This is a genomic window from Metabacillus arenae, from assembly GCF_014773385.1.
GTDB lineage: Bacteria > Bacillota > Bacilli > Bacillales > Bacillaceae > Metabacillus_D > Metabacillus_D arenae.
Genome location: NZ_JACXAI010000002.1, coordinates 223,861 through 309,053, shown reverse-complemented (window position 1 = coordinate 309,053; position 85,193 = coordinate 223,861). Strand labels below are relative to the sequence as shown.

Annotated in this window: 79 protein-coding genes and 1 pseudogene; 27 read left to right on the top strand and 53 right to left on the bottom strand. The window is 33.3% G+C overall.

The features are described from left to right. Positions 1-147: 147 nt before the first annotated feature. On the bottom strand, positions 148-312 hold the full coding sequence (locus IC621_RS03345; RefSeq protein ID WP_191155691.1) for a hypothetical protein: 165 nt from the start codon (positions 310-312) through the stop codon (positions 148-150). A 244-nt stretch (positions 313-556) separates the two neighbouring features. On the opposite strand from IC621_RS03345, the gene IC621_RS03340 reads away from it, so the two are divergent. From IC621_RS03340 to IC621_RS03295, 10 genes and pseudogenes are all read left to right on the top strand, one after another. Continuing rightward, a complete protein-coding gene (locus tag IC621_RS03340) occupies positions 557-688 on the top strand; it encodes a YjcZ family sporulation protein (RefSeq protein ID WP_191155689.1) in 132 nt (43 codons plus the stop codon). A gap of 577 nt (positions 689-1,265) precedes the next feature. Then, complete coding sequence (locus IC621_RS03335) at positions 1,266-2,618, top strand: aspartate aminotransferase family protein (RefSeq protein WP_224752280.1); 1,353 nt, start codon at positions 1,266-1,268, stop codon at positions 2,616-2,618. Positions 2,619-2,635: 17 nt separating this feature from the next. After that, positions 2,636-3,331, top strand: coding sequence for a CoA transferase subunit A (locus tag IC621_RS03330; protein WP_318152998.1), 696 nt, complete (start codon positions 2,636-2,638; stop codon positions 3,329-3,331). Continuing rightward, positions 3,328-3,954, top strand: a complete 627-nt coding sequence (locus IC621_RS03325) for a 3-oxoacid CoA-transferase subunit B (protein ID WP_224752279.1) — start codon at positions 3,328-3,330, stop codon at positions 3,952-3,954. The genes IC621_RS03330 and IC621_RS03325 overlap by 4 nt, the downstream gene beginning before the upstream one ends. 263 nt (positions 3,955-4,217) lie before the next feature. Beyond that, positions 4,218-5,489 carry a peptidase gene (locus IC621_RS03320; protein WP_191155684.1) on the top strand — a complete coding sequence of 424 codons (1,272 nt, stop codon included), beginning with the start codon at positions 4,218-4,220 and terminating at the stop codon, positions 5,487-5,489. A gap of 309 nt (positions 5,490-5,798) precedes the next feature. Beyond that, positions 5,799-6,650: a putative beta-lysine N-acetyltransferase gene (gene ablB / locus IC621_RS03315; protein ID WP_191155682.1), complete on the top strand. Its 852-nt coding sequence runs from the start codon at positions 5,799-5,801 to the stop codon at positions 6,648-6,650. A gap of 77 nt (positions 6,651-6,727) precedes the next feature. Continuing rightward, on the top strand, positions 6,728-8,101 hold the full coding sequence (locus IC621_RS03310) for a sigma-54 interaction domain-containing protein (protein WP_396652964.1): 1,374 nt from the start codon (positions 6,728-6,730) through the stop codon (positions 8,099-8,101). A gap of 91 nt (positions 8,102-8,192) precedes the next feature. Then, positions 8,193-9,197, top strand: a pseudogene (gene kamA, locus IC621_RS03305) (lysine 2,3-aminomutase); the annotation flags it as partial. A 74-nt stretch (positions 9,198-9,271) separates the two neighbouring features. Next, the gene (locus IC621_RS03300; protein WP_191155680.1) at positions 9,272-10,834 is read left to right on the top strand and encodes a recombinase family protein; all 1,563 of its coding nucleotides are present in this window, start codon (positions 9,272-9,274) and stop codon (positions 10,832-10,834) included. 141 nt (positions 10,835-10,975) lie between these two features. Further along, the gene (locus IC621_RS03295; protein ID WP_191155678.1) at positions 10,976-11,203 is read left to right on the top strand and encodes a helix-turn-helix transcriptional regulator; all 228 of its coding nucleotides are present in this window, start codon (positions 10,976-10,978) and stop codon (positions 11,201-11,203) included. 147 nt (positions 11,204-11,350) lie between these two features. Here the strand turns inward: IC621_RS03295 and IC621_RS03290 are convergent, their stop codons facing one another. The 11 genes from IC621_RS03290 to xerA all read right to left on the bottom strand — a co-directional run bounded on the left by IC621_RS03290 (position 11,351) and on the right by xerA (position 25,334). Beyond that, positions 11,351-12,430 carry an acyltransferase family protein gene (locus IC621_RS03290; RefSeq protein ID WP_191155676.1) on the bottom strand — a complete coding sequence of 360 codons (1,080 nt, stop codon included), beginning with the start codon at positions 12,428-12,430 and terminating at the stop codon, positions 11,351-11,353. Positions 12,431-12,542: 112 nt separating this feature from the next. Continuing rightward, positions 12,543-15,185, bottom strand: coding sequence for a right-handed parallel beta-helix repeat-containing protein (locus tag IC621_RS03285; RefSeq protein ID WP_191155675.1), 2,643 nt, complete (start codon positions 15,183-15,185; stop codon positions 12,543-12,545). Between the two features lie 74 nt (positions 15,186-15,259). Beyond that, the gene (locus tag IC621_RS03280) at positions 15,260-19,258 is read right to left on the bottom strand and encodes a fibronectin type III domain-containing protein (protein WP_191155673.1); all 3,999 of its coding nucleotides are present in this window, start codon (positions 19,256-19,258) and stop codon (positions 15,260-15,262) included. A gap of 11 nt (positions 19,259-19,269) precedes the next feature. Next, positions 19,270-19,413 carry a hypothetical protein gene (locus tag IC621_RS03275; RefSeq protein ID WP_191155671.1) on the bottom strand — a complete coding sequence of 48 codons (144 nt, stop codon included), beginning with the start codon at positions 19,411-19,413 and terminating at the stop codon, positions 19,270-19,272. A gap of 245 nt (positions 19,414-19,658) precedes the next feature. Continuing rightward, on the bottom strand, positions 19,659-19,895 hold the full coding sequence (locus IC621_RS03270; protein WP_191155669.1) for a phage holin: 237 nt from the start codon (positions 19,893-19,895) through the stop codon (positions 19,659-19,661). Positions 19,896-19,922: 27 nt separating this feature from the next. Further along, the gene (locus tag IC621_RS03265; protein ID WP_191155667.1) at positions 19,923-20,294 is read right to left on the bottom strand and encodes a hypothetical protein; all 372 of its coding nucleotides are present in this window, start codon (positions 20,292-20,294) and stop codon (positions 19,923-19,925) included. A gap of 139 nt (positions 20,295-20,433) precedes the next feature. Further along, on the bottom strand, positions 20,434-21,471 hold the full coding sequence (locus IC621_RS03260) for a peptidoglycan recognition protein family protein (RefSeq protein WP_191155665.1): 1,038 nt from the start codon (positions 21,469-21,471) through the stop codon (positions 20,434-20,436). Between the two features lie 110 nt (positions 21,472-21,581). Then, on the bottom strand, positions 21,582-23,192 hold the full coding sequence (locus tag IC621_RS03255) for a hypothetical protein (RefSeq protein WP_191155663.1): 1,611 nt from the start codon (positions 23,190-23,192) through the stop codon (positions 21,582-21,584). A 32-nt stretch (positions 23,193-23,224) separates the two neighbouring features. Further along, a complete protein-coding gene (locus IC621_RS03250; protein ID WP_191155661.1) occupies positions 23,225-23,509 on the bottom strand; it encodes a hypothetical protein in 285 nt (94 codons plus the stop codon). Between the two features lie 142 nt (positions 23,510-23,651). After that, positions 23,652-24,323, bottom strand: coding sequence for a hypothetical protein (locus IC621_RS03245; RefSeq protein ID WP_191155659.1), 672 nt, complete (start codon positions 24,321-24,323; stop codon positions 23,652-23,654). A gap of 18 nt (positions 24,324-24,341) precedes the next feature. Then, positions 24,342-25,334, bottom strand: a complete 993-nt coding sequence (gene xerA, locus IC621_RS03240) for a site-specific tyrosine recombinase/integron integrase (RefSeq protein WP_191155657.1) — start codon at positions 25,332-25,334, stop codon at positions 24,342-24,344. Between the two features lie 103 nt (positions 25,335-25,437). Here xerA and IC621_RS03235 point away from each other — a divergent pair, with 103 nt between their 5' ends. Then, complete coding sequence (locus tag IC621_RS03235) at positions 25,438-25,653, top strand: helix-turn-helix domain-containing protein (protein WP_191155655.1); 216 nt, start codon at positions 25,438-25,440, stop codon at positions 25,651-25,653. 169 nt (positions 25,654-25,822) lie between these two features. Beyond that, complete coding sequence (locus IC621_RS03230) at positions 25,823-27,079, top strand: hypothetical protein (protein WP_191155653.1); 1,257 nt, start codon at positions 25,823-25,825, stop codon at positions 27,077-27,079. A gap of 89 nt (positions 27,080-27,168) precedes the next feature. Here the strand turns inward: IC621_RS03230 and IC621_RS03225 are convergent, their stop codons facing one another. From IC621_RS03225 to IC621_RS03180, 10 genes are all read right to left on the bottom strand, one after another. Further along, positions 27,169-29,802, bottom strand: coding sequence for a right-handed parallel beta-helix repeat-containing protein (locus IC621_RS03225; protein WP_191155651.1), 2,634 nt, complete (start codon positions 29,800-29,802; stop codon positions 27,169-27,171). A gap of 70 nt (positions 29,803-29,872) precedes the next feature. Beyond that, the gene (locus tag IC621_RS03220) at positions 29,873-32,083 is read right to left on the bottom strand and encodes a sialidase family protein (RefSeq protein ID WP_191155649.1); all 2,211 of its coding nucleotides are present in this window, start codon (positions 32,081-32,083) and stop codon (positions 29,873-29,875) included. 14 nt (positions 32,084-32,097) lie between these two features. Next, a complete protein-coding gene (locus IC621_RS03215; RefSeq protein WP_191155647.1) occupies positions 32,098-32,898 on the bottom strand; it encodes a hypothetical protein in 801 nt (266 codons plus the stop codon). A gap of 11 nt (positions 32,899-32,909) precedes the next feature. Continuing rightward, positions 32,910-36,596: a phage tail spike protein gene (locus tag IC621_RS03210; RefSeq protein WP_191155645.1), complete on the bottom strand. Its 3,687-nt coding sequence runs from the start codon at positions 36,594-36,596 to the stop codon at positions 32,910-32,912. Between the two features lie 12 nt (positions 36,597-36,608). Then, positions 36,609-37,376, bottom strand: coding sequence for a distal tail protein Dit (locus IC621_RS03205; RefSeq protein WP_191155643.1), 768 nt, complete (start codon positions 37,374-37,376; stop codon positions 36,609-36,611). 69 nt (positions 37,377-37,445) lie between these two features. After that, a complete protein-coding gene (locus IC621_RS26960) occupies positions 37,446-42,449 on the bottom strand; it encodes a phage tail tape measure protein (protein ID WP_191155642.1) in 5,004 nt (1,667 codons plus the stop codon). Positions 42,450-42,711: 262 nt separating this feature from the next. After that, complete coding sequence (locus tag IC621_RS03195) at positions 42,712-43,899, bottom strand: phage tail tape measure protein (RefSeq protein WP_191155639.1); 1,188 nt, start codon at positions 43,897-43,899, stop codon at positions 42,712-42,714. A gap of 62 nt (positions 43,900-43,961) precedes the next feature. Beyond that, complete coding sequence (locus tag IC621_RS03190; RefSeq protein ID WP_191155637.1) at positions 43,962-44,651, bottom strand: hypothetical protein; 690 nt, start codon at positions 44,649-44,651, stop codon at positions 43,962-43,964. 73 nt (positions 44,652-44,724) lie between these two features. Then, a complete protein-coding gene (locus tag IC621_RS03185; RefSeq protein ID WP_191155635.1) occupies positions 44,725-45,087 on the bottom strand; it encodes a hypothetical protein in 363 nt (120 codons plus the stop codon). A 34-nt stretch (positions 45,088-45,121) separates the two neighbouring features. Further along, positions 45,122-45,328, bottom strand: a complete 207-nt coding sequence (locus IC621_RS03180) for a hypothetical protein (RefSeq protein WP_191155633.1) — start codon at positions 45,326-45,328, stop codon at positions 45,122-45,124. Between the two features lie 148 nt (positions 45,329-45,476). On the opposite strand from IC621_RS03180, the gene IC621_RS03175 reads away from it, so the two are divergent. Beyond that, positions 45,477-45,626, top strand: coding sequence for an Arc family DNA-binding protein (locus IC621_RS03175; RefSeq protein WP_191155631.1), 150 nt, complete (start codon positions 45,477-45,479; stop codon positions 45,624-45,626). A 195-nt stretch (positions 45,627-45,821) separates the two neighbouring features. Here IC621_RS03175 and IC621_RS03170 read toward each other — a convergent pair whose 3' ends face one another. From IC621_RS03170 to IC621_RS03020, 31 genes are all read right to left on the bottom strand, one after another. Continuing rightward, positions 45,822-47,201: a right-handed parallel beta-helix repeat-containing protein gene (locus IC621_RS03170; RefSeq protein ID WP_191155629.1), complete on the bottom strand. Its 1,380-nt coding sequence runs from the start codon at positions 47,199-47,201 to the stop codon at positions 45,822-45,824. Between the two features lie 116 nt (positions 47,202-47,317). After that, a complete protein-coding gene (locus IC621_RS03165; RefSeq protein ID WP_191155628.1) occupies positions 47,318-48,346 on the bottom strand; it encodes a tyrosine-type recombinase/integrase in 1,029 nt (342 codons plus the stop codon). 15 nt (positions 48,347-48,361) lie between these two features. After that, positions 48,362-48,793 carry a hypothetical protein gene (locus tag IC621_RS03160; RefSeq protein WP_224752278.1) on the bottom strand — a complete coding sequence of 144 codons (432 nt, stop codon included), beginning with the start codon at positions 48,791-48,793 and terminating at the stop codon, positions 48,362-48,364. Between the two features lie 18 nt (positions 48,794-48,811). After that, a complete protein-coding gene (locus IC621_RS03155; RefSeq protein WP_191155626.1) occupies positions 48,812-49,324 on the bottom strand; it encodes a hypothetical protein in 513 nt (170 codons plus the stop codon). A gap of 72 nt (positions 49,325-49,396) precedes the next feature. Continuing rightward, on the bottom strand, positions 49,397-50,065 hold the full coding sequence (locus IC621_RS03150) for a hypothetical protein (RefSeq protein ID WP_191155624.1): 669 nt from the start codon (positions 50,063-50,065) through the stop codon (positions 49,397-49,399). A gap of 156 nt (positions 50,066-50,221) precedes the next feature. After that, on the bottom strand, positions 50,222-50,467 hold the full coding sequence (locus IC621_RS03145) for a hypothetical protein (RefSeq protein ID WP_191155622.1): 246 nt from the start codon (positions 50,465-50,467) through the stop codon (positions 50,222-50,224). A 412-nt stretch (positions 50,468-50,879) separates the two neighbouring features. Next, the gene (locus tag IC621_RS03140; protein ID WP_191155620.1) at positions 50,880-51,584 is read right to left on the bottom strand and encodes a hypothetical protein; all 705 of its coding nucleotides are present in this window, start codon (positions 51,582-51,584) and stop codon (positions 50,880-50,882) included. Positions 51,585-51,614: 30 nt separating this feature from the next. After that, positions 51,615-52,337 (bottom strand): hypothetical protein, encoded by a 723-nt coding sequence (locus tag IC621_RS03135; RefSeq protein WP_191155618.1) that lies wholly within the window; start codon positions 52,335-52,337, stop codon positions 51,615-51,617. 8 nt (positions 52,338-52,345) lie between these two features. Beyond that, positions 52,346-52,837, bottom strand: a complete 492-nt coding sequence (locus tag IC621_RS03130; protein WP_191155616.1) for a hypothetical protein — start codon at positions 52,835-52,837, stop codon at positions 52,346-52,348. A gap of 2 nt (positions 52,838-52,839) precedes the next feature. Next, positions 52,840-53,478 carry a hypothetical protein gene (locus IC621_RS03125; RefSeq protein WP_191155614.1) on the bottom strand — a complete coding sequence of 213 codons (639 nt, stop codon included), beginning with the start codon at positions 53,476-53,478 and terminating at the stop codon, positions 52,840-52,842. Next, the gene (locus IC621_RS03120) at positions 53,465-53,713 is read right to left on the bottom strand and encodes a hypothetical protein (protein WP_191155612.1); all 249 of its coding nucleotides are present in this window, start codon (positions 53,711-53,713) and stop codon (positions 53,465-53,467) included. Before IC621_RS03120 ends, IC621_RS03125 begins: the two co-directional genes overlap by 14 nt. Next, positions 53,710-54,105, bottom strand: coding sequence for a hypothetical protein (locus IC621_RS03115; RefSeq protein ID WP_191155610.1), 396 nt, complete (start codon positions 54,103-54,105; stop codon positions 53,710-53,712). The genes IC621_RS03120 and IC621_RS03115 overlap by 4 nt, the downstream gene beginning before the upstream one ends. A 14-nt stretch (positions 54,106-54,119) precedes the next feature. Further along, a complete protein-coding gene (locus IC621_RS03110) occupies positions 54,120-54,578 on the bottom strand; it encodes a hypothetical protein (protein ID WP_191155608.1) in 459 nt (152 codons plus the stop codon). A 75-nt stretch (positions 54,579-54,653) separates the two neighbouring features. After that, a complete protein-coding gene (locus IC621_RS03105; RefSeq protein WP_191155606.1) occupies positions 54,654-55,667 on the bottom strand; it encodes a hypothetical protein in 1,014 nt (337 codons plus the stop codon). Positions 55,668-55,707: 40 nt separating this feature from the next. Next, positions 55,708-56,244: a hypothetical protein gene (locus IC621_RS03100; protein ID WP_191155604.1), complete on the bottom strand. Its 537-nt coding sequence runs from the start codon at positions 56,242-56,244 to the stop codon at positions 55,708-55,710. Positions 56,245-56,285: 41 nt separating this feature from the next. Continuing rightward, on the bottom strand, positions 56,286-57,575 hold the full coding sequence (locus tag IC621_RS03095) for a hypothetical protein (protein WP_191155601.1): 1,290 nt from the start codon (positions 57,573-57,575) through the stop codon (positions 56,286-56,288). 33 nt (positions 57,576-57,608) lie between these two features. After that, a complete protein-coding gene (locus IC621_RS03090; protein ID WP_191155600.1) occupies positions 57,609-59,135 on the bottom strand; it encodes a hypothetical protein in 1,527 nt (508 codons plus the stop codon). Positions 59,136-59,166: 31 nt separating this feature from the next. Beyond that, positions 59,167-60,075, bottom strand: coding sequence for a hypothetical protein (locus IC621_RS03085; protein WP_191155598.1), 909 nt, complete (start codon positions 60,073-60,075; stop codon positions 59,167-59,169). Positions 60,076-60,198: 123 nt separating this feature from the next. Beyond that, entirely contained in the window at positions 60,199-60,930 is a 732-nt protein-coding gene (locus IC621_RS03080; protein WP_191155596.1) for a GIY-YIG nuclease family protein, read from the bottom strand. Between the two features lie 93 nt (positions 60,931-61,023). Continuing rightward, entirely contained in the window at positions 61,024-61,983 is a 960-nt protein-coding gene (locus IC621_RS03075; protein WP_191155594.1) for a terminase large subunit domain-containing protein, read from the bottom strand. Between the two features lie 2 nt (positions 61,984-61,985). Continuing rightward, entirely contained in the window at positions 61,986-62,822 is an 837-nt protein-coding gene (locus IC621_RS03070; protein WP_191155592.1) for a hypothetical protein, read from the bottom strand. Between the two features lie 152 nt (positions 62,823-62,974). Then, positions 62,975-63,238, bottom strand: a complete 264-nt coding sequence (locus IC621_RS03065) for a hypothetical protein (protein WP_191155590.1) — start codon at positions 63,236-63,238, stop codon at positions 62,975-62,977. A gap of 67 nt (positions 63,239-63,305) precedes the next feature. Further along, complete coding sequence (locus IC621_RS03060; RefSeq protein WP_191155588.1) at positions 63,306-63,572, bottom strand: hypothetical protein; 267 nt, start codon at positions 63,570-63,572, stop codon at positions 63,306-63,308. Between the two features lie 43 nt (positions 63,573-63,615). Beyond that, the gene (locus tag IC621_RS03055) at positions 63,616-64,836 is read right to left on the bottom strand and encodes a hypothetical protein (protein ID WP_191155586.1); all 1,221 of its coding nucleotides are present in this window, start codon (positions 64,834-64,836) and stop codon (positions 63,616-63,618) included. Between the two features lie 12 nt (positions 64,837-64,848). Then, a complete protein-coding gene (locus tag IC621_RS03050) occupies positions 64,849-65,034 on the bottom strand; it encodes a YonK family protein (protein ID WP_191155584.1) in 186 nt (61 codons plus the stop codon). A 129-nt stretch (positions 65,035-65,163) separates the two neighbouring features. After that, a complete protein-coding gene (locus IC621_RS03045) occupies positions 65,164-66,417 on the bottom strand; it encodes a PhoH family protein (RefSeq protein ID WP_191155582.1) in 1,254 nt (417 codons plus the stop codon). 118 nt (positions 66,418-66,535) lie between these two features. Further along, the gene (locus IC621_RS03040; protein ID WP_191155580.1) at positions 66,536-66,808 is read right to left on the bottom strand and encodes an HU family DNA-binding protein; all 273 of its coding nucleotides are present in this window, start codon (positions 66,806-66,808) and stop codon (positions 66,536-66,538) included. 153 nt (positions 66,809-66,961) lie between these two features. Next, positions 66,962-67,783: a hypothetical protein gene (locus tag IC621_RS03035; protein WP_191155578.1), complete on the bottom strand. Its 822-nt coding sequence runs from the start codon at positions 67,781-67,783 to the stop codon at positions 66,962-66,964. Further along, a complete protein-coding gene (locus IC621_RS03030) occupies positions 67,780-70,461 on the bottom strand; it encodes a hypothetical protein (RefSeq protein WP_191155576.1) in 2,682 nt (893 codons plus the stop codon). The genes IC621_RS03035 and IC621_RS03030 overlap by 4 nt, the downstream gene beginning before the upstream one ends. Before the next feature lie 17 nt (positions 70,462-70,478). Further along, positions 70,479-71,633 (bottom strand): competence protein CoiA, encoded by a 1,155-nt coding sequence (locus IC621_RS03025; RefSeq protein WP_191155574.1) that lies wholly within the window; start codon positions 71,631-71,633, stop codon positions 70,479-70,481. 91 nt (positions 71,634-71,724) lie between these two features. Further along, positions 71,725-71,916, bottom strand: a complete 192-nt coding sequence (locus IC621_RS03020; RefSeq protein WP_191155572.1) for a hypothetical protein — start codon at positions 71,914-71,916, stop codon at positions 71,725-71,727. A 373-nt stretch (positions 71,917-72,289) separates the two neighbouring features. Here IC621_RS03020 and IC621_RS03015 point away from each other — a divergent pair, with 373 nt between their 5' ends. The 14 genes from IC621_RS03015 to IC621_RS02950 all read left to right on the top strand — a co-directional run bounded on the left by IC621_RS03015 (position 72,290) and on the right by IC621_RS02950 (position 84,794). After that, positions 72,290-73,120 (top strand): ParM/StbA family protein, encoded by an 831-nt coding sequence (locus tag IC621_RS03015; RefSeq protein ID WP_191155570.1) that lies wholly within the window; start codon positions 72,290-72,292, stop codon positions 73,118-73,120. Continuing rightward, on the top strand, positions 73,113-73,349 hold the full coding sequence (locus tag IC621_RS03010; RefSeq protein WP_191155568.1) for a hypothetical protein: 237 nt from the start codon (positions 73,113-73,115) through the stop codon (positions 73,347-73,349). Before IC621_RS03015 ends, IC621_RS03010 begins: the two co-directional genes overlap by 8 nt. A 197-nt stretch (positions 73,350-73,546) precedes the next feature. Beyond that, positions 73,547-74,125, top strand: coding sequence for a M23 family metallopeptidase (locus IC621_RS03005; RefSeq protein ID WP_191155566.1), 579 nt, complete (start codon positions 73,547-73,549; stop codon positions 74,123-74,125). 278 nt (positions 74,126-74,403) lie between these two features. Continuing rightward, positions 74,404-74,832, top strand: a complete 429-nt coding sequence (locus IC621_RS03000; RefSeq protein ID WP_191155564.1) for a helix-turn-helix transcriptional regulator — start codon at positions 74,404-74,406, stop codon at positions 74,830-74,832. A gap of 135 nt (positions 74,833-74,967) precedes the next feature. Next, entirely contained in the window at positions 74,968-75,111 is a 144-nt protein-coding gene (locus tag IC621_RS02995; RefSeq protein WP_191155562.1) for a hypothetical protein, read from the top strand. Between the two features lies 1 nt (position 75,112). Continuing rightward, positions 75,113-75,313 carry a DUF7394 family protein gene (locus IC621_RS02990; protein WP_191155560.1) on the top strand — a complete coding sequence of 67 codons (201 nt, stop codon included), beginning with the start codon at positions 75,113-75,115 and terminating at the stop codon, positions 75,311-75,313. Then, positions 75,261-75,809 carry a hypothetical protein gene (locus IC621_RS02985; RefSeq protein WP_191155558.1) on the top strand — a complete coding sequence of 183 codons (549 nt, stop codon included), beginning with the start codon at positions 75,261-75,263 and terminating at the stop codon, positions 75,807-75,809. Before IC621_RS02990 ends, IC621_RS02985 begins: the two co-directional genes overlap by 53 nt. After that, complete coding sequence (locus IC621_RS02980) at positions 75,788-76,951, top strand: hypothetical protein (protein WP_191155557.1); 1,164 nt, start codon at positions 75,788-75,790, stop codon at positions 76,949-76,951. The genes IC621_RS02985 and IC621_RS02980 overlap by 22 nt, the downstream gene beginning before the upstream one ends. A 17-nt stretch (positions 76,952-76,968) precedes the next feature. Beyond that, positions 76,969-77,109, top strand: coding sequence for a hypothetical protein (locus tag IC621_RS02975; RefSeq protein ID WP_191155555.1), 141 nt, complete (start codon positions 76,969-76,971; stop codon positions 77,107-77,109). A gap of 105 nt (positions 77,110-77,214) precedes the next feature. Further along, on the top strand, positions 77,215-79,482 hold the full coding sequence (locus IC621_RS02970) for an FtsK/SpoIIIE domain-containing protein (protein ID WP_191155553.1): 2,268 nt from the start codon (positions 77,215-77,217) through the stop codon (positions 79,480-79,482). A gap of 238 nt (positions 79,483-79,720) precedes the next feature. Further along, positions 79,721-79,894, top strand: a complete 174-nt coding sequence (locus IC621_RS02965; RefSeq protein ID WP_191155551.1) for a helix-turn-helix domain-containing protein — start codon at positions 79,721-79,723, stop codon at positions 79,892-79,894. A gap of 35 nt (positions 79,895-79,929) precedes the next feature. Beyond that, entirely contained in the window at positions 79,930-82,143 is a 2,214-nt protein-coding gene (locus IC621_RS02960; RefSeq protein ID WP_191155549.1) for an AAA family ATPase, read from the top strand. After that, positions 82,133-82,771 (top strand): hypothetical protein, encoded by a 639-nt coding sequence (locus tag IC621_RS02955; RefSeq protein ID WP_191155547.1) that lies wholly within the window; start codon positions 82,133-82,135, stop codon positions 82,769-82,771. The genes IC621_RS02960 and IC621_RS02955 overlap by 11 nt, the downstream gene beginning before the upstream one ends. A gap of 232 nt (positions 82,772-83,003) precedes the next feature. After that, on the top strand, positions 83,004-84,794 hold the full coding sequence (locus IC621_RS02950) for an ATP-dependent helicase (RefSeq protein WP_224752277.1): 1,791 nt from the start codon (positions 83,004-83,006) through the stop codon (positions 84,792-84,794). Positions 84,795-85,193: the final 399 nt, after the last annotated feature.

Genomic DNA, 85,193 nt, shown 5'->3' with positions numbered 1-85,193 from the left:
AGAACGATCAAAAACTTAATGAATAAAAAGGGAGCCATTTCCTTTTAGAAACAGCTCCGGTTTTTTTACATCTCCACTTTTTGGGGTCTTGACCAATTTATGACGGTTTTTTTACTAATAAAAATATCTAAACGAGGGAAAATATAATTAACTCGTAGGAGTGAAAAATGGGACAATGGATGCTATTACATTTGATAATGTCAGTGCTTTCTTATTCCCTTTATTTTTTTTAGTTACTTGCTTTTCTTCTTGTTCGATTGCTTTTGAGAGGTTATCCAATGCTTGGCGCCGATACTTATATTCAAAAACCATAAGAGTACCTCCCAGGATTGAATTATTTTGAAAGCGTTTACATAATTGTATCGTTTTAAATTCTTTTTGTAAACATTCTTATGCTCCTTAAGTTTTATATAATTGCCATGAAATTTTACAATAAAAAATGACTGTCGTTTAGATAATATATTAAAAAATAGGCAAATGCACAATCAAAACAAGCTAGTGCCTACATAGTTTATGAGTGTAATAGAAAGTAAGATATTTTAAGGAGATGACAGCTATGCATTGCTATTACGATTGTGGATATCCTTATACAGCTCCTGCTGCTTGCAACAATGGAGGAAGCTTTGTATTAATTGTTGTATTGTTTATTTTATTGATCATCGTTGGCGCATCATTTATTAAATATTAAGCTTAAAAAACCGGGCTTTTTTGTTAAGTGCCAGGACACCTTTGTTTAAGCCAAAGTCAAAGGAGTCCTGTTTTTTTTGATAAGATCAGAAAGTTTAATATAATTAAAGTATTAACGTATTAAAGAGTGTTGTCGTTGTCTAGCTCCAGGCGCCATCGGCTCGAGGTCATAAGCCAATCCGTCAAGAAGGTTAAGGAACAACCTTCATGCCGGCTCGTCTTATGCTTGTCGCCGATAGGCGGGCGCCTTGCGCTTTTCGTTCTTGAAACTAAATAAACAAACATTTAAGATTATAAACTAAAATAATTCGTGTTTGTTTTCACTGTCGGCACAACGAAGGGCCTAGAAAGTTTAAGCGCTCATCAAATGTTAGAGATATAGAAATCGAATTGATTAACAAGGAAATCTTAAATCTTACTCCTGTTGAAACGAGAAGGGCTGAGCTTGAAGGAGTCAATACTCCTTCTATTCAGCCTTTTTCTTTGAAAAGAAATCCTTAGAAATAAGCGGTTCATCTAGTTCATATAATGTAACAATGGCTCTTTTATTGGGATGGCGCAAAGAGGGGGGTTCAGTAATGAAGAGCTTTCTTATAAAACCGGTGCTGGATGAAAACTATAAAAAAATAAGTCATGGCAAAGGCGTTTTTCTTTATGATGAAGATGGAAAACGGTATATTGACGGTTCATCTGGTGCGGTTACATGCAGTATCGGCCATGGAGTTGAAGAAATAATAGAAGTCATGAATGAACAAGCGCAAAAGATCTCGTTTGTTTACAGATCTCACTTTACAAATGAACCTGCTGAGAAGCTGGCTGAGGAGTTAGCACGCGTTTTGCCAGGTTCATTAAATTTTTCTTTTTTTGTAAATAGCGGATCAGAGGCTGTAGAAACCGCTTTGAAAGTTGCATTGCAATACTGGCAGGAAAAAGGGCAATACAGAAAAACGAAAATCATTTCAAGATGGATGAGTTACCATGGGATCACAATCGGTTCGTTATCTTTATCAGGGCATACAGACAGGCGTTTTCGGTTTGTCCCTCTTTTGGATACAAGCCCAACAATTCATCCTCCATACTGTTATCGGTGTCCGTACGATCTGACCTACCCTGATTGCCAATTAAAATGTGCGGCAGAACTGGAAGTAGCGATAAAAAGAATAGGGGCGGACCATATCGCTGCATTTATTGCCGAGCCTGTTATTGGTGCCGCTGGGGGTGCTATAACACCTCCACATGGGTACTATCAAAGACTTAAGGAAATATGCGGGAAACACAACATCCTTTTTATTGCAGATGAAGTGATGACTGGTATTGGCCGTACAGGAAAAATGCTTGCATCAGAGCATTGGAATTTTGTGCCTGACATTGTTGCACTGGGGAAGGGATTGAGTGCTGGTTATACGCCGTTAGCTGCTGCTGTGGTCAGTGATCATGTCATGGAACCAATAGTAATGGGATCTAAAATGATTATGAGCGGTCATACTTACAGCGCAAATCCCCAATCAACTGCTGTTGGTCTTGCAGTATTAAACTATATTGAAAAAAATCAATTAGTTTCTGAATCACTTAGAAAAGGTTCAATACTATTAAATGAACTACGTAAATTACAAGTCAAATATTCAATAGTTGGCGAGGTAAGAGGGGTAGGCATGTTAACAGGAATGGAATTTGTTTCTGATATTTTCAAAAGAATTCCTTTTCGAAAAGAAATTAACTTAACAAACTTCATTGTAATGAAAGCAAAAGAAAATGGTCTTATTGTTTACCCATCATCTACTGGAATAGAAGGAGATTCTGGAGATGCTATTTTGATTGCTCCCCCTTTAACAATTACTGAAGAAGAACTACAGCTGTTAATAGATTTGTTAGATAAGACCCTTTATGAAGTGGAAAAGCACTTACAGGTTTCTGAAATCAATCCTGCTTAAAGAAGGAGGCCCTGAAAATGGTAACAGACGATTATCAAAAACTTAAACAAGTTGATGATGTTTTAGGTCGGATTGACAACCAGTGCAGCCTAATGGTGGGTGGATTTGGCGGGGTCGGATCACCCCCAACATTAATCGAAGCGATCCTTGAAAAAGGAGTTAAAGATCTGACTGTTATTTGTAATGATGCAGGTTTTCCAACGATTGGTACAGGAAAGCTTATCAGTGCAGGAAGAGTAAGTAAATTAATCGCATCCCATATCGGGTCTAACCCTATCGCAGGAAAGATGATGTCAGAAGGGAAGCTGGAGGTAGAATTTTCACCACAAGGGACGCTTGCTGAAAGAATTCGAGCTGGAGGTCTTGGAATAGGTGGAATCCTATTAGATATTGGAATAGATAATGAAATTGTTTATAAAGGTAAAAGCATTATACATGTTGATTCAAAACCATATTTATTAGAAACACCCTTGACTGCAGATGTCGCAATCATTTATGGGAAAACAGCCGATTCATACGGAAATCTAATTTACGATAAAAGTGCTAGGAACATGAATCCCTTGATTGCTATGGCTGGTCATTATACAGTTGCTGAAGTCACTGATATCGTGGAACTGGGTACATTAGATGAGGAGGCGATTATTACCCCGGGTATTTTTATTAACAGTGTGGTAAAAAGCAAGGGAATAAACTGGAAGTGGGTTTGGGAATGAGCTTAAGAGAGAGAATTGCTAAAAGAGCAGCAGAGGAAATTCAAGATGGGATGGTCGTCAATCTGGGAATTGGCATTCCTTCATTAATTCCTAATTTCCTATTAAATAAGCCGCGTGTCATGATTCAAGCAGAAAACGGGGTGCTTGGAATTGGTCCTAGTCCAGCTCTTGAAAAAGAAAATGAACACCTTTGTAATGCTGCAGGGTATCCTGTTACATTAGGTAAGGGAGCTTCCTATTTTGATAGTGCTCTTTCTTTTGGAATGATTAGAAAAGGTTTGATAGACATGACGATATTGGGTTCATTGCAGGTCAGCTCAGGTGGTGATTTAGCTAACTGGATTGTTCCGGGAAGAAGGGTCCCCGGTATGGGAGGTGCTATGGAGCTTGCCCAAAAGGCAAAAAGAGTGATCGTTCTAATGAACCATACAAATAAAGATGGAACCCCAAAAATTGTAAATGAATGTACCCTCCCACTTACTGCAAGAAACTGTGTGAATTTGATCATTACAGAAATGGCTGTAATGGAAATTACTGAAAATGGTCTCTGTCTTAAAGAAACTTTAGAACCTTTTACTGTAGAAGATGTAATAAAAAAAACAGAAGCATCTTTTTTTCAGTGAAAATTTCCAGTCCCGCTGTATAAAAAGGGTGATTTCGCACATAGAAGACTGAATTCGCCTTAGACTTCACCTAACTATCGGTGGGGATTAATGAACGATGGCCAAATCTCGGGCGTCTTGTCTCAGAGGCCTCTGCTTGACATCCTGTGCGTCGAAACCCCACAGATGAAAGGTCACTTTGTCAAAAAGTTACTAACAATATTAACCAAAACGAACTGCTTAAAGAAGGAAAGTAGAGATAAAAAATATGAAGGGGTGGAAGGATGGAGGACCTTCAGCAAAAGCTATTTACATGGATAGACCGAAACAAGATAAAGGCAGAAAGGCTTCTTACCAAACTCGTTCAACAAAAAAGTGTTCAAGGAAAAGAATCGGAAGCGCAAGCTATTATTTTGGAGAAATGCAGACAATTGGAGTTGGAGATTGACATATGGGAGCCTGGAGGTAAACAGCTAAAAGAGCACCCCTACTATAATGCAACAAGAAACAACTTCAATGAAAGTCCAAATATTGTAGGAATCATGAAAGGGACTGGGGAAGGAAAATCGTTAATATTAAATGGTCATATCGATATAGTACCAGAAGGTGATGAAAAGCAGTGGAAGGTTGATCCATACAGCGCAAAAATTATTGAAGGAAAGTTATATGGGCGCGGCTCTACAGATATGAAAGGTGGAAATGTCGCTTTATTGATGGCGATGCAAGCAATCTATGAAACTGGAATAAAACTTAAGGGCGATATCATTTTTCAAAGTGTGATAGAAGAGGAAAGTGGCGGAACAGGTACGCTGGCAACAGTTCTAAGAGGATACGAAGCAGATGCGGCTCTCATCCCAGAACCAACAAATATGAAAATCTTCCCGAAACAACAAGGCTCAATGTGGTTTAGGTTAACAGTGAAGGGAAGGTCTGCTCACGGCGGGACGCGTTATGAGGGTGTTAGTGCAATCGAAAAAAGCACGATTGTAATTGAGCATATTAAACTACTAGAAAAGAAAAGGAATAAACGAATTAGTGATCCTTTGTATCAAAATATCCCGATTCCGGTTCCAATTAATATTGGGAAAATTGAAGGAGGTTCGTGGCCTTCTTCTGTTGCTGATGAAGTGAAATTGGAAGGTCGCTGCGGAATTGCTCCTAATGAAACGATGGACCAAGTAAAAGAGGAATTTTCGAATTGGGTCCAAATGTTAACAGAGAAAGATTCATGGTTTATAGATTATCCAGTAGACCTTGAATGGTTCGGAGCTTTCTGGCTGCCAAATGAGTTGTCTGTAAGTCATCCTATTATTGAAACATTATCAGGCTGCTTTGAAAAAGTAATGAAAAAACGGCCAAATATCGAAGCATCTCCTTGGGGAACTGATGGAGGGATGCTTTATCATTCTGGTGGAATCCCAGCAGTTGTGTTTGGTCCTGGAGTGACGGAAGTTGCCCATTTTCCAAATGAATACATTGAAATTGAAAAGGTCATTCAAGCTGCTAAAATTATTTCTTTATTTATTCTACAATGGTGTGAAGTCGCGGAGGAATAGCCTGAATGTCAGACCTAAAGACTTAAATTAAAGTTAATTCATGAATCACCAGTTGCTTCTAGTCCCCATTCAGCAGACTATCATCTCAGGAGATATTTTAATTCTCTAAAATAAATAGCTGTTAATAAAAAAAGGTGCTGAAATTCATAGGTAGAAACCAGCACCTTTTTTCTGTGAGAGGTCCACTTTTAACTTTTTCAAAGGAGATAAGTACTATAAATGCATGAGGTGGTTTTTTGAATAAAATCGGCTCTTTCGCTGATTTCTTCAACACCCATCTCTAACCTAAAGAAAGGAGAATAAGATGAGATGAAATCTGTCAATATGAAAACAAATGATTACCAGGGTGTTGTCTATCTGGATGAATTTAATGAACGCTGCAAATTGACTGAGTATAAGGGAAATCTGGAAAAGTTATTAGCAGATATTAAACCACTTTGCCAAAAGTATCAATTAACCAAACTCATCGTATATGGAAAAAGAGATCATATAAAGGTTCTTCATGCCAGTATGTTTGAGCTGGAAGCTTATATAAAAGGTTTCTTTGGTGGTGAGGATATGTTTTATTTTTGCCGATATTTTCAAGAGTCACGAAGGCAAACGAGTAATTGGATGAAGGAAGATCATATATTAGAACAAATTAATCAGAAAAAACATGTCAAAAACAAATCAATTAATGAGACATCGTTATTTCCGCTCAGACAAGCGGGACCTGCTGATGCTGGAGCTTTAGCTGATTTATACAAAGAAGTATTTAAAGTCTACCCGACCCCGCTTCATCAAGAAGAATATATAAAAGAAACAATGGAAGAAGGGACCATCTACTTTTTTGTAGAAGACAAAGAAAGAGTGATTAGTGCCGCATCTGCAGAGATCAATTCCATTCTTTCAAATGCCGAATTAACTGATTGCGCCACTCTTCCCGAATATCGTACACATAAACTCATGAAATTTTTATTACGAGAGCTTGAAAAAAAACTCGTAAGTAAAGGTATTTTTAACAGTTTTTCGATTGCCAGAGCAGATTCTGTTGGAATGAATGCTGTCTTGTCTCAATTAAACTATGAATATACGGGCAGATTAAAAAATAATTGCTACATTTTTGAAAACCTTGAAAATATGAATGTATGGTGTAAAGACCTTTCAGACCACATTTGCTGAATAATCGGCATTATTGTGCTGAATATTCAGCAGAAAGGAGACGGTGCTATTTGCTGAATGATGTAACAAAAGAAAAAATGTTTCAAAGAATATTAGAGACAATAGATGAAGGAATTCATGCAGTAGATGCAACAGGGAGGACTATTTTTTATAACTCAAAAGCCGCAGCACATGATGGATTAGATCCTAAAGAAGTAATTGGCAAACACATTTTAGAGGTTTTTCCATCACTTACTCCTAAGACAAGTACTCTAATTAGTGTTATTAATTCTAAGAATCCCATATATGATCTGCAGCAATCCTATGTAAATATGAATGGGGAGAAAATTGAAACGGTCAATTCAACATTACCCATCATCAATGATCAAAAGCTTATTGGGGCTGTAGAAGTAGCAAAAGACTATTCTAAAATAAAACGGCTTTCGGAGAAGCTTGTTGACTTGCAGGCAAACATGAGCAACCAGAATATCATCCATAAAACAGAGTCAGCAAGCTATGAATTTAAGGATATTCTCACAATTAACCGCCTGTTTCTAAAAACCATTCAACTTGGAGAAAAAATTGCTCAATATGAGTCAAATGTGCTTGTTTACGGGGAAACAGGAACAGGTAAGGAATTGTATGTACAAGCCATTCATAATCGTTCGAGGAGATCCGCCCACTCATTTATCGCACAAAATTGCGCAGCCATCCCTGAAAATCTTCTGGAGAGTCTCCTTTTTGGTTCTTCAAAGGGTAGTTATACAGGGGCAGTGGAGCGAGCGGGATTGTTTGAAGTAGCTAATCATGGAACTTTATTTCTTGACGAACTTCAATCAATGCCAGTGTCATTACAAGCCAAAATATTAAGGGTAATAGAAGATGGGGTAGTAAGAAGAGTCGGTGACCTGAAAGGTAGGAAAGTTGACGTTCGTTTAATTGCCGCCATGAATGAACCACCCGAAGTATGTGTGAAAAAAGGGCTGCTGCGCGAAGATTTATTTTACAGGCTAAATGTTTTTTCGATCAATCTACTACCATTAAGGAAGCGAAAAGATGACATAGATGTTTTGATCAAACACTTTATTGGTCATTACAATTCATTATTTAATAAAGAAGTAGCAGGTATTCAGCAAGACGCTTTAGAAAGTTTGCAGCGCTATGATTGGCCTGGAAATGTAAGAGAGTTGAAGCACGCGATTGAGTACTCAATGAATATGTCCGAGGACAATGATATTGAGCTTTCTCATCTCCCTCCTAAGTTTCAGAAAAATTCTGTTTCTGGCAGGGGAAATCCATTTTCATTACCTCAAAAAATTCAGGAAATCGAAAAGAATTTTATTGAGGATGCCCTTCAAAAAAATCAATTTAATGTTTTAAAAGCTGCACAAACTCTTAATATACCTAGACAAACCCTACAATATAAAATAAAGAAACTAAAAATTGCTGAAAATTCAGCAGCACGGAAATAAAGAGTCTCACTCATTTCCCATTCCAGCAGGGATTGCACACATTGGTATAGTTCTTGCATCTATTATAGAAAAGAGTTACGGGGGGAAATGAGTGAATAATCAATTATATAAACCTAAAAAACATTGGAAAGATTTCGAGATTTGGAAAAATGTATCGGAGGAACAATGGAATGATTGGATTTGGCAGTTGACCAATACCATTAGGACATTGGATGATTTGAAAAAAGTAATCAACATTACTCCAAAAGAAGAAGAAGGGGTGAAAATTTCTACAAAAACAATCCCCTTAAACATCACTCCTTACTATGCATGGCTAATGAATCCGGATGATCCGAGATGTCCAATTCGCATGCAGTCCGTTCCAATTTCAGAAGAAATGTATAAGACGAAGTATGATCTAGAAGACCCTTTATATGAAGATGAGGACTCTCCTGTTCCAGGGTTAACTCACCGTTATCCGGACAGAGTCCTATTTCTAGTAACAAATCAATGTTCAATGTATTGCAGATATTGTACAAGACGAAGGTTTTCAGGGCAAATTGGGATGGGAGTTCCAAAAAAACAACTAGATGCTGCAATTTCCTATATAGCTCAAACTCCTGAAGTAAGAGATGTTCTAATTTCCGGCGGTGACGGTCTCCTTATTAATGACAATATCCTTGAATATATTCTGAAAAACCTGCGTGATATCCCTCACGTTGAAATTATCAGGATTGGAACAAGGGCTCCGGTTGTATTTCCGCAAAGAATCACAGAGAATTTATGTAATATCTTAAAAAAATACCATCCGATCTGGTTGAATACCCATTTTAATACCTCCATTGAAATTACAGAGGAATCAAAAAAAGCTTGTGAAATGCTGGCAAATGCGGGTGTTCCTGTAGGGAATCAGGCTGTTATTTTGGCAGGAATAAATGACAGCGTGACGATCATGAAAAAATTAATGCATGATTTAGTCAAAATAAGGGTTAGACCTTACTATATATACCAATGTGATTTATCAGAAGGGATCGGTCACTTTAGAGCCCCTGTTTCAAAGGGATTAGAAATTATTGAAGGGCTCAGAGGACATACATCTGGCTATGCTGTTCCTACGTCATTTTTTATTGTAAGTACAATGAAATCATGGTATCATTAGCTTTATCTTACCATGAAAAGGATTTTGATACTATGAGCAGCACTACAAAAAAGAAGTATGCTCTATACCTGAGGATTAGTAGAGAACATGGAGAAAATGAAGATACTTTGAAGAACCATAGGGAAGTATTAACCGAGTTTGCCAAAAGAGAGGGAATGGAATATGACATTTATGAAGAAATTGTCAGTGGGATGAAACAAGATATTAGCGAACGAGAAGAGTTTCACAAAATATTTACAAATGCTGAAAATTATGCTGGGATCATCGTTTTAAAATTGGACAGGCTTGCTCGTCATGAAACGGTTGCGATGCAATTCAAAGACCTGTGTATTGATTACGAATTGCCGATTATCACCCCAACAAAAACATACGATTTAAAAAATCAATCTGATGCAATGTTATATAGTTTGGAGGCTATATTTAGCGCTACAGAGGGAAAGTCTATTGCGTATAGAAATAAACTCAATAAAATAATTCGAGCAAGAAGAGGAGAATGGATATCTTCAAAACCAGCGTTTGGCTACAGGAGAAATAAAGAAACTAAAAAGCTAGAAATATACGAACCAGAAGCTGAAATAGTACGTTATATTTTTAAATTGCATTCACAGGGATATGGGTCGTTTAAAATTAGAGATATTTTAAACGAAGAAGGGTATAAACCACAACGTTCTGATTATTGGAATCTGCCAAGTATAAAGCGAATTATTAAAAATGAAGTGTATAAAGGAACAGTTGTCTTTTTAGATAGAAAGAGAGTTAAGAGGAAGGATAAATATACTCATGAAACTGTTGAGGAAATAAAATTTGAAAATGCTCATCCTGCAATAATTACAGTGGATGAATGGAATAGAGCAAACCAAGATAGAATTAACCGAGCGTATTCTGCTAATCAGGTGAGGGAAAAACCTGCTGTTAAATCAGGAGTTACAATACTTAAAGATATTTTATATTGTGGAAACTGTGGCAGAAAGTTGAGCATAAGGAAAGATAACAAAAGTAGCGTTGGTTACACAATAAAAAGATGTGAATACTTGATTGATAAAGGAGATAAATGTCCCAATAGGGGGATGAAATTGGAAATTTTAGAGAAGGAAGTTTTAAAGAGGTTAAAGGAAAAAAGAGAAAAACTTAGTGATGCTATTCAACAATTTGAGATTAATGGTAATGAAGAGGTAAAAAAAGAGCTTGAGCAAAGAGTTAAACAAATTGAAAAGAAATTAACTGAGATTAAATCACAAGAAAAGAATTTAATTGACATAGCAGTAAGTGGAATATTCACCAGAGAGGAGCTTAAAGAAAAGAAAGAAGAGATAGAAAATAATAAGCACTACTATGAGGGAAAAGTAAAACAGTATAGAGGCGAAATTGAAAGTATAGACATGAAAGATACAATAAATAAGTATCAAGAAGTGATAAATTTAATTGATAGGATATCTGAACTAAAAAAACCAGAAGAGATTAATCAAACTTTGAAAAGATTTATTAAAAAAGTAAGTTATTTAAGGATTATGCCCGAAGAGGTTTTGAAACTATCTAGTCAAAATGACATAAGAAAAGGATATCCGTACAAATGTCATATAGAGTTTGATGATTAAATAATTTCTTGAAGTCCTCCCTTTCGCTTGAAGGACTAGTAGGGGAGAGGAATTTAAATAAAAATTAACAATTTGTCCACGATAATCCAACACTATATGATAAAATAATAGGGAATATTTTATCAATTAGGGGAGATTATATTGCAAACTAGGTTGAAAGAAGTTATAGAAGAACGTGGAATAATGCAGAAGTTTTTAGTGGACAAAACTGGAGTAACAACGAATACAATGAGTGGTTATGTTACTGGCAGACAAATACCTAGTGTGAAAAATGCATATAGGATTGCAAAGGTATTAGGGGTTAAAGTGGAGGATATTTGGTATGACGAAGAGTTTGATAAGGAATTAAAACAATCTAAGAAATTTTAAATAAGCGAGGTGACAAAAATACAGAGAAAATAAGAAAAGTTTGTGAAATAGTGGTGCGATATATAAGGGATTTACAGCTATATTCACAAACTTTTTTCCATAAAACCAATTTTTTATTTAGATTTATGAAGGAGTAGGGGAGTTATTTTAACCTGCAACTTTATTATCTTTCAATAATCGAATCTCACCTTTTTTATCCAACAATTTCACTATAGGATTATATATTAAGTTAATCAAATATGAAGATGCTATACTTAAAACAAATAACCAAATAAAAATAAATATAGGATACTTTGGTGCAAAAGTAAGTTCTGGAAAAATCATCATGTAGAAAAACATATGTGTGAGCCATATATTTGTAGAATGTTTACTTAAAAAAGATAAAGTATTTTCAACTACAGTGCTCTTATTCATAATTGTAAATAAGAAAACTAACAAAACTCCATTAATTGGTGCTATTATCGATGATTCAACAATAGAGTGAAAACCTATGATTATGCAAATTCCCATAATACAAAAAATGTTTTTATGTTTAATATTAAAAAACTTTTGATGTATTTTCGAATAAATTTTCTCTTTGGCAAAAATAGCTCCGACTAAAAAAGACAATTGTGAAGTTCCAAAAAGAAATAAGACAGCCACAATCTTTAATATTATTTCGTTGTCTCCAAAGTCAATAATTTCTCTGTATCGTTGCAAATAGCTTATAAAATAAAGAACTCCTGAAATAAATATTAAAATCAGTGGATTGAATTTACGGACTAACCTAATAATAAAAGGAGACAAAAGGACAATGATAATGTAAATCTGTATAAACCACCAAGCACCATTGTATGAATTGGATAACCCAAGTAGACTTAAAATTAATTCCCCTATATCGATATTTAAGAAAATATCACGCTTCTTCATGATAAAAGCTAAAGGAATGAATAGAATAAATACAATCCAAAAATTGATCATGAGTTTAAATATTCGTTTGATATTCTTTTTAAATATTAAATTACCTTTATTAGATATGATATAAAATGCATAACCTGTCAAAAATAAATATATAGGTCTACAGGCATCTCCTAATAATGAAATATAATAAATGAATGGAACATCATTTATCTTGAAAAATACTTCATAAAATCCCTCAATATCTTTTCTACAGAATAAATGAAGCAACAACATAAGGATTATAGCTAATCCCTTTAAAACATTTGTGTCATTTTTTGTTATTTCCACAGTAATTTTCTCCTCCCAAATTAAGTTGTTCTTAATTAAGAACAACTTAATTGTAAAGGAAGTAAATGACATTGGCAACTAAATTATTTATTTAAAACTCAACTAACCTATGTTACTCTGAAATTAATCCAAATGACTTAAACACTGCTTTGTTTCCTAGATAAACCCATGTAATTGTTCCGTCAACAGCTTCTCCACTAGTATGAGAAGGGGTTACTGTACTTGAGGTTCCTGCAACTTTGCATTGATATACATTTCCATTAGCATGAACTCTTTGCCCAACTGCATATGCCTTGGTCTGTGTCCAAGCATTGTCATTTGCATATCCTTCAACTATACAAATCCAACCTAAATTACTTCCTGATGAAGGAGTTGCATTTAAGACTTGCTGTGCTACATTATATTTACCTCCAATAGGTATACTGTTCATCAAATCAGACTGTATTTGTACTGAAGGTGTTGTTAGGGAGAAATTAATGAGGTCACTACCTGAAACAATAATCTCTTTTGTAGTATTTACATTTTGAGAAACTTGTGCATTAGAAGTAGTGATCGTTGAATTTATAATTTCCAACAACTCAGTGACATTATTTGTAGTTACAAGTCCTGTTGTAAAATCTGATGTAATGTCAAAATTAATATTGCAATCCAATATCCTCAAAGTACCCCAATCATTTGCATTTATGATGGCATTTCTACCTAATGATATACTACATTTTACTAGCTCTAGAGTATGTCCCATTCTGCCTAGGCCCGCATACGTAGGATGAGACATTATTGAGTTAGTTGTATTTCTTACTTCACAATTTTCAAGTCTAAAAGACATGTTTCCTACAGCAAATCTTATGGTTGAATCCTTAAAGAATGATTTTTTAACAATCAGTTCCGTACTTGATTGCCCTAAAACATAAGAATTAACAAAGGTACATCCGATTATTTTGTCGTATACTTGCTGCATGTTATATAAATCAACGTGAGCGCCATTAGTAAAAGCACAATTAGATATTACCGTATCATTGTTTTGGATATTTATAAAAGAGTTATTAAAAGAATTATTTGAAAAGTTCAAAACATGTATATCAATAACGGCTTGAGAATTATTTGCAAAAGCGTTGTTTGAGATGGTAGATGCTGTACCAGTTCCAGGCAAGGAAAGAGTTGAATAGTTGAAAATATTATCTGTTATAATCCAGTTTCTATGATGGTTATCATATTCATAGCAATGCATCTCGGCATAATAAGATACATTTTTATTTATTGTTACGTGTCTCTGACTATAAAGCACTACGCTATAAGTGCAATTTTTAAATTCATTTCCAGAGATATCGTTATACTCTCCCCTCATAGCGACTGCCATTCTAGTATTTTCAAACACATTATCTAATATCTTACAATTATGACCTATATGGTCTTCTGTTGTGATTGAATATCTAGTGAAGTCAGTAAAAGTAGGTAGTCCATCAATGTCAGTATTTCCATGATACCCAGTGTTGTGAAAATGATTTTTCCTGATCGTTACGTTGTTTGCCCCTAAAAATATTCCTCCTCTGTGACATCTGTGAATTTCATTGTATTCAATAAGAACATCACTAGATATCCCATGTTTAATCAAGATAGCCCAATATGCAGGATTATTAGGAAGAAGTCCTTGGTCTAGAGTACCGTCTCCAATCCAAGATAATTTGAATTTACTTGCACCATTTGGTACAACTACCTTATCTCTGGTTCTAATATTAGATTGCTTATAAACAAATGCACCATCTTCATTGTAGAAATAAGCGTTATACAAACCAGATGGGATACTTGTAGATGGAGCATAACCCAACCCAATCATTGCGAAAGACTCTACGCCTTGAGGTATCGAAATAAAATTTACTGTTCTTATCATTTTTGTATCTGCGCTTGTTACTAGAGTTCCTGTTGTATCTATTTCTCCAAATTCCATCTGTCCAATACCAGGCATACCCTGATAAGGATCGAAAGACACGAAAATTGCATCAGCCATATAATGTGAAACATTACAGTACTTAACGCTAGATTTATCTGATCCTCCACCTAGCTTTATACCTATTGTGTTCTCTAACCTTCTCTCGTCAGCAAGGTTTATCCAGCTTCGATCTTCTCTATCTCCTATTAACCTTAAGTTAACTATGTGAGTGTTAGGAGTAGTACATAAAATACTAGTCCCTCCAAACTCACATACAAGAGAATCAACTGGCCTAGTATCTAATGGTGATCTGTTATCAGAATCATAAATCACTTTCAGCTTTGACGCACTAAAATTAATAACCATATTAGGCTGAGTCCGTATTGATTGAGGGAAACATATAGCGTATTCACCTTTAGGAAATATAACTTCAGAATAACCGTTGTCAGATGCATATTTTAATGCATTGTTAATGCCAGTTATATTGTCATCAGCCATGTAATAATCATCAGAAACGTAGGGTTTTTCAGGAATACCTTGTGTAATACCCCATCTATTAAGTTCTATCACATATGCATTACTCCCATTTACACTTGCTAATTTAGGTTTCCATACTCCACTTTCAAATGTAAGTACTTCACCATCTTCAGGAGTCACCGAAGAAATATCTACGTCTGTAAGTCCATCTAAGTTAGTAGCACCTGACCCAGTGCCATTGGGTAATGGTTTTAATACCAACCTATCTTCGTCAGAGTCATATTGTGGAACATAACCATTAATTTTGTTGGTAAAGTCTAAGTCTATTCTATCAAACTTTTTAGACCACATTTATATCATCTCCTCACAAGTTAATAAACTAAAAAAGTGTCAAGAGAATTATTTTTCTCTCTTGACACTTAAAACTAAACCAACTTTTCTATAATGGCATAATCATATTGAGTTGTTCCCAGTCCTCCAGTGAATCCTATTTTTCCATTAAACGTCTCATTAGGTATTGTTATTGAACCCATGTGAACACTGTTTATATAAAGGTGGGCTACATTGGATATTACATCGATCCTACAGTTTCGATAATCATTATCTTTTAACTTACCGAAGGTGCTTATACTGGTAATTGTTTCAACACCAGCTTTTCTCGTGACAACATCCAATCTTTTTGGGTACCATGAAGGTTCTGGTAGAGTAATCTTTATAAAATTGTTGGTATCCGTATACTTTAGATAAAAACCAAACCTCTGACTTAGCGCTGTAGTTAATTTAAATAATACTGAATAATCTCCTGTATACGGTACGAGAATCGCGTTTGTGTCTACACCATTTGGTTTGAGTGAGTTATTTTCAATTACAGGAGAACCTACTATCTCATAAGTTACTGCATTATCACTTATCCCTATAGATCCATTAGCTCTATTAAACTCATCAACTAAGACAAAGTTTTCCGTATTTGATGAATATCTATCCAAAGCATCAGTCTTATACGCTTCTGCGTTAGCAGCAGAGTATAAATATTGAGGTTTTTTGTATATATTAATGTCTGAAATTGCATCTACCGTGTTTAGGGTACCAAACTGAGCGCCTCTTTTAGTAAAACCATCTACAACATCCTCTTCTGATTGGAAGATGAGTCTTCCATTAACAAAAAGTTCAGCTCTATTATCTAAAATCATAGTTATACGATCATTCACAGCAAGACCATAACTAACCTTTTTCTTTGGAATCGATCCTCCAGCTACTCCCCACAGTTCTACATATAAATTTGAGTCTTCAATGTAAAAATTAAAATGTTGGTTAGTTGAGTCTGCAAAAGCTACAGGTCTAAAGTTTGTTAGTGTTTTTAGTGTAAAATCAAATGCATAAAGGGAGTAATCCATTTCCATCATTTTCCCAGAATTAACAGCAGGAAAACTAGTTACATCCGCATAACTTTGGTGTAATGTATAATCTGATATATCTAAAGTCTGAGGTAATCTTGAGCACACAACTCTTGATACCCGCCACGGAGTAGTACTGCCCGACACTCCACTACCTTTAAACCCGACAAATACTTCAAACTCATCCTGACTCTTCATCACAAAAGAACACTTATATATTGCTGCATTCCACTGCCTACTTGTTCCGTTAACCATTTCATAAGCTGGGGTAGGAGGAGTTATTAATGCACTACTTCTTCCAACCACCTGAGTATCCATTACATCAAAGAACTTGCCAAGCATGAGATTTCCACCAGAAATTAAGTTTCCTGATGCCGATTTATTATTAGCGATAACAATAAACTCTTGGTTAAGATATTGTACTTCTAAGTGCCAAAGCTCACCTAAGGCACCGTTAGAAATGCGGTTGATTTCTGTCCATGTACCTCTCACATCAGTCGCTTCTAACACACAAATGTGGAACGTATCTGTTACATCAATTGCAAACATATAGTATTTTCCATCTACTTTACATACACATGGAGAAACGTAATCAGGATATTCGGGACTCGAAAATATTCTCTGTCTTGGAGTAAAAGTAACACCATCGGTTGTTGAGAAAACTTCAGTCATGCTTCCCCCAGCAGTTAATGCCCCCCGATTGAGGTAATGCATTGTAATCCCATCATAATCCATAAAAATATGGGAGTCAGAGTTGTTCCCTACGTCTGCCTCTTTTGGATATATAGGTTGAGACAATCCTACTGGTGTATACCAATTATCTCCGTCATCAGAGTAGAATAAAAATGGATTTTCAGTTGAACCGGCAGTAGATGCATATGGATTAACACCCATCCAGTAATTATGACCGTTCCAACCTTCTTCAAAATATAGTACTGAAGGGTGAACAAAATCGGAGTAGTCATATCCTGCATAGTTTACTGTTTGGTCAAAAGTAACGTGGTTAGAATCCGCATATCCACTTAAGTTGTTGAAGTCGAATCCTATTATGGCAGCAGTAATACTTAGGTTAAAAGTGTCAGTCTTTCCACCATCTACGGTAGTTACCGTAATTGTCGCGTTACCTATTCCAACTGCCGTTACTAAACCTGTGTTGTTCACTGTAGCAATATTAGTGTCACTTGATGACCAAGTAACATCCTTATTCGGTGCGTTAGAAGGTAAAACTGTCGCAGTGAGTTGTATAGATTGATCTTGTTCAAGAGTCGAAGAAATCTTATCTAACTCTACACTTGTGACAGTAGTTGATTCAGATGAGGTAGTAGCAGTAACAGTTGTTCCACTTGATTCATTACTACTCGTGTCCTTAGCTTTAACAATAAATGTATATTGTGTTCCAGCAGTCAATCCGGAAATTATAAATTCAGTACCTGAAGCCTGACCTATGTTAGTTGTTCCGTTGTAAATTTGATAGTTTGCCACATCAGTAGAAGTTGAAGCAGCCCATGTTAAAGTGACACCTGTTTGAGTAATATTGGAAGCGACTAAATTAGTTACATTATTTGGAGCAGTAGTATCAACAACATTTGTCGTAGTTGCATTTACAGAAACTCCAGTAGAAACATTATTTGAAGTATCTTTTGCTTTAACTGTAAAAGTGTACTGCGTTGATGCAGTCAATCCACTTACGTTATATGTAGTCCCTGTTACAGTAGAAAGGAAAGTAGACCCACGATAAACTTCATACGCGCTTACGTCAGATGAAGAACTTGCTGTCCAAGATAGCGTTAAACTTGTAGCAGTTATATTTGAAGCTGTTAAGTTAGTTACTTCATTTGGAGAGATAAGGTCTGGTGCAGAAGTAGAAACTGTTACAGAAGTTCCCGTTGCAATATTTCCTGATCCGTCTTTTGCTTTAACTGTAAATGTGTACGATGTAGAAGCTGTTAATCCAGTCACATTATAATCCGTTTCTGTAACTGAGTTTAATAATGTGCTACCTTGATAGATTTCATATTCAGTAGTATCCGTAGATGTAGAAGCATTCCATGATATTGTTAAGCTTGATGTAGTGATATTAGTTACAGTAAATCCTGTTACGTTATTGGGTGCAGTAGTATCAGGAGCTATTCCACGTAGAGGTGCTCTTACAGTTGCTCTATATGGAACGGTTGTATTAATCGATAATGATCTATATGGAGCAAAGTTTGCTGTATAAGATTCACTTGCTCCAACGGGAATGGTAATATTGTTAATGGTAAATGTTAATCCAGTTGTTGTATGGTCATTGATAATATCAAAGCCAACCATGTCTTCAGTATAAGTTTTAGTTATATTGGTATTTCCATCAAAATAATCCTTTATTATAAGTGTCATTTCTTCACCTCCGCCAGATGCAGATTGTTCAATACCGTCAATTGTCAACAATCCATTAGAGCTAACTCCTAATCTTGTAAAAATATCAGACTGCTTTATAAGATTAATTTCTTCGTTTAATTCTTCTAACTCTACTCCTGTTTGTTCAATGCCATCTATGGTTAAATTTCCACTCTCATTTATTCCAAGTCTTTGTATAATTTCAAGATTGTTGATAGTATTAATTTGATCCCGAATATCTTGATCATTATAAACTTTTAATTCCAACCCATTAACAAGGATATTTCCGTTTGTTGTACTAGGAGAGACACTCGTATGTCCGTTTCCATTACCAGGAGGAGGGGAGTTAACACTGTCTAATTTTTTACTAACAGTAAATCTTTGTATATCACTTGAGAATCTTTTTCCGTCAGCAAAAATGACAGTGGCTTGAAAGTTATAAACACCTTCGTATTGTACATCTTCAGAGTATAAGGTTACTTCACACATTCCTTTAGTTGCGTCAGTAATCTCAGCATGCTTTATAGAACCAGTTCCCTTGTGTGAAATTAGAACTTCAACACTTGTATTAGTTAAATTTACAATTTGATTATTATCTCTAATGACTAAACTTAATTTTGTTCCGTTGTCAAATTGGATAATTGATGTAGCCACTGTTTCACCTCCTAAATCACTAGAGTATAAACTTGCGATGCAGTAACATTGATTTGTATATTTTCTTGGAATTTAATCTCTAGCGAGTAATCAATTTTTTGTTCGTAATCTGAATTTGTTGTTTCAGTAGGGGAAGATTCGGATGTAGTTGACATTTTTTTAAATCCTCCTTAAAAATTGTTGATGAAAATTAAAAAGTTTGTGAAAAGTGAATGTTAGAAACCCAGTAATATCAAGATTCTAAAATTCAACTTCACAAACTTTTTTGAATAAAAGGATGCTTTTATCGTGAATAATTCTTGTTTGAAGGATGTATACTATAATCACCTTCAAAAGTCATCTTGATATTTCCATAATGAAGGTGAGGGGAGAAGTAAATGGGATTCTCCCCGATTTTAATTTATTTCCACTCATCTTTATACTTTTCTAAAACTTCTTTCTGGCGTTTAGCACTAGGGGACGTGTAAGTATTCTTGTAAACCGCATAAGCAACCAATACCAAAGGAACGCCATTTTCAATTAATCCCATGAAAGAGTTAATCATATCATCAGTTAAAATATTGTAACCTAGTGAAGCTAAGAAAAGCTTTAATGATCCTAAGAAACCTGCGATTAAAATCAATTGATCTTTATTCATTTCAATTCCTCCAATAATATGTATAATTTATTTCCATCCGAATCTTACTAATAAATAAGCTAAGACCAAACCACTTACTAATTTAAAAACGAAATCCATAGTAATCTTTCTAACTTCTTTTTTCGCTTCTTTCTTGTTGTGCTCAATTTCTTTTTTATTTTGTTCTAGGGTTTCAACTCGCCCACCAAGATTTTTCATTTCACCGTTCAAATTTGTAAGATTTTCGTTGATCTTATCTAATGTGTCGCTTTGCTTTTCATTTGTTTGTATGACCATTTCCATAAGAGTGCTTAATTTCGTTGTTTCACTAGATTTTTCTTCTAATGTTTCTATTCTACTTTTATGAGATTCCGACCTTTCCTCCAGCACACTTACACGTTGCAACACTTCTTTATCCATTGATTTTACCTACCTTATTAAAATTAATAGAAAATTCTCACCTCATATGATATAATTAATTTGTAGCCATTGAGGTTTACAAAAAGGTATCTGAGTATTCAACCCACCAGATACCTTTTATAATTGTTTAATTTATTTCTTAAAACATCGTATTCCAAGTGTTCTTGCCTACAAGACCATCCACAGTAAGTCCGTGTCTATGTTGATACTCTTTGACTGCCGATTCCGTTAATTTACCAAATACACCATCTGGATTAACACCGACAGCACGCTGCACACGTTCAACGTCTTTTCCTCTTGATCCCCTTTTAATTAAATGACCAGGGTAGGGAACAATTGCTGATCCATTTGAAGGCTGAGAAGATTTTGTTGGCTTAGATGGTTTTGGTGACGCATTATGTTTTGTTCTAAGCGCATCCATGGTTTCACGCCCAGCGAGGCCATCCACGACTAATCTTCCACCTTTATTTGCTTGAAATTCACGAAGCTCTCTCTCTGTAATTTTCCCGAAGTGACCATCAATTTCAAGGTCGTGTCCTTTTGATTTCAATAAACGCTGAAGTTCTTTGACCGCTTCTCCACGATCACCTTTTTGAAGATAATTTGGACTTTGAATAATTTCTTTGTTATGAATGATCTTAGAGTCTACTTGTGTTTTTGGTGCTTCGACTGTGATGGTTTCGGTTTTATTATTTAATTCATTTTCAATTGCATTTAAAAAAGAATTCCATCTACCTTCACTTAGAATGCGATGAGGACAGTACTTTCCAGACCAATCTTGGTGCTTCTTAACTCGGTTAATTCCCCATCCGCGCTCTTTAAGTAATTGGGCTATTAGTTTAATTGCCAATGATTCTGCTTTGTAATACTTGTCTCCACCTGATTTAGAATAACAAATTTCAACACCTATAGATTTACGGTTTCCTGATCCACTTCCACCATCTCCACAATGCCAAGCATTACGATTACATGAAATTCCTTGTATTACCTCTTTGTCGTCTACTGCGTAGTGGTATGATACAGAGTTATTGTTTCGTTTCATATAATTGATTTCTGATTGTGCTGATGCATCGTTTGCTGTATTATGAACTGTAATATATTCCGCATCCATATTATATGGACACTTAACACCATGTTTGCTTGTAGGGACGAGGTCTTGTTTTACTTTAAAAGCCATTACAAATTCCTCCTTGATAATTTTAAAATTTTATAAAATAAAAAGAGACTGGCAAATTACCAATCTCTTTAAAACACTTAATATAATAAATCTATCTATTATTGATACTTTTAGGCTGTGTATAAAGCTCCAGTTACTACACCTGTATCGTCAACGGTAATTTTATATACTGTTCCATTTGGAGAAGTTAGGATTTTCTGCTTTTCATTTTCCTCAATCAGTCCAGTTTTATCAGTTTTCCAATCTGATGCCTGATTCGTTCCACCAATAAATTTATTATCTTTTGCGACAATTGTAGTAGTAACAGTGTCTTTATGATCACCTACAACCTGAACTAAACGTTTCCCTGTAGAATCATTGTCTATTCTGTTATTTATTAAATACAGGTTAAACGTAAAGGCTGTTTCTGTTTTCCCTGCACTGTTTTCATATACGTATTTACCTGCACCTTTTAGCAGCAAATTACCTTCCAATGTCCATTCACCAACGATACTCGCATTGTAATTTAAATACGTACTTTGTCTATACATAGAAATTATTTGAGCACCTGATGTTTGGTCTAAGAAGCTGACTGTGTTATTTTTGAAATTTAGCTTGGAAATGTTACCCATAGGGAATAGCACATAGTTCGTAGAGACAATCTCCATGTCATTTCCATTCATTGTAAATGTTTCAATACCATCATGATTTGCTGAAATTTGACCGTTTACCAAGAATCCTTTACCTTTTAAACTATTGTTGCTGATGATTAATGATTTGACATGAACTCCTCTTTGGCTATCAGGTAATGTTGAAACTGATGAACTAGGTAATGAACCCATCTCGAACATTCCTTCAATACACTCTACCGCATTCCCCGTGATATTCACACGCTCAACAGGGACATCAAGACCTGTTGTTCCTGAATAGCCAATGGAAACAAAGGTCGAGCAAATTCCTGCATTACCAGAAATAGCAATGTTTTCATTCTCTCTTTGCTCTCCACTGTCACCACTACCAACTTCAGCAAATGTAGCAGTTGCCATATCAAGCGTATTACCTGTGATTGAATAATTGTATACACCATTTCTAGCTTTTACTGCTGATCTCGTTGTGCTTGCTTTAGTTGCTCTAAATGTATTACCACTCACAACAATGTCTTTATTGTATCGGTCTGTATCATTCACACCTCTACCTGCGAAATAAACACAGTGATCATACCAATCAATAAAATGGTTTCCAACTACTTTTACATATGATCCACCTGTAGCTACAATAAACGAGCCACAAGAATTACTAAATGTACATCCCGTAAATAAATAATCCCCGTCAACTTGGTCTTGAGGTGCGAAATCTTGATAATACACATTTTCTCCAGCACCAGGAGCAATCACATCAAAACCGCCATCGTATTTCAGGAAGGAGATTTTGTTGTTTCCTTCAAGTCTTACAGATTGAGAGGCAACAGTACGATTAAATCTTCTTCTAAGTATTCCACCAGTTCCAAGTAAATCTACATTTTTAGGTACAGTTATTGGACTGTAAAAATCGAAGAATTCAGAGTGATTGGGTATTAGTACAGTTCCGCCATTAGGTAGACTATTACAAGCTTGTTGAATAGCCGGTTCCCAATCATAACCCTCTGAGACTGAAACTTTTAAGTGGTCAAATTCTGTAATGCTTACTTGATCTGCTCTTTTGAATAAAGTCCTTACCTCAGAAGAGGTTTTGAAAAAACTCATCTACACACATCATCCTTTCTTAGAGTAATTGATTAGAAAGCTCCGATCCAATTGTAAGAAACTCCAGCTTCAACAATTACAAAGCTCGTGATAGGGGCATCCTCTTTTTCAATTGAAAATCCTTGCCCATCTGCAATATAAATAGGACTACCATTATTTACCTTTATACTACAGGCACCTGAGTTACTAAACGTGAATTTATAGAGTGAATATTTTTTGTTCCAGTGAGAAGGGGGTTCTGGAATGCATTCTTCGTTAGCCGAACTAATTAAAATAGAGGGGCTGCCGATATAGCCGGTTCCTAAGCGAAATCCCATAATATAAATTCCTCCTTATATTTTAATATAAACAAAAAAGTTTGTGAAAAATAGAGTGATACAAACGTTGATATATCAACATCTAAAAATCCATTTCACAAACTTTTTTTCAATAAAACTATACTTTTATAGAATTGTATGATCATAAAGAAGACCACAAGTTCTTTATTTCTTCTTTTTCTTTTTCTAAGTGAAGTCTATCAATTTCCGTTATTCTACTTTTCGCTTCTTCTAATAACGAGTTATATTTACTTATAATGCTAAGTAATTCTTTATTATACTGTATCTCACCTAAATAAATAGGTACCCACAGTAACCCGTCTTCAAGTTCAGCCCAAACAATGTCGTCTTCAGTATTATAGCCTATGGGCATAGTAGTTGGTTTTGTCACTATGTATCCTTGCGATGACATTATCTCCCCAAGCATTCCAAAAATATATCTAAATTCCTTATCAAGATGATAGGGAAGGGAAGTTTCAGCAAAATATGAATAATCATTTTCTTCTAAATGCCACCATAATGCACTGACATTAAATTTATTTTCAATAACTGGATCTATGTTATTAATTAAATTGGTTATATCATTTTTTAAAAGTTGCAATCCTTCCGAACCAACATTATTACTGAGTTCAATATTGTCTGTTATTATTTTTACGGCATTTTGATTAAAGAAGGAAATTATAAATTCTTTAGAGGAATTTTTGAACTCAACACGACACTCCTCCATTTGTATTAATAAATTATCTTTAATCATAAGGGACTGGGAAATTAATTCATCAAAATCGATAGCTTCAACTGAATCATTAAAATCCAATAAGACACCTCCTTAGATTTATTGAACGTGATACCTTTTATGTGCTTGCTTTTTTCTTTCTTCAGAAACGTGAGCATAGATAAGGGTAGTTCTAGGATCTTCATGTCCTAGTAGGTGCTGAACATCTGCTAGATCAGCTCCGTTTTCCATAGCCAGTGTTACGAAAGAATGCCGAAAAGTATGTGGTGTAAGTTTCTTTGAAATATTGGCTCGTTTGTTTATCTTATCTATTATTCTTTCAATTGTCCGATCAGTCATTTTCCTATTAGGTTTTCGTGTAGTAACAAATAAATAATCGCATTCATCGTTTCGACTTTTTATGTATCTCCTTAAATGATATATAGCCTTATATGACAGGTAAACAACTCGTTCTTTGTCTCCTTTGCCGACTACACGGGCACTCATTTCCTGTATATTGATATCAGTTATTTTCATGTTCTCAATTTCCGATAATCGACAAGCTGTAGAATACAGAACCTCCATGAGCGCTCTTTCTCTTAACGTTTCGCATGATTCACGTACAATCTCCAGTTCTTCAATCGAAAGACCTTTTGGCATTCGTTTAGGCTTTTTAGGTGCCTTAATTTTTAAAGTAGGATCACGTAAAAGTAACTCTTCTTGAACCAGCCAACCAAAAAAGGATTTTAATACTGACAATTTTCTGTCTACGGTACTAATCATCCAATCCTTATTATGCGCAAGGTATCTTCTAATTTCGGCTGTAGTAACCTGGACTACTGCTTTATTCATATATTTAGCAAACATGCTTAATTCTGTTTTATAGCCAGATATGGTTACATTTGATAAACCCTCAATCTTTCTTGCTGATAAGAATATATTTATCTTTTCCTGTATGTCATTATCTATTTCCTTTTGAGTTTTTCTATGTATCTCATAATTACTTAAAACTTCTTCCAATCGAACAACTAATAATTTGGATTCGATATCAGGAGCAATGGTGTTAACAACAACATCTAAATCATTCATAAGCCTGGCCGTATCATTTATCATTACTTATCCCCCTTTTGTTACGTTTAACGTAATTATACACTGTTACTATTTACGTGACAAGTACAAAGTGTTATTTTAAACGTAACAAATAAGGAGGGATACAATGAAAATTGTTATTCATCTTGATAATATGCTTGAAAAAAATAATATGACTCAAAGAGAACTTGCTCGCAAAACCGGTATAAGAGTACCTTCTATAAATGAAATGTATCACAACCAAACAATAAGGTTACCACTTGATAACTTAGCCAAGATCTGTGAAGCGTTACAATGTGAAATTACCGATATTTTGGAATTAGTAAAAGAGCCTATAGAATAACTGTAAGCTCTTTTTCATGATATTCAGTTACGTCGCATTTTCCTCCAATGTGGAATTGGTTTTTTGGTATCAATTATTTTTTAGTACATAACTCCCAAGACCTTTTGTCCAAAAAATATATATTTTTGGCATCTTTTGTATTATAATCTCAATGGGAGTTGATAAATTTATGGAATTGAACTATAAAATGATTTTTCCGTTAAAATTGCTTTTGTTAACTATGACTATTTCTTCTTTCTTAATTGCCCCATCTATCCAAGGCACGACGCCAGCATACATACTGTGTTTTTTCAGTTTATTTTTTGTGCTATTCATGAGCAAAAGACTTTCCTATATTTTTTATAGAGATTTATTTATTTTTTTACTCATTTTTCTTTTTATTACTTTTGCATCGCAGTTATTTGTGGCGTTTACTTCACCAAGTCTCCCTGAAGATTTGACATTGATTGATAAAAATGATGGTAGTGTTTTATTTAGGAAATCATTAATCACACAATCTATCTACTTATTTGTTGCATTTATCTTTTTTTGCTTAACAAAAAATTTTTACAACAACAAATGGGATAAGTTTTTCTTAAGTGGTGTCTGCTTTTTATGTTTGTACGGACTTTATGAATTTTTATACTTTTTTATTTTCAAAACAAACGGTGATTTTTTATCCAACCGTGCTTTTGGAGAAAATATGCATTTCTCAGGAAGCTTATTTCAAGCAATGCAAATAGGCCCATTGCTATTACAACGAATGAAAAGTTTAACTGGAGAACCATCAATGTTCGCTTTTGTAATTGTTCCATTTTTCTACTATGCATACTATAAAAAAATGTACAAGAGTGCTTTATTGTTTGCGATTTGTATAGTTCTTTCTTTCTCAACGACTGCTTATTTAGGTATTGGGTTATTCTTAGGCATTAAACTTTTCAGGTTTTATAGAAATTTAATTTTTATATACTTATCAATATTCATCAGCCTTATCATTTCTTGGATTGTAGGCTTTGAAAAGATAGGAAGTATTATTTATGAATCGATTTTTGAAAAGATATTCACCGACTCACATTCTACAATTGCCCGTTCAGCTAACTTTTCTAAGCACATGGAGTATTTTTACGAAATGCCATTTTTATTAAAGTTTTTCGGATTAGGATTTGGAACAATAAGGTCAACTGACTTTTTCTCTACACTTTTAGTAAACTGCGGAATTATTGGATTTTTGTTATTTACCATACTGTTTCTTATACCAATAATAAAATTAAAAGGTACAAACCCAGAACATGTCGCTTTACGGTTATCATTAATTTTCATTTATCTCGCAATGATGATTTCCGTTCCAGAATACCCCTACTTATCAACCTGGCTTTTTTTAGGTATAGCATATAGTAAAATCCGACTCCTCAAAAAGAGGAGTTTTTTATTTACACTAAAGAAATAGATTTCCATAAAGAACCATCAAAATAAACAGCTTCCCATTAGTTGTATTGAACCACCGGTAAAAAATACATTACCTCCTCCAAATTTTGATTAGGATACCGTTGCTTTCTTCCATGTTGATCCTAAATAAAAATATAAGTCCCCATTTGTGGTATCTGTATACCGTTGTCCTGATGCATAAAAAGTAGTAGTTGGTACACCTGAGCCTGTTAACCCATCAATTAGATCAAAACTTGAACTAGTGCCAAATATACTAAAGCTCAAACCACCTTCTTGCCTATTTCCTGATAATTTCATAAATGTACAGTTATTGTACTCATATGAGCGATCAATTTTAGCAGGTGCTCTGTTATCAATGGAGTTATTGTTTGCGATGATACCTTTAGAGCAACCGGTGAAGTAATAATTATCTACCCCAACTACTTCTTTTGTATTATTATTTATTGCTATATTATTACTCACTGTAATGTTTACACTATTGACTATCGAAAGACCTTGCTCACCGTTCTCTTCAAAACGATTACCCTCTACAATTACTTGGTTAGAAGGATTGATTTGATTGGCACCAAAATTTCTATATGATAAATTTCCTTTTACAATGATTGATGAGCCTGCAAGCAGAAATCCTCTTCCTGTCCCGTGAGAAATTACATTGCTTTCAATCAAACAGCCTTTTGTATCTACTTGAGTTTCAATGCCGGATATATTTCCAGCGTTTGGAAGGACTGTTCCTACATTTTTTATTTGATTCCCTTTAACAATAGTGTCGAGAGGTTTAAAAGTATCATAGTTATTATCCTTCATTATTAAAATCCCAGATGATGCGGTACCATTTATGATATTATCAGAAATCACAACGTTTTTACCGCCAACGTGTGTTATTGCTCTTGTTTTCCCATTTTTAATAGTATTATGAGCTATAATAACCTTTTCACAATAACCCTCTCCTTGGGTTGTAGTAGAGATTGTACCTACCACACCGGTTCCGTTTGAAATGAATCTTGCGTTTACTTCATCTCCATTTGATGCACTAGTGAAAGTAATGGTTGTCCCCGAACCACCTGTAGTCCAACCTGTGAACAATGTACTTCTGACATTAGTTGCTATGGTAGTAGGTGTATCTCCGCTCGTAACATTTATATTATGGATTAAACCATCTAAAACGACTTGTATCCGCCCTGTAGTGGTCGCTCCTCCAGAAATCATTAAACTTGATACTTCTGCTGCTATGCCATCGGCTGTATAAGAAACTACAGCAATAGCGTCATCACCTGTATTTTCTAAGTAGTTATTTAACACTCTTACTTCTTTACAACGTCTAGTTATATGGATTCCGTCTGCGAAAGTATCTTTAACGTTGCAATTTTTTACTACTAAATCTGTACATTGACGGGCTAAAATCCCTGCCGATGTTTTCTCAACATAAACTGATTTAATTTGTATGTCCGTACAGTTGCTCGGTCTAATACCAGTTGAAGCGTCTGTTTGTAACCTTTTTGTGCCGCTGGATTTTATTCGGAAATTTTTAATGACTACACCTGTACAGTCATTAACCCACAAAGTAGAATTTGTATAATTTAAAGCGCACAGAACTGTTTTTCTTCCTACCCCTCTAAATGTTACATTGCTTTTATTCGCAATTGTCCAATTGGCAGAGTAGTTATACGTTCCTTTTGGGATGATTAATTCTCCACCGTCTGAAGGTAAATCATTAATAGCAGTTTGAATCGCAGCTGTATCATCATGTAGAACTAACACACCAGAAACTGTTACCGTTGCGCTATTTTGTAGAGTTATTGAATTTCCATTTAGTGCTGTTATTTCGGAAATGAAATAGCTATCCTTTACACCTACTGTGGTTTGGGTCACTGTACCACTCGCACCGGTTGTGCTTGGATCATAACTCATAGATGGCTTTTCTCCTGCAACATTCGCAGTAAAGGTAATGGTATCTGTTCCGCTTGTTCCGCCTGTTGTGAAATCATTAAAAACAGCACTTCGTATCTTATCAGCCACTTGTATCGCTGTATCCCCTGCATTGACTTCAATAATGTATGCTGCTGCTTGAAATGATATAGATACACTTCCAGTAGTCGTTGCTCCAGATGTAATTTGCAAGGTTTTAACATCTGCAACTGCTGATACAGTTTTGATAGCTATTCCTTGGCCAACCTTAAAATCAATAGGACTTGAGACCGTCAATGTGTTGCTACCTGAATTTATTGAACCTGTCGTTATTTGAGAAGAACCACTGACATTATAAGGGGGAAGCAAAACATTAATTCCACGATCTTTTAAATCTGCCGAAGTATCTGCCAAATCCGACATAACTGTAGTAATTTTATTCCCGACTTCTTCATCATAATTTTTTAATTTAGTCACATCTATCTCATCTTGACCGCCTACCTCATGAGTTGACGTATGACCTGCCGTAGCAGGGACTTTAACTTCGAACCATCTTGCAATTACTTTTAAACCAGCAGGAAGTGGTTCAGGAACTGTGATAATTTTTTCATTAGTTAATGTGTAATCATACTGAGTTACACCACCAACAATCAATGTTAATAGCTTTTTATCTATAGCTTTACCGTTTGAAAGTGTGAATGTAGTTTGACCTTCTGTTGAAACCCAACTCTCCTCATTAGGGATAGAGCTACCGATAGCTTCAATTTTTACATTTTCCCATTCTTGTGTTGTTGGGTTTTTGTATCTCAAATTTGCCATTATTTCACCTCAATTAAAAAAGGTTGAAGAAAATTTTTCTCCAACCCAATTAATTATGTTAAATTTATTTTTAAAATACGTACCATTTTGTATTAAGCTTTACAAACCTTCTTGATTCAAGGAATGATGAGATATTGAAGTTATTACTACCTTCGATTAATTCACCTTCAAATCCTTTAACCTGAATCTTATTAGTGGACTGATCTTTTTTTCTGATCGAAATCTCATGGAATTCTGGTACTGAATCAAGAGGGGGGAGTGTAAATATTATGCTACCATTATATGTATCGCCTACAAGCCATTTTTCTTCTTCCCCAATTATTTCTTTACTATACCCAGTTTCAATTACAATACTTTTCCTTTTAGCGAAATCAGAAATATTACCTATTTGTGCGTATTTATGAGTGATATATACTTTTAATAATTCATTGTTTTGTATTTTATTGATAATATAATATTCTGAAGCATATGCGGTAGTTACGTGTAACTTAAATACGCCATCGGCAGGAGATGAGTCATTTTTCATTGACAAGTTATCATAAGCAGGTTCAAAAGTAAATGGGAAACTTCTCGAATTGTTTGTAATAAATATTTCCTGGTTTGGTTTGCACCCAATAATTCCTTTTAGGACAGAACTACTTGAATTTTCAACATGGATAAACACAAACCGGCTAGATGGATTTACTTGGATGTATCCGTTTGAATCAATTGTAACTTCTTCATAAACTTTACTTGTTTTTAAGTTAGCCACTTCATTACTTAAATTTATTTTTATACTAGATAAGTCATGAATTTCTACGTTACCACTTTTCTCAATAGCCGCAATTATTCTACCATTGTAGTTTGTTAAACATGAGTACCCATCTACTTGACCTTTATATAATGTATACACTGGGTAATAATTAATAAAGTCTAATGTAGCTTGTAAAACCAAGTTTTCTCGTCTAACTGTGCTATAAGGATTTAAAAATAAACCAAGAGTCTTATCTGATGTTTCTATTTTATCAAAACTACCCTGACAACCAACTGGCTCAATTAAAGTATTTCTATCAGTAACGTGAGGAATCCATGTGAATCCTAAATTATCAGTAGTATACATTCTTCTTGCAGAAATACCACTTCTAGCATTGATTAGCAGCTTACCATTTTCATATTCAACTATATTTGCTTCAGATGTAGAAGCTGGAACTCTTACACCTTTCCATTGCCATGTTGCCCCATTGTTTGTACTGTAGATGAGAGAACTTTGAATTGAATGACCTGTATCATTTTTAATTTGTATAGGTAATACTAAAGTACCATTATTCATTGTAATTCCTTTTCCAACGCCACCCCATACAAATTTAATATTTGAATCAGAAGTGAACAGCGATTTCAAACTGATCTCATTTGACCAAGTAGCTCCATCATCGTCTGAATATTTATAAACAAAATCCCAAACAGTTTCTTGTTTTGTAGCTTCAGTCCAAGGTTTGATCATATCAAATACTAAAGCAAAAATGAAAACTCTATTCGTATTTCTATTTACTAGAATAGTAGCATCCATTTTCCTAGAATTATATACAATTTCATTGTTAGGGAAAAGAACTCTCTTATCCAGCCAAGTCTTACCAAAATCATTGCTTCGTGCTATCCCAACGTCAATTCTATCGTGGTCACTTGATGAATCGTATCTAATGTCAGAGCCAGCTATCACTACATTATTGTTTGTAATTTCACAAAAAGGAATACGAAAGTAATAAGAGTCAAAATCTACATCTTTCGTAAAATAGGTTGAAATATTTCCTGATTCTATATAATTTACTTTTTCAGCTACTGATTTTACTTTCAATTGTTCACTGTTTAATCTATCATCAAGACCGTCATAGGTTACACCATCAGTATCAATTAAAGCAGGAGAGATTTTAATTCCTTCTGCCAACTTTGAATCCGTAATTGATCCATCTTGAATTAGTGAGCCATCAGCAGTAGGAACAGGTCTTTCTACGTTCTTTAATACAAGAAAATTAAAAACAGTTCCAGTATCCCAATCAGAACCATCTATACTGTCAATTCTTAATGCGCCTTCATTAAAAGTATAATGAGTTCCTTCGGAGAGTATTTCGCTATCTTTAAAAACTAGTAAAATATCTTCTTCTGGATTAAATTCCGTTATCCCTATGTATACATGGCTGAATTTTCCTGGAAGAGTATATGTATTTCTTAAATTTGCCAATCTAGCATTAATTTTTATTTCTTCCCATTGTCCAGTTGTTCTATTTCTCATTTTTAAATTTGACAAACTAATAAACCTCCTTATTCGTCAATTTGCCACCAAATTTGAGTATCATCCTCTGGTTCAGTTGCAGACATAACCACTCTAGCAGTTCTGGATTCTTCAGCCACGTCTAGCCACAATGTGTGACCTGATAACGGAGGATTTTCAGAAACTGTGATCGTAAAGCCTTCAGGTGTATCAGATATCCCAACAGGTTTCCATTCTGAACTATCCCATCGATATTCTGTTTTATTTTCACGAACGCCAACTGTCCAACCGACTTCAGGATTCGGGAATGTGGTTTGCAAGTCAGAAATTAAATTAACTACACCTTTATAAATTTTCTTTGTATCATTAACTACAGTTGTGTAATCAGAAGTTGCATTATTTGTATCAATGATTGCTTGTTCAGCTTCATCAATTTTCTGCTCAACTTCATCAATTTTATCGTTACTTATATTTACAATATCCTCTAGAGTTTCAGTTACAGTAATTCCATTATGTTTTGTCCATACTCTACGATGAGGGAAGTAGTGAACACCTTCACCTTTATATTCGACAGTGAAGCTTTTACCATTTTGACTTGGGTGGAAAAATACATCACCTTGAGCATAATCAACTCTAAAATAGTTTTCCTTTAACTCTCCATCTGTTATTTCATACATCGGAGTATCAGAAACAACTCTTACTCGTTCTAAGCGATTGGGGATTTCTGTTAGATTTAAAACTTCATTAATAACCTCCCGTGTCTCACTCATAAAGACATACGGATCATCTGGGGTAGTTCCACTTCTGCGTTTACTTAAAATTGGATCATTAAAAATTTCATCTAAACTCATTCATTTTCACCTCAATTTATCGATCTAACGATTAATCTATTTTCTGTGGTATTTAAACTAATTCCCGATGTGGTATCCATAGGATTAATAATTACTTCAAAGTAACAATCTTTATCAATTCGCTCCATACCACTACCGTTCCAAATATATTTATCTTCATTTGCAGGAATAGTTATTTTTTCATAGCAAATATAATTTGAAACTACCGTACCATCGTTCTTTTTAATCCGTACATTCATGTAAACGTCTTGATTTGTTGAAGCTAGGTTATGTATTTTCAAAGTAATATTAAATGAATATAATCTACGATAAGAGATTGCTCCCTGACCTGTATTTGTGTCATATAGCGTTGAAGTCTGCCCAAACAATGATTGTGTTCCCGTTGCAAATTTAATAACGGTACTAGATGTAATAGGAGTGGGGGAGAAGGTAGGATTTAATCCATTACAATTTATATAATAAGTAGAAACATCATCCTGAGAACGTGAGTGACCGTCCTTGTCTCTATTATTCTTAATTTCTGTTTTATCAGGCTTACTGTTGTATCCTCTGAAAATTGTAGGTGGGGTAGCAAATAAATTATCACTAATTGAATTCCAATTTCCACCTTCTAAATAAAGACTTATTCCCGATCCCCAACGTCCATTTTTAATTTGAACTCCCATAGAGTCCTTTATATAGATTTCTCCGAATGAAAAATTACATCCATTAAATAATTCACCATGTGAAATACCGTCAACCATTAATGCACGTCTTTGATTATGATTAGACGTACAAGCAGTAAAGCTACCGTGGGAATCATTTTCACCAGCTACTACTTGGATACCATCAACGTTATTATTAAAGAAGGAACCAACTGTATGTACATTACCTGAAGCTACTCTAATTCCTAAATAATTGCTATATGCTTTCACACCATGTATTTGACAATATTCTGCACGAGTATCAAAATTCATTGCATTAAAATTATTAAAGAAGTGAACATTTTTAACATCTACAGATTTAGAATACAAGTCATCTGTGGCACCTGATTGAGTCACGTACAGACCGTTTTTGTTAAATCCTTGTACCAAACAGTTTTTAAGGAGTATTTCAGAACTTCCATTTGAGTAAACACCAGTTCTACTGCCTATTGTAGAGCTAGGAGCATAAGATGTTCTGTCTAAACCTTCAATTGTAAATCCATCGATGACGACATTATTTATGTTATTTGCATAGAGGAAATCTCCAGTTTCTCCACTTTTAAATGTGAGAAATGCACCCTTAGATACTAACCAAACATTACTTTTTAATGTTAATTTCTTAGCAATATAATTCTTAAAATAAAAATTTATCGCTCCGAAACCATTAGCAGCTACATGATCTATTGCTCTCTGTATTCTTCCAGTATCGTCTGTTTCAGGTACAATAATAGGGAAGGACTCTATATCTGTTCCGTTACCGTTATCTGAGATACGACTTTCCATATCTAGAATTTTTTCAACATCCACCTCTACAGTTCCATTGCTTAATGCTGTGGATTTCATCCCATCCCAAGTTTCAGTTTCAGAATTATAGACATTCTGTATCTTTGTTGTTGGGTTAGTCCATACGTCATTACTCTCAGGATTTTCGGGAGGAGTAGGGGACGATGAATAGGTAATGCCGTTTAATTTCCCATTCATTTCACCGTTTACCACAACTTTATCGCTAGGTTGATAAGGGTTATCTTTTGACAGTTTTGATGTAGCGATCTCAGAAAGAATAATTCCTTCTCTGTTGATATCGACATCAACTCTTCGATAAGCTCTTATTCCTAATGTGTAGTACAAATTAGCAGGGACACTTGGGAAAGTGTATTTTTTAATTTCCGAATTAAGATCGACAAGAGTCTCTTTTGCAACCGTTGAACCAAATATATAAGGTTCTCTTAAATCACTTGAATATAAATAAACGATAAAACCATCAATATTATGTTTATTGTCATTCGTCTTAGAGAAAGAAGGGTACTCCCACTTAATTGTTAAATCAACTGAGCCATTGTCATTTAATTTATGCGTTATAGCAGTCTCATCAGTTTTTAGAGTAGGGGAGACAGGGACATCGGATATTCTATCATTACGAATATTGGAGTTATTTGCTACTCTTTCCCAAGCTAATTTTCTTTTCTCAAAGTCAGTAGATGTCTTATTTACTGCATATATCAATCTCTTCACTTGCTCTACTTCGGATTCAGGATCTTTAGTATTCGAAATAGTTAAAGAGATTGATGCATTCTCATAATCAATATGCATTTCAGTTACAGTAGTCTTAACATCAATTTTCAACTTATCATGTCGAATTGTCACTATATCTCCGATAGATAAGCGATTCCAGTTATGGTTTTCTTCAACAATCTCAAAGAAGTTAACAATTGATAAATTTATGTTTATTGGTGGAGTGTTTATTTCTTTAAAATGTTCTAACGCAGCTTCGTATAAATCTACATCATTAATCTGATTCGTATCTGACCATTCTTCAACAAAAATATAATCTGTTAATTCAGCCATTAATGATGAGGTAAGGTTATTTTCTATATTAATCTCATCTTTAAGTTTTTGGATTGATGAATCAATATTGCTTATTTGCAGTTCAATAGATTTAATCTCTTCTTTTTTATTATTTATATGATTTGTTTTGTTGTCTCTATCTTTATTTAACCCACTTGTTGGATCGCCTATGTCCTTAGCGAGTTCAAGAGTGTCCAGTATTTGTACTAAGTCATCCTCAAGTTCACTTAATTCATTATTTAAAGTCGTTAACTTTTCTTGAGTTTCAGTTTTAGAATCTAAGAATTGTTTAAAGTCATTTTGTTTTTCTTCAACCAGCTCATTATAGTCAAGGATAGCATGGCATAAAGCATCTGACATGTAATGACTAGATTGAATAACTTCTCCCTCTTCATTTCTTTCAAATGGATACAAATAATAAGAGAAATTGTCTATATAAGACTGACCAGTTGGATTAATTGAGTTGATTGAAACTCCATCCGAACCAGATACAACTAATCGAGTGATTACCTGTTCAATATCAATTGTTTCCTCGATAGTATCTAAATATTGACCATATTTTATTATGAACCCTTTATCTTTTGAAGACTCATCTTTTTTATAAATATTTACAAGGAGATTAACCGTATCAAACTCATATACAGCTTCAAAAGTTTCACATATTTCATTTAAAAAATCTAATTTAGTTTTACTTGTAACATCAAACTGACGGTAAATTAAATTTAGTTCGTTCGAAATATAGCCAACTTTCCAGTTAGTACCTTCTAGACAATCCTCTAATACTTGCAAACAGTTGTAGGATGATCTTTGATAATCTATCATTTTCTTAAAACTCAAATCATAGCCAAGAGAAAAACACTCAATAACCACTTTATCAACATCAGTCGAAGTTTTACGTTTCTTTAAGATGATATACCATTCAACTTCTTCGCCTTTTACAGCTTTAATTAAGTATCTTTCACGAACCATGTCAACTACTGGATTTCTAATTACTTTATTATATTGAATTGTTTCATAAGGAATTGAGAATGATAGTTCATTGATAGAGGAAAACTTAATAATTTGATTTTTATCATCTGTATCTGTTATTTTTCTAATTACTTTCCGGTCAGGTTTTGCAAGAAATAATGATATTTTTTTAGGTTTAACATTCATACCAATAGAACTCATACTTCCACCTCCTTATAAATATTTAAATCTGTAATGAAATTTAATTTTACAGTCTCCAGTAATGTGTAAAATATTTTTACCTGTTTGTAAAACGAGATGATTGTCATTAAAATTATCGTATCTAAATGTATTTGGAATATTCGTTTCAATGATTTCATTTTCACTGTCAATCTTTATGATTTCTTTATCTATAAGCCCAGTAAATTTAAATGTGTTATCAGCAATGGCATAATTCTCAATAGTTAGATCTCCGTTACCAATTTTCTCAATATAGATATTAGGACAGATTTTCTCATCTCCTAAGTTGTCAATGATTACTGTTCCTTTGAAGGTAGGAGAGGTAGTGGTATATAGAGGAGTAGCAATGTCACGTCCATATCCATTCGGTGAATCGCATCTCATATTTAAATTCACATAACCTTGCTTTAATCCGTTATGGATTAAACTGTTGTCACCAACAGGCATAGCGTAAAATACAATATCTAAGTTTTCACTGAAAGCAAGTGGCTTGTAATAATCAACATTCAACCATTGAACAATGTTTCTAATTAATCGATCATTATATTTATCTTCAAATGCAAAACTCATAGGAATTGTTTTAGGTTCTTTTTCAACTTCTATAAAGTAGGGCTTATTACGCCCTCTAATAGTAAATTCTCTAATTGAACGATTTGAAAATAACTGTTCTTCAAATAAACCAGCATTTATAGAAATATTTAAAATACCAAAATCACTGGATTTTCTTCCATCAAAGGTAAAATACAAACTTTCTCTTATCATTTATTCACCTCATTCCCAAAAGAAAAGAGTCAACCATTGAGATTGACTCCACAAAGTTCACATAACTAATTAATTTATTCTTGGTATTTTTATACCTTGTTTTAATGCGCTTTTTATAGCTTTGCCCATCAAATTATCCGTTTCTGCTTGGGAGCCATTGAAGTTCTCAACGCTAATTAAACTTCCAATGTGAACATCTCCACCAGTTGTAGTATTTAATTTAATGTTGCTGAAATCAGGGAATTTAATGTTACTAGCTATATTTCTAACAATATCAACAGCTTTTAAGATATTGCCTGTGTCTGACTTATTCAAGATAAGTTCCTTTTCATGAGCTAAGAGGAATTTACCTTTGGAACCATTCATATTAGAAGGTGTCATTCCACCTGAGTCAAACTTCGCTACGTTGATTTTATCAAAACTACCGTTGTTAATATACCGACTCGCACCATTAATAATATCGATCAAATTGTTTCTGTTGCTTAACCCAAGGACTGAGATTGATTTCCATATATGTGAGAAGAAAGCGTCTAAATCTTTATCAATTCGTTTTAGATTCCCTCTAATTAATTCAGTACGAATATTAGCAAATTTACGTTCATCATTAATTAATGTTTCAAAATGATCTTCAATATCTTTGCGTTCTTCCTCTAAGTTCTTCTTTCTCAACTCAGTAGTACGCTCATCCTGCATTTCAGTTATTGATTCATCCTGTTCTTGGAGTTGCTTGTTTAACTCATCTCTACGCTTCTTAGCTGAGTCAGAATCATCTAATGACAAACTAGACATTTCATCTAATATTTCTTGACGCGATTTATTAGCATCATCTAAACGCTTTTTATAATCCGATTCATTTTCTTTTTCATCAATTTCACGTATCATTTCATCGATTGAATTGAGAGCAATTTGTTTTTGTGCTTCATATGCTTTTTTGTACACATCAACAATTTGATCAGCCATTTTCATCCGTTCATCGTATATTTGACGCTCAAGAGAAATAAGTTCTACATTACGTTCAACAAGTTTGTCAGTTAATAATTCACGTTGAGAAGCAGTTAAGTTTTTATTGTTTTTGATTTGATCTTTTATGTATTTTATTGTAATGACTTCTTGATTACGTTGTTGTCTGAATACATCTTCTCTTCTGTGTTGCAAATCAATCCATCTACGAGAATCTTTGACTGCTTCATTTTGTTGATAATCAATAACAGCTAAATCATCTTCAAATTTTTGCTTAAATCGGTCAAATTGAGCAATTTGAGAATCAACTATCGCCATAAATAATTCTTGTACCTGATCTGTAATACCGTTTATTTCTGATTCAAAACCTAAAACAGTTGATTTAGCGTCATCTAAGGATTGAAGTCTTTCTGCTTCAGCTCTACTGGCATCTGATAAATACTTCGCATAATCAGAGCTACTGCCACCACCGGTTCCAGTTTGCCCCATACTATTCATATACTTCATTGGGTCAATGGCTTTACCATTTTGTTCAATTTGTAAATGAAGGTGAGCACCAGTTGAATGCCCCGTGTTACCAACTTTACCTAACTGTTGACCTGCTGATATTCGTTGACCTGCTTTAACATTCAAACCTTTTTGCATATGCATATATTTAGCAACTGTGCCATCGTCTTGTTGAACAACAACCCAATAACCTGCTGATTTACTGTAAGTAGCTGTGATGACTTTACCGCCTCGAAGAGCTTTTACAGGGTCACCTTGACGACCATTTGCAAAGTCAATTCCTTTATGAGGGGATTTACGGAAAGACTCTTGTTGACCAAATTTTGAGGTTATTTTGAAATTGTCTAAATAATATGAGCTAACATCATTTGCATATGACTTGAAGGTGTTGGAAACAGTAGTAGAAATATTTCCAGCCATTGAATCAAAATTAGCTAATACTTTCTTGACATAATCTTGTGTCTCTTTAAATGGAGGAATTCCACCATATTTTCGAACATTGCCCGGCCCTGCATTGTAGGCAGCTAACGCTTTTTGAATATCACCACCAAAGGCTTTAAGTTGTTGTGCAATATACTTTGTTCCACCCATAATATTTTGATAAGGGTCATAGGAATTGTTTACACCTAAGCCTTTTGCTGTTGCAGGCATCAACTGCATCAATCCTCTAGCACCTGCGTGAGAGCGAGCAGTAGGGTTGAAGTTAGATTCTTGTTTAATTATTGCCGCAATTAAAGCAGGATTGACACCATATTTAGTTGCTGCTTGGTTAATAGCACTTGCGTATTTACCTTTATAAGAGCCACTTGAACCGTATGCCCCACCAGTAACTCCACCTGACACACCACTTGAACCGTAGAAAAAGCCATCATTAACTATACCAGAGTTTGCAATTCTACCAGATTTAATTTGAGCCTCTAAGTCTTTTTTCTGTTGTGATAGAATATTCTTTTTCTCGTTCAAGAGATCAATTTCTTTTTGTAGTGAAATACGGTAATCTCTAGAATGATTAGCATAGTCATTTTGCTTATTTTCTAGCTCAGTCAGTTCTAAATTTAATTCTTCTAAGGTTAATTTGTATTTATCTGCAACATATTTTGATTTTTCATACTGCTCAATTTGTTCTTTTGCGGCTTCAGTAGCTTTATCAATTCCTTCAGCTTGTTCCTCTGCGGCTTTAGCTGCGTTTTCTGAGGACTTATAATATTGTCCATTATAATCTGTCGCCTCAGCGAGGGAAGGGATGTATTCGTCTAATTTTTCTGTGATGTCTGCTAGGATGTCGGATTCCATATTACGAGCTTTAGCACCAAACTTGTAAGCAGTTATACCATCTTGAGTTTCTAAGAATGGGTCACTCATTGTACCATCGGTATTTTGACGTTGAGCCATAGTATATAGTGCATCCGATGCTTGCTTATAAGCGTTAATCATATCTTTTAGAAGAGTGATACGATTTTTAACACCTATAGCAGCATTCAAAGTCATTTGTTCCTCTGCGGATAGTTGACCATCTGCCATTTTCTCAATTGCCTCTGTAATTATCTGCGTTTGCTCTACTTCCTTTTGCATGGATTCTACATGGAGTTGACCACCTGATACAAGATGAGGGTATATACCTGATAAATATTGTGTGGCCGATGCTAATATTTGTTTCTGTTCAGCAGATAAACTTTCTTGTTGAGATAGGGTAGAGTACAGTGCAATTTGCTCACGAGTAGTTTGGAGTTCTTTATCAGAAACACCGATTAATTGTTGAGAAAGCGTAATTGCTTCTTCTTGTTCAGCGTTCATGGAGTCAAGAGTATCTTCGGCACTACCTGTTGCACCTGCATTTGCAAGTTGTTTTTTGGTTAATTCTTCAACATTTAAAGATAAATTATTGACAGTAGGGCTACTTTTGGTAACTTTGTCTATATATTTATTAAAAGAATTAACTGATTCATTGACAGTGTTCTGATTTCCACTTGCAAAGGATTCTTGAATATCTTGCATGTATTCAGATATCTTTCTAGCAGTGGCTTCTACTTGAGGTGCATCCATCTTAGAAAAGTCCATTGATGCCACAATATCAGATATTTCTTTTTTAATACTTGGATCAATTTCTATTTTACTAAATGCATCAGCAACTTTGATTACTTCATCATTTATTTTCATTGAAGCATTAGCTGATTCCTGTTCTAATGAAAGTATATCTTGTTTTAATAAATTTACTTCTTTGGAAGCTGCTTCTCTTTGTGACTTTAGAAAATGAGTATCAGCTAAACCTTGAAAGGTTTTCATCTCATCTTCTTTAGTTGTAATATCATCTTCAATATTTTCTCTATTTTTTTGTAAATCGTTTATAGTGTTTTGTGCATTTAGAAGAGTTTCTTCTTTTTTGAGTTTAATTAATTCTTTTGTCGCATCAATTTCTTTGGTTATTTCATCAACATTTTTAATATGGTAATTGCCTTGGGAGTCGATTGACGAAATTAAACCTGGAAAAACAGAAGCGAGTTCTTGTTGTATTGCTAAATATTCTCTCTCTTTTTCATTATCCCAATTACCATTTTCTCTTTGTTCAGAAAGAGATTTATAAGAATTGATAAGCTCATCTGTTTGTGCTTTGTTTGTAGTAAGAGCTTCTATGTTTTTTTCTTGAGATACTGCAAATTCTTCTTGTCTTTGTTTTGCCTCAGAGTAATTCTGAATTAGTTTTTCGAGAGCGAAACCAATACCAACAAACACTGCGCCAACTACGGTAGAAGCTAACAAACCTCTCAGTGCTGTTTTTAATCCAATTGTAGCAATTGATGCTCTGTTCATACTTGCAGATAAACCAGCAGTTGCAAGGGAGGTGGCACTCATGTTTGCTGTACCAGTGATTAGAGCAGTAGAGAATGTTCTAAACTTAGTACTCAAAGCAAATACAGAAACGCCCAATGTGCCCATTACACCAGATAAAACTCCGATTTTATCTATTACCGCAGAACCAATGGTCAGCAAATCGCCTAAAGATTCTACTCCAGCAATAAGAGAATCAGTTAGGACTGCATCGCCAACTGATAAAGTGAATTTATTCCATGCGGTATCAAGCCGATTTATTCTCGCTTCTAAACTATCTGCGTATTTTTCTTGTTCAGCCATCGAACTTCCTTGAGAGTTCATAGCTGTAGTAGTTGCTTCAGTTGCGATGCTGAAATTATTCATTAAGGCAAGGAACCTGGACAATTGATAGCGTCCAGCAAGTGTTACACCCAGATTTTGGCGTTGCTCATCACTGAGGGATGTCCATTTTCCCGCAAGCTGTTCTAAGATATCACTTACGGGTCTTACATTTCCAGACATATCCTTAATTGAAATATTGACTGATTCTAATGCTCCCTTAGCATCATCCATTGTAGTTATTCTGGAAATAATTGTCTTTAACCCATTTCCCACAATTGCCCCTGATTCTCTAGTCGTGCTACCAATAGCAGCTATATATCCTGTTAATTCGTCAATATCTACACCAAATGTTTTAGCTGTGCTCGCTGCCTTGCGAATACCGTCTGATAGATCTTTAGTTGAAATCGCAAAGTTATTGTCAACCTCATTTAATTTCGTTTTTACCCCTGTTTTCACAGTATTTAAAAGGGACTAGACTATCTCTTTATCCTAATAAAAGGATACTCAGCACTTCGAACAGTAGCTCATATTCTATTCTACATAATAGTCGTTACACCTTCGATATAAGTATAATTTACTTATAAAGCTTGGCACGGTATTGTCATATCTATCATAGACTTAGAGTTCCACCGTTAGCATCCCACACTTGAGACACACCCCTGAGCAATAGGGTTCACTGAGTTTTCACTTATGTATTACTACATAAGGCGACTAAAAATTAATCGGCAATTTGAATTGAATCTGACGCAGCTATATTAAAATTCAACATAGCTGAAGTCAAAGTATCTACTGACGCTTTTGCATCAAGATCCGAGATATTCTGGAGTACTTGGGCTGTGGATGACATATCCATTAATTCTGTGTTGGAATAATCACCCATACGAGCAAATTCACCTGTTATTTGTAATAAATCAGTTAGTTTTGAAGATAGCTGGTCAGAAGTGGTAACTGCTTCATTTAAAAGTTCAGTCAATCTAAAATCAGGTACATCCATTACACGCTGAATGTCCACCATAAGGGTATCGATTTCTATTAATCTGGCAGTCATGTCTTGAAGTGCCCTAAGTGGAGCGTAAAATGCTGTTGCAGCTGCCATCCAGATCGGGAAACGACTCATAGCTGTTGAGAATGCTTCACTGAACGAAACCACGTGACTTTGAGAAGATCGTACTTCACTATTAATCTTCTTAAACTGCATTCCAAGTCTATCCATTTCCTGACTTAGATTAGGAGTTGTAGTATTTAATTGACTTACAGTATTCAACCAATTATTTAGATCAGTATTGTCAAATTTTCGGTCATATCTTCTTGTTAAATTGTTAGCATTTATTTCTGATTGCTGTTTGAACATTTCAAGCTGATGTGCCAACTTTTTATTCTGATCATCAATTTGCTTATTAAGTTTTTGTTCACTTTGAAGTTGTTTTTCTCTAATAGCTGCCGATTTGTCTAAAGTTTGCTCACTAGCTAAAACCAGACCATTTTCTTTACCTTGAATTTTCACATTGTTCAAAGAAGCTAATTGATATTTTAATTTTTGAATTGTCCCATCAGCTTTTTCAACAGTTAAATTTAGCTTCTCAACATCCTTGGTGATAGGGTTTAGTGTTTTAGTGTAACTTACTTGACCAAGTTTTTGATGATGTTGAACAATTTTTTCCCACTCGGTCTGTACTGATTTAATCTTATTTAATTCACCATCAGAAACAGTGGACATTTTTGCTTGATTCATTTTAGCTTGTAATTGTTCAACTTGCTTAGCCAATTGAGATAGGTTTTTATCATTAACACCTATTGAGACGTTTAAATTCTTCCCAATCTTCTCAAGTTGTCTATTAATGGAAGCGGTGGTAGTTTGTTCATCAAGCATTCCCTGTAACAATATTTTCAAAGGGTTATCCGCCATTAAATCACTCCTTTCTAAATAATTGCAAACAAAAAAACCACTGAAATTAATCAGTGGTCGGTTTAAACACTTTGATTATTTTGTTGTCGTTTAATTATTACACTAAATACGTTCTGCCAAAGAAGGGCTTTATCATACAGGTTTTTATAAATTGGATTATCTACATTGAGAGGATCATTAGATTTTAAGAAAGTTATTTTATGAAGTGGTTGTATTAGGTCATCACATGTTAATATTAACTCTATGCTTTTAACTCCCTTAGTGTTTCTCTTACTACCTGAAAGTCCTCCAATTATTGCTCCTGCACCACCTAGAAGAGCACCGCCTACAACTACTCCCCCAACTTGGGAGCCTCTGTCAACCTTGGTAACTGTTGAGTCATCTTCTTTTATTTCAGATTGTACGATCTCATTGAAACTGTAAACATACGGTTGATAATTATTATCTTCATTTTTAAAAACTGCAACTTTACTTTGTTTCTCATCGATTAATAATGCGTTTTGTTGATTGAAGTCAAGAAAGAAGTGGGTCTTGGTTAAATTTAATTCGTTTATAATAGTGTTAAGTTTACTGTTAATAACTTTAATTTGTCTTTCACTCATATCACGTTGTTCATTTCGGTTCCAGACTATAGTGATTACTATTGTGACTAATGACATGAGTACAATCAATAAATTATCATTCCATACTCCAAAGAAGATAAAAAGTGAAGCTAACAATAGAATTGCAGGTACTCCGTATAATCTTTTCATTCCATCACCCTCATGGTAAATTTAAGTATATTATAACACAATTACCATGGTGGAGTTATTATTATTTTCTATATTAAAATCCAAGTTCCTCTATATCAAATTCAATGACTTCTTCACCTTTATAATTCAACTTTACATATGTTAATACTTCAGTTTCTCCATTGTTCCAGTAAAACTTTAGACAGCCGACTGAATGACCTTTCCAATCATATGATTTCTTTTCATACTCATCAAATTTTTCTTTATAGATATTCACGGCATCTTGAAATGATTTGGCTTTTGTTGATCTAGATCCTATAAATTCAAACTCATGATTATTAATTCTGTTGTTTAAGTTAAGGTGACCCTCTGTAATCACAAATCCTTTTATTATTTTATCCTTGTCAATTTCCTTTTCAATTAAATTATTATTTTCATAGAATTTTATAATAGTCATATAATTACCCTCCTTTAATTATAAATCTTTAACTCTACTCATCTTTCTCATAAAAACTTTCCCAATCCACATTTACATTATGTACTTTCAATCTATTTACATCTACCAATAAACTCTTATTCATTTCAAAGTTGTACTCATTTACCTTGTAACCAGCCTCTAACTTAGCCAATCCTTCAGTGGTTGATTCTGTCTCCATTGAAACTGAAAGGATAATAGTTCCGTACACTTCATTCTTCATATTAACCATCTCCTAATTTAGTTTATTATGTAACACCTTGTTGGTATTTATATGGTACCACTTTAATACCAAAGTAGTCAACTAATTTTTCTTTATTTTTTGGTACTACTATGATATTATTTTAATATCATCAAAAAGGAGAGATCCGATGAAGAAAGAAGTAATTGCAACTAATCTAAGGCTGCCAAAAGAATTACATGGGAAATTAAAGGAGTTAGCTTCTGATGATAATAGAAGTCTTCATAACTATATAATTACAATTTTAGAAAACCACGTTGAATCTTTAAAAAACAAATAACCATTCGCAAACACAAAAAAGACAATCCAAACCTACAACAACGTAGTAACGATTGTCTTTTTTCTATTCACAATAGGGTAGGGGAGAAGGGCATTTACTTTAAATAAAATTTCGAATTTATAGAGAAAAGAGGAGGAGGGGAAACCTCCCGAATTTTATAATTTAGGTTACGTCTAAATTTCCTCCGAATGTTGATTAAGCAATTTCTCTAAATGTATTTGTTAATCCACCACTATTGGCATAGTTTGTTGTAACATCTTGATAAATGTTATCTATCACAAAGTTATTAATGCAACCTGTTCCAGAAGGTCTGAATAATTTAACGGCAACATTCGCTTTTACAAAGGTGTTTCCTTTTATTTGACTTCTCAATGAACCTTCACCACCTGTAAAGGTAACGCATGAAGAAGATGTTTTATTTGCATCATTAAATCTGTTATTTGAAACAATGTTCCCTACGTTATCAGAAAGTGTTGAACCAGTCAGACGAATGATATCTAATGTAGCAACACTTGAAGTAACGTCATTGTTTGCTATTCTAGAATGAGTAAGTTTTCGTAGATAGATAGAGTACTCTGTACAATCGATAATTGTGTTCCCTTCAATATCTATATAAGAACTTTCATAGGTTCCGTCATCCCCTATAGCTGTTTTACAGTTGATAAAAATGCATTTAGAGAATTTTGAATAATTTGTTTTTCTTAAAGTAATTCCTTTGTTCGTATTTGAAATAAAGGTGACATTGTCAACAATAGTTCTATCTGAATAGGTTACCACTCCTTCTTCGGCATTTGTGATTACCCCTTTTGTGATTTTTACGTCTGGTGAATTGCCTAGAACGTAAACACCATTATCCTTAATATCTGTTAGTGAAAACGACTCTATTTGTACATCTGGGCTATCTTGAATTAAAACACCAATAAAAGCATTTTGAATATTTAACTTCGTTACTTTAACAGATTGTGAAAAGAATATTCCTAGACCGTAAGATTCTTCTCCCGGGGTAACATTTAAATTCGCATAATCCACAATTTTTATGTTATCTAAAACAACATCTTTACACTTTCTAATTTCAATTGCTGATTCCCATTTATTTGTAGTATCAGACCTGTTAAATCCATAAACGTTGGAAATATTTATGTCTTGAACAACCACGCTCGCATTAACTGAAATAACATAATCAGCGGTTTCATTTAAGTCAAACTTCGCACCCTTCCCATCGAATACAAATTCACCCATGTTTGTGTTATTAAATATCTTTTTAATTCCATTTACGGCTCTTAAAATAACATTTGAACCAAAGGAAACTTTTGTATTAGGTGATTTTATTTCTATCGTTGTAGCTATGTCATAGAAGCCATCAGGAAAATAAATATTTTTTGCATTATCAAAAGCTTCTTGTATAGTGGAAAATTGAGTAACTGACTTCTCTCTTTCTGCCAATTGCGTAACAGTTTCATTAATTGCATTCTTCAAACTAGACTTGTCGGTAGTCTGTAATTGCGATAAATCGCCAATTTCATCTAAAAATTCTTGTTCGATCATCGCTTTCTGTATTTTATTTAATTCAGACATTTATTGATTCACATCCTTTTTCTTACAAATAAAAAGCAACCAATACAGGTAGCTACCCTGAATGATTGCTTAGACGTACATATTCACTTAGCTAAGTTAATATTATGTATAATTTATTATTGATCTTGATTGTCTTTCTTTTCTTCTTTGTTCTTCTTAATAAGTTCACGCATTTCTCTTCTCAATTGAGCTTTAGATTTAGGTTTAATATAATGTTTCTTACTAGTTTCGATGGATTCATGATTAGCCCACTCAGCAACCATATCAATATTTCCTGTTTGCTCATATAATAAATTTAGTTTAGTTTTACGAATTGTGTGGAAATAAAAATCATCAATTCCAACAATTTTACCAATTTTTCTTACTCGATCTTGTAGCGAACTATAGCTCATCGATCTATAGTTACCGCCATATCTTGTAATGAAGAATGAATCAATTTCTAAATTATCCATTTCTTTTCTCATTTCCAACCATTCTTCAATTAATTTTTTTGTTTCATCTTCAAAAGCGACTTCAACAATTTTACCTCGTTTTTCCCTAACATTTTCAAAAACCATATTCTCCAAGTCAAGGGATGAAACTGTTAATTTAGAAATCGCTCCAACACGATTTGCTGAATCGAGCGCTATACTCCATATTAGTCTATCTTGAAAATCAAATTTCTTTTCGTCAAGCAGTCCTTCGTTAATTTGTTCTACCTGATCTTCTGTTAGATAATAAGAATCTTTTATCTTTTCATCACTAGCGCCTTTCATTCTTTCAAGTTTTTTATCGAAAGGGTGACGATCAATTAGTCCGCGTTTTAAGCTCCATAAGAAAAATGAGCTAACTGTACTAATTTTAGTATTTATAACTTTTTTATTATTCAATAGGGTTTCTTGGCAGAATCCGATGAATCCTTCCATAATATCAACTGCATCTTCCATGAATTCATCACCGTAAAGAGATATGTTATCCCATTCCTCAGCAAGATAAACCAAGAAATGATCCATGTAGTTCTGATATACTTTATAAGTTGTTTCTTTAACGTCTTTATTCTTAATTATTGAGCTTTTCAAGTATTTTTCATAGAGTTTTTTATTTTCATCAGAAATAAGTGCTTTCTTTTCATTGGTAAAATATTTAACTTTCCTAACTTTTCCCATCAATTCACCGCCTATCTATTCAACTTTGATACCCAAAGATTTTAAGTCTTGTTTCAATGATTCTCTTAATTTATTACTTCCTCGCAATTCCTTACGGGTGTTTTCTGAAAACGGTCTCGGCTTTCCATTATATTCAAAATCGTATTGATATCCTTGACCTGATTCTACAATTTCAGCCACATTGCGACCATCGTCTTCTCTGGAATTATAAACAGCTATTCCGTCAGGAGTATTTTCAACTTCCCATGATTCCTTTAATTTACCTGTGCGATCATATGAATTAGGATTATTAGGATCTGGTGAGTACACGTCATACACGTCTTCTTGAACATGTCTTTTACCAGTCTCAATTACTGTTTTGGAAGTATTACTATTCTGTTTCTGCATAGCCTGAGCAGCCAATTTTTCAATCTGTCTGGCTAATTCCTTAATATTTTTAGCAGCCAATATATATTCAACTCCAATTTATGCTTCTGGAATTTGTTTGCGGTTTTTAAGTAAAATATCTTTATTTTCGAGGGGTAACTCTTGAATTTCTTTTTGTGCTTGTCTCACACGTTCTTGTAACTTAGCATTCATTTCTGCTAATTCCATAATTTTTCCATGTACAAACATCATAGATTCTTCGGGGATTGATTTAAGGATAATTTCGAATAGTTTACTATTAATAGCTGATTTAAATTCATCATAAATAGTTTTGGCTTTTTTACTTTTAGTCATTTTAATGTCTGTAAAGTGACGAACAATAAAATAACCAATTAGGTCATCCCAAGATTTATCTTCAATTTTTAACTTTTCTTCATCAGCTTTTTTCTTAAATTCGATTAATTCATTAATTAATTTATTTACAGAAGTAGGGGAGAAGAAAGGCCATAATTTTACTATGTATTCTTTTCCTTGAGCAGTTACCGGAATTTCTATAAATTCATCGTACTGTTTAGCATCCTCTTTAATTACACTCATACTTAATTGAGACATTGTGTATTAATTCCTCCTTTTTTATCCTTACATATAAATTAAAAGAGAAGGGAAGACCCTTCTCAAAAAACTTTATAACTCATATCCATTTAATTTAGTTTTATCCTTTTCATCACTTTGCCAAGGTTGATATATATAAAATCTATCAGCACTCCATAAATCTTTAAGATTAGAATTACTTTCTCTAACCAAAAGTTCTTTAGTATGTAAAATTTCCACTTCAACTCCAGGTGCATATCCATGAACATCATTACAATAAAGTTTCCGATTTGAAATACCTTTGTGACTACCTTCGATAAAATCTACTGTTAACTCATATGAACTAATAACATTTTTAACTATTCCTTTTTGAATTTCTACAACCTTAGCAATCGATCTATAAGGAACTACCTCGTGATTTGAATATTTATAACCTGTACTAGATTTACTAAAAAATCTTACAATTGCAGCTTTTTCACTATGCTTCTTAGAAAATTTCATATAGCCGTTATATCTTACAATTGGATCAACAATAAAACCTATCTTATTTTGACCGCCCCAATTACAAGATACTAATTCACCCGTTTTGAAAAGATATACGTTGTCTTTTAGTTCCATTAAATCATCAAAAGTTAGCTCTGAAACAATATCATTAAAAATACTCTTCAGTGATGATCCAATTTCTCTAGATGAACTTTGTACTCCTTTCACAATTCTCAATGCCTCACGTAATTCTTCGACTTTGATAGACTGATTTGTCATCTTTGTCATCCTCCTTAAAATTTTTATATTCATTATTGCGCTAATATTTAACACAATATATAGTATCACAATTAAATTATGACACTATATATTGATATAAAGTTTCTTTAAAACCAGCATTTTATTAAGATTAAAAAATAGAGTAGGGTAGAAACCCTACTCACCTTTTAATGGTAATAATTTAATTGAATGTATATCTTCAATATCACCTGTATATTCGACAGGGATTGTTCGACCTAGAGTATAAGACTCTTTCTTTTTTTCATTCAGTGACTCATCAAAATGAGCACGAATTCTCCAACCTTGAATGTTGACAATTACTGCTTTTTCTTCAACTTCATGTATTGGTAGTTCGATAACATTTACAACCTTTTTAGCCGTAGTCTTACTAGTGGTTGCCATACTTTCACCTCCGAAAAGGGGAGAAAGGGGAGTTCTTCCCCTCTAATAATTATTTAATTTATTAAACGATTGCTGAATCATCATAAACCACTAATTCCCACATATCCGTGGAAATTGGAGATTTAAGAAGCTCCATGTTTAAATCTAGTACAGCAGGATCCAATTTTGTTATCGTAGAAGTTTTTTATCATCTACTTCTGTATCTTACTTGTTCGATACAGTTCAGCATATATTTTCATCCTCGACTTTACGTTAGGACGCAGGACACTCGTGGGAACATTATAGTCTACAGTAAGCAGGATCAGTTCCTATGCGTTACGCTGCTAATTAATTTTTAATTAATTAGTTAGCACGGTATTAACATTTCAGTTTTCACCGTATTTGCCCTGTGATAATCTAGTATATTTCTATACTAGACGGCAATAAATTTACCATCTGCTGCAAATGAAAGGTTAAAGTTATCTTGGAATTTAGCATTCGGAATACGTAATTGTCCTTCGAATGCTTCTTTAGTGAATTCATCAACAACAAGAACATCCAATACTACTCGGAAAGACTTACCGAATTGATCAGATGTAACTTTAATTGTTTTAGCATCGGTTGCAGTATTTGCTTGATAATAAACACGGAATTGAGTCCCGTTAGTTACAGTAGTGTGGAAAGTTAATTCTTTCCCAGTAATTGAATATTCTGCTGTGTTTGTAGCAGGAGTCCCAAGTGTATATTCTTGACCATTTGTTCCATCAGGATTTAATTTATATACGGAAACAAGAGCACCCTGTGGAGTTTTATTTAAAGTAAATTTATTAGAAGTGACAGACTTTACTTCATTTAAGTCAATTTTCTTTACACCAGAAACAAGGTCATTACCTGTCAACATAGCGATTGCTTGATTATCGAAAATAGCGTCTTGAAGTGTAAGAGTTGCTTGACGGTTAGTTGAGAAACCTACTATACGTGCGTTCCCACGTCCACCTTGAGCATACACAGTCTCTCCAGTAGTCTCAACACCAGTAGTTTTTAATGTGCTAAGAGTTACCATAGCTTTTCCAGTTGATAAGTTGTAGAAAGTGGCTATACCAGCTTCCTTAATTGCCCAACGATTAGGTGTTGCCATATTATAATCATCCTCCAATTAATTATTAATTTATTTGATAATATTTGCCCAATGTATTTCAGACATCTTTATCTTCTTTCCATCGATATTACCTGTATAGATTCCTGTAAGTGTGTAATGATAGTTATCAATATTATCCAAAGTTCTCAATCCGTTATATAATTGATAGATTGTAAGATTGAAAACATTATCAATACCTATTGATTTCCAACCAATAGAAGATATGATACTATGAAGGCTTTGTTTAGGCTTTATTTTTACTGCTTCAGCTTTTTGCTTCTTTAATTTCTCAATGAATTTTCTAGCACGTTCATTTCCAGCCTTATACTCTTCCACTTTTTTTACTTCTATAAAATTACCAATCATAATTACTTTTTTAATAATCTCCCATTTTTCTTCAGTCAAAACGGAATCTTCACTTAGTTCACCAAAATAGACAATACCCTCTTTATAATTAGGCTTTTCACCAAATACCATTTCCAAGGCATTGAAAATCAGCTCTCTAAAAGAACTGTCTTGATAGAGGAATGATATTAGAATTTCATAATCAGAATAGGGATCAAATTCTTCTGGATTTTCATTTAAATTATCCTTACTAAATAACAAATAAGAAATGTTTGTATTATAAGTAGATTCATTCATAGAAATAATTTCATAAAGGGAAGGGAGGTGGAGATGACCAATTCCTTTAATTTCAATTGGTAATCCTACAAGTAGTTTTAGACGAATATCTTCTTCATTTAATTGAATCATACAATCACCTAAAAATTCTCATTGCAAAATTCATATATTAATCTAAATGCCATATAGTTCTTTGGTGCATTGATCGGATGTCTACGTTTAAACAAAGTTTTACCAATCCCACCAACTCGCTTATTGAAAATCAAATCATTCAATCTATCACAAATCATTTCGAGTCTTTTGTCCATAATCTGAAAATCATTATGAACCAAGACATCGAATATGTATTCTTGATTAGAAAATAAATAATTCGTATTTGTCGGAGCTCCATTCCCAGCATAATAAAAGATTCTGCAAATTTGGTTCTCTTCTAGATCATCAATTTTAATAGCAGGTATCAAATGAAAATCAATTAATTCCCATAGTTCCTCATCATCTTTTTCAAGTATATTAGGCTTAGATTCATCAAGGGGGTCATCTAGTCTGTTTTGAGGTTTATTGTGTAATAATCTCAACAATTCTTCATCCTTGAGTATATTTTCAACTTCAATGGAAAAGTCTTTTAAATCCATTATCACACCACCTTCTCAGCAATAATTTTAATAATCCCTTTATCATCTATAACGCTTGTGTAATCAAAATTTGCCACCTTGTACTTATTTCCATACATTTCAAAGTCATAATCAATCTTAAGTTCTTCAGAAGTTTGATACTTCATGGAAATAACCAAAGTGCCTTCTGGAATTTTAAACTGGTTCACATCACTTGATTTTGAATATTGAGATTCGACAATACACGGGACTTCTATTTGAGTGACTTGTTCATCGTAGATAGGTCTACCTGTTCTTGGATCTTGACCAATTAGAACTTTTGTTTTTTCACCTGGAAGAGAAAAAGTTGAGTTACATAGTTTAATTACGGCTTTACGATAAATATTGTTATCTTTAGGTATTGAAATGACTATCCAGTTTTCATTGGTTTCATTCACTAAGATGACATTTCCTCGCTCGATATCTGCAACTTTACCAATTATATTCTTTTCAGTTCCATCGCCACTGTTAAATTTACTGGTAATTATTGCCCTAGAGATTACCTCATTAACTGTAACTTCATATCCATCAAAACCATTTAATCCTTGTTCGAACAGTATATTTCCATCATGAATGACTTTAGATTTGAAATCAGTGTTATGATAATTACTATAGTCCTTCATTAGTTTCACCATCTGCAATTATCAAATCTGGCAATCTGTTTATATCGGCACTTACAGTTAGAATAATATCTCTAATCATCATTAAGTCTTCATCAACCATTAGACTTTTTCCTAAATATTTTTCTAGTTTATAAAGGTTTGAATTATTTTTCTTACTGATTCTTTGACAATAACTTTGCAAATCTTCGTATTCAGCAGATGAGAGAGATGTAATTTTCACCATTAATTTACTCATATAAAATCCTCCTCTGTGAACATAATCAGCCTTTCGATTATTCTTTCTTCACTTGTAATTGAGGATTCTAGTGATTTTAATTGAGATGAAAAATTCTTTAATCCCACATCATTTGAAAAAGGTTGCCATGTAGATTCAAAGTACGTTTTTTGGTTGATAAGAAAAATTAGTCTAATGTAATGAGCAATAATCAAGACGTAGCTTTCCGGCAGTTCCCTATTGACAGTTTCCATAATATCGTCACATTGAATATTGTCACTTTTTCTAATGTTAAAATGTGAAACTGCGTTTTTAATGGTTTCATGAATCTTCTCTTGAGTAGAAGGAAGATCAAAGTCAGAAGCTTTACAATTGTTCAAAAATGACTGCCAAATCTCATCATAAGAGGTCAATTTATATTCACCCCTTAATCAAATAAAATTGCTGAATCGATACCCAACCACTCGGCAAGGAAGTCAATTTTTCCTTTTGCTAATTCATCTTGCATCTCTTGAGCTACAGATAAAACAAATTGTTTTTCTGAGTCAACTGTAATGTCATTTAATTCTTTTTTCATTTTAGGGAAATTACCTTTTAGAATCTTTTCGATTTCTTCTTTAGTATGAGTGTTATTTTCATATGACTCAATATCTGCAATGTGTTCTTTTGCTTGTTTTGATTCTTCGGTATCTTCTACAATGACTAATTCACCATTATCAAAACATTGACTATTCATTGATAAATAATCGAAAACTTCTTGAGGGACTTCTTTAATGTCAATCCTATTTCCTTTTGCACCAGTCCAAGTGTATTGTTTTTCTCCTCCTGATAAAAAACAACGTGCAAAGTAACTCGTATTTCTGTATCTAGCTAATTTTATTCCCATTTAAAATTCCTCCTTGTTATCCTTTTAAAAATAAAGAGGTGGGAATAATCCCACCTCAAATGTTAAGTTTATTTATTATAGCGCCACAGAAGCGTCTTCAGTGACCATACCTACAGCGTTACCGTAGATTAAGCTAATAGAAGCATCTTGGGTAATCTTCATTTTTACACGCTCGTCTTCAATATCAGAAGCAGTTTGTTGACGTAATGCACCGTACTCAACGATTTCAAATGGTTTCTTGTTAGTTCCACCACTAAACATGTAACCTTTGTTAACTGGAAGCTCAACTTTAGAGTTTGTTTCATCAGTGAATGGGTTAACAAGGTTCATAGCTACTGTACGACCAATCTCAGAAGGATTTAATGCAGAAAGAATTTCTTCACGAATGCGGTCAGTAAGCAAGTTTGGTTTAGATGTTTGTTGTTGATCTAAGAAGTAATCGATAAGTAAAGAATCTGCTACGAAAATTGTTTTACCGCCAGCAACACGAGAAATAGTTGAAGCTAATTTGTTGTATTGAGCAATAGTTAAGTTTGAACCAGAAAGAACGTTAGCAGCAGGGATTTTACCAGCAGCAACTGCTGATGCAATCATTTCATAAACTTTATCCAAATATAATTTAGCTTTTGCATTAGCAACATCGTTTACTAACATGCGGAAGTAGTCAACAGACTCAGTTACTAAATCAAGTGGCTCATAGTAGAAACCAGCAGATAGGTGAGCAGGAACCGCAACAATAGACTTTTTACCTTCAACACGTACTAAGTCTACGCCTGAACCAGTAGCAGACCATAAAACTTTAGCTTTGTTTTGTTGAGGGATTTTAATTTCAACAATGTTACCACGTTGAGCAGTTGATTTGTTAGCAAAAAGACCAAGCATATCAGTAACCATCGGTTTAGCAATTTCATCAGCAGTTTTAACAACTACGTCATTGAATTGGTGTAAAAGAGATGGGTCTGGATGAGAATCACCATTACCAAAAGTTTTCTTAATTAATTCTTTGATATCAGCGTAATCATTTTCTTCCATTTTGTCATGGTAAACACGAGAAAATAATCCTTTTAATTTTTCGTTAGAGTATTTCATTTATTTTTCCTCCTAATATATGTATAATTTATTTTTGTAATTAAGCTTCAATAACTTCAAATCGAACCATTGGTTTTCCAAATGTGTAAGCAATATCTTCTTCGTTGCTTACAACTAAGAATTTAGCAGAAGCGTTAGCATAATCTACATGAGGAGTACCAGAAGCAGAAATAATGAACTTTTTAGTAGCAGGGTCGAAGTGAGCAACTTGACCATTTGTAATTTCAGTAACGCCAGTGTTTAAGGAATATGCAGAAGTTTCAAAACGAGTATAAGCAGCTTCTAAAACTACGATTCTAGCACGATCTCCAACAGCATTATAGAAATCAGTCATTGCTTCTCCCATATAACGAGTTTCAGGAGCAGCGATTAAATAAGATTTGTTTGTAACAGCAGATAATTGACGAGCAACTCTTTCTCCATCAGCGTTAAAAGATAGCTGCACAAGTGTGAAGTTATCAATGTCAGCATTCTCAACGATTGCACCGTTTGCTACAGTTTTTACCTTTAAAGAATTCAAATTTCCAACAGCATGATTATGTTCTTCGCTAAATGCCTTTAATTGTTCAGTTGCCATTATAAAATTCCTCCATTTTTAATAAATTTATTTTTTATAATTTATTCCGCATAACGCTTTTCAAAAGAATCGTTAGCAGGAATTAAATTTTCACGTTTACTAGAAGTTTCACGAATTACTCCATCGTTTTCTTCAGTCTTAACTTGTACTAAATCAACAAGAATTGAATTTAGTTGATATGTAGCTTCTTTACCTTCGTCATCAGAATTTAAAGATTTTTTAATTAAATCTTGCACTTCCTCAGAGTCGAACTTTTCAACTGCGCTCATAGCTTCAAATTTACCTCTATAAAGATCTTGCTTTTCACTAAGTTGCTTTTGGAATTTTTCAGTTTCAACTTGCTCTTTATACGGTTTTAATTCTTCAAGCTGAGAATTTAACTGTGTAAGTTTTTCAGTAGCTTTAGAAAACTTTTCTTGAAGTTGTTCATTCGCTTCTTTAAGAGATGAAACTTGATCCTTTAATTCTTCTAACTCACTTTGAAGAGATTTAACTTCTTCATTTTCTTCAGGAGCTTCCTCTGGTTTTTCATCTTCTTGTTGTTCTTCAACATTAGGTTCTCCTTGAACTTCTTCAGCTTCTTTTCCTTTGGCTACTTCTTCAGGTTCTTCATTTTTTAATTCTTCTACAACTTCTTCTTGATTTAATTGGTTTTCTTCCACTTGCTCAACCTCCTCGCTTTCTTCTTTATTTTGTTTCAAAGCCTCCGCAACAAGTTTTGTCAGTTTAGACTCATCATAAGCAGGGTAAACTTTTTTATGATTTCCTCTTTCTTGACTATTAAGTAATGCATGACCTTCGTAAACATAACTCAGTATTTCAGTAATTCCTTCTTCAACTTTATAACTGTCGTATAATATTTCCATGCTAGAAACAACAGATATTCCTTTGTCAACCCATTCTTTTAAAAGTCCAATAACATTAGGGAATCTAGAAGCCCATAGTATACCTTTACCGCAAACAACTTCTTTCTCGTTTCCTTGATCATCTGTGATTGTTGTTATATATGCATCTTCCGTGAAGACCCCAATGGGTACTGTGCCCATTGTTATAATTGGATCACCATTATCCCTATCTCTTTCAAATTGAACTTCATGACTCCCCAATGCGTCATCACTTTCTTCATGAGAAGATTTGTCATGATATTTAGCGACAATTGGCATCCCTTTAAGAGAATGTAAAGTCTTTTCAGCAGTTTCTTTTGAGATAAATGCGTAGTTGTGAGATATGTCAAATCCATGAATTACGAATGAAACTTCTGCTTTTGTAGGATTATCTGAATCCATAATAGAATTCAATTGCATCTCAAATAAATGTCTCTTTTTCTCCAATATCTCACCTCCTTTAAAGAGATAGGTTTAGTGTTAATCAGGTAAACTATTGCCGTCAGTTGTTTTAGATTTAATAGTATTATCATTTGTTGAGCTATCATCAGTCGGTCTACCAACTTCATCACTACTTGAAGTTGTATGAGTGGACTTATACGGAACGATCTTAGACTGCAATTCCAAATCCTCAGTCTCATATAATGTTTGTTCAAGGTAGCTTTCCCAACTAATACCATCTAAATGATCAACAACATGTTTAATTGACCAACCTTTATCATTGAGTTTAATGAGATAATCAACTTTATCCTTAAGTGACAGAGGAGCTTCTTTATCATAAATCATCATGTAATTGTCTTGTTGATTTTTAGGTAATACTAAATTGAATAATTTCCCATATACTTCTTGTTCAATAGACTCTAATAAAACTGCTACACGCTTATAAAATGTATCAATATTTATTTTTGCTGTAGCATGATTTCCGCCAGTTCCATTTAATGCAGCGCCACCGATTCCATAGGCAGACTGAATATCTGAGTTGATGTGGTCGAACTTTTTACCGTCTAAACCATCTGTCTTAACATCTGGAAATTCAATCTTTGCATAGTTTGGTATGGCTACTACAGTGATACCATTAGATTCATTTTTTTCCATTGCCGCTTTAACGCCTGAATGAACTTTCTTTTTAAGTTGAGGTGGTAATTTGGTGTTTCGTTCATCATCATTTTTGTCACTACCGATTGTTAAAACAGCTATAGCATTGATAATTTTATTTGCAATAGACCTCTCAACATCCTTAAGCTTCTTTTTATGTAAAACATCATATAGACCAACAGTAACCCATGAATTACCTAGATTTTGATTACGTTTTAAGGTATGAGTTCTTAATACAAATGTACGATCTTGTGGAAGTTCAACGTATTGATTCTCAGTAGGATCTTTTAAGAAATCATCATAGTCTTGTTCGGTTATATGAGGAGAGAGATTTCTGATTTGCATTTTTCTATTGAGATCAGTCATTTCTTTGAACCAATTTAAATCAACTGTAACTTGCCATTCTCCGTTTTTTCGGTACGCAGGGAAGATATAGTTTAAGTTATCAAATATGTATGGATACGGCTTGGTTTTATCACCTAGCCACATTCCAACTAGAGTACCTGCGGTAATTTCTTGCTTTAAAATATCTCTTGTTAATGTCTTGTGTTTAACTTTGTGAAGAATTTTATTACAAACAGAAATATTCTTATCAAAACTTTTCCCTTTATCAAAAGCATCAATTTTATAATTGAGAGTAGGGAGGGATTCAACTAATTCAAATAATTGATGAACTTCTGCTGAAGATATGTAATAATATTGTGCTAAATTTTCAATCTCTTTTTGATGGTCATCTGGATTAGCAAAGTATTTTTTTAAAGTCTCCATGTCTACTTCATCAATGATTCCTTTTGAAAACATATCAGAGAAAAAACCTTCAACAAAAGTATTCATATAAGATTGATAATCATTTAAAGCACGTTCATACTCTTCGGGTGAATATTCTTTAATTTCAACTTCATTGATAGACATTCACACACCTCCAATCAGTGTTAAATTTACTTTAAAAGTATACGAGTTCATCTGTTTCATCAAAGTAGTCATCAATTTTTAGATTTTCACCTTCTAAAACTTTCGCTAAATAGTTTGAAAATCCTAAACTTGAGTATCTGTCTTTCCGTTTACCGGATTTCTCTTTGATTTTAATAAATCCACCAACTATATCATGCTCTAAGTTTACTAGTTCGTTTACAAGTAAGGTTGCTTGAATGAAAGGTAATTCATAGAGAACTTTATCCTCAATCGAAGCATTTTGATAATATTTCTTATCAGAAAGAAAATCCTTAGCCTCGATTTCGCTTATAGGTAATTCAATGTTTGAACTCTGTAAGTTAACACGTAAGGAAGTAGCTATCTCATGGTTAAGTCTATTTCCTGCTTTAATTGAAAATACAACAGGAAGTGGATTGGGGGATTTGGCACGACTTTTCATTTCCTCATCGTTATAAGCACACCATGCTTCATACTCAACATCTCGCTCTTCATCATATTGAACCTTTGCTAATTCATCATAAATTGACATACCGTTACCGTGAGTATCAAGCGCAACATAACTCGCCTGAAAGTCCTCAAAAATCTGTTTTATTCTTATGGCTTGGTCTTCTGAATGCTTTCCTTCAATTGATTCGATATAAGATACTTTTCTCAAATACTTATCGCCATTTGGAATTAGCCTCATGCAAGTTATAATAGTATTATCGTTGGCATTACCTCCCATTAAGGCAACGTCAACTCCCATTATTCGTATCTCGCCATCTCTCAATCTTTCTTTCTTTTTATTTTTTTGAGTAGAATAGTCAATATTTTTAATGGGGTAAAAAGGATTCTTCAGTTTTCTATTTTTAGTTATATCTTCAAGTGCGAAAATAGCATTAGCGTTCTGACCATACATAAGATTTTCATATTCTAACATAACGTGTTATTCCTATATTTCTATAGGCACAGACTATATCACCATCTCCAAGGAGATGCTCTGCGCTTCGAACGGTAGTTCATCATCCGTTCTACTCCCATACGGGATAGTCGTTACACCTTCTTACTTATAAGCCCATTTATAACCATATACGTAGTTTATTTTACCTTTACAAGCCTTTGAGATATTCTGGTGCCCTGCTTTAGGATAATTAGCATTCTCCCGAATCCATTTAACTGCATCTCTCATACTATCAAATTCTTTTTCAATGGATTCATCAATAATATTTAACATCAGTACACCTACTTTACATGCTTCAGCAGCAGGCTTTAATCTTTCTACTCTGTCTTCTAAACTAATTTCTTCCCATGCTTTCAGATAATTCTCATTACTTGATTTAGGAACACCTTTTAATTTTTTACTATATTCTTTTCGTAATTCTTGGTCTTCCCATCTTAATTTGTGAGAATTAGACATTTTCTCTTTTGTCTCTTCGCTAACTGGATTTTTCTTTGACTCTAGTAATTTTTGCCTTGTGTGATCATTCATTTTACGTCCAACAGAACCTTCACCTCCATCTGTCATGTTATATCCATATGGAGATTTAGTATTAAATTTATTTATCCAATATATCTCTTGATCATCTATAGAATCTACTGGAATATCATTTTCAATAACTTCAAATTTAAAGTTTTCTATTCCATATTTATTCATTGCTCTATATAAATATCGGCTTAAATATTTTTTAGAGTCTTTCTGATGATTTTTCCATCTTTGAATTGGATCTATAGATTGACCTACGTATTTTTTGTTATTAATGGTGTTTGTGATTAAATAAATGTTTGATAATGTCATAGCAATAATGACAACTCCTTTTTATAATATAAGTAAGCTTGGCACGGGATTGCCGTATCATATTAATTTATCTTTATGACTTAGGTTTCCCCGTTAGCGCAACAATTCGTTGCACACCCCTGAACAATAGGGTTCACAGAGTTCATCTACAATGTCGCCATTGTAACGCACTTTTTCAAATGAAATTTCATCAAAATCAGAGCTTTCGCGTTCTTTTTGTATCCGTTTTTTACTTAACAGTCCATGATGAATAGATGTTAAGTAATCAAGTGAAAATATAGCAACATCCTTGCCTTTTAACATCATATCCCTTGCGTTTTGCATGGATTTCCACATCCAATGCGAAGTATACCAAGCCGATGAAATGTATAGTTCAATGTTTTCTTCTGTTAAATGTTTATATTTTTCCTTTTTAAGAAAAGGAGGTTGTCTGTATACGTTTAGAAATGGCTTTAATACTGTATTCAAGATTGTTTCATCAATCATCCGAAATTCTTCTGCGATGAGTATGTTTCCGCGATATCCGCGAGAATTTTCACTTGATGTAACGGCTTCTATGGTTGATCCATTGTGAAATATAACTGTTGCATCATTTGATGATGATTTAATCTGTTTTATTTCCCGTGCTAAATTCGGATATTGCATTAACTCCTTTTCAATTTTTTCAGTAATAATTAATTTCGCTTGTTTCTTTACACCACTGGCAATTATTACTTTAGTTCCAGGGTAGAGTATACAACGGGCGCAAGCAAAGATAGCTATCATAAATGATTTTGATAAGCCTCTCGCAGCCACAATCATTACAAATGTATTAAGATTCATAAAAAACAATAATATCTTTTGAAAAAAGAATAGTTCGATTCCAAGATAATGTTCTATGAATCTATGCATGTTCAATCTGTAAAAAGTTGTCCATTTCTTAATTTGTAATCTCATACGTTCGTCTTTGCTCATATTATCTTTAACTTTACTGACCTGTTTTGTTTTCACTAAATAATTTTGACCTTTTGAATTTTTATTACGATCTACTTGATAGTTAGAGTAACCTGCCATAATTAATCGTCATCCCTAACATTAAAATCTTTAGAAATGTTAAAGATGTTTTTAAATGGACGAACGAACCAGTCATTAATATACTTTTTAAGTTTGTCGAAGTCTTCATATATAGGTTTAGATTCAAAGTGTTCACACGGTTCTTCTTGCTCAACAGTTTTTATCCATAGTCCATATGTAGACAACCCTTTGTCATCATTAGCACCAGTTGACTGAATTGGTTTAATGTTACCATCGTTATGCAGCTTAGACGATAATTCCATCAAATCCTTAAATTCCTTAATGTTACTATTAGCTAGAGCTTTTTCTGCCTGTAAATGAACTTTACCAATATTTTTATAAAGATTAATTTGTACAGGAGTATCAGTTGCATAATTATGAGAATACTCAAAAAAGAAATTTTCTAGATACTCTAGGTCGCTATCACTATTACCACGACCCCATTTTTTAACTAACTCTTCATTGTTTGAAGTCTCTGAATCTTTTTCATTCTCATAATGATTGCTTTTTATGGAATCACTATCTTTCCACATCAGTTCACGATACTGTCTCATTCCTAAATTCTTCATATATGTCTTAAAGATATCCTTATTGGCTTTTTCAGATTCCTGAATAGATGTTTGCCACAAACCTCCAAGGTACGGTTTGTCTAACATCCTTAATGTGTCTTTGATTAAATCTATATTTTCGTTTTGATTATTTACGCGATCCCAAATGCACTGTTTGCATACATGCAATTTTCCAGTTCGACTGTGGAAAGGGGAAGAGGAGGCGTAGAATTCGGTAAGGTTTTTCTCTTTTTTGCAGTCCCCACTACAGATTTGTCTATCATTTTGCATAATCTTTCACCGCCTTATAAAAAAGAATCCTTTATCTAGGTATCAATAGTAGGGAAGTGCCTAACATTGACACCTATAAAAAGATTCTTGAGGAAGAATGGAGTATAGATAAAATTGACTTTTTATATCAATTTTAAATAATTAATTAACTTTTAAAAATCATCTAGCTCATCGTCAATAAAATCTGTTTCGATTTTATGTATGTTTTCTAGCCCCTGCAAACATTCTTTTGCTTGGTCTATCAGGAATTGTTTAGCTGTCCAGCGATTCACTTCATCAAAGAAGTCATGTAAAATTTCTTCTAAGGGAACACCGTGCTTAAGATTGTATTTAATCATTTCAGCATAATCTTCAATAATTTCTTCTGGTGATTCATTGTAGGGAACAATCAATACATTTGGCATTTCGTCACTCATAGTTCGTACCTCCAAGTTTTTAAGTAGGGAGGCAGAGGATTAATAATTAATCATACCTTATTATGTATTAATCAATTGGACAATTGTCTTCGTCACACTCATCACAATTACATACTCCGTGTATTTCATCTAGGATATTCATTTTATTTTGAACATCTTGCATCAAAGCATCTTTATATCCTATACTTCTAGCTTCGGAGATCAACTCAGCAATTATAGAATGTAATTCTTCTAGAGAATCCGCATCTTGGATAATTTCTCCGTATTCATTTACAAGTTCACAGATTTCACAGTCGCAATTTTCTTCTTTTTGAAAGTTAAGTAATTTTCCCATTGGATTCTCCTTTTGTTATTAATATATAATTTATTTTTAAAAATTATTTTAATTTAAAGTCATATACAGTAGTTCTACCCAAACCACGTTCAAATATCATCATGTTAGATCCTGCATTAGCAGTTTTCTTCAATTTAACACTGAATTCATCGATTCCACAAATAGAAGGGGATTGGTAAAACTCAATATTTTGAAGTCCATCCATGCCAACTGTTTTATTATGAGTATTATGCAAGTGACCAGTTTTTAACATATGTATTGGTTTTTGATAAACGTTTATATATTCTTTTATAGAATTTTCAAGATTTTTTTCGTCTTGTCCATGTGTAGCTAATATCTTCGTCCCAACAACATCAACATACACTAAACTTTTGTTATCATGGATAGTGATATTTTGGTTATCTTTAAGACTGTTTTTTAGGAACCATGTAGTAATCCTCTCCATGTTCTCATGAGGGAAATCACCTTTACTTGATCCTAAAGGTCTTATTTCTGTGTGGTTCCCTTGGCAAGAGTAATAATCAACGTAAACATATCTAGAAAGTTCATTTAGCCAATTGGTCATAAATTCAGAAAATCCCATTGCAGAATCTAATATTCCCAATTGTAAAACTTGTAGTTGCGACATTCTTAAAATTCCATCTAGAGAATCAGAAAGATTAAAAACATTTAAATGTGTTAGGTGCTCTTTTTTAACTTTTACTAAGATCTGACCAAGTAAGTCCCACATGCGACTTTCGAAAATCTCAACATTATACTCATTAATTACTTCATCATCAAAACCTTTGATAAGAACCTTTTTACCATAGTGAACATCTGCAATGTCAACAGTAGCGTCAATGTCACCAATTTCTCTTTCAATCTTATAATTTGGAACTTTAACTGTCTTTCTATTTTCAAGAGCGATTAATAACTTTTCGTAAAAGTTTTCAGTCCGACCTTGTTCACGAATCCATTTATTTATTTCATTCTTTTCTGCTTGAAGCTTAGTACGTTCTAACTGTAACTCTAATTTCTTTTGTGTTAGCTTATCGAGGACATCTTCATCAGAAACATTCTCGTTTAGTTTCTCGCCATAATGTTCAGTGATTTCCTTATAGGCATATGAAAGTTTTCTGAGATGATCGGGGGAACAGTCTAATCCTAATAAGTCACGAATTTCTATCCAATCCAAGTCTAATTCTTTATTTAGTTTAGCTATACACAAACGCACTTTGTAATCAAATGAACTTTCATTCTCCAACTTTTTAAGAATAGAACTCATTATTTCACCGTCCTATTCCTTAATCGGGAGTTCGTTTTCTTCTTTTATCGTAATTGAAACAGTTTTACCATTAAAATCTGACAAGATTTCCTTGAAGTCATAGACAAACTCTGCTTCTTTGGTTTGTTCAGTTACTTCCATAACGTCCATATCGAACAAACCTTTTAAATTCACCTGATTTACTTTTTTACTAGCCATTGTATTTCCTCCTTTTTTATCCTCAAAAAATAAAAACACCTCTCAGATATCTAAGAGGGTGAATTGCCCGTGACGAAACATGTGATGTAAATTGTCTTGAAATTATACATAAGTGCTTAGTTTCCTTTTTTAATCTAACAAATCTGCCAGTTCAGCAGTTTCGCTTCGTTCTGTTTTGTCTAATGTAACTTGACCGAATAAAGGGTTGCCTTTAAGTTTTGAAAGTGCTTTGATGCCACTGTTACTCCTATAAACTTCTTTGTCGGTCTGTTTTAAGTCTCCATTTAGCCATAACTGCGATTCTTTACCCACACGTCCTATGAGTAACTTAATGTGATCTCTTGTGTTATTTTGGCACTCTGTCACGTAAATAATAGATTTCTTAATGTCTCGTCCACGCAAACTGCCTAAGTGCTGAATTTCTATTTTGTTAAGTCTAATTAGCATCTCTAATCCTTCAACACCGCCGACATGATCAGCTAAAGGCATGGCAAAGTCAACGAGCTTTTCAAATTTATCTCCGGGCAATATACCAAGCGTGGGCACATCTGCAAGCTCAACGTTATTTCTAGCCCAGATTAATTTTTCTATTTTCCCTTGCTCAATTAAATCTAAGGCATGCTGAATCATTACAAAATCCTTACCAACACCATATTTGCCAAAACAAGCTTTGATTGTAATATCTTTATTTTGTAAAAGATCAAACAACATCTCTTGTTTTCGATTAATAGGCTTAACTTTTTCACCCATAAATTTAGAGTGTATAGCTTTAAACTTTAATTTGTTCAACTTGAATCCATCAAATTTAAAACTGTCAATGAGTTCATATCCATTATGTATTCCGTCATTATTGTATGTAGGCTTATCTTTATCCCAAATGAATAAGTATTGATGTTGCACTAAGTTAAATAGATTGTCTTCAGGTGTTTCATATATATGAGCTAGTAACTCCTGATCTTCTTTAGAGGAGGTGACAAATACTTCATGTACTCCATAATAATCAGATTCATCGCTAACATTGTTGAAATAAACAACGTCTAAATCAAATCCTTCTGCTTTATATCCTAACAAAACGTCATTTGTTATTAAGCCATATCCATTTGATACACATGCATATAGAATATTGTTGTCTTCATATGTATTATCATAATCTCTACCTAATTTACTTCCGTCATAATCTCTTGTGTTAATAATGAACTTATCTCGATTATCACGAACGTATCTACTAACTTGTCTGGCTCTGAATTTTAAGTCTTCTTTATTACTAGACTTATGCTTCTCAAGCTCTCTTAAAGTAGAGGAGAGAAGTACAATCTTGTAATCTTGTAGACTTTCAATTGAATCTAATAGTATATTCGTATCTGCCGCAAATAGTTTGGTCATATAACTAATAGCCCCTTATTTTAAGATTTTAAAACAAGGTAGGGGATAATGAGGGGGTATTGATTAACCTACCTTGTTTTTTAATTTATAATATTATATATAATTCATTTATAAGAGTTTAAAGCACTGCTTCACGAAGTTTCTTCGAAGCTTTAAATTTCGGAGCATTCTTAGCCGGAACTTCAATACTTTCCCCAGATTGTGGATTTCTTGCGGTTCTAGCTGCTCTTTCTACGACTTGAAGTTTACCTAAATCACCAAGTGTAACTTCACCTTCGGAAACCAATCCTTCTAAAACAACTTCAAATACACCATCTACAATAGGGGCAGCATCTTTTTTAGTAATCTCCAATTTTTCAGCCACCGCAGTAATAAGTCCTTGTTTGTTCATAATAAAAAACTCCTCCTTTTAATCCTATATATTAATTTTATTTGTTTGAAACTTAATAATTAAAGGGAATATTATTCATACTCTCTTCATAAGTACCATTTTCCCAAAAGTGCTAAAAACCCAGTAATATCAAGGGTTTCAGCGTTTTTCTAATTATACACGTTTCTTATTTTCTCTGTATTCTCTTTGTTTTTTTGCATTATATTCTCTCCAATTATCTTCAAAGCAAGTATCACAAAATTTAGTCCGATTAGATTTAACTTTGATAGGAGTTTCACAACATTCGCACTTTTTAACTTTATTTTCACCGATATGAAGATCATAATATAATCCAATATTATCAAATGAGTTAATTGTAATGACACCTAAATCATCATCGGGAATGTTATACATGAAAGACAATTTAATTCTACCTTGATTAGTAGATTCTAATACTCCTTCATTATTTAAATCACCAATGATACTATGTATGTTTTTTATTTTCTTACTTTTGCCTTTTGGTATTTTAGAAGACTCAATCAATTCTTTATACTGACTTGGATTTCTGCCAAAATAATATTCTTTGTTATTGAACTCATCTCCATATTTAATCTTTTGTGACTCTTTATTTAATTTATCTAAAACTAACATTGTAAATAACACTTTCTTATGTAAATTACCTACATTAAAACCTTCAATTACTTGTAATTCCTTATCACTAACTTTTATTTCGTTTATTTCGATAAGTTTATTTTTATTATTCCTCGCATGATTTAAAGCAGAGTTGACTGTCTTGAAATACTTCACCTTGTTATAATTCTTAATATTATTTCCGCAAAACTCATAAAGCTTTTCTTCACGTTCTTTGGGTTTTAATTCTTTGTGTTTATAATATTTAGCTAGAATTTTCAACTGACCGATTAAGTTATTTGTAGAAAATCCATTCTTTAAGATTTCTTCTGCATAGGTTTTTTCTTTATATTTGTATTTAATCAATCAAAAACCACCTCTTTAATAGAATATTTTTCATTTAAATAAGTTATATCTCCGTCTACACTTGGAACGGGGATTGAAATTTTACCATCATTTTTCTTTTTTATATTGAAGTAGATATGATCTCCATATAACGACCATAAGGATTCTTTATTAGAATTGGGAATTTCCACATAATGATGATGAATTAAATAATCAACAAGTTCATCCAGATTGTCACATATATTAATCATTTGAGATTTAAACTTTTCATAAATACCAACTTTTTCTTTATACAAAGAGTCATCAAAACTTGATTTTTCTGGTTTTGAGCTAGTTGATATTAACTGATTGATACTCTTCTTGTATTCATTGAAGGACTTAGTGATTTTCTTATATTTACTTTCATCGAATTCCTTCAATTCACCACTCATATATAATTCATGTATATCCTCATCTTCATTTTTGATAATATTTCTAATACCGAAATCAACTGATTCAATATACTTACATAGATTGTTCATTACACAATCACTGTCAATCACAGGTGAGTATTGTTCAAATAAGTTTAAAAATTCTCGCTGTTCTTTATTTTTTCTCTTAACTTTCTTTAGTTCATCTAGAGTCATTCCAAATTTTTGTTGACAAGTGATATCATAACTTTTCACATGGTTTTTGTATTTATTTCTTGTACCTTTATAAAGATAAATGAAGAAGTATGGATGCTTATCTAACAAAATTCTATTCAAAAATTCCTTTTTACTTTTTGACTCTAACGATTCATCTTCTTCAGTTTTTTGATAATTAACCCAGGTAGAAGGAATTCCTTTAACTTCACGACCAATCTTTGCTTTATCTATTTGAGCAGATTGCAGCTTTGTACACATTTTCACTCTATTCATAGTAGTTTCATATTCTTTAGTGTTTTCATCAAGTTGAGCAAGTAATGCGTATCCACTCGTACTTTTATTAGTTATACTTCCTATGATTGAACCAAAGCTAAACAGGTCTGAATTAAACAAGTCATCTTGAGTCAATACTTTCTTTTCCGATTTTGGCGGTGTGTAAACTACAGGCAGTTCACCGTGATAAACAGATTTTAAAACGGTTGAGTTACAAGTGGTGGCAATTATGTCATAATCAAAATCAGATCCAGCCCAATTCATTGTCTCATGTCCATGTACATTTACTATTATTCCTGTGTAGTTGTATCTATACCAATGATCCAATTCTTCATTTTTCTTTAAGTTTAGGAGCAAGTGTTCACTTCTATATGTAAGTGGTGCTCTCATGGAATCTACAACTTTAACACCTTTTTCATTCCAATAATTAGAATAATACTCTTTTTCTTTAAGTAGCCCGGTTATTTCTAACCCACAAACATGTTGCATCATACCATAAGGATCACTAACCAATGTTTGAAAGTTACCATCAATTAAAATTTCTCCTAGGCAGCCATTCTTTATTTTTCTCTTTATCAAATCATAAATTTTCTTCTTTATGTATCTATCCTTAATTAAATCATGATTAACAAGCAATGATTTTATCCAATAATTCTCACTTTTATTTAAATAATTAAGTAATTTTTCTTCAGTGATTTCAGTTCCCATTAAGAATAAGATAGTGTAATAAATGTTTTCTGAATTAACACCTGTAATCCAATCAACGAATTTTTCACATATTTTTTCAATATCCTTCTTATTCATGTTTAATGTTTGAAGGAATTGATAATTCATTTTTAAAATATCCTTATCTTTTTTAGGGCTATGCAATGAAACTCCCCATTTAAGATTGTTCTTTTCACAATTTTCCTGATAAACTTCAATTGAAGGGAAGCTATCCCAAAGCTTGAACTGACTTTCAGAAAGTACAATGTCTACATCCCGTAAATCAATAATCTTAGGATTACCATTCTCATCTTTATAAGATGTTCTGATTCTGTAATTACCATTATTAACTTTTTCACAAAACTCATGAATGGGAAAGGTGTTCAACATACCTTTTATGTAATTTTGTCTTATGCACCACTGAGCAGGTACATAATCCAGTCCTAACTCATTTGCCCATTTAACAGCCATATCGTAGCTTATTAGCCCTTGGCCATCAAAACGATTAAACGATTCTCTGATGCCTTTAACTTCGATAATATCATCTTCGCTATAATCGGTTTCGGTCACAAAGTTTACTTTAACTTCTGTATCACTATAGTAGTCAGGAACTAAGCAAAATCTAGGTGTCGAGACAACGGAAGTAGCAGAAGATGCTAATCCCTTATAAGCATTGAATTTAGAGGGAACTAGCTCTTTATTTAGATTTCTTCCGTTATCTAAAATTACATCAAGTTTCTTAGCTGTTTCTTCCTCGCAGAAGGTAACAGTGGAAACACGAGCTTGACCAGCAGATGAGGAAAAACGCACGAAGCGTTGTTTGTTTAACATTAAGCCATTCTTATATAAATATTTATAATGAGAAGGGTGATCCATCACAATTGTTATGTATTCTTGAATGAGCAAACTTTTAGGATCATCGTAATCTATTTGTTTATCAGTTATTTCTCTTATAGACCTGAGCATTTGATTATCAAATAATGAAATTACTTCACCGTACTCTTTGGCTTCCTCAAAGGAAAGGGATATATCATAATCAAATTCCTTTAATCTAGATGATTTAAATTTATATGTATAGAATTGTTTATTTTTCATTAAATTCCTCCTGCCGTTTAGTCACAATCTATAATTTTGCAATTTGTAATTATATTTTGTTTAACACCGAGATACTCCCTATGATGATCTATTCTTGCACGAATTTTTATTTTATTTCTTTTTGTATCGCTTAACGATTTAGGAGAAAACCAAGTATAAACATTTCCACAGTCATCAACAATTTCGTTTACGTATTTAATTCCATACCAACTTCTAAAAGAAGTACTTTTTGAAACCCTTCCAATTACATCTATATTTTCACCGATAGCTCCTACATACTTTGAATTTTCTTTTAGTTTGCTGATTTCTTGATTGAACTGTTTGATTTTTTCCTGTTCTATTAGATTTAAACCTTGTTCTTCAGTCCATTTAATTCTTAAATCTTTCTCTAAAGAATTAAACATTCCAATGATATCACCATTCATTTTTAAACCTTCGTTAAAAGTGAAATTATCAACCTTTTCCACAACGAAAAAATTTTCAACACTTCCCAAAGTATCAAATACCTTACTATTTTCTTTGTAGAATTTATTCATAAAATAACTATCATCTAAATCCTTTAATAAGGAGTGATTGTTTATTAAAAAACTGCTATGGACAATTAAAATCCCTTTAGTAGACTCAAAATATAATAATCCATTTTTCATATTTTCTTTCTCAATTTTTCTATACCTACCGAGGAAGTTAGCACTGCCAAATTTGCCAACATTGATGTTGTATTTCTCTGTCCCTAGTATCCATATGTCATTAATTCCGGCTAATTTATAAAGTTCTCTTCTTAATAAAAACTCACTGGCAATAGGAGTACACTGATACTCAATTACAAATCTTTTACCTCCATATTCAAAATAAATATCAGGTCTTTGTTTAGTCTCAGGTATCCAATATTCCAATTTACAATTTGTAACTCCAGCTTGTTTGCTAATCCAATCATAAAGTACTCTCTTACCGTTTCTATGTTCTTCAGTTTCACTCTCAGAGTAATATTCACTACATTCTTTTCCAACATGGCGGAAATAGGGAGGAACTATTTCACCGTGACAGTATTCGTAATTTCCTCCACAAACAGGACATTTCAATATACCTTTATTTGACCATTGCTTAAGTCTATATCTGTCGTACTTACCGTCAAAACAATTTACAATCTCTTTACCAACCTTTGATGTTAGCAATATACAACCTCCTTTTTTCAGTTCATTTATAGAAAGGGGAGTAACCCCCCTTTTATTTAATTTCATTACTTATATGTATAATTTATTTATATTAACATCCTTCATTATGTAATCTTTTCATTTCTCTAATCACTGATTTCCACTCAGCAGATTTACGGTTAACTTTACCGTTCCACTTTAAGTTGTAATAAACTTCTTCCATTTCCTCAGTTGCTGTATTTTCACTTAAGCAATCCTCGATAAAAGAAATCACTTCAGACTTTCTCCAATTCAATTTAGTCATGATGCCCACCTCCAATCCAACTAATCTACAAATCTATGTATTAAATAAAACGAACATTTTATTATGTATCGTACCACTTGTTTAAGTGGTATCTTCATTATATATGATTAATTTATTTGTGTAAACATCTTTTTTATAATAAATTTATTTTTATCTTTTTGAGATTGTGATTTCACAATTTTATATAATTTTTATTGTTATTTTTAAACAGGGACACGCAAGTGATACTGTCCTAATTCATATGTATGTACTGTGTATTAGAAAAGTATGATTTTTCTATTAGTTTTCTATGATATTTGGCTATTTTTACTTGTCTGTATTAGAAAAATCATAGAATTCTATTACTTTTCTATGACAAAGGAGGTTGTTAGAAATGATTCTCGGTGTAGATGCAGGAAACAGTGAGGTCAAAATTGCAGCGAAATATGGTTTAATTAAATTTTTATCTGACATAGGGGAGGGTAGAAACATCAACTTAGAACAAGTACACGGGGAAGATGATATGGTATTTGAATATGAAGGTAAGTACGGTTTTGCAGGTTCATTGGCAAAGTATGAATCAGAATTCGTTGGCTCTCTTATGGGCGACTCAAAAGTCCATGAGGATACGAAGTTACGTGTTCTTCTAGGCATTCACAGATATTTAACTTTAAATAATGTAGAAGAATACAATTTTCAAATCATTGTAGGTCAACCAATTTCTAAGCATACTCCACTTGAAAAGGAAGGACTTAGGAAATTACTGCAAGGGAAACACGTAATCACTGTAAATGAGATTAAAAAGAAAATTAACATTGACAAAATTTCAGTGGCAGCCGAGGCGGCAAGCTCTTTTTGGTCAAATCCTCAAAATGGATTAACAAGAATAATTGACGTAGGGTCAGGAACAGTGAATTACGCAAGTGTATTAGAAGGTAGGTTTATTGATAAAGAGTCAGGTACTTTGAATTTCGGGATGAACACCAATAAATCAAATAATCTTCAAGCATTAGTTAGGGGAATAGCTGCTGAGACACTTAAGAAATGGAATAAAGAAGACAATGTATTTCTTGTTGGAGGGGTTGCTGAGGCAATTAAAAGTCCATTGAAACAATATTATCCTAATGTTCAAGTCCTACAACCGATCTTCAACCGTAAAATTCAAGATCCAATATTCGCAAATGCTATATCCTTTTACAATATCGGAGTGAGTGTTTATGAATAAGAAAACCAAATCCATTTATTTCAACTTAAACGATCCTTTTGATTCAAATCTTTACGAGTATTCACAACAATATCCCAACTTCTCAAAGTTTGTTAAACGACTAATTCAAAATCACATCAATGGAATTAATCCTAGTCAAAAGATTTATCAAGACGAGCAAATTATACAGGCAGAGGAAGCTGAAAACAACCCTAAATTTGATACTAGTCTGATGAAAAACCTTCTATAAATTTATGTTACCAATATATCATTTTCTTCTTACCCCTAATTACCGCTCTTATTACCCATCTTATTACCGAAGTTAATTACCGCCTTTGGGTAATAAGATTTTGTTCAGGTAATTAGAAAATTGGGTAAGAATGATTTTGATAATTAGAATACATTTTAGCTTTACAAGAATAATTATTTTGGGGAAGTGTGTGAAATATGAGCTATAAAATTACATCTAAATTTTTGCAGCAAGAGAGCTTTAGAAATTTCCCTCACAAAGGGATCGATCTGAAGATGGAAATCGGTGAGCCACTTCGAGCAATTTGTGCAGGCAAAATTCATTTAAAAAATTTCGGGAGTTCGAACGCAGGAAAGACGATTTTAATTGAAGGAGAGGATGGGCGAACATATATTTATGGGCATCTTTCAGAATTTAACGTTCAAGAAGGTCAATTTGTATCTCAAGGAGATCTAATTGGCTTGTCAGGTAATAGTGGGTTTTCTACTGGAGCACATTTACATTTCGCAGTTCGAGAAGGTGAGAAGTTTTTAGACCCCTCACCCCACATTGATTTCATTCAAAATATGAACAACCCACAATTTTTAGCCAGTTTACCATCTAAAAAAGAATCACTCACTCAAGCCTATTCAATGTTTGATGTTCTCAAGGATGCTGCAAGCACATACAGCGACTTTTTCCAATCTTTAAAATTAAATATAGTTTACTTGTTTAACTCAATTGATTACTCTATGTTCGTACAATATCTCCAACACTTCATGCAATTTTTCTCGTGATAAACCCGTTTCTCTAATTGCACTTTCCGATGCATATTCTAAATTAGTTTCCCAACTCGGTTTACGATATTTCCATCCATCTAACATTAAACTAGACATTCAGCATACCTCCAAATATTTAGTCATATCTATTGTATTATTACAACTTTTTTCCACCTTTGTTGGTTTTTTCGGAGTATTCATCAAATTTTTCACTTGGTGTTTTCTTGTATAGCATTTAGTTCAACCCTTTCTGCATCTGTTGTTTTTATTATGGAATAAAGGAGGATCGTTTATACATGGGCGAAAAAATCATTTTTGAAATTGAATTGGAAAAAGAGACAGTTTATGAGATTGAAGAACTGATTAAATATTTCAAAGTTAGAAACTTACTGACTAACATGGACTTTTCTAAATCTCATGCAGACTTTATTAAATCTGGTCTATATGCTCATATGGAAAGATTGAAAAGATTCCATTCCTTTACTATTAGTAAAGATACCTATAAATTGAAATCTGTAGCCAAACTTCAAAATAAAATTAAACAATATATGGTAGAAGAGGGTTTAAGAGCAACAGACTTGTCTGAACTAACCGAAATTGATAAAGGTGCTATCAGTAATATCTTATCAAATAGAAATCAGCCTTCAATGGACTATTTTTTACGAATTTGGATAGCTTTGGGATGTCCACCAATTGAAGAATTATTCTATCGTGACACCGACTGAAAGGTGTCATTTTTCATTTCCAAACTTTTTCAGGAATTTTTTCAAAAATAACGCATAGGACAATTTTCCATCTGAGTAATATTGAGTATAGATATATTAGGTTAACAAATAACAATAAATCAGGAGGAAAATAAAATGTTGACAACTTTAATTGGAATTCAAACAATTTGCGTAGGAGTTTCAGCTTATTTGGCATATAAGACAACAAAAAAGTCTACTAAGGTAAAATTATCATCAAATGTAAAAGGTTTTAAGTATTATAAAGCTGGAGGTTTTTAAAATGGAAACTGCTTTAATCGGCATAGGTATCACCATCCTTAAAGTTTGTGCTTTCGGTGGATTAGGTGCTGGTGCAATCACAGGAATTAAATGGTTTTCTAAATTCGATCCATCATTTAAAAGGAAGAGTATCTTAGGAGGTGGAGAAAGTGACTCAACTGACCTTGAACATCTCCGCAAAAAGGTTAGACAAACAAACTAAATATATAAATCCTAAACAATACAACGTACTTAATAGTTCAAGATCAATAGAAAAAATGAGTTTTTTAGCAAAAAGTTTGCCGAAGGAGGCGATGCAAAAAAGGAAAGAAGGGAAGAAGTTTATAAGAATAGCAACAAGAACAATTCTAACATCCATATCAATATTAACCCTCGTAGACCCAACTCTAGCATTTGCTGCAACAGCAGTACCAGTAGTAACACAAACTCCGAACCTAATCACTCCACCAGACATAATCAAACTGTGCAAGTATCTTCTGGGTATATGTGTAGTAATAAGTTTCGCAACAGCAATGATCATGTCTGTAATAGCAAGCAGTTGGGGATATTTCAGAAGAACAAACGATGCATTCAAGTGGGTGCAGGAAATAATAAAATCCTTCATAATGATGATGTTGGCACCAACACTAATAATCACAATAGCCCTAGTAGCCTACATGCTTTTTGGAACGTCCGATTGGTTTATAAAACCATTCTAAAAGTAATTAAAAAATTCACTATTCCATTCGGAGCAGTATCATCAAGCTTCTTATTTACAAATATAGCTAAAGCAGAATCGAATTGGATGCTTCAGAATGAAGGGATATTATACAAAGCAGCTAAACACAAAGTAAAAAGTGAGGGAGGAGATGATGGATTCTTTGAAACTTGGGGACAGATAGGAGATTGGATAATTTCAGCAATCAAGTGGTTCGTCCATCTTCCAGAAAATATTGCACAATTATCAGTTAATTTACTCACAAAACTTTATGAATTATTAATGTTTATCTTACAAACTCCACTTTTTATCTTTAATAATTCTTATATACAAGATGCAACATTAGTATTTACAAGCACTTCTATTCTTATGGTCACTATTCTCACATTATTTGAACTGATGAAACGAATGTTTAAGAAAAAGCACACAGACTTCAAGAAAATTATGGGCAGATGGTCATTAGCAGTAGTTGGTTCAGGATTCGCCCCATTCTTATTTGAGCAAACATTCAACTTACTAAACATGCTATCTAAGGCAATTACAAAAATCGGGGTTACTGAAATAAGATCAGAGGATGTGATGACTTATCTTAAGTTGAGTGGGTTTAATACTGTTATGTTAGTAGGATTTGATTTAATCCTTATTGCAATAATGATACCTATTTTTCTACAAAACTTTCGTAGATTTTTTGATCTAATGTGTCTAGGTGCCATCACACCATTGGCTTTAACCGCATGGGTATTCGATGATCATAGACACTATTTCAATAAATGGTGGAATCATCTTAAGGCACTTGGTACCGTTCAAATAGTCTACTCGCTGTTCATTTGTTTGCTAGGAATCTTTATTTTTGGAACTAGAAATATGGTTGATGGAGGAGGACTTTTTCTCAAACTTGGTATCGCGCTAGGTGGCCTCTATAGATTAGCAAATCCTCCTCAGTTCATCAAATCAAAACTTGATAATGGAGATGATATATTTGATGTAGCTAAAGATTTATGGAGATCAGGTAAAAACGTTTGGAGCACCGTAACATTGAAACCAACTAGACTATTCCTACAAAAGAAAAATGAAAGCAAGCTAAGTGAAATCCAAAAACTAAGAAAGAAACACGGTCAACGTTTTGTAAAAGGATTATCATAAAAAAGGAGAGATTTGTAATGACGAATCAAATTAAAAATCTAAGAATAGAATTAGCTGAAGAAGTAATGGAATTAATGATGGAAGGAACGGTTTATTTAACCGAAGAAGGTTTGCAATATATTATCAATCTAAAGAATGGTAAAGAGGGGCTAGTCTAATGAGTGTTATTGCAACCGTTATTTTATTAAACACTGGAATCATTGTTGCAAATACAGTTATATTGATAATAAATACAAAAACAATCACAAAGGCTCTTGATCTACATGCTTAGAGCAATAAAAAGTAAATTAAATAAGACAACGAGTCCAAATTCATCCAATATTATCCGACTTGTTGACACATTTGACGAAGAAGTGACAATTCCTCTCTTAGCATCTGACTTGTTAGGAGAGGGAGTTTTTTCTTTTGAGACAGTGATAAATGATTCATTTACTGAAAATTACGTGGTCACTCCCCCTTTTTACCGTGAGCAGCTTGGGGAAGAGTGTTACAGAGACTATGATTACCTGAAAAATAGTATAAATGACATTCATTGTTATACGATTGAACTTGCAAAACCTTCATTTTTACCCATTTATACTGAAAATGAAGCCTCATTACTACAAGATTTATCACTTTTACATCAGAAAAACAGTGAATTATATATACAACTACTTATTACACAAAGGCAAGACAATTGGCAAAATGAATTTATTGACCAGTACTCTGAATATCTCAATGGGAATGATTACCCTTCTTCCAAACGTGTACAGAGAAGTGTCCAGCGCTCCATTCTGAATGTATTAAATAAATTTAGTGGCTATCACTCTCAAAGAAAAGAAGTGGCTGAAATAAGCTCTAAAATACTTCAAAATGGATTTCGTTTTGAGCTAAAAATTATTACTAATACAAATAATAAGGATACTTTTGAGGACGAATTAAATGAACTTCTTAAAGAATATGATTTCTTTAATAACCTTATATTCTTAAGAGATAGACATAAGAAACAATTTGTAGATAATTTTTTAAATAGGCGATTCTCAACAGTCTCAAAAGAACAATTAATAAGTGAATCCGAATTGTTAAGCATTCTATCCTGTGATCAGGTTATACCAAAGCAAGAAACAATTATGGACAAAATTGAGAAGACAAAAAGATTAGTGACAAAGGTTAGTAATTTTGATTTATTACCGATTGGAGAAAAGAAGGATAGGAATATTGATGAGGATATTGTTGCTGAATTACCAGTTGCCCTAAAGAAAGCCAAATCAATAAGGAATCCTAATATAGAAGTTTTAGATGTAGAGCTAGGTGCCACTGTACAGAGAATTACATTTAAGATTCCAGAGGGACATGTATATTCTGATATCAAAAATAAACATGAAGATATTAATTCTGCTCTAGGATCAGATATAAATATTATCCAAGGTAAGGAAGCTAGTACAATAACTTTTCTCATTCCATGTAGTCAACGTGAAATCATTTACCTAAAAGAATTACTTGAAAACGAAAAATTCCAGGAATATTCCAGTGCAAATTCTTTACCATTTGTATGTGGAGTAGATATGCATAATGAATTAGTTTTAAAATGTCTAACTAAAGCCCCCCACCTACTAGTTTGTGGCGCGACAAATTCAGGTAAAAGTGTATTTGTTAATGCAGTTTTAATCACGTTGATACTTCTTAAGTCACCAAGTGAGCTAAGAATTTTCCTAATTGATCCTAAAAAGGTTGAATTTATACAATATAACGGATTTTCACATGTAGAAAAAGTAATTACAGATATGCAAAAAGCAGTAGTAATTCTTGATCGATTAATTGCCGAAATGGAAAATAGATATGAAAAATTCTCAAAAATTGGAGTTAGGAAAATTGATGCCTACAACAACAAATCTAAATCTAAAATCCCTTATATCCTTTGTGGAATTGATGAATATAATGATTTAAGGATGATGCATCCTGAAGTGGAAGAAAAGATTGAGAGGCTTGGTCAGAAGGCAAGGGCTGCTGGAATTCATTTGATATTAGCGACACAAAGACCTGATAAAGAAGTAATGAGTGGAGTAATTAAAACCAATTTTCCCTCCAGAGTTTCCTTTAAACTTGATAATAGCAATGAATATCGAACAGTTTTCGGAACAGGTATACCTTATAAAAATCTATTGGGATTTGGAGATGGAGTAATTAAATTTGTTGGTCAAGTTGAAGAATTTATACGATTCCAAGCACCTGTCATTAGCCTAGATGAAGATGTGGAAGAAAAGACATTTGAAAAGATAAAGAATTTAGCCAAAAATGAATTTGTGGAAAACATCCAATTGGAAGATATTAAGTATGAGAGTGATTTAGATAAGTTAAAGAGGTTAATAGCTAATTCTGGTGAAACAAGAGTGAGTAGGCTGCGTGAAGAAATGGGTATAAAGATGAATGTAGTTAGTCAATTAATGCAACAGTTAGTAGAAGAAAAGTGGTTAGAGAAACCAGAAAGTAAAGCAAAGGGTTATAAGTTAATTGCAAGTGATGAAGAATTGGCTAAATGGAGAGAACATTAGGGACTGTGAAAGTAGCAGTCCTTTATTTGTTGTTTTGAGAGCGTAGGAGGATGATTTGAGTGTATTTGAAGCTAGGGAATAGGAATATAGCCTGAGTGATTAAAATGGTCATACGAGGATAAGAGGGGTGTTAGAATGGGTTTGATGTTTTTGTAATTAATAAATTTATTTGTGTTGACTTTATAAATAAATTTATTATATAATCAATTTGTAAACTAATTAACGAGGAGGTGAAATTATGTCAGGATTAGAATTTAAGATTAAAAGAATTATGTTAAATATTCAAGCCAAAGAGATTGCCGATAGATTGCAAGTAAGTAAAGCATACATAAGTTTAATGGAAAGTGGCAAGAGGGCGATACCAAGTGATATACATGAGAAGTGGGCAGATGTTTTAGGATTACAAAAATAAATTATACATATTTAATATAAAAAAGGAGTGGAGAAATGAGTGAGGTAATTAAGGTTAGGTTAAGACCAGTCAAAGAATTATGGTATGACGATATTTCAAGTAAAGCTGGATACTCTTGTATCACAGATGAAGTAGATAAGGTCGAGGTGCATAAGGATTTTAAGAACTTTGTTATCAAAGGAACTTTGCCGAAGCTAACATTACGGATGGAGTATAATGCAAATCTAGTTGGTGAATATGACAAGAAAAGAAAGTCAATGACGTACATAGTGCAAAGTATATTTGAAGATATCCCAAAAGATATAGATAAACAACGTGTGTATTTAAACCAGATTGTTGCACCGAGATATGTTGATGCAATCTATAAAGAATATCCAAATCAAGACGTTATAACTTTAATCATGAACGATCAATTAGACATTTCTAAAGTAAAAGGCGTTGGTAATAAGATCATTTCACGAATTAAAAATAAAGTTGAACAAAATGTTGAATACAGAGAGGCAATGGAGTTCTTAGGTCAATTTGACATTAAGCCTAAGTTTATTATTAATCTTGTAAAGCATTACAAGTCTAGTAAGCTAGTTGTTCAAAAAGTTAAAGAATGTCCTTACAATCTTTTAACTGTCAGAGGAATCGGATTTAAAAAAGCAGATGATGTCGCAATGAAGATGAAATATCCAAGAGACAGCAAAGAAAGAATTGTGGCTGCAATTGAGTACATTGTTGAAGAAAATGAAAAAGATGGTCATACATACATTAAGCAAGATAAACTTATTGAAGAGGCGTATCAGTTATTAGGTATCTCACATTCTTTAATCAGTGAACAAATATTTGAAACTGAGAATATAGGAGTATTTGGTGATGCTGTTGCAATAAAGAGAACTTACTTTGCTGAAAAATATGTTGCGGGTATTCTGAAAGATATGGTTAATCATTCTGCTGAATTAAATTTTAATGTTGAAAAGTTCATTGAGAAACAAGAAAAAGAAAATAGCATAAAATTAACTGACCAGCAAAAACAGTTTTTCTATAATATAAAAAAATATAATGTCAATTTACTTGTAGGTTTCGCCGGATGTGGCAAGAGTGCTCTACAAAAGCTCGTAATTTCATTACTTGAAGAGTTGAAAATGACATATTTATTACTTGCTCCCACAGGAAAAGCAAGTCGTGTGTTATCTGAATACACAAAACGTAAAGCAATGACTGTACATAAAGCTGTTCTAATGGGACAAATTGATAACTCTGAAGATGAGGATGATAAGAATTATTTTAAAGATGATTTCATTATTGTTGATGAAGCCTCAATGGTTGATGTTAAATTAGCAAGTCAATTATTAAACCGAGTAGACCCAGAACGAACTAGATTGTTATTCATTGGGGATTCGTTCCAAATCCCATCTGTACAATGTGGATTGTTCTTACATGACTGCATAGAGAGTAAAGCAATACCTACAACAATGTTAGATATTGTATTCCGTCAGAAAGAGGGTGGCATACTCGATGTAATGACGAAAATTAGACTTAAGGAAAAGTTCATCAGTAATAACGAGTGGGGTATTAAGGAGTACGGTGATAACTGTATAGTTGCAGCAGTACCACAAGAGAAAATGGAAGGTGGATATAAATATTTTTATAATGAAATGTTAAAACAATATAAACCAGAAGATATTATGGTACTATCTCCACAAAAGAAAGGTAATCTTGGTACATTTGCGATTAATCAAAGTTTACAAGACATTGTTAACCCAAGTGAAGGTAATAAAGAAGAAGTATCGCATGGAAAAGATCCTGAGTTTATTTATAGAGAAAATGACTATGTGATGAATATTCTTAACTCCTATGGAATTATGAATGAGCGAGAACAAGAGATTGATATTGTTAATGGTGAAACTGGTTATATTAGAAAAATAGATAAAGAGAATAGAGAAGTTTTACTTGATTTGGATTATGACAAAGTGCCATTGGAGTTTAAGCAGTTAAAACAATTGCTCCACGCTTGGTGTATTACTTTGCATAAGAGTCAGGGGTCAGGGAGTAAATGTGTAATCATGGTTGTTGATAAAGCTCATAAATTTCAGTTAAACGCAAATTTAATTTACACCGGAGGTACGAGAAGTAAAGATATGCTGATTATTATTTCTCAAGCTGAGACATTGAATTATGCAATGAAGAAGAATGCTAACTTACAGAGGAATACGTTTTTGCTTGATATGTTAACTGATAACGGAGTAAATAATGAGCAATAAAAGTAAATTATACATAAAGATTCCGACATATATTATAAGAAACGAAGATTTTTTTATTGGAAATGATGAATTTTTACTATATGCGCGATTATCGTTCCTTTACTTTAGAAACTATAAGAATCCAGAAATTAAAGTAGATCATAAGAAGTTAATGATTAATATAAGTATCACAGATACGAGAACATTAAAGAAACGTTTAAATGTTCTTTATGATTTAAAGTTAATTGAAAATAAGATTGATAAATTACCGAGAAGAGGGGAGGTGACGATTCTAATTAATAAAAAGATTATTGATGATAGTAAAAACTTTACCATGATGAACGCAGGCATATTTAATATGATGGAGTCATTAGATGAAGATTGTATTAGATTATTGTTTTATTACAAGAGTCACATTACCAAAAAGGATACACATAAACAATATTGCTTTGTTGGATATGAAACACTTAGGACTAGATTAAAGATTGGAAATGAAACGATACGGGACGCTAATGATATATTAAAAAAGTTAAAATTAATTAAGATTGAGAAGCATGAATTAAAACATGATTTTGAATATGGAGAAGATGATGAATTAATCTTCAATAAATTTAACAACCACTACATAGTAAACAGAGAATTATTTTGACCGCAAATTGCAAACTTGTTTTGCGATTTGTAAATACTTGATCTTACTATTGATATTCTATTGATATTATATATTAGACAATTACTATATACACTCCTGTTTATGCAGCATAACGAGAAATTCAATACTGCATAACGAGTAACGCTAAACTGCATACTCAGAAATCTAAACTGCATGTTCAGAAACTAGGTGGATTTTGAAGAAATTAATTATAAAATTCGGAGGTAAAATAATGACTAAATTTAACGATCAACAATTAGAAGCGATAAATTTTTATAAGGGAGCGATGGGTGTAATCGCTGGAGCTGGAAGTGGAAAGTCAACCGTTCTAATTAACCGTATTAAAACACTTGTAGAAACACATGAGGTAAATGGACATGATATTCTTGCTATCAGCTTCACAAAGAATACAGCAGATGAATTAAAATCTAAATTAAACAAATTAGGATTAAAGGATATTAACATTGGAACATTCCATGCCATATGTTCAAGGATACTTGCTGCTGAGGGAATATTTATCAATGGTCAAAATTTGATTAAGGAATGGCAAGTTGAAAATTTATTTAAAAATATGTTAGAGAAACCTGATATCAATGATATTACAAGCTATATTAGTTACCAAAAGAATTATATGCGCTATCCTACAGATGAGTTTGTTTATAAGGAAAGCATTTATACTGAGGAAGAAATAAGGTGTTTATATAAGACTTATGAGGAATATAAACAGAAAAATATGCTATATGACTTTGATGACTATTTGCTTCTTGCCTATGAAGTGCTAAAGAATAATCCAAGTAAATATACATATGAGTTTATCTTAGTTGATGAACATCAAGATTCTAACCTTGTGCAAAATCTATTACTAAAGGAACTTTGTCAAAGCGGTAATTTGTTTGTAGTATTTGATTACAGGCAGGCCATTTACAGTTTCAGAGGTGGAAATCCTGACTATGCTATGAACTTTGAAAAGGATTGGGATAATGCCACAATGATCAATCTTGATGTCAACTATAGATCCGTTAGTAATGTTGTTGATAACGCAAATAGATTTATCAAGAAATATTATGGAACATATGAACATTATGCAGATGCTATTCCATTTAATAAGAATAATGGTGAGATAAAAGGAAATACATATCTAAATAGAGATATTGAAGGTGAGAAGATTGTTGAAGAAATTGAAAATAAGATTAAAAGTGGAGTAAATCCTAGTCAAATTTGTGTGTTGTACAGATTAAACTCTCATTCTTTTAATGTTGAATGTGAGCTGAAGAGAAAAGGGATAGAATATGAGATTACCAATGATAGCAGCTTCTTTAAAAGGAAAGAGATTAATGGTTTACTAGGTTATTTAAGACTAATACATAATCCATTTGATGATTCAGCATTTGAAGATATATTCAGATTGAGGAATTATCCATTATCTTATTTTAGTAACAATGTGTTGAATGATATTAAGAAATACTCTGGTGAGAATGATTTGTCATTATATGAGAGTATGATCAATATGAAATTTGATAAACCTTGGCAAAATAAAAATGTAGAAGTATTTGAAAATGGGATTAATAAATTAAGATTACAAAATGAAAAAGGGACTACTGTTACAAGATTGATTGAGAATATTGTGAGGACATTTCAGGTAGATAAGTTTATTCAAAGTAAATACTCTAATGCTGAAGAGTTAGAAGATAGAATGAATTCCATTGACGTTCTAAAGAGTTTTGTTAAGGGAAATAATTTAGAACAGTTTATTGCATATGTGTATAGTAGCAATACGAAAAAGAAGAGTAAGAAAAATTGTGTTAAGTTAATGAGCTTACATGCGAGCAAAGGTCTTGAGTTTGAGTATGTTTATATGATTGGTATTGAAGATGGTAAGTTTCCTCACTATAAGAGTGAATTGTTGGATGAAGTTAGATTGTGGTATGTGGGGATAACAAGAAGTAAGGAGAATCTTTATATAAGTCAAATAGGTGAAGGGAATCAATTTGTGGATGAGTATTTTGGTAAGAGTGTTATATAAATAAACTAATCAAATATTTAAACTATGGTAGTCTATATTTGGCTGCCTTTTTCTGTGTTCGTAAAATAGCCCCCTCCCCAGGTGATCGATAAGGTTATCGTAGGGTGAAAATTGAGTATCGTAAAAGTGTGTGAAAAGGGAAGGGTGAGAGGGGATAAACGTAGATGGGATAAGGGGTTGAGTGGTGTTGAAGGGAATATTGGATAGGTGAGAATGAGATGTGTATCGGTAAAATGTAGGAATGATAGGGGATTTGAGGTTGGTTAAGGGCCATATGAGTCTGATTTGGATGATTTTTGAGGTGGATAGGGTAAGAGTGAGGAGAGAGGAAATGTTGGTATATGGGGATTCTGTGTCGTTTGTGACGATAGAGAGTACGATAGAAATTTGGGGAAAAAG

Coding starts and splice junctions, on each gene's coding strand:
- IC621_RS03275 (WP_191155671.1), bottom strand. CDS start 19,413: ATGTCAACTACATCCGAATCTTCCCCTACTGAAACAACAAATTCAGAT.
- IC621_RS03325 (WP_224752279.1), top strand. CDS start 3,328: ATGAGCTTAAGAGAGAGAATTGCTAAAAGAGCAGCAGAGGAAATTCAA.
- IC621_RS03215 (WP_191155647.1), bottom strand. CDS start 32,898: ATGAGTTTAGATGAAATTTTTAATGATCCAATTTTAAGTAAACGCAGA.
- IC621_RS03205 (WP_191155643.1), bottom strand. CDS start 37,376: ATGATAAGAGAAAGTTTGTATTTTACCTTTGATGGAAGAAAATCCAGT.
- IC621_RS03320 (WP_191155684.1), top strand. CDS start 4,218: ATGGAGGACCTTCAGCAAAAGCTATTTACATGGATAGACCGAAACAAG.
- IC621_RS03060 (WP_191155588.1), bottom strand. CDS start 63,572: ATGGGAAAATTACTTAACTTTCAAAAAGAAGAAAATTGCGACTGTGAA.
- IC621_RS03175 (WP_191155631.1), top strand. CDS start 45,477: ATGAAGAAAGAAGTAATTGCAACTAATCTAAGGCTGCCAAAAGAATTA.
- IC621_RS03120 (WP_191155612.1), bottom strand. CDS start 53,713: ATGAGTAAATTAATGGTGAAAATTACATCTCTCTCATCTGCTGAATAC.
- IC621_RS02970 (WP_191155553.1), top strand. CDS start 77,215: ATGCTTAGAGCAATAAAAAGTAAATTAAATAAGACAACGAGTCCAAAT.
- IC621_RS03310 (WP_396652964.1), top strand. CDS start 6,728: ATGTTTCAAAGAATATTAGAGACAATAGATGAAGGAATTCATGCAGTA.
- IC621_RS03255 (WP_191155663.1), bottom strand. CDS start 23,192: ATGAGTTTTTTCAAAACCTCTTCTGAGGTAAGGACTTTATTCAAAAGA.
- IC621_RS03080 (WP_191155596.1), bottom strand. CDS start 60,930: ATGACATTATCAAACATTTATTTAATCACAAACACCATTAATAACAAA.
- IC621_RS03050 (WP_191155584.1), bottom strand. CDS start 65,034: ATGGCTAGTAAAAAAGTAAATCAGGTGAATTTAAAAGGTTTGTTCGAT.
- IC621_RS02990 (WP_191155560.1), top strand. CDS start 75,113: ATGGAAACTGCTTTAATCGGCATAGGTATCACCATCCTTAAAGTTTGT.
- IC621_RS03235 (WP_191155655.1), top strand. CDS start 25,438: ATGAAAATTGTTATTCATCTTGATAATATGCTTGAAAAAAATAATATG.
- IC621_RS03345 (WP_191155691.1), bottom strand. CDS start 312: ATGGTTTTTGAATATAAGTATCGGCGCCAAGCATTGGATAACCTCTCA.
- IC621_RS03145 (WP_191155622.1), bottom strand. CDS start 50,467: ATGGCAACCACTAGTAAGACTACGGCTAAAAAGGTTGTAAATGTTATC.
- IC621_RS02995 (WP_191155562.1), top strand. CDS start 74,968: ATGTTGACAACTTTAATTGGAATTCAAACAATTTGCGTAGGAGTTTCA.
- IC621_RS03180 (WP_191155633.1), bottom strand. CDS start 45,328: ATGAAGAATGAAGTGTACGGAACTATTATCCTTTCAGTTTCAATGGAG.
- IC621_RS03155 (WP_191155626.1), bottom strand. CDS start 49,324: ATGTCTCAATTAAGTATGAGTGTAATTAAAGAGGATGCTAAACAGTAC.
- IC621_RS03265 (WP_191155667.1), bottom strand. CDS start 20,294: ATGGATAAAGAAGTGTTGCAACGTGTAAGTGTGCTGGAGGAAAGGTCG.
- IC621_RS03020 (WP_191155572.1), bottom strand. CDS start 71,916: ATGACTAAATTGAATTGGAGAAAGTCTGAAGTGATTTCTTTTATCGAG.
- IC621_RS03110 (WP_191155608.1), bottom strand. CDS start 54,578: ATGGGAATAAAATTAGCTAGATACAGAAATACGAGTTACTTTGCACGT.
- IC621_RS03085 (WP_191155598.1), bottom strand. CDS start 60,075: ATGTTAGAATATGAAAATCTTATGTATGGTCAGAACGCTAATGCTATT.
- IC621_RS03165 (WP_191155628.1), bottom strand. CDS start 48,346: ATGGGAAAAGTTAGGAAAGTTAAATATTTTACCAATGAAAAGAAAGCA.
- IC621_RS03065 (WP_191155590.1), bottom strand. CDS start 63,238: ATGAGTGACGAAATGCCAAATGTATTGATTGTTCCCTACAATGAATCA.
- IC621_RS03100 (WP_191155604.1), bottom strand. CDS start 56,244: ATGGCAACTGAACAATTAAAGGCATTTAGCGAAGAACATAATCATGCT.
- IC621_RS02955 (WP_191155547.1), top strand. CDS start 82,133: ATGAGCAATAAAAGTAAATTATACATAAAGATTCCGACATATATTATA.
- IC621_RS03285 (WP_191155675.1), bottom strand. CDS start 15,185: ATGTGGTCTAAAAAGTTTGATAGAATAGACTTAGACTTTACCAACAAA.
- xerA (WP_191155657.1), bottom strand. CDS start 25,334: ATGATAAATGATACGGCCAGGCTTATGAATGATTTAGATGTTGTTGTT.
- IC621_RS03210 (WP_191155645.1), bottom strand. CDS start 36,596: ATGAGTTCTATTGGTATGAATGTTAAACCTAAAAAAATATCATTATTT.
- IC621_RS02960 (WP_191155549.1), top strand. CDS start 79,930: ATGAGTGAGGTAATTAAGGTTAGGTTAAGACCAGTCAAAGAATTATGG.
- IC621_RS03190 (WP_191155637.1), bottom strand. CDS start 44,651: ATGAAAAGATTATACGGAGTACCTGCAATTCTATTGTTAGCTTCACTT.
- IC621_RS03040 (WP_191155580.1), bottom strand. CDS start 66,808: ATGAACAAACAAGGACTTATTACTGCGGTGGCTGAAAAATTGGAGATT.
- IC621_RS03135 (WP_191155618.1), bottom strand. CDS start 52,337: ATGATTCAATTAAATGAAGAAGATATTCGTCTAAAACTACTTGTAGGA.
- IC621_RS03140 (WP_191155620.1), bottom strand. CDS start 51,584: ATGGCAACACCTAATCGTTGGGCAATTAAGGAAGCTGGTATAGCCACT.
- IC621_RS03340 (WP_191155689.1), top strand. CDS start 557: ATGCATTGCTATTACGATTGTGGATATCCTTATACAGCTCCTGCTGCT.
- IC621_RS03075 (WP_191155594.1), bottom strand. CDS start 61,983: ATGGCAGGTTACTCTAACTATCAAGTAGATCGTAATAAAAATTCAAAA.
- IC621_RS02950 (WP_224752277.1), top strand. CDS start 83,004: ATGACTAAATTTAACGATCAACAATTAGAAGCGATAAATTTTTATAAG.
- IC621_RS03030 (WP_191155576.1), bottom strand. CDS start 70,461: ATGAAAAATAAACAATTCTATACATATAAATTTAAATCATCTAGATTA.
- IC621_RS03150 (WP_191155624.1), bottom strand. CDS start 50,065: ATGACAAATCAGTCTATCAAAGTCGAAGAATTACGTGAGGCATTGAGA.
- IC621_RS03000 (WP_191155564.1), top strand. CDS start 74,404: ATGGGCGAAAAAATCATTTTTGAAATTGAATTGGAAAAAGAGACAGTT.
- ablB (WP_191155682.1), top strand. CDS start 5,799: ATGAAATCTGTCAATATGAAAACAAATGATTACCAGGGTGTTGTCTAT.
- IC621_RS03070 (WP_191155592.1), bottom strand. CDS start 62,822: ATGCAAAATGATAGACAAATCTGTAGTGGGGACTGCAAAAAAGAGAAA.
- IC621_RS03130 (WP_191155616.1), bottom strand. CDS start 52,837: ATGGATTTAAAAGACTTTTCCATTGAAGTTGAAAATATACTCAAGGAT.
- IC621_RS02965 (WP_191155551.1), top strand. CDS start 79,721: ATGTCAGGATTAGAATTTAAGATTAAAAGAATTATGTTAAATATTCAA.
- IC621_RS03045 (WP_191155582.1), bottom strand. CDS start 66,417: ATGACCAAACTATTTGCGGCAGATACGAATATACTATTAGATTCAATT.
- IC621_RS03335 (WP_224752280.1), top strand. CDS start 1,266: ATGAAGAGCTTTCTTATAAAACCGGTGCTGGATGAAAACTATAAAAAA.
- IC621_RS03225 (WP_191155651.1), bottom strand. CDS start 29,802: ATGGCAAATTTGAGATACAAAAACCCAACAACACAAGAATGGGAAAAT.
- IC621_RS03005 (WP_191155566.1), top strand. CDS start 73,547: ATGAGCTATAAAATTACATCTAAATTTTTGCAGCAAGAGAGCTTTAGA.
- IC621_RS03195 (WP_191155639.1), bottom strand. CDS start 43,899: ATGGCGGATAACCCTTTGAAAATATTGTTACAGGGAATGCTTGATGAA.
- IC621_RS03260 (WP_191155665.1), bottom strand. CDS start 21,471: ATGGCTTTTAAAGTAAAACAAGACCTCGTCCCTACAAGCAAACATGGT.
- IC621_RS03170 (WP_191155629.1), bottom strand. CDS start 47,201: ATGTCTGAATTAAATAAAATACAGAAAGCGATGATCGAACAAGAATTT.
- IC621_RS03300 (WP_191155680.1), top strand. CDS start 9,272: ATGAGCAGCACTACAAAAAAGAAGTATGCTCTATACCTGAGGATTAGT.
- IC621_RS02975 (WP_191155555.1), top strand. CDS start 76,969: ATGACGAATCAAATTAAAAATCTAAGAATAGAATTAGCTGAAGAAGTA.
- IC621_RS03015 (WP_191155570.1), top strand. CDS start 72,290: ATGATTCTCGGTGTAGATGCAGGAAACAGTGAGGTCAAAATTGCAGCG.
- IC621_RS03010 (WP_191155568.1), top strand. CDS start 73,113: ATGAATAAGAAAACCAAATCCATTTATTTCAACTTAAACGATCCTTTT.
- IC621_RS03090 (WP_191155600.1), bottom strand. CDS start 59,135: ATGTCTATCAATGAAGTTGAAATTAAAGAATATTCACCCGAAGAGTAT.
- IC621_RS03330 (WP_318152998.1), top strand. CDS start 2,636: ATGGTAACAGACGATTATCAAAAACTTAAACAAGTTGATGATGTTTTA.
- IC621_RS03055 (WP_191155586.1), bottom strand. CDS start 64,836: ATGAGTTCTATTCTTAAAAAGTTGGAGAATGAAAGTTCATTTGATTAC.
- IC621_RS03270 (WP_191155669.1), bottom strand. CDS start 19,895: ATGAATAAAGATCAATTGATTTTAATCGCAGGTTTCTTAGGATCATTA.
- IC621_RS03105 (WP_191155606.1), bottom strand. CDS start 55,667: ATGAAATACTCTAACGAAAAATTAAAAGGATTATTTTCTCGTGTTTAC.
- IC621_RS03185 (WP_191155635.1), bottom strand. CDS start 45,087: ATGACTATTATAAAATTCTATGAAAATAATAATTTAATTGAAAAGGAA.
- IC621_RS03125 (WP_191155614.1), bottom strand. CDS start 53,478: ATGAAGGACTATAGTAATTATCATAACACTGATTTCAAATCTAAAGTC.
- IC621_RS03230 (WP_191155653.1), top strand. CDS start 25,823: ATGGAATTGAACTATAAAATGATTTTTCCGTTAAAATTGCTTTTGTTA.
- IC621_RS03250 (WP_191155661.1), bottom strand. CDS start 23,509: ATGGGATTTCGCTTAGGAACCGGCTATATCGGCAGCCCCTCTATTTTA.